A 112,085-nucleotide genomic window follows, 5' to 3' on the forward strand; every position below is an offset into this window, starting at 1 on the left:
AGGGGATCGAGCTTCTTGCGGGCGGGCTCAACCTCGCTCTGATCGGGCTCAGCCTTCGCGACGGTCTTCTCGTTGCGCGCGAACGCCTGCCGCGTCCGGCATGAAATCTGCGCTGCGATCAGAAGCGACCATGAAACGATTCATGCCGGCACGGCTTGTCCCTTCAAATAAGGGAGATTGACATGCTGAACCGCAAGATCCTCATGGCCGGCCTCTTTGTGGCGCCGCTGTTCATAGCCGGTGCCGCTGGCGCGCAGACGAGCGGCAAGATGCCGGCGCCTGAGGATTCCGCCACCGGCAACGCAACACAGAATGCCGCTGCAGGCCTCGACATTTATGTGGAGGTCGATGACGACAACGCCACCGTGCCGCGCCTCAACGTGCGCGTCGGCGAGCTTGAGGACATGAAGATCTATGGGGCCGACGGCAATGTGATCGGCGAGATCGACGATGCGCTCGGCACGCCGGATGGTGCGGTCAAGGCCGTGTCGGTGGAAGTTGGCGGCTTTCTCGGTATCGGCGACAAGGAAGCGATCGTGCCGCTCGACGAGCTTCAGCTCGACGGCCTGCGTCTGACCCTGCCGTTGAGCAAGAACCAGATCGAAGATCTGCCCGAATGGAACGAGGGGTAAGGTCGCGCCTACGGTGAAACGCGAAAGCCGCCTCCTGAAGAGGCGGCTTTTGGTTCTTTATCGGCTTACGGCGGTCAGGCCGCGATCGACTGCGAGACTTCCTTGACCTGGCGCGTGGCCTGATCGATCTGCGCGGCGCTCGATGCGATCTGCGACATGGACTGCGTGATCTCTGAGACGCCCTGAGCCGCGGTGTGCATGTTGGAGGAGATCTCGCGCGTCACGGAGGCCTGCTGTTCGACGGCCGCCGAGATGCCGGACGAGATTTCCTTCACCTGATTGATGATCTGGGAGATCGCTTCGATGGCGCTGACGGCGCTCGAGGTCGATCCCTGCACTTCGCTGATCTGCGTGCTGATCTCGCCCGTCGCCTTGGCGGTCTGGCCGGCGAGATCCTTCACTTCGGCGGCGACAACAGCAAAGCCCTTGCCGGCTTCGCCGGCACGTGCCGCTTCGATCGTGGCGTTGAGGGCGAGAAGGTTTGTCTGGCCAGCAATGTTGTTGATGAGGTCGACGATGTGGTCGATCTTCTGCGCGGAGGTGGCAAGTCCGGACACGATCCGGTTGGTCTCGTCCGCCTGCTTGACCGCTTCGATCGAAATGGCGAGCGCGTCGGTGACACGGCGGCTGATCTCAGCGACAGAGGCGGCCATCTCTTCGGCGCCGGAGGCAACGGCCTGAACGGTCGTCGAGGTTTCTTCCGAGGCGGACGCCGCCGTCGACGCCTGACGATTGGCGTGCTCGACCGCCTTCAGGATTTCACTGAGGTCGACGTCGATGACTTCCTGCGCCTTGGCTCGGCGCATCCGGTCTTTGACCTGCACCGTGCGGTCGGTGGCGAATTTCACCACTTTGATGACGCGGCATTCGCTGTCGAAAATCGGATTGTACGAAGCCTGGATCCAGACTTCCTTGCCGCCCTTGCCGATGCGCTTGAATTCGCCGGCCTGGAACTCGCCGCGGCGCAGCGCTTCCCAGAAGGCCTGGTAGCTCGGAGAGGCGAGCGCGGAGGCCTCCATGAAAATCTTGTGGTGCTTTCCCTCGATCTCCGAGAGCTCGTAGCCGAGAGCTTTGAGAAAATTCTGATTGGCTGTGATGATGGTGCCATCGGTTTCGAACTCGATGACCGCCTGAGCTTTGTGAATGGCGGCGAGCTGGCCTTCGTGGTCGAAGCTCTTGAGCTTCGATTCGGTAATATCGCTCGCAAGCTTCATCACGCGGTAGGGCTTCCCATCGCGTCCCAGGATCGGATTGTAGGAGGCCTGGATCCAAACGTCTTTGCCGCTTTTGGTTATGCGCTTGAACTCAGCGGAGAAGAATTCTCCGCGCCGCAGGCGATCCCAGAATTCCCGATAGGCTTTGCTTTCGCGCTCTTTTTCCTCGACGAAGATCGCGTGCTTGCGGCCCTTAATTTCCTCCAGGGTATAACCCATCGTCTTCAGGAAATTTTCGTTGGCCGTAACGATCGTGCCATCGAGCTCGAACTCGATGATCGCCTGCGAGCGGCTGAGGGCGGCGAACTGGTCGCTCAAAGCGTTCATGTTGCGAAGGAAAGCCATGGGGTGCCAATCGGTTGATCTACCCGTCCCCTTTGCCTGCGAAAGCTGGTGCGGGGCTTGACGCTGCGGCAAGGGTCCGCGGGAATGTCTTGAACGACGCCCGAAGTTCTATTCACCGGCAAGAACCGCAACGGCCATCTTCTTGCCCTCACCATCGGCTGCGATGACCAGTCCAATCCCCGTCAAATCACCATTGAGAAGCATGGCTCGGTAGTCGTCGTTCTTGAGCCATTGCTCGAGGAAGAAGCGGACATCGGCGTCGGTCGCCTCTGTCCCGCACCCGCTGCAGCTCCCGGCCACCACGCGGAAACGCCGAAAGCTCGTCTCTTCCGGCAAGGCGGTCTGGAGGTTGCGAAGATCGTCGAGCGATGCGCCCTTCAGTGTCTCGGGCATCATCTCGGAGGCGGTCGCCACCAGAGATTTGTCGGCGGAGACGCTCTTGCCGCCTGAACGGGCCTCGTTGACGAGCTTCGCGGCCAGCTCCGTTTGAGCCTCTGGCGTGAGCGGCTCGGTTGTTCCTGCGTTAGCATCTGATGCAATCGTCTGCGGTGTGCCGGGACCGGCGAAATCCTGCACCGCGTAGCGGCGGCCATCGGCGTTTTCCGCCAGGCCGAAGCCGTATTCCGTGAGGCCTTTGCGCAGAATGTTGGCCCGGTGTTCGGGGCTTTGCATCCAGCCTTCATGGAGCTTCTCAACCGCGGCCCGGCCAGCAGGAACTGCGCAGCCGCGACAGCGCGCGATGTTTTCGGCAACGAGCCGGCCGGGATTGCCGCCGGCCGCCTGATAGCGATCCATGACGGTGCGCCCCTCGGGTGTGTCGTGGCTGTAGTAATTGCGCTCCAGCATGTCGCGGGCATGCGCCTGTGCCGCCTGGTTCAGCGTCTCGCTCAGCGTGAGCGGAGGAAGCTCGGCCTCGCTGCGGGCCTCGTTCACGAGACGCAGGCTCTCCTGCCGCAGAGCATCCATCTGGTTCGGTCTCGCGGCCGGTGTCCTGACCGCTGTCTGGGCCGCTGTCTGGGCCGGTGTCTGGGCCGCAGCGGTATCGAAGACGCCGGCGAAGGCGAGGAGAAGCGCGAGCGAAACGGCGCGTGCGGTTAAGAGGGCGGAATGAAACATGGGATGCCTTGGACGCAGTGTTGACCCGGGGTCAACACTTCAGATGGCGCCATGCTCCGCGGGGAGGGCGATGAAATGTCCGTCGAGACTTGGATCCTGCCGCGTGGGCGGCAGGATCGGCGTCAGATGGAGCAGTTTCGACGCTCAGAAATTGCGTGATGCCGCAAACTCTGCCGGCGTCACGCGGCCGTCTTTGTTGTAGTCCGCGGCGGCAAAACGGCTATTGCCCGAGGCCATGAACTCGTCCCGCGACAGGCGACCATCCTTGTTGGTGTCGGCCTGGGTGAAGCGCGCTTCCTTGCGCTGCGTCATCTGGGCCGCACGCGGGCCCTGGCCGCCGCCCGGACCGAAGGCGAAGCGGACCGACATGTATTCGTCTTTCGTCAGCTGGCCATCGCCGTTGCTGTCCATCGTATCGAAGACGGACTGGTGCCAGGCGGTCGCTTCGTCCAGCGAAATCACGCCGTCGCCATTGGTATCCATGGCGTCGACGCGGGCGGCCATGCCCTGGCCCATGCCGCGGCCCATACCTTGACCCATACCCTGGCCCATGCCGCGTCCCGTGCCTTGGCCCTGGCCCATACCCTGGCCCATGCCTTGACCCATGCCTGCGCCGGGACCCTGCTGCGCCCATGCGGGCGACAATGCCATTGCAGCAGCCAGCACAGCGGGTGCTGCAATCTGCACAAATGCCCGTCTCGGTGTGGTGCGATCGTTTCTCATTTTCGCTCTCCTTCCGACACGTGCCCCCTTACGCCTACATATACCTTCTGCGTGGCATTGCCTTGACGGAAGGCAAAGCGTTCTGCGTCTTATTCACGCGTTCGAATGGAATAATATCAAAAAAGAAAGCCGGATGACGGTCGGTCATCCGGCTCAAGTTGGTCCAATGAACAGGATATCGGAAAGAGGGGCGCCCTCAGCGGCCGGGCGCCACCATGCGCAAAAGAGATGGGCGCGTGACCCACAGCTTCAGAGCCCCCAGGACATGTACCAGGAAGAGAACGAGGATCACCTTGCTCGTGACGACGTGCACCGTCTCGAACACCTCGTGCAGGGAGTGGTTTTCGGTGAGCGGGCTCGGGATTGCGAACAGGCCGAAGACCGGCAGCGGCCGGCCCGCGGTCCAGATGGTCATCGGGCCGGAGATGATGAGGATGGTCAGGCAGAGGAGAAGGCCGACCTGAACGGCGCGTGAGAAAATGCGCAAGGTGGGCGGTCCGTCCGGACTGTCGGGCAGGGTGCTGAAGAGCCGCCAGAGAACCCGCCCCGCCAGAATGACGAAGAGAACGACGCCGACCGACACGTGCAGATCGAGCGCCGCGGTTCTTTCCGGTCCGCGGGGCAGATCTTCCATCTGATTTCCAAGGAGCCAGAGGGCGATGATGCCCGCGGCTGCAAGCCAATGGATGGCGAGCGAGAGCGCGCCATAACCGCCTCGAGTATCTTCAACCTGCATACGCGTGTTTCCCCTAAGGAATGGCGATGCGGCTGTCATATATCCGAACGCGAATATCAGCCAATGAAGCTTTGGTAAGGAAGAAAGCTGCGGCATAAGCAGCGATCGCGGAACATGCCGCAAATCGGGCCGTTTTTCCTGGGACCCACCGCTTTTTGCGACATCCTGCCCCGGAGAACAGAATGCCCACTCAAGCCGAGCCGCTTTATTCCGCTCATCCCTCGATGTTCAAGTCGAGCCCGCTTCTCTTCATCATCTGCGTCGTCACGATCCCGGTCCTCGTCGGCCTGATCGTGATCATCGGCTGGTACATCAAGACACGGTCGGAGTTGTTCACGATCACCGCCGATGAGGTGCAATACGAGGTCGGACTGTTCTCCAAGCAGATCAAGGAGATGAAGCGCAGCTCCGTGCGCTCGGTGAACGTCGACCAGTCATTCATCGACCGGATCGTCGGCGCCGCCAAGGTGACGATCTATTCCGCCGGCGATGAGCCGGAGATTGTCGTCAGCGGCCTGCCGGAGCCGGCACGTCTGCGCGAGCTTCTCTAGATTAGGATTGCGGCGCGAAACCGCGAGGCCGGCGGCGCGACCCGCGCCTGCTGGCCAAACTCTTCTCGAACGAGGTCGAGAGAGGTTATGGCTGAACCACAAAGCCAGTCATTCGCCCGGCTGATCCGGGCGTCCAGCTTTTACCCTGCTTTGTGCCGCAGTGGCCCAAGGAGCAGGAGCGTTCGGCCGGAAAGGCTCAGAGGCCCGGCTTGCTGCTCGTCAGGCCTTGCGCAGCCTTTGCGGATCCGACCGGGGCCCGACCTTTTGCCCGTGACACGACCGGCGGGATGCTGGCTGCCAGCTGCCGGTCGGCGTTGTTGCCGTCAAAACGGGTGGATCGCTCCGTAAGAAATGTCTGCGTCGTCTTCATGCTGTTCCCTTTCCAACACTGATCGTGAGGCTTCTTGCGAGGAAAATTTTTCCTCGTTTCAGCCTTCTCCTGCCATGCCCGGAAAGAGCGGTTCCTCCTGACCCGTCTGTCCGTTGATCTGGTCGAGCCAGGCGCGGACATGTTCTTGGGTGTAGGCCTCACGGCTGAGCTCGTTCTCGTCGATGCGTTCCGTGATGTCGTCGAAGAGAAGCTCATGCGTCGTGCCGGAAAAGGCCGCCGCATCGACGCCGTCGGTCGTGCCGATCTGATAATTCGGATCGAGCCCGTGTTCGGTCTTCACCAGGCGAAGCTGCAACGTGTCCGTCGCCGCACCGAGCGCCTGAGAGGCGAAGTCGAAATTGCGCAAGATGCCGGTGACGAAGGCTTCCGGGTGGTGCAGACGACCGACTTGCGGAATTTGAAAATCACTCATGATGGTCCTGTGGTTGCAGGGTTTCATGGGCAATGGCGGCGGGCCCGCTCCGGTTCCAGAGGAGACCCGCGCCTCGTCGCAGGTTTTGCGGACTTGGCGCCAAGCCCTGTTCATGCCACAGCGGGCTTGCGCCGAACTGAAGCACGCCGAACTGAAGGACAAAGTCGATGAGCCGCCTGGAAAGCACCATCAACCGCCTGATCGCGCAAAAGGTGCTGCTCGATCATGTCGCCAGGCTGATCGGCGCCCGGGAAGGACCGGTCTTCGAGCTCGGTCTCGGCAATGGCCGCACGTTCGATCATCTGCGCCAGATTTTTCCGCAGCGGGATATTTTTGCCTTCGATCGCGCGATCCGCGCCCATGCGGGCTGCATCCCCGATGCGGAGCATATGGTGGTGGGCGATATGCGCGACACGTTGCGGCTCGTGCATCCGCGCGTGCCGGCCAAGCCCGTGCTCATCCATGCGGATATGGGGGCAGGGGATCCGACGGCCGATCTTGCGACCCGGGAGTGGCTTTCCCCGCTGGTCGCCGCCTGGGCGGCGGATGGCGGCTATGTGTTGAGCGACAGGCCTCTGGAATTGCCAGGCTTCGCCGAACTCGAGCGCCCGGCCGAGGCGCCCGTCTCGCCGCATATTCTTTATCAGAAGGGCGCCTAGGGCTCAGACGGCAGATCCGGAAGGCAGACGCAGAAAGCCCCGGCGGAGCCGGGGCTTTGCAGGGTCCGACAGATGCCGGACGAAGGCTCGGCAGATTACGCCGCCTTCTTGTTGAGTTCGCTCTCGCCAACCTTGCTGAGTTTGGCGTCGGCGCTCTTTTCTTCCGCAAGGGTTTCGCCGAGACGCTTCGCGGCTTCCTTGTGGCCGAGACGATTGGCCCAGGCCTCCAGAGTGCCATAGCGGGCGATCTCGTAATGCTCGACGGCCTGCGCCGCCGCAGCCATCGCCGCGTCACGCGTTTCACCGTCTGAGATCTCGCTCATCAGCTCTTCGGCCTCGGTGATGATGCCCTGGATCGCCTGACATGTCTCGCCTTCCGGCTTGACGCTGACGAGGCCGAAGACAGCCTCGAGGCGATCGACGTGGCCCTTGGTTTCTTCGAGATGCGTCTCGAAGAGATTCTTCAAGTCCTCGTTCGTCGCCTTTTCCGCCATTTTCGGCAGCGCCTCGAGAATTTGCTTCTCGGCGAAATAGATGTCTTTCAGCGTGTGAACGAAGAGTTCTTGCAGATTCTGCATAGCCATTGGTGTCTCCCTGTTTTCGTTTTGGAGAAGTCAACAGGAAAACCTTGTGGCACGGCCGCTCGTTCCGGCCGCAGAGGCGTTTTTCGTTTAGCCGTCGTGAGAGGCCGGAATTCCGCCAGGGAATGTGTCAAATGATTGGCATGGCGGGATTTTTGGGCTCCGCCACGGGCTCGGGAAAGACGATTTCGGGGGCGACAGATGTGGGAACGGAGGCCTCGACGGGGTTCGCTTTCGGCAAGTAGTCTTGGGCCACGCGAGCCTTTTCTCGTGCGCGGGTGGGCGCATGCGTCAGGGAGACACCCCGCCTCATTGTTTGTCGCGGCCAAAGAAGCTAGCCCTTTCTTGAACCGTTCCATGCGGGCCCCCTCTCTGCGCGTCATGCGGGCGGTCCGTTTCCTTGGGCGTTGGGGAGCCTCGTCACATGTTTGTCCTTATCCTGGGCCTCATCCTCTTTCTCGGCGCCCATTCGGTGCGTCTTTGGGGCGAGGATTTTCGTGATCGCTTGATCGCCGAGCGCGGCGAGGGGATGTGGAAGGGCGTCTACTCTCTCGCCTCTATCGTCGGGCTCGTGCTCATCGTCTGGGGATACGGCCTGACGCGTCTCAACCCGATCGATGTCTGGTATCCGCCGATCTGGACGCGGCACCTCGCCATTCTGCTCAACGCGGTCGCCTTTGCCCTGGTGGCGCTCAACGGCTCTAAGGGGCCGATCCGGGCGGCGGTCGGGCATCCAATGGTGGTCGGCGTCAAGGTCTGGGCTTTCGCTCATCTCATCGCCAACGGGCGTCTCGGCGACATCCTTTTGTTCGGCGCCTTCATGGTCTGGGCGATCGTCGATTATGCCGGTTCGCGTCGTCGCGATAAGCGCGAAGGCGTCGTGCGCATGGCTGGTCCGTGGAAGCCGGAGCTCATTCGTATGGCGATCGGGCTTGCGCTTTGGCTTGTGTTCCTGCTCTTCCTGCATCAATGGCTGATCGGCGTCTCTCCGCTCGGATGAGCACGGGCTATGCCGGTGATCCCATAGGGCGCCGGAAGAGACAGTGACGGATTGAGGAGGCAGTTTGTCCACACATACGGTTTCGCGCCGTCTGACGGCGGTCGACATCGCGCGCCGCAAAGGCGGCGAGAAGGTCGTCTCGCTTACGGCCTATCACGCTCATACGGCCGGGATCGTCGATCCTTTGGTCGATTTCATCCTCGTCGGTGATTCGCTCGGCAACGTCATGCACGGGCTGGAGACGACGGTTCCCGTCACTCTCGACATGATGATCTTGCAGGGGCTCGCCGTGATGCGCGGCTCGAAGCGGGCGCTGGTCGTCGTCGACATGCCTTTCGGCTCTTATGAGGAAAGCCCGCAGCAGGCGTTTCACAACGCCGCGCGCATCCTGAAAGAAACCGGCGCCGGGGCCGTGAAGCTCGAAGGCGGTGTCCATATGGCCGAAACGGTCGCCTTCATGACCAAGCGCGGCGTGCCGGTGATGGGCCATGTCGGGCTGACGCCGCAATCGGTCAACACGATGGGTGGCTTCCGCGTGCAGGGGCGTTCCGAAGAGGGCCAGAAGGCGCTCGAGGACGACGCGATGGCGATCTCCGATGCCGGTGCTTTCGCCATCGTCATGGAAGGCATCGTGGAGCCGGTGGCGCGCCGCATCACCGAAAAGGTGCCGGCGGTCACGATCGGCATCGGCGCTTCGCCCGCCTGCGACGGGCAGGTGCTCGTGCTCGAAGACATGCTGGGCCTGAACGAATGGGTGCCGAAATTCGTGCAGAAATTCGGCTCGCTCAGGACGCATATCGAGGAAGCGGTGACGGCCTATGCCGAGGCCGTGCGTGAAGAGCGCTTCCCGGGGCCGGAGCACGTCTACCAAGAGACCAAGAAAGAGGCTTGAGGGCGATCCGGGACGGCCGTTGCGCGGTGTGCGCAAAGTGGCTAGGTTCCGGCGCGCTTCGCAAGGCTCAACGTCAATCCACTGAACAATAATCGGCAGGCCGGGACGATTCCCCGAAGAGGTAGATGACCCACGACGACCGTACATCTGACCACTTCATCCGTGAAGTGGATGAGGAGCTGCGCCGCGAGCAGCTGAAGACGCTTTGGGAGCGTTTTGGCTTCGTCATCATTGGCGTCTGCATTCTGATCGTCGCCATCACCGCGGGGTATCGCGGCTATGTGTGGTGGCAGTCGAAGAAGGCGGCCGAGGAAGGCGACCGGTATCTGACGGCGCTCGAAGCCATCGATGCCGGCAATGAGGCGGAAGGGCGCGAGACGCTTGCGGCCCTGGCCAAGGACGGCGGCGGCTACGGCATGCTCGCCCGTCTGCGCAATGCCGAGATTGTGGCCAAGACCGATGAGACGGCCGCGATCGCAGCCTATGACGAGGTGGCGAACGACGGCGGCGTCGCGCCGGTGATGCGCGATCTGGCGCGGGTGCGGGCCGGGCTCCTCGCCCTCGATGCGGGCGACCTCGACGGCGCGGAAAGCCGCGTCTCGTCTCTCGACGAAGCCGGCAATGCCTGGCGCCACACGGCGCGGGAAATCCTCGGCATGGTCGCCTATCAGCGGGACGCGCTCGAAAAGGCCCGCGATTATTTCGTGGCGATCGACCAGGATGTGCAGGCTCCGCAGGGCGTGCGCAATCGCGCCGGCCTGATGATCAGCGTGATCGACGGGCAGCTTGCGCCTTCTCCTTCGGCGGACGGAGCGTCCGGCGACGACGCGCCCGAGGCGGAGGCTCCTGTCTCCGGGGACGCAACCGGTGAGGCAATGGGTAACGCAAGCGCGCCCGCATCGGCGGAAGAGGGCGCGGAAAATACCGAAAACGGATCTGCCGACGCGAACAGCGGCGCATCCGACACACAATCGACGCAATAGAGCCGTTTTGAGCGAGCGAGAAAGCGGGCGGAAATCATGACCACGCAGACGAAATTCGCGGTCCGACTTGCGGGCATCGCTTTGACGGCGGCTCTGCTTGCAGGCTGCAGCAGCTTCACGAACCCCTTCAGCAGCAAGGAAGAGATTCTGCCGGGCGAACGCCGCGCAATCGCCGGCGTCGACGACGCAGACCGAGCCGCCGGCTCGCCAGCGGTCGGCGGGGCAAGTGCGATGCAGGACTGGACGCAGCCCGGCGGCAACGCCGCCAATGCGCCCGGCAATGTCGCTCTTTCGGGTAACGCCTCACAGACGGTCTTCCGTGCGCGGGTGTTCGGCAGCGGCAAGCGCGCGGCGCGCGCCTCGGCCGCTCCGCTCATCGTCGGGGGAAACATCTACGTCTACGACGCGGCGGGCACCGTGACGGCCCTTTCGACCGGCGGCGGCAAAGCCTGGTCCGTCTCGCTTGCGCCTGAGAAGGAAAAGAGCCGTTCGCCGGGCGGCGGTATCGCCTATTCCAATGGCATGGTGATTGCTGCGACCGGCTATGGCGAAATGGTCGCTCTCGATCCGGCAACCGGCGGGCGCGCCTGGTCTTATGACCTCAAGGCGCCGGCACGCTCGGCCCCGACAGCGGCGGGCGGCAAGGCCTATGTGGTCACCTCCACCAACGTTCTTCACGCCGTCAATCTGGCCGACGGTTCCGAAGCCTGGACCTATCCGGGCATCCCGGAAAACGCCGGTGTGCTTTCGGGCGCGAGCCCGGCCGTGGTCGGCAACACGGTTATCGTGCCTTATTCTTCGGGCGAGGTGATCGCGTTCGATGCCAATAAGGGCGACCTCAAATGGGCCGATGCGGTCATTCGCTCGACGCGCACGCTTGCCGTCTCCGGCCTGACGGATGTCGCCGCGAGCCCTGTCGTTTCCGACGGTGTCGTCTACGCCACCGGCGTGTCCGGGCGGACGATCGCCGTCAAGCTCTCCAACGGCGAACGGCTCTGGGAACAGAATCTCGGCGGCTCGTCGACACCTGTCGTCTCCGGCAACGCGCTCTTCCTGATCGATCTGCAGGATCACATGGTGGCGCTCGACCGGCGCACCGGCAAATTGTTCTGGGAGACCGAGCTGCCGGTGGTGCGCAAGAAGCGCTTCTTCTCCACCTGGGTCGGGCCGATGCTCGCGGGCGGGACGCTGTGGGCGGTTTCAAACGACGAGAAGCTGATCGCGGTCGATCCGGCGAGCGGCAAGATCGTCGGCGAGCGCTCCATCCCGGCAAAGGGCCTTCAGCGCCCGATCGCGGCCGGAGGCAGGCTCTATATCGTGACCAGCGACGGATCCTTGTCCGCGCTGCAATAAGAGAGACGGGGCGGCTTCACGATGTCTTTGACCGTCGCCCTCGTCGGGCGCCCGAACGTCGGCAAATCGACGCTCTTCAACCGCCTCGTCGGGCAGAAGATCGCGCTTGTCGACGATCGGCCCGGCGTCACGCGCGATCGCCGCGAGGCTCCGGCCAAGCTCGGCGATCTCGATTTCATCCTGATCGATACGGCCGGCCTCGAAGACGCCGCCGACGAGACGCTTCAGGGGCGCATGCGTGCGCAAACGGAGCGGGCGATCATCGATGCCGATATCTCCGTTTTCATGGTCGATGCGCGCGTCGGGATCACCCCGGACGACGAGCATTTCGCCCGGCTGATCCGCCAGGGCGGCAAACCCGTCGTCCTCGTCGCCAACAAGGCGGAGGGGCGCGCGGCGGAATCCGGGCTTCTCGAAGCCTATTCGCTCGGCTTCGGCGAGGCTGTCGCGGTCTCTGCTGAGCATGGCGTCGGGCTTCCGGATCTCTACGAGGCGATGGTTGCGACGCTCGGTGAGAAGGCCGCCCTTTATCTTCCCAAGGAAGAGACGGACGAGGATGGTGAGGACGAGGCAGCCGAGGGCGCGGGCGAGGAAACCCGCACGCTCAAACCTATCCGCGTTGCGATCGTCGGACAGCCGAATGCCGGCAAGTCGACCCTGATCAACCGGATGATCGGCGAAGAGAGACTTCTGACCGGACCGGAAGCCGGGATCACGCGCGATTCGATCGCCGTCGACTGGACCTGGCGCGGGCGGCCGTTCCGGCTTATCGATACGGCGGGTATGCGGCGCAAGGCGAAGGTCATCGACAAGCTCGAAAGGCTCTCTGTCGGGGACGCGCTGCGCGCGATCCGTTTTGCCGAGGTCGTCATCATCGTCATCGACGCGACGATGCCGTTCGAAAAGCAGGATCTGCAGATTGCCGATCTCGTGGCGCGTGAGGGGCGGGCCCTGGTTCTCGCGCTCAACAAATGGGACGAGGTGCGCGATCCAGACGGGCTGCGCCGCGAATTGCAGGCCGATCTCGCCGAGACGCTCGTTCAGGTGCGCGGCGTGCCGCTCATCCCGATCTCGGCGCTTACCGGTTCCGGCATCGATCAGCTTCTGGAAGGTGTCAGCCGGATCTACGAGACGTGGAACCGGCGCGTGGCGACGGCCGCGCTTAATCGCTGGCTCGATCATCTGATCGCGCGCCATCCGCCTCCTGCGGTCGCTGGCCGGCGGCTAAAGATCAAATATCTGACGCAGTCGAAGACCCGGCCGCCGACGTTCTTTCTCGCCTGTTCGCGGCCCGAGGCTCTGCCCGAGGCGTATAAGCGCTACGTCGTGAACGGCCTCAGAGAGGATTTCGACCTCAAGGGCGTGCCGATCCGGCTGATGACGCGCGGTGCCAAAAATCCGTATGAGGGAAGGGGCCGGAAAGGCTGAACGCCTCCGGCCTTTATTCAAGCTTCGGTGCCGATCTCAGGCCTGAGGCTCAGGCCGGGGCGTGGAAGTCCTGAAACGCCTTGGAGCGGAAGTCGAAGAGGACATCGGTCCGCTCGAAATCGGGCGCTGCGAGCTTCACGAGATGCGGTGCGATCTCGGAGGGATGCGGCAGCGTCTCGGGATCTTCACCCGGCATCGCCTGTGCCCGCATCGCCGTGCGCATGGCGCCCGGATCGACCATCACCACCTTGATCGGGGAATTCTGCGTCTCGTGCGCATAGGTGCGCGCCAGGGCCTCGAGTGCTGCCTTGGAGACCGCGTAGGGGCCCCAGAACGGCTTCAGGCTGTGGGCGACGCCCGACGAGATGAAGATCGCCCGCCCGGCCTCCGAGCGCTTCAGAAGCGGATCGAGCGAGCGGATGAGGCGCCAATTGGCGGTGACGTTGATCGCCATCACCTTGTCCCAGTCCTTCGCCTGCACGTGACCGAGCGGCGACAGGGTGCCGAGGATGCCGGCATTGGCGAGGAGAATGTCGAGGCGTCCCCAGCGCTCGTTGATGGCGCCGCCGAGACGGTCGATGCCCGGCCCGTCGGTCAGGTCGAGCGGCACGAGCGTGGCAGCGCCGCCGGCGGAGCGAATCTCGTCGTCGAGCTCTTCAAGCGCGCCTTGCGTGCGGGCGACGGCGACGACATGGGCGCCGGCCTCAGCCATGGCTTTGGCGGCGAAATAGCCGATGCCACGCGTCGCGCCGGTGACGACGGCGATGCGGCCGGCGAGCGGTTTTTGGTCAGTCATGATTATCCGGCTTCAGACAACAGGTTGAGCTGGCGGACGGTGCCGACCGATTCGCGGTCGGTGAGGCGCGTCGGATATTCGCCCGTGAAGCAGGCGTCGCAATATTGCGGCTGCGCCGCGTTGCGGGCCTCTTCGCCGACGGCCCGATAAAGCCCGTCGATGGTCAGGAAGGCGAGGCTGTCGACGCGGATGAAATCGGCCATTTCCTCGATCGACATGCGCGAGGCGAGGAGCTTCGCCTTTTCCGGGGTATCGACACCGTAGAAGCAGGGATTGGTCGTGGGCGGGCTCGCGATGCGCATATGCACTTCGGCGGCGCCGGCATCGCGCACCATTTCCACGATCTTGAGAGAGGTCGTGCCGCGGACGATGGAATCGTCGACGAGCACCACGCGCTTGCCCTTGAGGATCGCCGAATTGGCGTTGTGCTTCAGCTTCACGCCCATATGCCGGATCGAATCGGAGGGCTCGATGAAGGTCCGGCCGACGTAATGGTTGCGGATGATGCCGAGCTCGAAGGGGATGCCGCTCTCTTTTGCGAAGCCGATGGCGGCCGGATTGCCGGAATCCGGGACCGGAACGATGAGGTCGGCCTCGGCTGGTGCTTCGCGGGCGAGCTCCATGCCGATCTTCTTGCGCGATTCATAAATCGAGGCGCCAGCGATGACGGAATCGGGCCTGGCGAAATAGACGTGCTCGAAAATGCAGAAGCGCGGGCGCTCCCGCTTAAAGGGCCGCAGCGAATCGATCGAATGGTCGGTGATGACGATCATCTCGCCCGGCTCGATCTCGCGCACGAACCGCGCACCGATGATGTCGAGCGCGCAGGTCTCCGAAGCGAGCACATGAGCGCCGTCGAGATCGCCGAGAACCAGCGGGCGCACGCCGAGTGGATCGCGGCAACCGATCATCTTCTTTTCCGACAGGGCGACCAGCGAATAGGCGCCCTCGATCTGGGTGAGCGCATCGATGAGGCGGTCGATCAGCGGTGCCTTCTGGCTCGTGGCGATCAGGTGGATGATCGTCTCGGTGTCGGAGGTCGATTGGAAAATCGAACCGCGGTTTTGCAGGTCGCGCTGCAAGGTGCGGGCATTGGTGATGTTGCCGTTGTGGGCGACCGCGAAACCGCCGCCGGCGAATTCGGCAAACATCGGCTGGACGTTGCGCAGAACCGGGGCACCGGTCGTGGAATAGCGGTTGTGGCCGATCGCCTTGTCGCCCTGCAGGCGTGCGATCACCTCCGGCGCGGTGAAGTTGTCGCCGACATGGCCGATGTGGCGCTCCACATGGAACTGGCGCCCGTCATAGGAGATGATGCCCGCCGCCTCCTGGCCGCGATGCTGGAGCGCATGCAGGCCGAGCGCCGTCAGCGCTGCAGCCTCGGGATGACCGAAAATGCCGAAGACGCCGCATTCCTCATGGAACTTGTCGTCGCCGGTGCCCTGGAAGGGATGTGCGGGAAGGATCTGCATGGCCTATTGCGAGAGCTGGCGGTTGAGGGCGTTCTGATCGTCGGCATCATAGGAGCCGGCGGAACCGGTGGCGTCGCTGGCGTTGCCTGCGGGCTGCGCACGGCGCTCGGCGTCTTCCTGACGGAAGCGTTCGATGATCTCCGCTTCCGGATCTTCCGGCAGCGCGTTCATCAGATCCTGACCCATGGAATCGAGCCAGGGTTTGGAGCGCGCATCGGCGATCCAGGTCGGCTGATGCTCGGGCGAGATGAAGAAGTTGAGGAAAAGCACCGCGATGACGACCAGAAGGAGGCCGCGCGCCGCTCCGAAAACGAAGCCGAAGGTGCGGTCGAGAGGACCGGCCTTGGAATCGAGAATGAAGTCGGAGATGCGCATCGTCACCAGCGAGACGACGATCAAGGTGATGAAGAAGATGCCGGCCACCGTCAGGCCGAGCGCCACCGTGCGGTCATCCACATATTGCTGGGTGTAGGGCAGGAGATCCTGCCAGAACATATAGGTGACGATCGCTGCCACCACCCAAGAGGCGATGGAGAAGACCTCACGGGTGAAGCCGCGGATCATGGCAAGAACCGCAGAAATGAACATGATCAGCAGGAGAACGCCGTCGAGTAGCGTTATCGGCATTGCAGGTGGTTCCCTCGTCCGCGATAGATGACGGCGCGTCGTGGCATCGCCGAGCTCACTGATGGTTGCGGTCCCGGCCGCTTTGTTCCTGGGCGCGTGCCGCAAAGGCGGCCACCATATCGGCCAAGGTCGCGATCTTGTCCAGAGCCAGCCCGGTCACTGTGTCCTCGCTGCCCGCTTCGGGCAGAAATGCTGTGCGAAAGCCAAGTTTTTCCGCTTCCTTCAGCCGCTGTTGGCTTTGTGCGACGGCACGGATGGTGCCTGAAAGGCTGACCTCGCCGAAATAGATACTGTCGGGCGGCGTCGCAACCCCGGTGCGCGAGGAGATGAGCGCCGCCGCAATCGCCAGATCGGCGGCCGGCTCGGCTATGCGAAGCCCGCCGGCGACGTTGAGATAGACGTCGAACTGGCCGAAACGAAGGCCGCAGCGCGCTTCGAGCACAGCCAGAAGCATGGCGAGGCGATTGGGGTCCCAGCCGACGACGGCGCGCCGCGGCGTGGCGAGGCTCGATTGCGAGACGAGCGCCTGCACCTCGACGAGAAGCGGCCGCGTGCCTTCCATGCCGGCGAAGATCGCCGTGCCCGGGCTTCTCGCATCGCGTTCGCCGATGAAGAGATCGGACGGGTTGGCGACCTCGCGCAAACCGTCGCCGGCCATCTCGAAGACGCCGATTTCCGAGGCCGGGCCGAAGCGATTCTTGACGGCCCGCAAAAGGCGGAAGCGGTGGCCGGCATCGCCTTCGAAATAAAGCACCGCGTCGACCATGTGCTCGACGACGCGCGGTCCCGCGATCTGGCCGTCCTTGGTGACGTGACCGACGAGGATCACGACAGCGCCCGTCGATTTCGCGAGGCGGATGAGATTTTGCGAGGCGAGCCGCACCTGGGTGACCGTGCCGGGCGCGCTTTCGGCGAGATCCGTCCACATCGTCTGGATGGAATCGACGATGACGACATCGACCTTCGGCCCGGTCTTCAGCGTCGCCAGAATGTCCTCGATATGGGTTTCGGCGGCGAGCTGCACGGGCGCATCGACCACGCCGAGACGTTCGGCACGCAGACGCACCTGGTCGATCGCCTCCTCGCCGGAGATATAGACGACATGCCTTCCGTCGCGGGCGAGCGAGGCCGCCGCCTGGAGGAGGAGGGTCGACTTGCCGATGCCCGGATCGCCGCCGACGAGAAGGGCCGAGGCCGGCACGAAGCCGCCGCCGGTGACGCGGTCGAGTTCGGCGATGCCGCTCGTGAGGCGCGGCGGGCTCTCCGTCTTGCCCGAGAGCGGACGCAGCGCGACGACATTGCCGCGCCCTGCGGCCGTCGAGGCGGGGGCGGCCGGGCCTTCCTCCTGCAGCGTGTTCCATTCTCCGCAGGCGTCGCAACGCCCCTGCCAGCGCGGCCAGACGGCCCCGCAATTCACGCAGACATATTGCGTCTTCGGGCGCGCCATCAGGAGGGGCCGCCGCTTTCGACGCCGCCGATGTAGCGGCGATGGGCGCGGCGGGAGAGATTGGTCAAAAGCTCGTAGGAAATCGTGCCGGCATGGCGCGCGACGGCATCGATATCGACGTTCGGGCCAAAAAGCTCGGCCGTCTTGCCGGGAAGCGCGAGGCCTTCCGGAATGTCGGTGACGTCGACCGAAATGAGATCCATGGAGATGCGCCCGAGCAAGGGCGCAAGATGCCCAGCGATGGAAACGAGGGCACCCGACGCCATGTCCGAGGAGCCGGCGGCGCGCAGATAGCCGTCGGCGTAACCGGCGGAGAGGATGGCGATGCGCGTCGTCCGCCGCAGGGTTTCGAGCGCGCCGTAGCCCACCGTCTCGCCGGGATGGCCGGTGCGCACCTGCAGGATGCGCGCTTCTGCCGTGACCACCGGGTCGGAGATCGCCTCCGGATGCGAGGCGCCACCGTAAAGGGCGATGCCCGGCCGGCAGAGCTCGTGATGATAGGCGCGTCCCATATGGATGCCGGCCGAATTGGCGAGCGAGGCGCGCGGCAGCCCGAGCAGCGCCTTGGCATGTGCAAAGCGCTCGCGCTGCCTCTCGTTCAAGGGTTTTTCCGGTTCGTCGGCGCAGGCGAGATGGCTGATCATGAGATCGATGCCGGGTCCCGGGCCGCCGGCCTCGGCAAGCGCTTCGGTGTCGGCAAGCGACAGGCCGAGGCGGTTCATGCCGGTATCGACGTGGAGAGCGGCCTTGTCGCGACCGGGCCATTTGCGCCAGCTCTGAAGCTCGCCGAAATGGCCGAGGACCGGAGAAAGGCGGGCCTCGCGGTAGAGCTCCGCCGCTTCCGCGAAAAAGCCGGCGAGCACATAGATCGCGGCCGTCTCAGAGGGATCGTGGGCTGCCAAAGCGGCACGCAGGGCAGCCCCTTCTTCCGGGACAGCGACGAAAAACGTCCGGCAGCCCGCTGCAAACAGGGCCGGCCCGGTCATCGCGATGCCCGTTCCATAAGCGTCCGCCTTGACGACGCCTGCGCATTCGGCCGGCGCGACGAGGTCTTTCAGCCGGCGCCAATTGCCGACGAGGGCGTTCAAATCAATGGTCAGGCAAAGACCGGCGGCCGCCTCTTGGCTCACGTCTCCAACCTCGCGCACACGGGAATCATCAAGGCTCAATCGTAACGTACCGGAAGGCGCTCTTCGTGGGCCAGGGACGAGAAGCGCGTCACGTCGGCCTCGAAGGCGAGATCGATCGTGCCGGTCGGGCCATGACGCTGCTTGCCGACGATGACTTCGGCGCGGCCGGCGACACCCTCCATCTCGGCCTGCCACTTGAAGAACTCCTCGGTGCCTTCCTTCGGCTTCTTGTTCTTCAGGTAATATTCCTCGCGGAAGACGAAGATGACGACGTCGGCGTCCTGCTCGATCGAACCCGATTCGCGCAGATCCGAGAGCTGCGGGCGCTTGTCGTCGCGCGCCTCGACCTGACGCGAGAGCTGGGAGAGGGCGAGCACCGGAACGTTCAGCTCCTTGGCGAGAGCCTTCAGGTTCGTGGTGATCTCGGTGATTTCCTGCACGCGGCTGTCGGAGGAGCGTTTCGACGAACCCTGGATGAGCTGCAGATAGTCGATGACCAGAAAATCGAGGCCGCGCTGGCGTTTGAGACGCCGCGCGCGGGCCATGAGCTGGCCGATGGAGATGCCGCCGGTCTGGTCGATGTAGAGCGGCATTTTCTGCATTTCCTGCGCCGCGACGACGATCTTGTCGAACTCTTCCTCGTGGATGTCGCCGCGCCTGATCTTCGATGAGGGCACGGCGGCCTGCTCGGCGATGATGCGGGTGGCGAGCTGTTCGGACGACATTTCCAGCGAGAAGAAGCCGACGATGCCGCCATCGATGGTCTTCATCGTGCCGTCGCCCTGCTGCTCGCCGCGCCAGGCGCGCGCAACATTGTAGGCGATGTTGGTGGCGAGCGCCGTCTTGCCCATGCCCGGGCGACCGGCGAGGATGATCAAGTCCGACGATTGCAGACCGCCCATGAGGCGGTCCATGTCGTCGAGGCCTGTTGCGATGCCCGACAGGTGGCCGTTTCGCTCATAGGCGGCGGCCGCCATGTCGATCGCGGTCTTCAGCGCGTCGCCGAAACCCTGAAAGCCAGTCGCGCCGCGGCCCTTCTCGGCCAGTTCGAAGAGCGATCTCTCGGCATCCTCGATCTGGTGGCGAGGCGTCATGTCGACCGGCGCATCATAGGCGACGTTCACCATGTCCTCGCCGATGGTGATGAGCGAGCGGCGCAGCGCCAGATCGTAGATGGTGCGGCCGTAATCCTGAGCGTTGATGATCGTCGCCGCCTCATAGGCGAGGCGGGCGAGATATTCCGCAATGGTGATCTCGCCGACCCGCTGCTCCTCGTTGAGGAAGCTCTTGAGGGTTCGCGGATCCGCGATCTTGCCGACACGGATCAGCTGGCGCGCGACCTCGTAGATCCGCTGGTGCAGGGGGTCGTAGAAATGAACGGGTTCGAGGAAATCGGAGACCCGGTCGAGCGCGTCGTTGTTGATCAGGATGGCGCCGAGAAGCGCCTGCTCGACTTCGATATTATGAGGCACCTGGCGAGGCGAAATGGGCTCGGCTTCGCGTAAACGGGCTGCGGCTGTCATGGGACCGTCGTTGGTTAATCGCCCCTTACTAGCAAGCCTGCCGGGCGTCGGGGCGAGACGGTGCAGGGTATGAGTCTTTTCCTAGTTGTTCCTTGTCAGGAACGACAAAATACCCGTTCGGGCTTGACCGCGATCTCGTTGTCGCAGCGCCGACTCATACCGAACAAAAGAGCAACAAAAAAGGGGCGCCCGCAAGCGCCCCTTTCGATAATCCTCAGGAGAAGGCGATTACTCGCGCTCCTCGTCCTCCGCGTCGACCTCGGTCGGCTCGAGCTGCAGATCCTCGGGATTCTCGAAGACCTCTTCGAGAGCCGCGGCCTCTGCATCATCGGCCTCTTCGTCATCGAAGCGATCGCGGCCGGAGAGGTTCTCGCCACGTTCCTGACGCTCGGCCTCATCGGCGTTGCGCGCGACGTTGAGCGTGATCGGCGCCTCGACCTCAGGATGCAGCGAAATCAGGATCGGATGCAGACCGAGCGTCTTGATCGGACGATCGAGCCAGACCTGGCTGCGTCCGACGGTGAAGCCGTCCTCGCCCAGGATGTCGGCGATGTCGCGCGTCGAGACGGAGCCATAAAGCTGGCCCGTTTCGCCGGCGGAGCGGATCACGCTGAAGGTCTTGCCGGCGAGCTTTTCGGCCACCGCATCGGCTTCCTTCTTGGCTTCCAGGTTGCGCGCTTCGAGCTGCGTCTTCTCACGCTCGAAACGGGCCTTGTTGGCCTCGGTGGCGCGCAGAGCCTTGCCTTTGGGCAGGAGGAAGTTGCGGGCGTAACCGTCGCGCACGCGCACTTCGTCGCCCATCTGGCCGAGCTTGGCTACGCGCTCCAGAAGAATGACTTGCATTTCTATCTCCTTGCTGTCCCGCCTGGCCGTGGCCGGCGGTTAGAGGCGTCAGACAGGCCGACGCCCCAACGGGTTGGATCCTTACTTCAGGACGTAAGGCAGCAGGCCCAGGAAGCGGGCGCGCTTGATGGCCTTGGCGAGCTCGCGCTGCTTCTTGGCGGAAACCGCCGTGATGCGCGAGGGAACGATCTTGCCACGCTCGGAGACATAACGCTCCAGAAGCTTGACGTCCTTGTAGTCGATCCGCGGCGCATCCTCTCCGGAGAACGGGCAGGACTTGCGACGACGGTGAAAGGGCCGACGGGTCGGCAGCTGTGCGATATCGACCATGTGCTTATTCTCCATCCTCGCGGCGGCGTTCGCGTTCGCGACGGCGACGCTCATCGCGCTCACGCTTCTGCATCTGCACGGAGGGCTCTTCCTCGTGCTCGTCGACGCGGATCGTCATGAAGCGGATGATGTCTTCATTGTAGCGCATCTGACGCTCCATCTCCGCCACCACCGGGGAGGGGGCATCGATGTTCATCAGTGCGAAATACGCCTTGCGGTTCTTTTCGATACGGTAGGTGAGGGACTTCATGCCCCAGTTCTCGGTCTTACCGACAGAGCCACCACCCTGCTCGACGACACCCTTATAGTGTTCGACGAGCTCATCGACCCGCTGGCCCGACACATCCTGTCGGACCAGGAATACGTGCTCATAAAGTGACATAACTGGCCTTTCCATTCAGCAACCTGCCTGGCGCGGAGCCTCACCGAAGCCTCAGCCGGATCTTTCGAAAACCGGAGAAAGGCTCAAGAGTGCGTCTTCAGGAGCGGAGACACCGGGAACCGACCGGTCTTGCCGGTCTCGGCCACCTTTTGGGCAGCCGTCCCCATTCAGCCCCCGGCCGAAGCCGGTCGCATCGCTGCGTTATAGGGATTTTTCGTTTCCGTGCAAGCCTGTGGGGACCATGCCCTGACGAATGCCGGAAAAAGCGCACGATCTCTTGCGTTCATGCTCTTGCCCTTGCGTCGGGTTGCCTCATTCTAGTCCCATCCAACGCCCATGAGGCGGCGTTCCGCCACCCGCTGATGCTCTTTCCGACCGGACACCGATGCTTTTGACCGATCTGTTTCCTGCGCGTCTTTTGCGCCTTTCCGCCGTTCTGCTGGTGCTGTTCACACTTGCGGGTCTGGCGCCGAGCGGCGCTGGCGCGCAATCCCTGCCGATGCCGACCGTGCCCGGCACCGCTGACACGTCAGGCTCTTCGGATACGGCGAATGAGGGAGAGGGCGATACGAGCGGTGACAGCGCGCTCCGCGCCAAGTTGCTCGCCGACATCTTGAAGGACGAGAGAGCGCGTCAGGCGCTCATCGACCAGCTCGAACAACTTGCGAATCCGCAGTCGGAGGCGGCGGAGGCCGCGGCGCCGCAGGAAGAGGAAGACCAGTCGCTTGCCCGGCAGCTTGCCGATGCCACCAAGGGCGCGGCCGAGGCAAGCTATGGCGTGGTCGAGCGTCTCTTCCGCGACCTGAAAGGTCTTGGCGCGCTCGCCAAGCAGGCGGGCGATCTCGATTGGGGCGCGTTGCAGGTCGCCATTTTGCGGCTCTTCGGAACGATCGCGGTCACCGGAGTGGGCCTCGTCGTCTTCAGTTACCTTCTACAAAAGCTCACGCATCTCGTGACGCGGCGCATATCGGGGCCGCATGCGGTCGTGAGGAGCATTGCTTTCGTCGTCGAAACGCTCGCCGACATCCTGGCCCTGGCGATCGCCTATGCGGTCGGCAGCGGGCTTGCCGTCGGCGTCTTCGGGGATGGCGGGCAGATGCAGATCGAGCAGTCGCTTTATCTCAACGCCTTCCTCATCGTCGGCGGCGTGCGTGTCTTCCTGCGGGCGATCGTGGCGTCGACGACGGAGACGACCTCTCTCATTCCCTACCGGGAAGGCATCACCGATTATGCCTATACCCGGCTGATGGTCGTGGCGGCGCTCTTGATCACCGGCATCGCCTTCCTGGTGCCCGTCGTCAACACCAGCCTCTCTTTCGTGGCCGGGCGCGGGCTGCGCGTCACCGTCATGCTGGTGGCGGCCTTCGTGGCTCTCACCTCGATGCGGACGCTCGCCGCGCGAATCAAGGAACGGCGTGACCCGGATACGCAGGGCATGGGCGGCCAGGTCGTGACCATGTTCGTGCAGCTCTGGCCCTGGATCGGTACGCTCTACGTGCTCGCCGTCCTCTCCATCGGCATCACCCGGCCTTACCTGCTCGTCTCGTTCGTGGTCGGCGCCTCCGTGCGCACGGCGGTGGCGATCGGGATCGGCGTGGCGCTCGTCGCGCTGGTGAAGCTCGCGCTGCAGCGCGGCGTGCGTCTGCCGCAATGGATGGCGCGCGAAGTGCCGGTTCTGGAACGGCGGATGAACACGCTCATCCCGGCAATTCTGAAGATCGTGCGCACGCTCGTGATCGTTGCCGTGATCCTCGCCATCATCGACGCCTGGCAGGTGCTCGACATTTCCGGGTGGATTTCGACCGAGCGGGGAGCCGATCTCGTCGCGCGGGTCATCAGCGCCCTCATCATCGTCGTCGTCACCTATCTTCTGTGGATCGGCATCTCGTCGTGGATCGAGCACAGGCTCAACTACGGCAAGCAGGGGGCGATGCCGAGCGCGCGTGCGCGCACGATCCTGTCCCTCATGCGCAACGGGCTTTCCATCACGCTCTTCGTGATCGCGGGTATGCTCGCTTTGTCGCAACTGGGTGTGAATATCGGGCCGCTTCTCGCCGGTGCCGGTGTCCTTGGTCTTGCCGTCGGTTTCGGATCCCAGAAGCTCGTCCAGGACGTCATAACAGGCGCCTTCATCCAGTTCGAGAACGCCATCAACGAGGGGGATGTCGTCACGGTCGCCGGCATTTCCGGCGTGGTGGAGAAGCTGACGGTGCGCTCCGTCGGCATTCGCGATCTGGCGGGCGTCTATCACATCGTGCCGTTCTCGTCGGTCGATGCCGTCTCCAACTCGATGCGCAAATTCGCCTATCACCTGGCCGAGGTCGGCGTCGCCTACCGCGAGAATATCCGCGAGGTGAAGGAGGCGATGCGCGAGGCCTTCGACCGTCTCAAGGCGAGCGAATACGGCACCGACATCATCGACGATTTCGAGATGCACGGGGTGACTGCATTGGCCGATTCGGCCGTCATGGTGCGCGGGCGCATCAAGACGCTGCCGGGCAGCCAATGGGCGGTCGGCCGCGCCTATACGGAGATCATGAAAGAGGTCTTCGACGAGCGCGATATCGAGATCCCGTTCCCGCATCGCACGCTCTATCTCGGCGTCCACAAGGATGGGCATATCGACACCTTGCCGATCGCGATCGAAGAGCAGGCCCGTCGCAAAGCGCTGGAAGAGGCGGCCAAACCTCAGATCGAAGAAAAGGTGGTCTCTGCGGGCGGCGAGAAAAAGGACGGCGAGAAGAAGGACGAAAAATCCGAACCGGCTCAAGGCTCGAGCGCTTCGGAGCCCTACACGGCACCGACCCAGGATCTGCCCGCGGAAGAGGGGCAGGCGAAGGCCGCAGCGCTCAAGGCCGCCGCGCTCTCCGGCGGAAAGGTCACGGAAGGTGAGCCGTTTGCGGACCAGTTCACCGAGGATCAGCTGCCCGATACGGAGGATTCGCGCAAAGCCGCCGCTTCCGTCGATCAGCCGGCCGAGGATGAGGCGGCCAAGAACAAGCCGTCTGGGGAAAAACCGGTCGGGGAGGGGCGCGACGCGAAGGCGTCCGACAAGACCCCAGCAAGCCGTCGCACGAGCGGGCAGGGCGCGAAGGGGTCGCGTTCGCAAAATCGCAGCCGCAGACCGCGTCGCCGGCGCAAGGACGAGCCGAAGCTGCCGGAACCGACGCAGGATTCGGACGACGAATAGAGGCGCGCAGGATGTTCTTGTGGGGTGCCGCGACGGGCGTCATGGCGCCTTGACAGTCCACGCGCAGCGTGATCACACCCGCTCAACTGACGTCGCGGCCCTTTCGGCCACAAGAACAAACGCGGCAAGAACAAAAAGGAGAAGCCATGGCCACCGTGTTCGCTTTCCCGGGGCAGGGCAGCCAGGCCGTCGGCATGGGAGCTGCGCTCGCAGACGCTTTTCCGGAAGCGCGCGCGGTTTTTCAGGAAGTGGATGACGCGCTCGGCGAGGCTCTTTCGAAGACGATTTTCGAGGGGCCGGATGATGCGCTCACTTTGACGCGCAACGCGCAGCCGGCGCTGATGGCGGTTTCCATGGCGGCTCTGAAGGCGCTCGAAACGCAGGGGATTTCGGTTTCGGCACATGCCGATTTCGTCGCCGGTCATTCGCTTGGCGAATATTCCGCGCTGGCGGCGGCCGGAAGCCTTTCGATCGCCGATGCGGCGAGGCTCCTGCGCATTCGCGGCGATGCCATGCAGGCGGCGGTGCCGGTCGGCGAGGGCGCCATGGCGGCGATCCTCGGTCTCGATATCGAGGCGGTACGGGAGATCGCCAACGAGGCCGCGCAGGCCGATGTCTGCGAGGCGGCGAACGACAATGCGCCGGGACAGGTGGTCGTCTCCGGAAGCAAGGCGGCCGTCGAACGGGCGGCGGAGATGGCCAAGGCCAAGGGCGCGAAGCGCGCCATGCTTCTGCCGGTGTCCGCACCCTTCCATTGCGCCTTGATGCAGCCGGCGGCCGAACGCATGGCCGATGCGCTCGCGCAGACTGAGATTGCGCCGCCGTCGGTGCCGGTCGTGGCGAATGTCACGGCGCGGCCGTTGACGGAGGTTTCGGAAATTCGTCAACGGCTCGTCGAGCAGGTGACGGGGGCCGTCCGCTGGCGCGAATCAGTCGCCTGGATGGGTGAGAACGGTGTGACGCTCCTGGCCGAGATCGGCGCCGGGCGTGTCCTCTCCGGTCTCGTCCGTCGTATTGCGCCTGGAATGAGCGCACTGACCGTCGGCAAGCCCGAGGAGATCGAGGCTGCCGTGGCGGCGCTGAAAGCGGCGAAAGAATAGTCAGAAAGAAGAGGGGAGAGGGCATGTTCAGCCTTGAGGGAAAACGCGCGCTCGTCACCGGCGCGAGCGGGGGAATCGGCGGTGCGATCGCGCGGGGGCTTCATGCCCAGGGCGCGACGGTTGCGCTGTCGGGCACCCGTGAAGAGCCACTGAACGCGCTTGCCGCCGAACTTGGCGACCGCGCGCATGTGCTTCTTGCCAATCTCTCCGATACGGCGGCCGTCGACGGGCTCATCGGTGAGGCCGAGAAGGCGATGGGCGGGCTCGACATTCTCGTCAACAATGCCGGCCTGACGCGCGACGGCCTCGCCATGCGCATGAAGGACGCCGATTGGGAGATCGTTCTCAAGGTCAATCTGGAGGCGGCCTTCCGCCTGTCGCGTGCCGCGCTCAAAGGCATGATGCGCCAGAGGGCCGGGCGGATCATCAACATCACCTCGGTCGTCGGGGTGACCGGCAATGCCGGTCAGGCGAATTACGCGGCCTCGAAAGCCGGTCTCATCGGCATGTCGAAGGCGCTGGCCCAGGAGGTGGCGAGCCGCGGCATTACCGTGAATTGCATCGCCCCCGGATTCATCTCCAGCGCCATGACCGACCAGCTCAATGAGAAGCAGCGCGAAGGAATCATGTCGAGCATTCCGGCCGGCCGGCTTGGAAGCGGCGAAGACATTGCTGCGGCTGCGGTTTTCCTGGCGAGCCAGGAAGCCGGCTACGTCACGGGGCAGACGCTGCACGTCAATGGCGGCATGGCGATGATCTGACGCCAAAGAACCGCACGACCAGCGTCTTCCGACTGCTGGTCAAGGCCATAGAAACATGATAACGGACCGCGCGACCATCCCCGTTCGACCCCTCGACCGCGCGGCAATCCGGGTTTTTCAGGGGATAAGGACTGTTTTTCACGGTCATACCAGACCAGGCAATCGAGGAAGCTGAGGCTATGAGTGAGAGCAATATCGAGGAGCGCGTCAAAAAGATCGTCGTGGAGCACCTTGGCGTTGAAGAAGAAAAGGTCACCAAGGAAGCCAGCTTCATTGATGACCTCGGCGCCGACAGCCTGGACACGGTCGAGCTTGTGATGGCGTTCGAAGAAGAGTTCGGCGTGGAAATTCCGGACGATGCCGCTGAGACCATCCTGACGGTGGGCGATGCTGTGTCGTTCCTCGAGAAGAACGCCGGCTGACCTTCTCTCGTGATTTGCGGTACAGTGGAATGAGACGCGTCGTCGTCACGGGTCTCGGCATGGTTTCGCCCCTCGGTTGCGGGGTGGAGGAAACCTGGTCGAGACTTCTTGCTGGTGAGAGTGGTGCAGCACGCATCGAGGCCTTCAAGGTCGACGATCTTGCGTGTCAGATCGCTTGCCAGATCCCGCGTGGCGACGGCTCCAACGGCACCTACAATCCGAACGATTGGATGGAGGTGAAGGAGCAGCGCAAGGTCGATGAATTCATCACCTTTTCCATGGCCGCTGCTGCCCAGGCGCTGAAAGATGCCGAGTGGGAGCCCGACGAATACGAAGACCAGATCCGCACGGGCGTGCTGATCGGGTCCGGTATCGGCGGGATCCGCGGCATCGTCGAAGGCGGGCTTTTGTTGGAGGAGAAGGGGCCGCGTCGCGTGTCTCCCTTCTTCATCCCAGGCCGGCTCATCAACCTTGCGGCAGGGTATGTCTCGATCCAGCACAATCTGAAGGGCCCGAATCATGCCGTCGTGACGGCGTGCTCCACGGGCGCTCATGCTATCGGCGACGCGTCGCGCCTCATCGCGCTGGGCGATGCCGAAGTGATGGTGGCGGGCGGTACCGAATCACCCCTCAATCGCGTCTCGGTGGCGGGCTTTGCCGCCTGCCGGGCGCTATCAACAAATTTCAACGATTCTCCGACAAAGGCGTCGAGACCCTATGACCGCGACCGTGACGGCTTCGTCATGGGCGAGGGAGCGGGTGTCGTCGTTCTGGAAGAGCTCGAACACGCCAAGGCGCGTGGCGCGCGCATCTATGGCGAGATCGTCGGTTACGGCATGTCGGGCGACGCCTATCACATTACGGCTCCGGCCGAGGATGGCGATGGCGCCTATCGATGCATGACCGCCGCTTTGAAGCGGGCGGGCGTCAGCCCCGACGAGATCGACTATATCAACGCGCATGGCACCTCGACGCCGCTCGGCGACGAGATCGAGCTGCGCGCCGTGGAACGCCTGACCGGTCAGCATGCCTCCGAGATGACGATGTCGTCGACGAAGTCGGCGGTCGGTCATCTTCTGGGAGCCGCCGGCGCGGTCGAAGCGATCTTCTCGATCCTCGCCATTCGCGACAATGTCGCGCCGCCGACGATCAATCTCGACAATCCGTCGGTCAACACGCCGATCGATCTCGTGCCGCATCAGCCGAAGGAAAAGCCGATCAATGTCGCGCTTTCCAACTCCTTCGGATTCGGCGGTACGAACGCCTCGCTCGTCTTCCGGCGTTTCAATTAGCTGATCGGCCGGCAGCGGCCCTCTTTCGCCATATTCGAGCTTAGTTGTCGGATCGACGGCGACGTGGGAAAAGCGGGCAATGAACGAAAAAGTGCCGAGCGAGCAAACAGGGATTCCTGAGGCTGACGCTGCCAACGGCGAAGCGCGGCCTGCGGAGCACAACGGTGCGCGCTCCGGTCGCCGAATCAATCCGAAGAGCCCGCGCCAGGCGATCCAGCCTGAGCCGGCACCGCCGCCTCCGCCGCGCTCCAAGCAGGCGAAGCACCCGGTCGTGGTGACGCTCAATTTCTTTCTGATGACAGCGGTGCTTGCCGTCCTCTTCGCGGGCGGCGCGCTTTATTTCGGCAAGCAGCGCTTCATCGCGGACGGGCCTCTGGAAGAGCCGCGGACGGTGTTGGTCACCCGCGGCTCGGGCGTCGATGCGATCGCCGCGCAGCTGAAGCGCAACAACGTCATCGACAGCCCGCTCATCTTCAACGTCGGGGTGCGCCTCAACGAGGCTGCGAGCCGCCTGCAATACGGCGAATATCTCTTCCAGCCGCATGTCTCGATGCGGGAGGTGATGGAGATCCTCACCTCGGGCAAATCGATCCTGCATGCCGTGACGATTCCGGAAGGGCTCACCAGCCAGCAGATCGTCGACAAGCTTCGGGCCGACGATGTGCTCGTCGGCGAGATCGAGACGGTGCCGCCCGAGGGTTCGCTGCTGCCGGAAACCTACAAGTTCACGCGCGGGGCGACGCGCCAGCAGATCCTTGAGCAGATGGAGCGGGCGCAGGACCGGCTTCTGGACGAGGTCTGGGGACGCCGCTCGCCGGATCTGCCCATCGAAACGCCGGAAGAGCTCGTGACGCTGGCCTCGATCGTGGAGAAGGAGACCGGCAAGGCCGACGAACGGCCGCGCGTTGCCGCCGTCTTCATCAACCGCCTGAAGCGCGGCATGCGCCTGCAGTCCGACCCGACGATCATCTACGGGCTCTTCGGCGGTGCAGGAAAACCGTCCGACCGGCCGATCCTTGCCTCCGATCTGGAGAAGGAAACCGAGTACAACACCTACCAGATCAGCGGTCTGCCGCCCGGGCCGATCGCCAATCCGGGACGCGCGGCACTCGAAGCCGTCGCCAATCCGTCGCGTACGGACGATCTCTATTTCGTCGCCGACGGAACAGGCGGCCATGTCTTCTCCACGACGCTTGCGGATCATAATCGCAACGTGGCGCGCTGGCGGCGTATCGAGCGCACGCAGCGGGCTGCCGAGGAGGCGGAGGCCGAGGCGGAGGTTCTTCAAGAGGAGCCGATGCCGGGGGCGGAAAACCTCATCCCGCGTCCGCGACCAGAGCCGGAATGAGGGGCAAGGCTTGTCCGGGCGGCGCGCCCGCGCTACGCCCCTTCCACACTTACAGCTGATTACGGCACATGCGCATTCAAAGCATGACGGGCTTTGCCCGTCAGGTCTTCACCGTCGGCTCGTCGAGCTATGTCTGGGAACTGAAGAGCGTCAACGGGCGCGGTCTGGAGCTGCGCTTCCGTCTGCCGCCCGGCTTTGACGGTCTCGAACCGTCCGCGCGCGAAGCCGTGCGCAGCCATCTTTCCCGCGGCTCTTGTTATCTGAATCTGCAGGAAGACGGCGGCGGCGCCGAAGCCGGAGTCACGATCAACGAGGCGGCTTTGCGTCTCGTGCTGGAGCGGGCAAAGCGCCTGGCGGAGGAAGACGAAGTGCAACCGGCGCGCGCTGACGGACTTCTGTCGCTGCGCGGCGTGATCGTCCAGGGCAGCAACAGCGAAGGGGCGGCCGAGGGCCCGGTCGCCGAGGCGGCGGTTGCGGCTTTGCACGAGGCGCTTGACGCGCTTGTGACGACGCGGCTTGAAGAAGGCGAACGACTGCGGGCGCATCTCACGGAGATCATCGACCGCATCGAAGCGCTGGTGGAGGCGGCGGAGGCCCGCCTCGGCGGCATGGTGGAGCGTCTGCGTGCGCGGATTCGCGAGCAGGTGGAGTTCATTTCCTCCGAGACGCAGCTCGACGAAGGGCGTCTCTATCAGGAAGCGCTGATGGTTGCGACGAAAGCCGATATCCGCGAGGAGATCGACCGTCTCAAGGCGCATATCGCGGAGGCGCGCACGCGGCTTTCCGAAGGCGGTGTCATCGGGCGCAGGCTCGATTTCCTGTCGCAGGAGTTCAACCGCGAAGCCAACACGTTGTGCTCCAAATCGAGCGACCACGAAACGACGGCGATCGGCCTCGATCTCAAATCCGCGATCGATCAGTTCCGCGAGCAGGTGCAAAATCTCGAATGACTGCCGACCCGATCAAGCTTGTCCGTCGTGGCCTCATGTTCGTTCTGTCCTCGCCCTCGGGGGCAGGCAAGTCGACACTCGCGCGGCAGCTCCTGGAAGCCGACAGCGGCCTGGAATTGTCGGTTTCGGTGACCACACGCCCCCGCCGGCGAAGCGAGCGCGAAGGCGTCCACTACCATTTCATCGACGACGTGCATTTCAACCGCATGGTGGAGCGCGGCGATCTTCTGGAATGGGCAACGGTCCACGGCAACCATTACGGCACGCCGATCGAGCCCGTCGAGGATGCTTTGTCCGCGGGTCGCGACGTGCTTTTCGACATCGACTGGCAGGGAACCGCACAGATCGCCGAGAAGCTGCCTGACGACCTCGTGCGCGTGTTCGTGCTGCCGCCTTCCATGCGCGAATTGAAGGCGCGCCTGGAGCGGCGAGCCGAGGATTCTCACGAGACGATCGGCCGGCGGCTGGTCGGATCGCTCGAGGAAATCGAGCAGTGGAGCCGCTACGACTACGTCATCGTCAATGACGACCTGCAGCGAGCTTTCGAGGCGGTGAAGGGGATTTTGACAGCCGAAAGGTTGAAGCGGGACCGCGTCCTGGGTCTGCGTTCCTTCGTCAGTCAGCTTCTGTCTGAGGGGCGCGACCTCGTCGATCACCTTCAGGCTCAGGACGAAGAGCGCCCGAGCTCCTCATAAATCCGAGCAAGATCGAGAAAGCCCGCGACCGGGATTTCTTCGGCACGCCGCGTCGGTGCGATGCCGCATGCTTCCAGAACCGCTTCCGGCTGTTGAAAGGCCTGTTTCAGGCTTTGGCGCAGCATCTTGCGTCGCTGGCCGAAGGCCGAGGCGGTGACGGCCTCAACGGCCTTGGGCGCGACGTCGACGGCATCGGGCCGCGGTTCCAGCCGGACGACCGCAGAGGTGACCTTCGGGGGCGGCAGAAAGGCCTGCGGCGGCACTTCGAAGAGAATATGGGCGTGGCAGCGCCACTGGGCGAGCACAGCGAGGCGTCCGTATGCCTTGGAGCCTGGTTCCGCGACGATCCTCTCCGCCACCTCCTTCTGGAACATGAGCGTCAGGCTGCGCCACCAGGCGGGCCAGGTGGGCGGCGTCAGCCAGCCGGTGAGAAGGGGTGTCGCCACATTGTATGGAAGGTTGGCGACGATGCGGCCGCCATCCGGTCCGACGAGGTCCGGATAATCGGTTGCAAGCGCATCGCCCTCGATCACCTCGAGGCGACCCTCCGCAGCGATCGCGATTTCCTCAAGTGCCGGAAGCGCCCTGTGGTCGCGTTCAATGGCGATCACGCGGGTGGCGCCCTCAAGGAACAGGGCTCTCGTCAGGCCGCCGGGTCCCGGGCCGACCTCGACGATCGTCTCGCTCCTGGCGCTGCCTTCGCGGGCGATGCGGCGCGTCAGATTGAGGTCGAGCAGAAAATTCTGGCCGAGAGACTTCTGCGCCCAGAGTTCATGTCTTGCGAGAACGTCGCGCAGCGGCGGCAGGGCCGCCACGCGTTCGATGACGTCGCTCACGCCTGGACGGTGGAACGGCTCATCTCGGCTGCCATATGCAGCGCCGCCATCAGGCTCAAGGGACGCGCACGGCCTGTGCCAGCGATCTCCATCGCCGTGCCGTGATCCGGCGACGTGCGCACGAAAGGCAGACCGAGCGTCACGTTGACCGCATGATCGAAGGCGAGGGCCTTGACCGGGATGAGCGCCTGGTCGTGGTACATGCACAGCGCCAGGTCGTAGCGGCGGCGGGCCGCGGGGTGGAACATGGTGTCGGCGGGCAGCGGCCCCTCCGCCTCGATGCCGGCCTGACAGAGCTGGTCGACGGCAGGACGGATGACCTCGATGTCTTCCTTGCCGATGACGCCCTTCTCACCGGCATGCGGGTTCAGGCCCGACACGGCGATGCGGGGGGAGGGAATGGCAAAGCGGCGCTTCAGCTCTTCCGCGGCGATCTTGCCGGTTTCCACGATGAGTTCGGTCGTGAGAAGACGCGGCACCTCGCAAAGAGGCACGTGAATGGTGACGGGAACGGCGCGGAGATCGGGTCCGGCCAGCATCATGACCGGCCGGCGCTTCTCCCCGAAGAGCTGCTCGCCGAGGTCGGCGAGGTATTCGGTGTGACCCGGATAGGCGAAGCCCGCTTCGTTGAGTGCGTGCTTGGCGATCGGATTGGTCACCATCGAGGTGCAGCGACCGTCGGCCACGAACTCCGCGGCCTGACGGATCGACTGGATCGTCAGCGCGGCGTCTTCGCGCGCGATGAGCCCTGGCTCCGCCTTCGCTTCCGGGAATCCCGGAAGGCATGGCAGAGCCATCGGGAAGACGAGAGCTGCCTCTTCCGGCTCCACTTCGCGCGTCGGGCAGTCGATGCCGAGGAGAATGGCTCGCTCGGCAATGTTCGCGGCTGAGCCGAGGAAAATAAACGGCGGCAGGCGTTCGCGCTCGCGCCGCGCCCAGGCTGCAATGGTGATGTCGAGGGCGACGCCGGCCGCCTCTCCGAGGGTCAGTGCAATTGGAAGCATCGGTTCCTAACGGTACTCGATTATCGCGTCGGATTTCAGATCGCGCAGATAGCGTCGGGCAAGAAGCTGACCCCGTTCATTGGTCAGTTCATCACGGACTTCGTCGGCCGCCTGTGATTTGCCGGCGACAGCCCTCTTGTTGCAGATGCCGAGCACCTGGAACCCCTCATCTACCTGCGTCGGAGGAAGAGCCGTACCAACCCTGGCTTTGCCGAGGCTGTCACGCAGGGAATCGGGAAAATCGCTGCTCTCCCGGCGCACCGTCGGCTTTACGACGACGCCCGACATGCCGCGGGTCTGTTCCAGTGTCGCTTCGCAGTTCCGGAAGCGGCTGCGGAAGGCTTCGGCTTCGCGCTTGCGCTGGCCAGCGATGCCGGCCTTGCCCTTCTTGGGGACGATGAAAAGAACCGGCTGAACGTCGTATTCGGTCACGGTTCCGGACGCTTCGGCGTCGTCATCACGGCCGAGCATGGCCTGGGCGACGTCCGACTCGGTGATGCGCACCGTGGCGCGGAAGCGGGCACGCACCACGTCCCGCCAGGCGAGCTCGGCACGAATGCGGTCCTTGAGGGTGTCGGGATTGACGCCGTTCTGCCGCAACGCCGCTTCGAGCTTCGACGGGGGCAGCTTGGCGCGGCTCGCAATGCTGGCGAAGGCGCGCTCGACTTCGTTTTGCGAAACGCTGACATTGCGGCGCTTGGCTTCCTGCATTTTCAGCGCTTCTTCGATCAACTCGTCCGTTGCCTGTTTCGCACCCGCCTGACCGCGGGAGGTCAGGCGAAGGAATTTGGCGCGGTTGTTGATGTCGTAGGTCGTGATCGGCTGGTCGTTGACCAGGATCTTGATGGAGCTCTGAGCCTGTGCGCTGTCGGCGACGGGCAATGTGGCCATGGCCATCAAGGCGCTTGCCGCAACAAGCCAAGCGGTTTGCGTGAGGGTTTTAAACATCGATGTTCGCATCGTTCCGTTGCAGCTTTTGATGGCGGCTCTTAAGCGCGAATTATGGCGCTAATTTTTAAAAGAGCCCAGAGTAGAGGTCGTCGTCATCGTTGTCGTCGTAATCGTCGCCCGATGCCGCGAAGCTCACCTCGCTGTCGCCCAGGGTGCGCAGATTGAAGCGTACAAACACCTCGCGGCCGGAGACGATGTCCGTGTAGCGGTCGCGTGTCTCGCTGTAGACCACGGATAGATTGAAGCATTCGTCGTCATAGGCAAGGCCCAGGGCGTGCCTGACGCGGCTCATCTGGTCGATGTCGAAGGTGATGCCACCCTTCACCGACCAGAAATCGCTGACGGCGACCTGGCCTGTCGTCGAGATTTCTGATTGTTCGTCGTCGATGCCGAGCTCCGGAACCTCGCGACGATAGAAATAGGTGAGGGCCGCGCTGTTGCGCCGGCCCTTTGAGACGCGCGCCGTCGCTTCTGCGCGGTTGACGTCGAAAGTGTCGTTGTCGAAGCGGCCGCGGGCCGTCAGCGTCAATCCTTCGCCGGAATCCAGGGTGACGCGTCCGACATAGTCGGAATCGTCGGTCGATAGCCCCGAGCCGATGCCCGTGAGGGTGACGTTGCTCTTGGAGAAGGAGTTCGCTCCGGCGAGCTGGAAGGATTGGCCGAAGAGGGCGTCGATGCTCGCCTTGCCCAGCATCGCATGATAGGTGAAGCCCACATTGGCTCTCGTGCCCCCCTCCTGGCGGTCATAGCCGGAGAATTTATCCCATTCGAACAGGTTCGTGTCGTCGAAGACGAGGCTTTGCGCGTCCTCGTTCGGCAGGTCGTTGATGTGCTGTTCGTCGGGACGAACGATGATCTGGGCGACCGGGCTGAACGTCTGTGAGATCGGCCCCATCTGCGCCAGGAACGGATAGCGGTAGTCCAAGCCGACGGCGGGCATGGCGCGCAGATAGGTTTCGTCACCGGCGAGACCCGTCTCGGTGTCGTCGGCCTGGACGTTGTAGACGTCCCCCTTGAGATACGCGAAGGGCGTGAAGACCTGCCCGAGTGGGCCGACGATCCTGCTCTTCCAGGTTACGTCGGTGCTCGCCCGGGTGAAGGTGCCCTCGACGCCGGCGTAATATTCTTTCTGCGTCCGATTGCCCGCCTCGTCATACTGAAAGTAGGCGCGCTCATCCGTGTCGCCGCGGGTGAGGCTCGTCAGATTCGAGGTCAGGCTGAGTTCGCCGCCCAATATCGGCTGGTCGAAGATGTAATTGTGGTCGAGCACGGGGTGCACGACAGCCTGCTCGTCCTGATAATTGCGGGTGGAATTCACCGGGTCGTTCCGCTGGATGCGGAAGGCATAGCCGCGCAGGTCGAAGAAGTTGCGATCGCTGAGGCCGGTCAGGAAGATGGTGTTGACCACTTCCGTGTCGGTCAGGCCGCGGATGTCGTAATCGCGCCCGAAGGTGCGATCCGTGGTGGTGGCGAGATCCCAGCCCCAGTTCCAGCGCGAATTGATATTGAAGCGTCCCTTCGTGGCGACGCTGCCGCGGAAGTCCCTGACGCCCGAGGAGACGAAATTGCCGAGCTCGAACTCGTCCTTGTTCTGCTGCAAAATCCCGGCGAGGCGGATGCTGTAGGAGCCGTTCATCAGCCGGTGGCGCCATTCCGTCTCCGCAAGCACACCCTGCTTGGAATAGACGGTCGGGGCGAAGGTGATGTCGTAGTTGGGAGCAAGGTTCCAGAAATATGGCGTCCCAACGCCATAGCCGAGGGCCGAGCTTTGATGGAAGTGCGGCGGCAGAAAGCCGCTCTTGCGCTTCACCGTCGGGTCCGGATGGTAGAAATAGGGAATGTAGACCATCGGAATGCCAAAGAATTCCAGGCGGGCATTGCGATAGTAGACGGTCTTTTCTTCCTTGTTGTGAACAATGCGCGAGGCTTTGATCTGCCACAGCGGCGGCCGGTCCGGATTTTCTCGGCACTGCTCGCAGGCGGTGTAGACGCCCTGGCGGAAAATCAACAGGTTGTTGCCCCGCCGCTCGGCGCTGTTGGCGGCGAAACGCGCGCGGTCCACCGTGAGGACGTTCAGGCTCTCGATGAAGCCGTCGCTGAACGTGTCGGTGATGTCCATTTCGCGGGCGGTGATGATATTGCCGCCCGGCTCCGTCATGCTGACGCCGCCTGAGGCGATGAGCCGGCTGTCGCTTTCACGATAGGTCACCTGCGGCGCACGCAGCGTATAGCCTTCGTAATAGATCTCGACGCCGCCGCGGGCGGTCACGATGTGCCGGTCGAAATCGTAGACGAGCTCGTCCGCCTCCAAGAGCATCTTGGCGTTCGGATTTTGCGTCACCTGCTCTTCGAAATTCAAATCCTGAGCAAGGGCGGCGGGTGTCCACGGATCTGCCGCAAACGCGACCAAAGCCAAAGCGGAGACGGCCGCCAGCCGCCGCGCAAGCCCCCAGCCTGCGCGCCCGCGCGTCACTCTTTCTCGTGTGTGGACGGGAATCATCCGTCCTCCTGATAAAGCAGCGCCGTGGCTCCGAACAACATGGCGAGAACCGCAGGACTCCAGGCCGCGAGGACGGGATCCAGGATCCCGTTGCTGCCCATATCGCTGACGATCTCGGTCGCGACATAAAGCAGAAAGCCGATGATGATGCCAGTCAGGGCGAGCTTTCCTGCGCCACCGTAGCGCGAAAGCCTCAGGCTGACGGTGGCGGCGACGGTGACCATGGCCATCAGGAAGAGAGGCCGGGCGAGAAGGCTATGGAATGCCAGGGTGAAGCGTGCGGTGTTCAATCCGGTCTGTGCGGCCGTGTCGATGAAGCGGCGCAAAGTCCAAACGGAGAGCCGGTCGGGTCGCAGAAGCGTCAAATTGACCTGATCGGGCGTCAGCGAGGTCGGCAGGATGTAGCGGTCGAATCGATCCGAGGCGCCTTCGCCGGAAATGTAGCGGGTCTTGGCAAAGATCCAGCGGCCTGGCCGATAGCTGGCGGAGAGGCTGACGAGCTTCGCCTGGAAGCTGCCGTCGGGATTGAACAGGAAGGCGGTAACGCCACGCAATTCCTTTGCGGAGCTGTCGTAGTTCGCCGCACGGATGATCGACGGCCCGTCCAGACCCTCCTGGCGAAACCAGATGGCGTCGGCGGAACTCGCCGCCATGCCGTCGGAGAGCGAGGCCTCGATTCGGTCCGAGCGCTCCTTGAGCTCCGTGGCGAGCGGGTTGAAGAGAAATGTCGATGCCAGACCGGTCACCAGAGCAAGAAAGAACGGCGCACGCAGGAAGCCCCAGACGGAGACCCCGGCGCCGCGCGCCACCACGAGCTCCAGCTTTCTAGACAAATTGAGGAAACAGATCGTTGCCGAAAAAAGGAAAAGAAAAGGCAGGATATCTTCCAGCAAGGCCGGCGCACGCATCAGGGCGAGCTTGAGCCCGAGCAGGGAGGTGAAGGCCTCCGCATCGGAGAAACGGCGCAAGAGCTCGACGTAGTCGACCAGAAAGACGAGGGTGAGAAGCGCGATCAGGATCGTGGCCAGTGAGACGAGGAAACGGCGGCCGATATAGGTTGCAAGGATCATGCGTGGCCGGTGCTCTTGCGTTGAAACAAGGCAAGGGGGGAAAGCTTCATGAGCTTGTGGCCCAGCCGGGCGAGAGTGTCGAGAAAGCGCGCGATGAAGACCGGGGTGCGCCAGCGATAGCCGCGCTTGAGCGCGAGTGCCGACACGACGATACCGGCGATGGGCACCGCGTAGAGAAGCGGAATGAGGGCCGCATCGTTGGTTGCTGCGGCGAGGACCCCAAAGCCGAGGCCGCGAAGCGTGAAGCCCGAAACCACCGCAAGCGCCGTCGCATAGCCGCGATCCTGTCTGTTGGTACGCGCGCGCCCGCAAAACAGAAGCGCGATGAACGCAAAGGCGATGGTGTAGAGCGGCGCGGTGATGCGGTCATGCAGCTCCGCCTTCCATCGCGCCGGAAACTCTTCCCGATAGGGATTGTCCGGCGCCGGGTTGAGGAGTTCCCGTGTCGTCAGTTCGCGCGGCTTGCGCGCGGCGTTGACCTCGCCCGCCTTGAACTGGCTGAGGTCGAAACCGTAGGTGTCGAACTCGACGACGCTCGTCTCACCCTTCATGCGGTTGTCGCGGACGAGTTCGCCATCCTTCATGATGAGATAGGCGTTGCCGCCGCTTTCCACGAGCACGCCGGTTTTGGCGATGTACTGGGTGGAATCGCTCGGGATACGATCGTCGCTGACGAAGATGTTCTTGAAGCTGCCGTCCGGCGCCTTGGCGCGGATGTGGAGCGTAAGGCCGTTGTCGACCGTGCGGAAGCCGCCGTCCTTGACCAGAGTGGCGAGAAGATCGGCGCGCACATGCGCCACGATTTCGCGCAAGGCGCCGAGACTTGCCGGCGCGACGACGTGATAGAGAAGGGTGACGGCGACGAAAATGACGGCGCCCAAAGCGATGATCGGCCGGGCGACGACCCGGCTCGATGCGCCCGCCGCCGCCATCACCGGCAATTCGCTGTCGGCATTGAGATTGTTTAAGGTGACGGTCGCTGAGATGAGGTAGGCGATCGGGGCGATCACCTGAATGAGGGCGGGCAAAGCCAGGAGCGTCATGAAGACGAACATCCAGATCGCCTGGCCTTTGGCCGTCACCACGTCGAGCTCGCGCAGCACCTGGGTCATCCACATGGTGGCGACCAGCGCCCCCAGAACGAGCAGGAGCAGCATCAATGCGCGACGAAAAACGTAGCGTTCCAGAAGGGGCAGCCTGAAGATTTGCATCCGGTCCTTGTTCGGCAAGATCGGGCTTGCGAGCTCAAGCCTTACGCAGGCATGGATAAAATTCACCCAACAAGCATGGTTAACGGCAATTGGCCTTGACGGCCAAGCTCTCACGGCTAATCCAGTCGCACCCCTACTTTCCATGACAAAAGCCGAGGATCGAGGCAACAGCATGGTCGCCAACACCACCATCACTTTTGAGAAACCCGCCGTTCCCAAAAAGGGAACCGCCGTCCTTTTGACCGGCAAAGAGCTCGCTCTGGGGCCGATCGCGACCTCGCTCGACGAGGCCGCCGGCTCGCGATTCGCGGTGGCGGCGAAAATCAAAGGCTACAAAGGCGCTCTGCGCAAAACGCTCGAACTCGTCGCGCCGTCCGGCGTCGATGTGGAGCGAATCATTTTTGTGGGACTTGGGGACGTCGATCCCGATATCGACTGGCTGCGCCTTGGCGGCGCGACCGCGAAGGCGCTGCCGGATGAGGGCGAGGTGACCGTCGTTCTGCAGGATCCCGAAGGCCGCGGCCCGACCAGCGAAGACGCGGCCGCCTTTGCTCTCGGCCTCGTCATGCGCCGCTATCGCTTCGATCGCTACAAGAGCCGGAAGAGCGATGAAGATGCGCCGCGCGGGCCGATGACCGTCACGATCGGCGTCGACAATCCGGAGGCTGCCGAGGTCGCCTGGAAAGAGGCTGCTGCCGTCGCCGAGGGCGTCGAACTTGCGCGCAATCTCGTCAATGAACCGGCCAACATTCTGGGCCCGGTCGAATTCGCCGAGCGGCTCGGCGAGCTCAAGGCGAAGGGGCTCGACGTCGACGTGCTCGACGAGAAGACGCTGACGGATTTGAAGCTCAACGCGCTGTTGGGGGTGGCGCAGGGCTCGGTGCGTCCGCCGCGGGTCGTCATCATGCGCTGGAACGGGGCCGGCGACGAGGCACCGATCGCTTTCGTCGGCAAGGGCGTCGTCTTCGATACGGGCGGTATCTCCATCAAGCCGGCAGCCGGCATGGAGGACATGAAGGGCGATATGGGCGGCGCGGCCGCCGTTTCCGGCGTCATGCTGGCGCTCGCCGGCCGCAAGGCCAAGGTGAATGCCGTCGGCATCGTCGGCATCGTGGAGAACATGCCCGACGGGAACGCGCAGCGGCCGGGCGATATCGTGACGTCGCTCTCCGGCCAGACGATTGAGGTGATCAACACCGACGCCGAAGGCCGGCTGGTGCTCGCCGATATCCTGACGCATGTGCAGAATGTCGCCAAGCCGAAGGCGATGATCGATCTGGCGACCTTGACTGGCGCCATCATCGTGGCGCTCGGCCACCATTATGCCGGGCTCTTCTCCAACGACGATAAGCTCGCGTCGGCTCTTCTCGATGCCGGGAAGACGACCGGCGAAAAGGTCTGGCGCATGCCGCTCGGCGAGGAATACGACAAGCTCATCGATTCCAAGAACGCCGATATGAAGAATGTCGGCGGACGCTGGGGCGGTTCGATCACGGCCGCGCAATTCCTCAAGCGCTTCGTGGAGAACGACACGCCCTGGGCGCATCTCGATGTCGCCGGAACGGCGATGGGATCGCCTTCGAGCGACACGAATGATTCTTGGAGTTCGGGCTTCGGCGTCCGGCTTCTCGATCAGCTGGTGAAGTCGAGCTACGAAAAGGCCTGAGGCCCTGGGTGATGATGTGAGGGAGCGCCTTGCCTGAGATCCTCTTCTACCATCTGGAGACGAGGCCGCTCGACAAGGCGCTTCCGGATCTTTTGCAGCGCTCGCTCGATCGCGGCTGGCGAGCGGTCGTGCAGGCCGGGAGCGAGGAGCGGCTGGCTTCGCTCGATACCGCGCTCTGGACCTTCGACGACGCGTCGTTTCTGCCTCACGGAATGGCCGAAGACGGGCGCCCGGAAGATCAGCCGGTGTTTCTCACTACGAAGCTCGAAAACCCGAACGGGGCTGCGATCCGCTTTCTCCTCGATTGTGCGGAGGAGGGTGATTTTTCGGCCTATCAGCGCGTCGTCTATCTTTTCGAGGCGGCGAACGAAGCGACCATGCAATGGGCGCGGCAGGCCTGGAAACGCCTGAAGGCCGAAGGCGCCGAGATGACCTACTGGAAACAGGATTCCGACGGCCGCTGGAAAAAACAGGGCTGATCTGAGAAGTGGCCGGCGGTTTCGTCCGTCAGCTGCTCTCGGCGCGTTCATCCTGGGCGGCCGATGTCGCCAGATGTTCGCGCGGCTTCTGCGCTTCCTCTTCTGCCGCCTCCCAGTAGGAGGTCATGCGTGCCGAAAGAGCGTCGGGGGATTCCGCACAGAGCTTTGCCCCGATGTCGAGTGCGGCGGACCGCAGCTCGCTTTGCCGGCGGTCGAGGAGTGCAAGCAGAAGCTCCTGAACCTTCTTTTTCCCGAAGAGTTTCGGCTCTTCGATGAGCGTGCCCCGATAGACGGCGAGATCGTGCTCGTCTCCAAGAATATCGGCGAGCGCCTTGGCTTCGGCGCGGCGCGCCTTCATCGGCTCCGGCCAGATTTTGCGCAGGAGTTTGAGATGTACCCAGTGATATTTGGCGCGCTTGCGCCAATCGTGGAACACCGCTGAATCTTCTGCGGTCTTGGCCTTGTGGTAGCCTTTGTCGAGACGCTTGTAGGTCTTGGCGAACCCCTCTGCGACCGTCTCGAAATCATCGGGGAAGGAAAGTTCGTCGAGCCGCTTCTCACCGGTATCGAGCGCCTTCATCGTGGCGTCTATGCGCTCGTCGAGGTCGGTGACCTTGTCCGTCATCTCCGCCCGGCGCTCGTCGAGCCGCTGGCGGGTGCTGTAGAGAATGCCGTCCTCGATGCGATCCCCGAAATGGCTGGTGAGGGCGTCATGCGTCTCAAGGAGCGCCGTCGCGTCGCGGATGACGGAGAGCTCGCGTGCGATATCGCGCCAGCGGGCGTTTTCGATCGCGTAATCCTCGCCGAGGCCGGGCCGGGCGAGGCGCAAGAGGCCACGGATCTTTTTGAAGCGTTTGCGCGCCAGATGCACTGCTTCGTGGCGATCCTCGGCCTCGTCGGAAAGTTCGGCACGCGCCCGCTCGATCTGTTCGGCGGCGGTCCGCTTCAGTTCTTCGGCAATGGACGCGGACGGGTCGAGAGAAAAGCTCATGACATCCATATGGGTGCGCACCCAGTGCGCCTCAAGTTAAGTCCAGTCGTGGTAGGGGTGCTGCGACAGAGAGGCATTGGTGTAGCGGCCGTCGCCAGAGACCTCTTCGCCCAGCCATTCCGGATGCTCGAATTCCTGATCAGGATGGTCGAGCTCGATTTCGGCGACGACGAGGCCGGCATTGCGATCCTCGAATACGTCGATTTCCCAGGCGAGATGGCCGTGGCGGATGATGTGGCGGGTCTTTTCGATCAGGCGGCCGGCGCATTTGGCGATCAGTTCTTCGCCGTCTTCGAGAGGGATCGCGTATTCGTATTCGTCGCGGCTGATCGCCGCCTTGCCGCTCTTGATGGTGAGATACGCCTTTTCGTCGTCGACGATGCGCACGCGCAGGCTCGCCCGCTCGTCGTTGCACAGATAACCCTGCCGGATATGCCGGGTTTCGTTGACGGACTTCCGCCAGTCATCGCTGGCCAGAAGGAATTTGCGTTCGATTTCGAGTGCCATGATGCGGAAAGTAGCGAAGGCGTGCGAAGTTCCCGCGACATCGTCGTCGCAGGGACGAACGGTCAAAACTGCGGACCGCGAGGGTTGGGTCTTCCCGGCTGAACGAGATGCCGGCCCGCGGCCGAGCGAACTGCTGCACTCACGTCTTCGATCGCCGTTTCCAGGGCGCGCGTCGTCTGCCAGTAAAGCGGGATATCGAGAGCAGTCTTCGGGACGAGTTCAACGAGGGCACCTGAGCGCAGATGTGTTGCCACCAGTGAAAGCGGGTTGAGCCCCCAGCCGAGGCCTGCCAGGGCCGCCTCGATGAAGGCATGGGTCGCGGGCAGCCAGTGACAGGGCATGTCGAGGGAGTGGCCGAGGAGGCGGGTGACCCACTGTCGCTGCAGGGCGTCTTTGGTGTTGAACTGCAGGCACGGCGCCTTTGCAAGCGCTGCCTCGTCGACGCCTTTGGAAAACCAGCGTGCGGCGAAGGAGGGGGAAGCGGTGGCGACATAGCGCAGCGCGCCGAGCGGACGGCTGCTGCAGCCCTGAATCGCGCCGCCTTGCGCGGATACCGCCGCGCTCACCTCGCCCCGGCGCAGCCAGTCGGCGCTGTGATCCTGATCGTCGAGGACGAGGTCGAAGAGGAGATCTTCCACCTGCGCCATCGCGTCGACGAACCAGGTCGCGAGGCTGTCGGCGTTGACGGCAATACGCAACGTCGCACTGTGCTGGCCCGCCAGTGCGGCGCCCAGCTCGGCTTCGAGCGTCCGTTCCAACAGCGCGACTTCTTCGGCGTGGCGGCAAAGACGGGCACCTGCGGCGGTTGCGGTGCAGGGCTGACCTCGGATGACGAGGACCGCGCCGAGCCTCTCCTCAAGCAATTTGAGGCGCTGAGAGACCGCGGAGGGGGTGACGTGCAGCCGTTCCGCAGCACGCTCGAAACTGCCGGTGCGCACCACCGAAGCGAGCGCGGCCAACTGGTCATAAGGAAGCACGGATTAGTATTCCTAATTCTCATTTAGAAAATTGAGCTTCGCTAATTTCCGTCGACCGCCTAGTCAATGCCGCGGAACGAGACCGGGGTTTGTGGCATGTCACCTTTTGAGAGCGCTGTTGCCGGCTTCTCGCTGGGGCTCGGTCTCATCGTGGCGATCGGTGCGCAAAATGCCTTTGTCTTGCGGCAGGGGCTGGTCGCCCGCCACGTCTTCGCCGTCTGCCTCGTCTGCGCGCTCTCCGATGCGGTTCTGATCTCGGCTGGGGTTGGCGGTGCATCAGGTCTCATGAAGGCGTTGCCGTGGATCGAGACGGTGATGCGCTACGGCGGCGCGTTGTTTCTCATTGTCTATGCGCTGAAGAGTTTTCACGCTGCGCTCAAGCCGGGGCCCGGCTTGCAGCCGCTCGATGCCGACGGAGGGAGCCTCGGCGCGGCGATCGCCACCTGTCTCGCCTTCACCTGGCTCAATCCGCATGTCTATCTCGATACGCTGGTGCTCCTCGGCTCGGTGTCCTCGCAATATGAAGGGGAGAGACCGGCCTTCGCTTTGGGCGCAGTGACGGCGTCGTTCTCGTTCTTCTTTGCGCTCGGCTATGGGGCGCGGCTCCTGCGGCCGGTCTTTGCCGATCCGCGCGCCTGGCGGGTGCTCGATCTGGTGATCGGCATCATCATGGGCGTGATCGCGGCGAGCCTCCTGCGGGGATGAGCGGCGAGGGGGCGGACGGCGAAACGCGGACGGCGGACATGAAAATGCGGGACGTAAAGTCCCGCATGGATTGAATGGTGAGGCGGGAACCCCTGAAGAGGTTTTCTCGCCTGTTCCGGGTTCGGCCCGCGCTACTTCTTGGCGTAGAGGCGGCACCAGCCCTTCGGTGAGATCGGCCCCTGCACGACCTGACAGGCGTCCGGCGCCTGGAAGTGTCGGCAATTGTCGCACTCCTGCCGCCCCTTCGGCGTCGTCTGGTAGCCGGCGATGCTCTGCTTGGCCTTGTTGGCGATTTGCGCATTCGCCGACCCCGTCCCGACCAGAGCCAAAGAGCCGGCTGCGATCGCACAGGCCCCGAGAAGCTCACGCCGGGACATGCCAGTGTTCGATGTCTTCGAGTTGTCGCTCATTTTGGGTTCCCTCCTTGGTTTTTCTTTGAATGTGCCCCGGATGCGTCGCGTCGACGGCACAGGGGTCTTTCCTCACCAGCGGTAGACCAGCGAGGCCATGACAGCGTGGACGTTGTAGTTGGTGTCCCAGAAGCCCATGGCGTAGCTCGTGGTGACGCCGTCCTCGATCAAATGCTGATAGGGCGTGTCGAGCTCGTCCTGCCAGTTGTCGACGAAATTGCGTTCCCAGGAATATTTGAGGGTCAAAGTCAAATCGCCGTCGAGACCAAGAATACCGCTCGCTTCCGGGTGGTAGTTCAGGGCTGCGTCGAAGCGATTGTAATTGGTCACCATGTCCGGGAAGGGCAGGCAGTTGGTGTCTCCCGGGCAAAGAGGCGTGGCGATCGGCGTGCGCGAGCTTGCGGTCGCGGTCCATTTGGAGACGCCGCGGGCGAAGCTGTCATAGAATTCGAGATCGAGAACGCCCGGGATGATCTCGATGTTGGCGCCGGCGACAAGCGTGTGCACCTGTTCGGTCATCTTGCTGTCCCAGCCGCCGGTGACGACGTCCGTGCCGCCGCCGGTGATGCTCGCGGCGACCATGTCACGGTCGAAGTCTTCGTAGACATAGGCGGCCATCAGGCTGATGCCGGGGGCGGGCGAGAATGCCACTTCGAGGCCGCCGTCCCAGCTGTTGTCCTTCAAGAGCCCGTATTCCGGGATGGCGGGATCGGTTAGGTAATCGTCGAAGCGCAGGCCGAAGGACGGCGTGATGACGAGATTTTCAAGCGCTTCGTATTCCAGCGAGACCTTCGCCTTGTGACGGTCCCGATCGGCCATGTCGTATTTGCGCACGCCAGGATCGACATTGGTGCCGAGCGGGTCGCTCACCATGGCATCGAGCACCGGCCCGAGATCGTAGCTGTCGTAGCGGCGTTGCGAATACTGGTAGCTGGAGCGCAGCTGCGCGCGATCGGTGATGCGGGCGTCGAGCGTGATCTTGCCCAGATATTCGTCCGTCACGTTGACGGAGCGCCTGTCGCGGTCCCACCGTTCCCAGCCGACCTCGCTGCCGAGCGTGATGCGGCTGGTCGCGAGCCAGCTCACTTCGGCTGAGGCGTTTTGCTTGGTGTATTGATAGGCGAGGGCTCTCAGGCCGCCGGTGGCCGGCGTGGCCGTCGTCGAATCGCCCATGATGTACTGGTCGATCAGCCATTCGGGCGTGCGATTGTCGAGGTCGTAATAGCGGTAGCGCAGCGTCGTGGAGACATCCTCGGCGATCTGCGTGCTGATCTTGTTGTTGATGAGGAGCGTGTTGATCTTCGCCCTGGCATCCGTGGTCGGCAGCGACAGCGCCGGGGCGTTCGGATTGATCGTATACGGGATGAGCGTGTCGCTCTGCTCCATCGTCGTATAGGAGACCGTGCCCATGTAGCGGCTCTTCCAGGGCAGATCGACGCCGGTCGTGACGCCGAGCGAATAGGCCTCGTTGTCCGGCGCAAGGCTGACACGGCCGAATTGCGGGAAGGTGGTGCCGGGCACCTGATAGTACGGATTCCGGAATGTGTAGGAATCGTACTTGTTCTCGTAAGTCGAAGCGTGACCCGTCACAGAGACGTTGAAGCGGCCCCAAGGTGTCTTGGAAAAATACTCGCCGCTTGCCTTGAGGTTTTGCGTCACGTCGTCGACCGGACGGGGAACGTCGACGCGGTGCACTTCGCCGGCGCCAAAGCCGTTCATGAGGATGCCGGCGGGCTGCGTTCCTTCGCGGTGGTCGTTGAGGTAGCTCGCCTCGAACTCCCAGCTCGGGCTCGGCGTGTAGGTCTGGTCGTACTGGATGCGACGGCGGTCGATGCCGATGTCGATCGGATGCACGGCGCCTGAGATCGCCGCATCATATTCTGCGGGACTTGGCGGGCTTTCCGGAAACGACACGTCGGTCGACAGGAAGTCGGTGCCGACGCCCTGCCAGATGCTCTGCGCGGTCGTCGAGTAGAGATGCGGGATCTCGTCCCACATGAAGGTGCCGTCGAGGAGCCCGGTCCGCGACCAGTCGAAGATGTAGCGGCCGTTGTTCTGGCCGATGTTCTCGGCGCGAACCTCGCCGGAATAGAGGCCGTCACCCGATTGCCAGCCGAACATCAGTTTTTCGAGAAGCAGGCCCGCAGGCACATCGCCATATTCCTCGAACTTGGCGGAGCTGTATTTCTGTGGTGCCAGGATGCTCGGCGTGTCCCAGACGGAAGCGTGATCGGGCGGCTCGTCGATGAAGACGCGGGCGCCCACTTCGATCTCGCCCCAGGTGACCGCCTCGGTGTCTTTCTCGTCCTGTGCCTTGGCTGCCTGCGGCAGCGCCGAGCCACCGGCGAGGAGCGCCATCGTGGCCAGCGTCAATCGGCGTTGAACCTTCATCGTTTCCTCCCCCCAGAGAAATGTCTTCAGGCCTTGGCGTGTGAGCGAAGCTCCTTGCGTGTCGTTGCTTTTTGGGTGGCTGCGGGGCGGTGCTTGCGAAACCTGCACGCGCCCCGCGCCTCCCCCCCCCTGTGGCTAGCGGTGCCAGCGCCTCCCTGACGGGCTGTTCGAGCCGTGGATGTTCGTGTGGCAGTTCTGGCAGGCGCTGTTGACCATGTAGCGGTTGGAGCTGATGCCGAGCGCAGGGTTGCCGAGATGGCGACCGGGCGTATGGCAGCGCTGGCACAGCCGCGGCCGCATCACCGTCAGAAGGTTGCGGTTCATGGAGCCGTGCGGTTCGTGGCAGTTGAGGCAGTTCTCGCGCACCGGCGGATGCTCGAAGAGGAACGGCCCGCGCTTGTCGGCATGGCAGGTGTAGCAGACGTCGTTGACGGTCGCTTCTTTCAGCATCTTGTCGTGCGGGCCGCCGTGCGGGTTGTGGCAGCTGCCGCAATCCATCTTGCCTTCGCGCATCGGCATATGGGCGGTGCGCACCGAGTGGGCGCGGCGGTCCTTGTGACACTGGAAACAGGTGTCCATTACGTTGCCCTTGGCCATCTGCATGCGGGGCGAGGTCCGGCGCATCACCGTGTGGCAGCTGGTGCAGGCGACGCCGCGGATTTGATGGACGGAGCCGCGCCAGTAGGTCCGGTCGCCCTTTTCGTGGCAGGTCAGGCAGATGCCGTTGATGTCGGCCGCCGAGGAACGCGGGTCGTTCGCACGAAAGGAACGAATGACACCGGTGCCGATGTCGTTGCGACCGCCGCCGGCGTTGACGTGCGAGGAGCCGGGTCCGTGGCAGCTCTCGCATTCCATCTTGCCGCCAACGGTGTGATGCCCTGTCTCCAGGAGACGGCCCATCACCGTCAGCTTGAACTCGTCGAAGGAGCCCGCATGACACACGCGGCATGGCTCTGAGCCGACGTAATGGGCGCCGACCGCGGCCCCGCTCGCCGTGACCTGCAGCACGTCCTGGCGCGGCAGATCCTTCAGCGTATCTTCCCGCGACAGAAGATCCATGGCCATCTGGGCGGTGTCTGCCGTCTGCGTCTTGGCAGAATCGGGGACGAAGACCGTGGCAGCCAGCAAGACGATCGGAATCAGGAAAATAGCAATCGTCGGTCGCCGACCTGCCGATAAGGCAATAGAGATCGCGCGGCCTACACCGCTGGCTAGTATCATCGATTTCCCCCCTCATCTAGCGCTTGAGCGCTAGGGCAATTCTGTCCAGATTTATTCGATCCGCGGAAAACTATGCGAAAAGCACAGTCCGTCCGCGACCATTACCGGATACGATTGCCGTTTCATTGCAGGTTAAGGGGCGAAATTTGGAAGTGTCAATTATTAAATTAGAGAATTTTGTATTTTCGCAAGTGCAAAATGAAGTTTTACATGAGGCTCGCTAGTATATTAGAATTATTACAAGAATTATATATGGAAGATTTTGTTGTATTTTATGCAGAGGCATGATGTGTTGATTTTGCAAGGGCTTGGCGGTTCGTGCGTGCGTGCGAGTTCATGTGGCGAAGCATCTATTGCGAGCTCCGTCGTTCCGGGGGAGGCCGGGATTATGATGCTTCGAGCCGCGAAACGGTGCAGGCCGGCTGCCGCGCACGGGATGAAAAAACACATTCGTTTTGCAGCGCGGAATCGGGCTGAACTCGCCCGACTTCAACGTCTTCTTCTCTCGCGGCTGCAACTGCTTTCCTTGCCCAAGCGCGCGGAGGTCTTCGTCAACATATGCAGATGCTTTCGCGTCTTTCGCGGGTGCTTCAGCCCGCGCGACGCCAGGGAGCCTTGCCGCAATCGAAAGCGCTGCGACGGAGATCTGGATGCGGCGTGGGAACGGGCCGCTCAGGCCGCGTCAGGTTCGCGGCCGAGTTCCTCCAGCATGGCCCCAAGCTCGATCCAGCGCTCTTCCAGCCGTTCCAGCATGGCCGCTTTCTCGCCGCGCTTCTTGGCAAGTGCAGCGGCCTTTTCGGGCATGGCGCGATGCAGAGCGGGTGACGCGAGTTCCTCGTCCAGGGCTTCGATCTCACTGGTGAAGACGTCGATCAGCCGTTCGCATTCCTTGAGCTTCTGGCGCAGGGGGGCCGAGGCACGGCGTTTGTCTGCCTGCTTCTGGCGGCCGGCTGCCGGCGCTGCGGGGGCCTTCTCCGCTGCCGGCTTTTTCGCCGGGCCTTCGAGCACTTCGCGGCGATAGTCTTCGATGTCGCCGTCATAGGGGGCGACGGTGCCTTTCGAGGTCAGCCAGAGCCTGTCGACGGAAGCTTCGATCAGATGGCGGTCATGGCTGATCAGGATGACGGCGCCGGAATAATCGTTGAGGGCGTGGATGAGCGCCTCGCGGCTGTCGACGTCGAGATGGTTGGTCGGCTCGTCGAGGATGAGGAGATGCGGCTTGCCCAGAGTGGCGAGGCCCATCAACAGGCGCGCCTTTTCACCGCCGGAGAGATCCTTCGCCTTGGTGTCCATCTTCTGCGTGGCGAGCCCCATCTGCGCGACGCGAGCGCGGAGCTGCGGCTCCGAAAGATCGGGGAGGCGCGCGCGGATGTGCTCCACAGCCGACTGGCCCGGAATGAGCTCGTCGAGCTGGTGCTGCGCGAAAAAGCCGATCTTGAGCTTGTTGGAGCGCTTGAAGGTTCCGGTCTCGGCCTCGAGCTGGCCGGAAATCAACTTGGCAAAGGTCGATTTGCCGTTGCCGTTGGCACCGAGGAGCGCGATGCGGTCATCGTCGTCGATCCTGAGATTGAGGTCCGTCAGGATCGGATGGCCGGGCTCGTAGCCGACCGAAACGCCTTCGAGCTGCAGGATCGGCGGGGCGGCGCGCTTCTCCGGATCCGGGAAGCGGAAGGGCAGGACCGTCTCGTCGGCGATGGTGGAGACCGGCTGCAGCTTGGCGAGCGCCTTCAATCGCGACTGGGCCTGCCGCGCTTTCGACGCCTTGGCGCGGAAGCGGTCGACGAAGGCCTCCATGTGCTTGCGCTGCGCTTCCTGCTTGTCCTTGAGCTTGGCCTGCAGGGCCTGGCGCTCGGCGCGCTGGCGCTCAAAACTGTCGTAGCCGCCGGAATAGGTCGTGAGCTTGTGCTCCGACAGATGCACGATCGTGCGCACGGCGTTGTTCAAGAGATCGCGGTCGTGCGAAATCAGGATCGCCGAATGCCGGTAGCGGGCGATGTAGCGCTCCAGCCACAACGAACCTTCGAGATCGAGATAGTTCGTCGGCTCGTCGAGAAGGAGAAGGTCGGGCTCGGTGAAGAGAACCGCGGCGAGGGCGACGCGCATGCGCCAGCCGCCGGAGAATTCCGAGCAGGGACGGTTCTGCGCCTCTTCGTCGAAGCCGAGGCCTTTCAGAATGCGGGCGGCACGCGCTTCCGCTTCATGGGCGCCGATTTCGGCAAGGCGGGTGTGGATCTCGCCGATGCGGGCGCCTTCCTTGGCCGTCTCCGTCTCGGCCAGAAGCCGGCTGCGCTCTTCGTCGGCAGCGAGCACGGTTTCGATCAGCGTCTCCGGACCACCTGGGGCTTCCTGCAGCACGCGGCCGATGCGGGCGCGCTTGGGCAGGATGATCTCGCCCTCATCGGGCGCGATGTCGCCCGCGATGGCGCGAAACAGCGTGGTCTTGCCGGCGCCGTTCTTGCCGACGAAGCCCACCTTCGAGCCCGAGGGAAGGTTGAGGCTCGCCTTGTCGATGAGGGTGCGCCCGGCGATGCGGAGCGTGATGTTTGAAAGCTGCAGCATGGCGAGGGCATAGAGGCTCCGCCGGGCGAAAGGCAAGCGGTTCGCGTCACGCGCGCTCTTGGCGCTTGCAATGCGCATGAGGCGCGGCTACCGCCGTTGCATGTCACACGATCCTTTCCCTGCTTACCGTTTCTCTCGCGCGCTTCTGCGCGAGCCGGCGGCAAGCGTCGTTTGCGGTCTGCGTGCGGTCGACCGCGGCGATCCGAGCCTTGAACTTTTCCATCTCGAGCATGCCGCCTATCGGGCCATCCTCGAGAATGCGGGACTTGAGACGCATCTCCTGCCGGCGCTTTCCGACTGGCCGGATTCCGTCTTCGTCGAGGATCCCGCGATGGTGCTGCCGGAAGGCGCCATTCTCTTCCGGATGGCGGCGCCGAGCCGTGCCGGCGAGCCGGACACGGTGCGCGAGGCGCTTCAGAAGTTCGTGCCGGTGACGCTGCTTGAAAACGGGCATGTGGACGGCGGCGACATCCTCGTCACGGGCCCCAAGATTTTTGCGGGCCTGTCCAAGCGCACGGACAAGGACGGGCTCGATGCGATGGGGGCGATTGTGGCCGGCTGGGGCTATGAGCTCGTCGGCGTCGACATGCCGGAGGGGCTCTTGCACCTGAAGACCGGTTGCGCGCTTCTCGACGAAGAGACAATCCTGGCGGTCGAGCCGCTCAAGGAGACGTTTTCAGATTTTCGTGTTCTGACGCTTCCGGAAGGCGAGGAGGCGGCGGCCAACGCCGTCCGCGTCAACGACATCGTGCTTCTCGCTGCCGGTTATCCGCGTACCGAGGAGCTGCTCGACCGCGGGGGCTACAATGTGCGCACCACGAAGGTGAGCCAGGCGCAGCTTCTCGATGGCGGGCTGTCCTGTCTGTCGATCAGGTTCTGAGGTTCCGGGCGCTCAGCGCCCGGCACGCTTCAATGCCAGCAAGCCGAGATAATGCTGGGCCACCGTGGAGGCGGCGATCGCCGTGATGTCGGCGTGGTCGTAGGGGGGGGAGACCTCTACGACGTCGCCACCGACGAAATTCACGGTTTTGAGGCCGGCAAGCGTCATCAGGGCCTGGGCGGAGCTCGGTCCGCCGGAGACCGGGGTGCCGGTGCCGGGCGCAAAGGCCGGGTCGAGGCAGTCGATGTCGAAGGTGAGATAGGCCGGCTGGTCGCCGACACGTTCGGCGATGCGATCCGCCGTCTCGTCGGCATGCATGCGCTGCCAGTCATAGGCGGAAATGATCTCGATGCCGCAGGTCTCCGGCGCGTGCGTGCGGATGCCGATCTGGATCGATCGTTCGGGGTCGATGATGCCTTCGCGCACGGCGCGCAGCACGAACGAGCCATGCGAGAGCTTCGAGCCGTCGTCGTCCCAGGTGTCCTGGTGGGCGTCGAACTGGATGAGGGCGAGCGGTCCGTGGCGTTTGGCATGCGCCTTCAGGAGCGGCCAGGTGGAATAATGGTCGCCGCCGAGGGTGAAGAGATGTGCGCCGGCGGAGAGAATCGTCTCGATCTCCGCTTCGATTGCGGCCGTCAGCTTCTCCGGATGATGCAGCGGCAGGTCGACATCGCCGTAATCGACGACGGCGAGATTTTCGAAAATATCGATGCCCCACGGATATTGCGGATCGCCATCGAAGATCGCCGAAGCGCGGCGGATCGCCTGCGGGCCGAAACGGGCGCCCGGGCGGTTCGTCACCGTGATGTCGAGCGGAATGCCGAGGATGGCGACATCGACGTTGGTGAGGTCGCGCGAATACTTCCGTCGCATGAAGGAGAGCGCGCCGGCATAGGTCGGATCGGCAGCGCCGCCTTTGAGCTCTTTGGCGCGGAAGGCGTGGTCGATTGCAGGCTTTTCAGACATGGCTCGCCTCTAGCAGGTGTGGGCGCCGGAAACCAGCGGCGGCGCCGCCAAGAGAGAGGAAACCGGAAACGGAAGCTTTGTTTCGGTCCAACGCGGGATGTCCGTCCGACTATTCGGCGGGACCGTGGCGATGGCGCAGCTCTGCCTCGCGCCGGTCGAGCCGGCGGCCCCAGACCCAGAAAACGAACAGGCCAACAAACCCAAAAACGACGGCCGCAATCGGCGGCCAGAGCGGGAGATCAGACACTTCCTTCCTCCGCACGCATCAGCCGGATCACGCTCTGCGCGACCATGTGTAATGTAATGCTTAGGGCGATCCAGGACCAGCGAATGGTAGGACTTGGGTCGTGCGCTATTAAAGGCTGGATCAGCCCGCCGCCGAAGATGACGAGACCGATTGCGTTCACCGTCGACGAGAACAGTTTTACATGTTCGTTGAAGCGCTTCGCCTGAAGCTTCATCTGGGTTTCTGCGCTCACCGGTTCGCCCCCTGAACCTGCTCCATCGGTGAATAACAGGCAAGGGGAAGTCTTCACAACAAAAAGGGCGGGTCCGAAGACCCGCCCTTTGAGAACCCAAAAGAGAAACGCCGATTAGCGCTTGGAGAACTGGAACGAACGACGCGCCTTGGCGCGGCCGTACTTCTTGCGCTCGACCACGCGGGAATCGCGGGTGAGGAAGCCGACCTTCTTCAGGATGGCGCGCAGCTCCGGCTCATAATGCGTGAGCGCCTTGGAGATGCCGTGACGCAGCGCGCCCGCCTGGCCCGACAGGCCGCCGCCGGAGACGGTCGCCATGATGTCGTACTGGCCGTTGCGGTCGGCGACGAGGATCGGCTGCTCGATGATCATCTGCAGCACCGGACGACCGAAGTAATCCGTGTAGTCCTTGTCGTTGACGGTGATGCGGCCGGAACCCGGCTTCACCCAGACGCGAGCGACTGCGTCCTTGCGCTTGCCCGTGGCATAGGCGCGACCGTACTCGTCCAGCTTCTGGACATGGACGGGAGCCTCCGGCTGGGCCGCAGCCTCGGTGCCGCTGAGCTCCGAGAGGTCTTGAAGCGTTTCAGCCATTTAGAAAACCCTCACATTCTTCTTGGAGAGGGCGGCGACGTCGAGCGTCTCCGGCTGCTGGGCGGCATGGGGATGCTCCGACCCTGCATAGACCCTCAGATTCTTCAGCTGCTGGCGCCCGAGCGGGCCGCTCGGAAGCATGCGCTCCACGGCCTTCTCCACGACGCGCTCCGGGAAACGGCCTTCGATCAGCTTGCGCGCGGTGCGCTCCTTGATGCCGCCCGGATAACCCGTGTGCCAATAATACTTCTTCTGGTCGAGCTTCTTGCCGGTGAAGACGACCTTGTCGGCGTTGATCACCACGACATTGTCGCCGTCGTCCATATGCGGCGTGTAGCTCGGCTTGTGCTTGCCGCGGAGATGCATCGCGACGATGGTCGCCAGACGACCGACGACCAGGCCGTCGCCGTCAATGACGATCCACTTCTTCTCGATGTCCGCCGCTTTTGCGGAATAGGTTTTCATCTTCGTCCTCTTTCGGGGAACCTCAGCAATGAGGTAAGGGCGACCTCAGCCGGCCGATGAGCCGATGGCTGGCGCCCGATCGCGCGGCAGATAGGCGGAGAGGCCTGTCATTGTCAAGCGCTGCTGGAGAAAAAGCCCAAAAATCAGAAGCTTGCGGAGGTGGTATTATTATACCTCAAGCGCGGTCGGGAGGAATCGAATAGGTGGCGGTGGCGTGTGCGACAAGAGCCTCGTCATCGGGTGGGGCGATGGCGATCTCGGTCACGGCAAGTCGTTTGCCGAGCTTCAGAATCCGGCAAGTGCCAAGGAGCGCGCCGGGCGTTGGCATGCGCAGGAAATTGATCGAGAGGTTGGTGGTGACGGCAAGCGCGACCGGGCCGATATGGGCGAGAATTGCGGCATAGGCGGCGAGATCTGCGAGCGAAAAAAGTGTCGGACCGGACACTGTGCCGCCCGGTCGGAGGTGAGCTTCGGATGCATCGAGGCGCATCACCGCTTCGCCCGGCGCGACTTTGACCACCGTGAAGGCGCGCCCATGCAGGTGGATCTGCGGGAATTCCTTTTCCAGGAAGGCTTCCACCTCCGCTTCATTCATCACCGGCGCAAAATTCATTCTTCCTCCCCTTCGGCTTTTTCTATGCGGACACAGAGTAGGTCAGGACAGCGGGGAGGCGCCAGCGTGTCGGCGATCCTGGCGGAAGGCGCGATCGAATCGCGACACGGCACGCCATATCCCACAGGCAAAGTCACATTGGGGGCGAGGTCGGGCTTGCCGTGGCGTCCGGACGGAACAGATGAAGGCGCATGAGCCAGCTTTCCTATTCCGACGATTTCATCCGCTCCATCCTCACGGACACGAAGACGATCGCCGTCGTCGGCGCTTCGCCGAAGGCGGTGCGGCCGAGTTACGGCGTCAGTCAATTCCTGATCCGTCAGGGCTATGAGGTCTATCCGATCAATCCCGGCGAGCCGGACGAGACGATCGAAGGGCGGGCGTTTCTGCCCTCGCTCGCCGATGTGCCGGTCGCGATCGACATGGTCGATGTCTTCCGCCGCTCGGAGGCCGTTGGTGGTGTCGTCGACGAGATCCTGAAACTCCAGCCGCTACCGAAGGTGATCTGGATGCAGCTCGGGGTGCGCGACGACGAGGCGGCCGCGCGCGCGGAGGCTGCCGGCATCAAGGTCGTGATGGATCGGTGCCCGAAGATCGAATGGCCGCGCCTTCTCGGCTGAGCGCCTCCTCGGCTGAGCACCATCTCTATGAAGCGTGATCAGCCGCGGTCTTCGGCAAGGTCGAGAAGGGCTGCACCTTCCGAGCGATAATAGACCTTCGCGATCGGCGTCAGGCCGACGCGTGCATAGAAGCGTTGTGCCGCCTCGTTCTCACCCGCTGTCGTGAGGTCGAGTCGGGCCCCGCCTTCCGCCAGAGCGACGCGGGCGGCTTCTCGCAGCAAAGCCTCGCCGATGCGCCGTCCGCGCGCTGACGCCGCGACGTAGAGTTCCTTCAACAGCCAGGCCGGGTGCATGTCCGGGCCGGGAAAGAGCTCGTAGAGGCAGGCAAGGCCGAGCGCCTCGTCTTCGAAGGCGCCGAGAATGGCACGGCCGGGCAGGGGCTTCAGCGCGGCACGAAGGCGTGGCCGTGCCGTTTCGGCGTCGATGGCGGCTGCCCCTTCGTAATGGTGCTGCATTTCGATGAAGAGCGGGAGAAGCGTCTCGGTGTCGGTTTCCTCGGCACGGCGGATCGTGACGGTCATCTTTTGCTCCCAAGCCCCCAATTTCGGCAGACTTAGCAACATTTCCTCTTCGCGGCAGCCTCTCACAGAAAATCCGTCCTTTGCTCCGCGCCGCGCTTGCCGCTAAATCGGCCGACCGCAATCAACGAGAACGAAACGGGGAAGATCATGTCCGAAGACCGCACGCCCGGCTTTCACACACTCTCCATTCACGCCGGAGCGCAGCCGGATCCCACCACGCATGCGCGTACGACGCCGATCTACCAGACGACCTCCTATGTCTTCGATGACGCCGAGGAGGCCGCCAACCTCTTCGGGTTGAAGGCTTTCGGTAACATCTACACCCGCATCACGAATCCGACGACGGCGGTGCTGGAGGAGCGCGTCGCCGCGCTCGAGGGCGGCACGGCCGCGCTTGCCGTCGCCTCCGGCCATGCCGCGCAGATGCTCGTCATGCACACGCTGATGCAGCCGGGCGACGAGATCGTCGCGGCCAAGAAGCTCTATGGCGGCTCCATCAACCAGTTCGGATTCTCCTTCCAGAATTTCGGCTGGAAGGTGAAATGGGCCGACACCGACAATCTGCAGAGTTTTGAAGAGGCGATCACGCCGCGCACGAAGGCGATCTTTATCGAATCGATCGCCAATCCGGGCGGCGTCGTCACCGACATCGCGGCGATCTCGGCGATCGCCAAGCGGGCCGGCGTGCCGCTCGTCGTCGATAACACGCTGGCGAGCCCGTATCTCTGCCGGCCGATCGAGCATGGCGCCGACATCGTCGTGCATTCGCTGACGAAGTTCATGGGCGGCCACGGCAATTCCATGGGCGGCGTGATCGTCGATGCCGGCTCCTTCAACTGGTCGCGCGAAGGCCGCTATCCGATGCTGTCGGAACCGCGGCCGGAATATCATGGCCTCGTGCTGCACGAGACGTTCGGCAATTTCGCCTTCGCCATCGCCTGCCGCGTGCTCGGGCTTCGCGATCTCGGACCGGCGCTGTCGCCGTTCAACGCTTTCATGATTTTGACCGGCATCGAGACGCTGCCGCTCAGGATGCAGCGCCATTGCGACAACGCGCTCAAGGTGGCGGAATGGCTTTCGGGTCGGCCGGAGGTGTCCTGGGTCTCCTATGCCGGCCTGCCGGGCGACCGCTATCACAATCTGCAGAAGACATACGCGCCGAAAGGGGCGGGCGCCGTCCTCACCTTCGGGCTCGAAGGTGGCTACGATGCAGGCGTGAAGCTCGTCGAAAGCGTAAAGCTCTTCTCGCATCTCGCCAATATCGGCGATACGCGCTCGCTCATTATCCATCCGGCCTCGACCACGCACAGCCAGCTCACCGAAGAGCAGCTTCGCGCGGCGGGCGCCGGCTCCGATACGGTGCGCCTGTCGATCGGGCTCGAGGATGTCGAAGACATCATCGCCGACCTCGAGCAGGGGTTGAAGTAGAGCCTCCAAGCTCTTCTTACTGGAATCAAAAAGGGCGAGGCCGCGGCCTCGCCCTTTGCATTTATTGAGAGGCGTGCGGCGTTAGCCGACGATCTCGTTGCCGGCGAAGAACTGGGCGATCTCGACGGCGGCCGTCTCCGGCGCGTCGGAGCCGTGCACCGAATTCTCACCGACGGATTTCGCATGCGCCTTGCGGATGGTGCCTTCGGCGGCGTTCTCCGGATTGGTGGCGCCCATGACTTCGCGATATTTGGCGATCGCGCCTTCGCCTTCCAGAACCTGGACGACGACCGGGCCGGAGATCATGAAGTCGACGAGCTCGCCGAAGAACGGGCGTTCCTTGTGCACGGCGTAGAAGGTCTCGGCCTGCTCGCGGGTCATCTTCACGCGCTTCTGCGCGACGATCCTGAGGCCGGCGGCCTCGATCATGGCGTTGATCGCGCCGGTCAGATTGCGGGCGGTGGCATCGGGTTTGATGATCGAAAAGGTGCGTTCTAGCGCCATCGGTGCATGTCCTTGCGGGTTCGAAAAAGGAGAAAGGAAGCGGCTCTATAGCCTTGCCGCGCGTTCCGCTCAACCGGTGGCCGAAACGAGGCTTTCACTCAAGCCGGCATGCCATCCGGCGATCTGTGCCGCAAGCTCGCGAAACTGTGCCGCGCCCGGATGGCTCGCCCGCCAAGCCAATCCGATCTGGCGCTTCGGTGCCGGCTCGGCGAAGGGAAGCAGGCGAACGCGGCGGCTTTCGAGCCCGTTCGACGAGGTGAAGAGGGCGGGCAACAGCGACACGCCGCCGCCCGTTTCGACGAGCTCGATGATGGTCGCGAGATTGGTGACGCTTAGCTGCTCCGTGTCCGGCGGAATGCGGCAGAAGGAGAGGATCTGATCGCGCAGACAATGCCCTTCCTCGAGCAGGATCATCTCTACATCTTCGAGCGCGGCCATATCGGCGGCCTGCTTTTTCCCGAGAGGGCTGTCGGCGGCGACGGCGAGATAGAAGGGATCGTCGAAGAGGGGCGCTGCTTCGAGCCGCGGCTCGCCGGTCGGAAGGCTGATGATGATGCAGTCGAGCCGGTCGTCGAGAAGCTCGCGCATCAAGGTTTCGGTGATCGTCTCGCGCAGGCGGAGTTTCAGCTCCGGCAGGTTCTTTTTCATGAAGGGGAGAAGGCGCGGCAGAAGATACGGACCGACCGAAGGGATAATGCCGAGGCGCATCTCGCCAGAGAGAGGACCGCGATAGCGCTCAGACAGGCTCTCGATGGCGCGCACCTCTGCGAGGACCGAAGCGGCACGTTCCACCACTTCCTTCCCAAAGCCCGTCAGACGCGCGCCGGAGGACAATCGTTCGACGAGGTCGAGGCCGAGCTGTTCTTCGAGCTCGCGGATCTGCGCCGACAGCGCGGGCTGCGTGACGCCGACGCGTCCGGCGGCCCGGCCGAAGTGCTCCGTCTCCGAAAGTGCTTGCAGATAGCGCAGTTGGCGAAGGGTGATCATCGATAGGGAAATCTAATCGGCGTTATTTGGATTAAGCATTGGACATTATGACGATCTTCGTTCATAAGAACAGTTAAAATCTGCAAGCTCCAGGAAGGCGAGCCAGGCTAAGACCCGAATGCCTGATCGATCGATGGAGCAGGCCTAAAATTTCAGCCCAATAAGGCTCTTCACGCCCCCCGAAGAGCCCTTGGCCGCGGAGAGCAATCTCCGCGGCCTTCCTTTTTTAGGCTGCCGGCGGTGCCGTCTTTCCCCTTTTGTCGATACGCTCGGCGATCAGCCGCGCCAGACTCGGACCGACCAGCAGAACGGCAATGAAGCGGGCGATCTGCATGGCCATGACGAAGGGCATGTCGACGTCGGTCGAGGCGGCGATGATGGCAACGGAATCGGCGCCCCCGGGGCTGGTGGCGAGATAGGCCGTCAGGGGATCGATGCCGGTTGCCAAGGACAGCACAAGAGCGAAGAGCCCGCACAGCGTGATGAGTGCCACGATGGCCGCGATCAGCCAGGGAAGGGCGCGCAGCGCATAGAGCAGGAGAGGCCGCGTAAAGCGCAGGCCGATCCCCCAGCCGACGAGAAAATAGCTGAGGGCAAGAAGCCAGGGCGGCAGCTCGATCCGGAGAAGGCCGAAATCCTGCAGGAGGACGCCGAAGAGCATCGACAGGATGAGGCCTCCCGCCGGAATGTTGAAGGCGAGCGCGAGGCCCGCGCTGACGACAGCCAGGGCGAGGGTTTCGCCAAAAGCCAGCCAGTGGATTGCCGGGAACCAGACTTTTCCCGCAAGCGCAGCTTCAGCCGCCTGCGGCACCCAAATTTCCGCCACCAGAGACGCCACGACCACGACGCAGACGACCCGCAGATATTGCATGAAGGCGACGAGGCGGGAATCGGCGCCATAGGCATCGGCCATCAGCACCATGGCCGTCGCGGCTCCTGGAAACGCGCCCCAGATCGCCGTGGTGCCGGGCAGGATCCTGAACCATGTCAGCGCCGCCCCGAGCGCGACGCTCGCACCAACGACCGCCATGAGCGTGAGGAGAAAGACCGGCCAGTTGTAGAGCATCTCGCGCAGAAGTGGGGGCGTGATGCTGGTGGCGATCAGGCATCCGATGGCGCCTTGCGCAAGGTAGAAGGCCGTGCGCGGCACGGCGAGATCGGCCCCGGCGGCGGCGAGGAGAATGGCGCCGGCCATCGCCCCCATCAAAACGCCGGCGGCAAGATCAAGGCTCTCCAGGCCGGCCGCAAGGAGAAGAGAGATGGCGAGGAGCGTCAGCCATTGCGCCGAGGGCGGCCACCCCGCCAGGCGGGGAAATCGGAACGGGCGGGGGCGCTGCGGCATGACGGGTCCGGCCTTGGCCGCGCCTTGAAGAGAGGGCGCGAAAGGGAATCGGCGGGGCGATAAGTCTTCGAGTAGAGTGGGGCATTGCGGGCTATTTCAAGACCCGCGGGTATCCGTGAGGCGGATCACGTCCGCGAGGACCCTTGCTGGCTCAGGCGCTCAGTCGTTCAGGCCGCGGATGAGGTCGGCCATCAAGTCGGAGACCGGGAGCGCCCGGGCAAGCGGTGCGCCCTGGCCGGCCCAATGTGCGCCGAAGCCCGTCTCTCCGGCTTTCTTGGCGGCGGCATTGAGCGCCTTTCCGGCGTCGTAGGCGATCGGATAATCGGGGATCTCGCCGGGCGCGACGCTCTCGGCAAGCGTCGTGAAGCCGTTCGCCATGGAGCGCGCGGGGCGGCCCGAAATGGCGCGTGTCATGACAGTGCGATGGGCCTTTTCGCTCAGAAGCGTCGCCCGATAGGCGGCGTCGGCGGATGATTCCGGGCAGGCAATGAAGGCGGTGCCGAGCTGAGCCGCCGCGGCGCCCAGCTCCAGGACCGCGCGGATGCCCGCCCCGTCCATGATGCCGCCCGCCGCCACGATGGGCACATCGAGCGTGTCGGCAAGGAGGCGGGTGAGGACGGAGGTTGGCAGGCATTCGTCTGCGCCGTCCGCATCGAAGATGCCGCGATGGCCGCCCGCTTCGTAGCCCTGGGCGACGATCACGTCGATACCGGCCGCTACCGCGGATTGCGCCTCCGACAGAGAGGTGGCGGAGGCAAAGAGCACGATGCCGGCGTCTTTCAACGCGGCGATAAATTCCGCCGGGGGCAGGCCGAAATGAAAACTGACGACCGCGGGGCGCTCCTCCACAAGCATGGCGAGAAGGTCGGGATTTGCGGCAAAGCTCCGATAGACTTCGCGCAGCGCCTGCGGCGGTTCGGCGCCGAAGCGGCTGAATTCCGGTCTCAGACGGTCGAGCCAGGCGCTTTCGCGCACCGGATCGGCTCGTGCAGGCCGGTGGCAGAAGACATTGACGTTGAAGGGCGCGCGGGTGGCGGAGCGGGTTTCGGCGATCATCTTCCGTGCCGTATCCGTATCGGTCGCGCCGATGCCGAGCGAGCCGAGGCCTCCAGCATTCGAGACGGCGGCTGCCATCGCGGGCGTGGAGACGCCGGCCATCGGTGCCTGAATGATCGGCCATTTGAGACCGAGGCGATCTCTCAGGCGATGGTCGGTGACATGCATGGAGGCGGGTTCGCTTATCTTTTCGAGGCGCCTGGGGGCTCAGGCCTCGATCAGTTCCTCGTCGATCGCGATCTCGCGCATGATGGAAAAGAGTCGCTCGCCCTGCATACGCGCTTCCTCAAACCCGGTCTTGTCCCCGAGATGTGCAAAGAGGTTCTGACCTCTGCGAGACCGGCCGATAAAAGCCATCGACCAGTTCGGAAAAGCGCGTTCCGGCACGGGAAAGAAGAAGAGCACGTGCACGTCGCTGTGGCGAGGATCGCGCTGGATGCGTTCGAACCCCTGTTCGAGCACATCTCTTCGTCCTTCCAACACCTGCGCAAAGATTCCTGAGTTGAAGATCAGGGCTCCAGTGATCTCGGCGGCGGCGTTGTTGAGTTGCGAGATTTCCAGAATCGCCGCGATTTCTCGGCTGACGACAGCGTCGGAGCCTTCAATGCGATTGCGGCTGTAATAGACGAGACGATAAAGGTCTCGATTGTCTGGGAATATTCGCATTCAGCTCAACCGGCGTTTCCTTCAGGTCGATCGGCCTGCATGTTGAAGTTTCGCTTGGCTTCCTCCGCCAGGAAATCTCCGATGCTCTCGGGAGGCAGCGGATAGCTGACGAGAAAACCCTGCGCCGCCGTGCAACCGGAGGCCATGATCCGCCGCCATTGTTCCTGCGATTCCACACCTTCTGCAAGAGTCATCATGCCGAGGCTTCGCCCGAGCGCTGCAATTGCGCTGACGATTGCGGTGCAGTTCGAGTCCTGCGGGTCGGCGCGGACGAAAGACTGGTCGATCTTGATCTTGTCGAAGGGAAAACTGCGCAGATAGGACAGTGACGAATAACCCGTGCCGAAATCATCCATGGAAACGCGCACGCCCATCTCGCGGGCGAGATGCAGCGTTTCCAGAGCCGCCGGATGGTCGGCGATGAGGGCGCTTTCGGTGATTTCCAGCTCCAGTCGGTTGGCGGGAAGCCCTGAGGAATGAATGGCTTGTTTGAGGGTCTCGGCAAAATTGGGCATGCCGATCTGGATCGCTGAGACATTGACGGCGACGATGAGCGGCTCCTGCCAGCGGGCGGCCTCGTTGCAGGCCGTGCGCAGAACCCATTCCCCGATCGGGACGATCAGCCGCAATTCTTCGGCAATCGGGATGAACTCCGCCGGTGAGACCGAGCCACGCGTCGGGTGGTTCCAGCGCAGGAGAGCTTCGAAACCGCTGGTGCGGCCTGAGGCGAGATCGCGCTGCGGCTGATAGACCAGCGAGAACTGGCGCAGGCCGAGTGCCCGGCGCAGATCGGTCTCCAGCTCGCGGCGGGCCTGCATCTGCCGATCCATCTCCGGTTCGAAGAAGCAATAGCTCCGGCTTCCCATGCTGCGGCTGCGGCGCAGGGCAAGGTGTGCGTTCTTCAGAACGTCGTTGGCGGAGCTTCCGTCGGTCGGCAGAAGCGCGATGCCGATGCTGACGTCGATGTCGATCAGATGTCCGTTGATGAGATAGGAGCGGCCGAGGAGATCGACGAGACGCTTGGCCAGTCGGTGGGCCGACGCCGGTTGCGCCACCTTTCGCTGCAGCACCACGAACTCGTCGCCTCCGAGACGGGTGGCAAGGTCATCCTCGCCGAGGGCCGAGCGAAGGCGCTCCGCCAGCAGGCTGAGAAGTGCATCACCGAATGAATGGCCCAGGGATTCGTTGACCGCCTTGAAGCGCTCCAGGTCGATGGCGATGACGGCTGCCGTATCCGAAGCCTGCTCGCCCGAGGCAGGCGTGCTCGATGAAAGTTCGGCTGTCAGAGCCTCGCGCATGGCGAGGCGGTTTCCGAGGCCTGTGATCGGGTCGGTCCGCGCGACTTTGGCCGCCCTGGCGATCTCCGCCATGCGCTCCGACGTGTCCTGGGCGACGACGAGCCAGCCATCGGGGAGCGGCTTACGTTCCAAGACGTAGGTGCGGCCATCCTCGGCTTCGAATGAGCGGCTTTCGCCCGAGGCCAGGAGTGCAGCGGCTTCGAGGCGGATCCTTTCACAATTGTGCGGAAAGCTTCTGTCGAAGGCGTGGTTGGTCATCATCAGTCGGCTGCCACGGTCGAAGACCGCGAGCGCGCAGGGAATGTTGTCGAGGACGCTCATAGCCAGTTCGGCGTCGTCGCGGTCGCTGCGCTCGGCATAATCGTCTGATCGTGAAAGGGCGGGCATGAAGGGCACGATCCGGAAGGATGGAGTTTTGCAGGCAACGTGTTCTTGCGGGAACGTTGCCTGAAGCTGGAGTGATCAAAACTCGTGCGCTTCACGGTAAACGAAGTCTGAAGACCCGCCCGCCGCTCTATGACCGGAGATCGCTCTCCCTCGTCTCGCCGGCATCTTTGGTGCTGTCGGCGCTTCGTGCTTGCAGGTGGCGAACGGCGCTTTCCGGTGTGCGACCGAAGCGTGTCTGCGGCGGTCGAACGCCGTGGGTGAAAAGTGTGCGCCGGATTGCCGGGGAGGTGCCCGTGATGAAGAGTTCGACGCCTGCCTGGTGAGCCTTGCGCGCTGCGCCGGCAATGGTGTTGGCGGCCGTCGAATCGAGAACCGGCACGGCCGAAAAATCGAGGATGAGCGCTTTTCGCTGATCGGCGATGCGGTCGAGGACGGCGCCGACGGTCGATGCCGCGCCGAAGAAGAAGGCGCCCGAGATACGGTAGACGACGATGTCGGGATCGGTGACGAGGCTCGGATCGTAGGGAACGCGTTCGCGAGAGCTGTCTGCCACATCCGGATCGATAAGCGGCGTCTGGTATTCCACCGTGATCGTCTTGGCCATGCGGTTGATGAACAGCATGGCGCCGAGTGCGAAGCCGACCACGATGCCTTCGGTGAGATCGCGGAAGACGGTGAGAAGAAACGTCGCCAGGAGAACAAGGGCGTCGCCGCGGGAGGATCTGATCAAGGCCGCGAAAGCGTGCTTCTCGATCATGTTCCAAGCGACGACGACGAGCACACCGGCAAGGGCCGGCAGCGGAATATAGGCCGCAAGCGGGGCGGCCAGCAGCATGAAGAGAAGCAAAAAGACCGAATGCGCCATGCCGGCGATCGGACCGCGCGCGCCGGCGCGGACATTGGTGGCCGTGCGGGCGATTGTGCCGGTTGCCGGCACGCCGCCGAAAAGGGAAGCGAAGATATTGGCCGTGCCCTGGGCGGCCAGTTCGCAATTGGAGCGGTGGCGGCGCCCGGTCATGCCGTCGGCGACGACCGCAGAAAGAAGGGATTCGATCGCTCCGAGAAGCGCGAAGGCAAGCGCACTCGGCAGCACGTCCTGGATTTTCTCAAGCGACAGAGACGGCAGGGACGGCATCGGAAGCGTGCGCGGAATGCCGCCGAAGCGGCTGCCGATCGTCTCGACGGGAAGGCCGATGGCGAGCGCCAGAAGCGATGCGATGACCACCGCCATGAGCATTCCGGGCCAGCCGGGCCGCCAGCGCTTCGCCAGAACGATGATGGCCACCGTTACAACCGCGAGAAGGAGGGCTGCGGGGCTTGCCGTCGGCACCGCGGCGGCGAGCACTTCGAGCTTGTCGAGGATCGGCCCGGGCTCCGGACCGGAGAGGGTGAGGCCGAGAAAATCCTTCAGCTGGCTCGTGAAGATGATGATGCCGATGCCGGCCGTGAACCCGACCGTGACCGGGTAGGGAATGAATTTGATGTAGGTGCCAAGGCGCAGAAAACCGGCGATGACGAGAAAGATGCCGGAAATGAGCGTGGCGAGGAGGAGCCCGTCGATGCCGTGCTGCTGCACGGTCGTCGCGACGAGAACGATGAAGGCTCCGGCCGGGCCGCCGATCTGAAAGCGGCTGCCGCCGAGCATCGAAATGAGGAAGCCGCCGACGATCGCCGTATAGAGCCCGCGGTCGGGGGTGACGCCGCAGGCGATCGCAATCGCCATCGAGAGCGGCAGGGCGACGATCGCAACCGTGAGGCCGGCGACGAGGTCGCTCTTCAATGCCGTCAGCCCGTAACCTTCACGCAGAACGGTGATGAGCTTCGGCGTGAACAATTCGGCGAAACTCGGCTCGGCGAAATCGACGGGAATGCGCTTGTCGGCGGGAGTGGTCATGGAACGCGGCTGGTGAAAGGGACCTGCATACGCCCTTGGGCGGCCTCCGCAATCCAATTTTCGTCGGAGGCGGGTCTTCGTACTGGCTGATGTCGCAAGCGGTGTGGGACGTTGCGGCGGGAACGAAAGGGATGACCCGCAACAGGGTGGATCACGCGAAACCTCTCAATCGGGATGCTTATCCCACGGCAGTTGAGGTAGCCTCGATGTGCGGCGGTTGCCGCGGTCTGCAGGGCCGCTCTGCACACCCTTGCCATTGACCCGCTCAATGCCGCGCAATAGAGCGACGAAAAGGATCGGCGGAGTACCTATGTTGAAGCTCGCAGCCACCTCCCACGACGCGCTCGATGCCTCGATCAAGAAGACGATCGAGATCGCTGCCGCAGGTCTTGGCGAGGTGCAGAACCAGATTTCCGAGGGGCCGCTCGGCGACCAGATCGAAAGCGCCGTGCGTTTGATCTTGTCTCTCAAAGGCCGTGTCATGGTAGCCGGCATCGGCAAGAGCGGCCATATCGGTCGCAAGATCGCGGCGACGCTCGCCTCGACCGGAACGCCGGCCTATTTCGTGCATCCGACCGAAGCAAGCCACGGCGATCTCGGCATGATCACGCGCGAAGACGCGATCCTGGGCCTCTCCTGGTCGGGAGAGACCACGGAATTCGCAAGCCTTCTCGCCTATTCCGAACGCTTCTCCGTTCCTTTGATCGCGCTCACCTCGGGCGGACATTCGACGCTTGCGAAGGCGGCCTCGATCCCGATCATCCTGCCGAAGGTGACGGAGGCTTGTCCGCATGGGCTCGCGCCGACGACGTCGACGCTCATTCAGCTTGCCGTGGGCGATGCGATCGCCATGGCGCTCCTGGAGGCGCGCTCTTTCGGAGCGCAGGACTTCAAGGTCTTTCATCCGGGCGGGCAGATCGGGGCGCAATTGCGCCAGGTGGCCGAGATCATGCACGGCGAGGCGAGCCTGCCCTTGTGCCGCCTCGGCTCCGGCATGGGCGATGCGATCCTGACCATCACCGAAAAGGGGTTCGGCACGGTCGGTGTCGTCGATGAGGCAGGCAAGCTCGTCGGTATCATCACCGACGGTGATATCCGCCGCCACATGGCCGACCGTCTCATAGACAAGAAGGTCGAGGACGTGATGACGCGCACGCCGAAGACGGTTGCGGCGGGTGCGCTTCTCGCCGCCGCCATGCGCGAGATGGAAGGCAAGAAGATCAACGTGCTCTTCGTCGTCGAGGAGGGTCGCCCGATCGGCATCGTGCATTTGCTCGATCTTCTAAGGGCGGGGGTCGCCTGAGGCCCCTCCCGAGCTGTCACGTGCTTTCAGGCCCGCTGGTCAGCCTTGGAGAGGCCAGATCAGCGGAATGGTGAAGATGCTCGCCAAGCCGACGATGATGTTCATCGGCAGGCCGATCTTGACGAAATCCGTGAAGCGATAGCCGCCGGCGACATAGACGAGCGTGTTGGTCTGGTAGCCGATCGGCGTGGCGAAACTCGCGCTCGCGCCGAACATGACGGCCACTGCGAACGGGCGAGGATCGAGCCCGAGCTGCGCCGCGAGCCCGATGGCAATGGGCGTGATGACAACCGCCACGGCGTTGTTCGTCACCATTTCGGTCAGGACCGAGGTCAGCGCATAGACCGCAGCCAGCAGGACGATCGGCGGCAGCACCTGAAGATAGGGCAGGGCTGTGTCGATGATCAGTTTGATGGCGCCCGATCTGTCGATGCCTTCGCCGACCGCGAGCATGCCGAAGATGAGGATGAGGATGCGCCCGTCGATGGCGCCGAACGCCTCGTCGGGATCGATGCAGCGGCTGAGGAGGACTGCCGCGACGCCGAGGATGGCGAGGCCGGCGATCGGCATCAGATTGAAGGCTGCAGCCGCGACCACGGCGGCAAGGACGAGCCCGGCCACCGGCGCCTTGGTGCGCCGATAGGGACGAGCCTCCGGCTGATCGATATTGAAGATCCCACCCTCTCTGACGAGTTCCGCAAGACCCTTCGTATTGCCTTCAAGAAGCAGCGCATCGCCCGGCTGGAGTGCGACCGCATTGAGGTTGTGGCCGAGCCAGCGGCGGTGTCGACTGACGGCGAGAGCCGACACACCATAGCGGCTGCGCAAGGCGAGATCGGGAATACGCAGGCCGGCATATTGGGAATCCGGCGAAATCAGCGCTTCGACGAGTTCCGGCGGCTTGCCTTCTTCGTCCGGCTTGGGCGGTTCGCTCGTTCCCATGCGAATGCCTGAGGTCTGGCGAATGCCGAGGAGTTCGCTGAGAGAGGCGCTGACAGCGACGCGGTCTCCCTCCTGCAGCGGCTCTTTCTGCAGATTGCGACGAAGGACCCGGCCGCCGCGCCGGATCGCGAGGAGCGATACGCCGGGCTCGTTGAGGCTCGTGATTTCTCCGAGCGTCCGACCGATCAGGGGCGAGCCTTCCGGAACGCGGAAGTCGCTGATGAAGGCGGCACCCTCCTGCGCGCCCATCACGTCGCCGAAGGTCGGACGTTCCGGCAGAAACCGTTGCGTTACGAAGAGATAGAAGCTGCCGACGGCGGCGACGACGAGCCCGACCGGAGCAAGCGAAAAGATGGTGAAGGGTTCAAGCCCCAGATCGCGCGCGACACCGTCGACCAGAATGTTGGTGGAGGTGCCGATGAGCGTGCAGGTGCCGCCGAGAATGGCGGCATAGGAGAGGGGGATGAGAAGCTTGGAGGGAACCGAACCGACCGAGCGGGCGAGCCCCATCACGACCGGGATGAGCACCATCACCACCGGCGTGTTGTTCAAAAACGCGGAGGCGGCGACCGTCGCGCCCAGAACGCCGACGATCGCGTAAACGGGTCGCCGCGTCGCCCGGCTCAGAATGAAGCGGGACATGGCGTCGAGCGCGCCGGTGCGAACGAGCGCACCGGACAGGACGAACATCGCGCCGATGGTGATCGGAGCCGGATTGGCGAAAACGCTCAACACCGTGTTCGTGTCGAGGATGCCGAGCGCGAGAAACGCAGCGGCACCGAGCGTGGCGACGACTTCCGGCGAGAAACGCTCCCACATGAAGAAGACGAACATCAGCGCCAGGATCGCCAGAGCGACGACGGCCTGATTGGCGTGCACAAACTCCATCACGATCGCGCGTGTGATCTGCAATCGCGGAGATCGGCAGGGCCGGTGTGGCCCGGCACGGAAGGCGCCTTCATGGCATAGTCCGGTATGAGGATGGGGTCAGGCTGCCGCTTCTTCGCGGGAGCGGCTTGCCGCTGCGAGCTTTGCCAGCCGCTCCATCTCTGACGGATGGGCGGCGACGGCGAGGCGTTCTTGCGGGTCGAGCCAGGCAAGCGCTTCGGACAGATTTGTGGCATCCGAGATCTTCTTGGCAGCGCTCAGGAGGAAGCGGTCGACCTGACCGCGGTCCTTGGGGGCCGGGGGCGTCAGCCATGCGAAATAGGCCTGACGCAGATCGGACGATTGCGCGACCGCCGCCAGGGGATCGTCGCCAAGCTCGGGCCGTTCGGCGAGAATTTCGTCGCGCGCGCACGCTATCGCGGGCCGCTCGACCTCTTCCGGAATGAGCAGAAGCTTCATGCCGCGCAGGGTGTTGCCGATCTCCTCGCTGGCGCTCCAGCGCGACAGAAGCGGCGAGAAGACGAGACCGATAACGATCGGCGACAGCCAGGCAAGGATGGCGGGCGAGACGAAGATGGCGACGGCGGTGAGGAAAATGCCGAAGAGGACATGGGTACGGTGTGTCCCCCAGAGCGCCGACCAGGCCTCGGCGCTGCCGCCTTTTCGGCTTTGCGGTGCCCAGCCGGAATCCTTGCGCCGCAAGATGTCCCAGACATGCCTGCTCTGCAGCAGCATCATGATCGGGGCGTAAAGGGTGGAGGCGACGATTTCGAGGAGCATGCTCAGCGTGACGGCCGCCGCGCCGCCATGGGCGCGCCGCAGGCGCCTGGAGAAAATCACGCGCAGCGTGCCGAAGATCTTCGGAATGAACAAAATCACGAGTGTGAAGACGAAGAGCGTCAACATGCGCTCTGAATCGAAGACGGGCCAGTTCGGGAAGAGCTGATGATCGTCGCCGAAATAGACCGGCGTGACGAGCTTCGCCTGCACGGCGAGAACCAGACCGACAAGGATCAGGAGCAGCCACAAGGGCGAGGAGAGGTAGCTCATGATGCCGATGAAGAAGTGCAGACGCGAGGGACCGGCAAGGCCCTTGGCGCCGATCACCTTGGAGTGCTGCAGATTGCCCTGCGCCCAGCGCCGGTCGCGCACGGCCGTCGCCAACAGAGACGGCGGGCTTTCCTCCCACGAATCCACGAGGTCGGTGGCCATCTCCACCTTGTAGCCGGCACGGCGCAAAAGCGCCGCCTCGACGAAATCGTGGCTCAGGATATGGCCGCCGAAGGGCGGGGCGCCCGGCAGCGGCGGGAGGCCGCAAGCCTTGGCGAAAGCGCGCGTGCGGATGATCGCATTGTGGCCCCAGTAATTGCCGTCGGAGCCCTGCCAGGCTGCCATGCCGCCGGCGACGACCGGCCCATAGACGGCACCGGCAAACTGCTGCATCCGTGCGAAGAACGAGTTTCCGTCGAAAAGCCGCGGCACGCTCTGGAAGAGGGCGAGATTGGGATCCTCCTCCATGCGCGCCACCATGCGCAGCACAGTGTCCGCCCGCATCAGGCTGTCGGCATCGAGGACGAGCATGAAGTCGTAACGTCCACCCCAATTGGCGACGAACTGCTCGATGTTGCCGGCCTTCTTGGCCGAATTGATCGCCCGTCTGCGGTACCAGACCGGCAGGGTGCCGGCGAGCGCATCGGTGAGGCGATGCATTGCCAGCGTTTCACGAACCAGGGATTCGGCGCGATTGGAATCCGACAAGACGACGATCTCGAAGGCGTGCGCCTGACCGGCGCGTGCGATGTCTTCCGCCATCGCCTGAAGGCTGGCGGCGACCATGTCGGCATCTTCGTTATAGACCGGCATGACGATCGCAGTGCGGCTCTTCAGCGGGTGCTTTGGAACCGGCGGCGTCGGCAGAGGGCGGGGGGCGAGAAGGCCCGCAACGGCAAAGCTCGTCGACATCGCGATCCAGGAATAGGTGATCGCGAAGAGGATCGTCATGATCCCTTCGAGAATCGTGATGCCGCCCGCCGAGACGACGGCGATCATCTCGTGCACGCCGTAATAGATGAGGCCGCCCGCCGTCAGGATCGCGATCAGCCGCGCATAACGCGCCGCGGCCGGGTTGCTGCGCGGCAGAGCATCGACCGGCTCCTTCGAAAAGTCTTGATGGGGCATCGCCAGCGGATGCTGCGGCGGCATCGGCCCGAAGGGCCTCAAGACACGTTCGTCAGGATGGTCGTGCTTCTGCTCGCTCATTCGGGAACCCAACGGTAGAGCCAGGTTTCGCTGGCGGGCTCGCCATCAGCGACGAGACGCACGCGAAACTCCGTCAACTGATCCTCCGGCTCAAAGAGGAACGTCGCTCTGACACCGCCAACAAGCGGGTTCGGCTGCAAGACCTGCCCTTTGATGGCGCCGTGATTGGCGGAGACCTCCAACGACAGGCCGTCAAAGGCCGGAAGAGTGCCTTCTTCGGGAATGAAATCGATGACGTAAAGGTTGCTCGTGTCGTGAAAGTTCCGCCCGGCGCGGCTGTCGGCGGCGTAAAGCGAACCGGCAGGGGCTTTCGGCCGGTCGGTCCAGCGCATGCGGTAGGCGAAGGAATAGGGCGCGCCGGGGGTCACATCGTAGGATGGTCGCCAGAAGGTGACGATGTTGTCGTGGATTTCCTTGTCGGTCGGGATTTCCAGAAGCTCCACCTGGCCGTTGGCCCAGGTCCCGATCGGTTCGATCCAGACGCTCGGGCGGCGCTCGTAGCGGGCTTCCAGATCCTGAAAATCCTGAAAATCGCGGGCGCGCTGAACGAGACCGAAGCCGCGCGGGGCGGGATCCATGAAGGACGAGGATTGCAGCGTCGGATAGTTCGCGAGCGGCCGCCAGATCCACTCATTGTTGCCGGTCAGCATCTGCAGGCCGTCGCTGTCGTGGACCTGCGGGCGGTAATCGTTGAAGCCCGTGCGGTTGAGCGGACCGAAGAGGAACATCGAGGTGAGCGGCGCAAGGCCGATATGGTGCAGAGGCTGGCGCGGAAAGAGCTCGCCCGTGACCTCGATCACCGTGTCGCGGCCCGGACGCACGACAAAGCGATAGGCCCCCGTCGTCGACACGCTGTCGAGGAGGGCATAGATGTTCAAAACCTCTTCGCCAGGTTCCGGCTTCTCGATCCAGAAGGTGGTGAAACGGGGAAATTCCTCGCCGTCCGGATCGCCGGTCTTGAGCGCGAGGCCGCGTGCGGACAGCCCGTAATACTGGCCCTGGCCGACGGCGCGGAAGTAGGTCGCGCCCTGAAAGACGAGGAATTCGTCCCACACATTCGGGCTGTTGATCGGGTTGTGGACGCGAAAGCCGGAGAAGCCGATATCGATACCTTCGGGCGGCTGCGGTGCCTGGCGGAAGTTGTACATCGCCGGGTTGTAGGCCACCTGATGGGCCTCGCCGTTCTCGACGATGAAGATGTTGACCCGCTCTTTGAACAGCGCGCCGCGATGGAGAAAGTCCAACTGGAAGGCGAGGCCTTCGTCGCGCCAAAGACGGGCTTCGCGCCGGTATTCGATCTCGCGGAACTGCGCATAATTGAGATCGGCGAATTGGGCCGGCAGATCGTCGTCAGCCTCTTTGAACGGGCGCTCGGCAAGCGCGCGCGCCTGAGATTTCAGGCTGTCCCACGTAAACGCGTTGTTGCTTGGGGGAGGCGCGGCAATGTCGGGTGCCGGATTTTCAGGTGTGTCTGGGGAAGCGCCTCTCTGGGCGAATGCGTTGCCGCTTGCGCTTGATGCCGCGGCTGCCAGAGAAGCAACGAGGAAGGCCCGCCTGTCCATACTCAACTCATGTTGTCGGAGAAGACGCGGGCCGAGCGCCCGCGTTCCTAACGCGCCTCATAGCACTCGGTTGCCACGGAAACATGCTTTTTTTGGCGTTGCAGCATGGTTATGCGCGCGGTGAAAGGCTTCGAAGCAAGGTCTGTGGCGGGTCGATAGGAAGAAGATGTGGCAGAGATGGGGCGCAGGCGCTGACCGCGACGCCATTGCTCCCGGCGGCCGCCTCGCTTATGTGGGCTGAAATTCCCTCGCATCCCGAAGACAACGGAGATCGGCGACCATGGCGCGCCAGTTCATTTATCATATGTCCGGCCTGTCCAAGGCCTATTCCGGCGGCAAGAAGGTTTTGGACAATATCCATCTGTCCTTCTACCCGGATGCCAAGATCGGTGTCCTCGGCCCGAACGGCTCCGGTAAATCGAGCCTTCTGCGCATCATGGCCGGGCTCGACAAAGAATTTACCGGCGAGGCCTGGGCGGCCGATGGCGCACGCGTCGGCTACCTGCCGCAGGAGCCGCAGCTCAACCCGGCCAAAGACGTCAAGGGCAACGTGATGGAAGGGGTCGCCGCCAAGCAGGCGATTCTCGACCGCTACAACGAGCTCATGATGAACTATTCCGACGAGACGGCGGAAGAGGCGGCAAAGCTTCAGGATCAGATCGATAGCGCCAATCTCTGGGATCTCGATTCAAAGGTCGACATGGCTATGGAGGCGCTGCGCTGCCCGCCGGGCGACGCGGACGTCAACGTCCTGTCCGGTGGTGAACGCCGCCGCGTGGCGCTGTGCAAGCTGCTCCTGGAAGAGCCCGATCTTCTCCTCCTCGACGAGCCGACGAACCATCTCGATGCGGAGACCGTGGCGTGGCTCGAAAAGCATCTGGAGCAGTATCCGGGCGCCGTCCTGATCGTCACCCACGACCGCTACTTCCTCGACAATGTCACTGGCTGGATTCTCGAGCTCGATCGCGGCCGCGGCATCCCCTACGAGGGCAATTACACGGCCTATCTCGATTCCAAGTCGAAGCGCATGCAGCAGGAATCGCGCGAGGACGAGGCACGCCAGAAGGTGATCGCCCGCGAGCGCGAATGGATGGGCCGCTCGCCGCAGGCGCGGCAGGCGAAGTCCAAGGCCCGCATCAAGGCCTATGACGAGCTTCTGAAAGCGAATCAGGAACGCATGGCAAGCCGCGATGCGCAGATCGTTATTCCGCCGGGCCCGCGGCTTGGCGACGTGGCCATCGAGGCGGAGGGGCTGACGAAGGGCTTCGGCGATCAGCTTTTGATGGAAGACCTCTCCTTCAAGCTGCCGCCGGGTGGCATCGTCGGCGTTATCGGCCCGAACGGCGCCGGTAAGACGACGCTTTTCCGCATGCTGACGGGGCAGGAGACGCCGGATGCGGGCGAGATCCGTCTCGGCGATACGGCCATCCTCGGCTATGTCGATCAGAGCCGCGACGACATGGATCCGAACGCGAGCGTCTGGCAGGAGATTTCCGGCGGGGCGGAGGTGATCCAGCTCGGCAAGCGCGAGATGAATTCGCGCGCCTATGTCGGCGCCTTCAACTTCAAGGGCGGCGACCAGCAGAAGCCGGTCGGCAAGCTCTCCGGCGGTGAGCGCAACCGTGTGCATCTCGCGAAGATGCTGAAATCGGGCGCCAACATTCTGCTGCTCGACGAACCGACCAACGATCTCGATACGGAGACGCTGGCGGCGCTTGAAGAGGCGCTCGAAGATTTCGCCGGCTGTGCCGTCGTCATCAGCCACGATCGCATGTTCCTCGACCGGCTCGCGACGCACATCCTCTCCTTCGAAGGCGACAGCCATGTCGAATGGTTCGAAGGCAACTTCGAGGCTTACGAAGAGGACAAGAAGAGGCGCCTCGGCACCGACGCCGTCGAAAACCCGCGGCGGATCAAATACAAGCCGCTGACGCGGTGAGGTTCAGATACGGTCTTGGTTTGGGGCGCTTCGGCGCCCCTTGCTTTTTGAGGCTTTCGGTCAGGCTTTTGTCTCGCCCGGCGAGTTCGTGTGTCGGCGTGGGCCGCGGCGCCAGATGAGGGCCGCTTCCACGAGGATCGCGGTCCCGTAAGCCGCGGCAAGCCAGGCGAGGCTCACCTTGTCCTCCTGCCAGGTGTGCCACATCAGGACGGCGAAGCTCGCCGCGGCGAGCACGCTGCCTGTGAGCGGCAGGAGCGGGGACATCTTGATCCGCCGTGCGAGCCGGAAGGCGGCGAGGTTCACCGCCGTGAAGATCACCAGGAAGGTGGCACTCGCAAAGGTGGAGATGACCTGCAGCGGTGCGGCGAGCGTGAAGGCGATCGCAAGTACCGTCAGGACGATCAGGGAAACGAAGGGCACCGGGCGGGTGCGCTCGCGCATGGAGAAGATTTTCGGCAGGGCATGTTCGCGTGCCATCACCATGGCGAGGCGCGCCGCACCGAAGAGCGTGGCGTTGATGGCCGAGGCGGTGGAGAGGAGGGCGGCGATGCCGATCAGCGTGAAGCCCGCCGCACCGAGTGTCGGGCGAGCGGCGACGGCGAGCACGTATTCCTGATCCTTCTGGATCTCCTGGGGCGTCAGATTGCCGAGAGCCGCGATCGCGACGACGACATAGATCGCGGTGGTGACGAGGATCGCGATGACGATCGCCCGCGGCAGGTTTCGCTCCGGGTTCGCCATTTCATCGACGGCGTTCGGAATGAGTTCGAAGCCTTCATAGGCGACGAAAATGAGCGCGATCGCGGCGATCGGCGCGGCGATGCCGAGATTGAAGACCGGCACGAAATGGTCGGCCTTGATGCCGCCCATGGCGACGGCTGCAAACAGCGCAAGAATGGCGAGCTTGATCGCGACGACGCCGAGCTCGACGCCGCCGGAGATTTTCGCGCCGACGAGATTGATGGCGAGGAAGAGCCCGAGGACGAAGGCGCCCAAGGCACCCGGCGCCCAGGCCGGATCGATGGTCTTGGGCAGAAGGCTTGCGCCATATTCGCCGAAGGCGCTCGCATAAAGGGCGAGCGTGCCGACATAGCCAGCCACCAGCAGCCAGCCCGCGACGCCGGCGATCGCAGGCGCCGCGAACGCCTTCTCGATATAGGTGAAGCTGCCGCCATCATCGCGAAAGGTGAGGCCGAGACGGGCGTAGGAGAGGCCCGTCAGAAGTGCGATCGCGCCGCCACCTGCGAGGGTTAGCGCAACCGCGTGGCCGGCCGTCGCCATCGCCAGGCCGAGAACGGCGAAGATGCCGCCACCGATCATGCCGCCGATGCCGAGAGCGGTCACCTCGACGAGACTGAGTTTTTCCGATTTTTGCGCCATCTTGTCCGTTTGCCAGCAATTGCAGCTGTTGCGCCCCTCGGCAAGTGGTCGCGCCGGAGGAGGGGAGAGGCAAGGGCCGAGACGGTTTTGACGGCTGCGGTCTCAGTGTCCGGGCAGAACCAGAACTTTCGGGTCGAGCGGCAGGGTGGCGACCGAGACCGTGGTTTCCGCGCTTGGGTTGATCTCGACGGCAAAATCCTCGCCGAGGCGGGAGAGGAAGCGCTGCAGCGTGCCCATGCCGAAATAATGCATGGGCAGGACGAGGCGAGACTTCAGAACTTTCAGCGTTTCCACGACCGCGTCCTGGCTCATCGTGTAGGAGCCGTCGACTGCCACCATGACGACGTCGAGCTGGCCGATGATACCGAGATCTTCGGGCGCCAGCACGTGGTGGAGGTGGCCGAGATGGCCGATGCAAAGGCCCGCCGTCTCGAAGATGAAGATCGAATTGGCCGCCGTCTCGCGCCCGCCGAAGCTGCGAATGTCGGTCGGCACGTTGCGGATGAGGACATCGCCGACGGTGAGGTTGTGGTGGGCTTCGCCGCCTTGTGGGTTCCAGCCGCGCAGGACATGGGCGATCGCCGGATCGGGCTGGTCGGTGTAATGCGAGGAATGGGCGTGGTTCATCGTGACGACGTCCGGCGTCACGCCGCCGGCCCAGCCGTCGTAATCGGTGGCGATCGTCACGCCCTCTGGGCTTTCGATGAGAAAGGTGGCGTGACCGACGAAGCGGATCGTCACCTCGCCCTGCTCGGGCGGTCTTAAGGCGAAGGGCTTCCCCTGGACGAGGTGCCGTGCGGGCGCGTCGAGGCGGCGATAGCTCGCATAGAGCGTGGGTGGGGCGGCTTCTGCGATCGCGAGGCAGCGGCTCGGTGTCTGACGTTCCGTCCGCTCCTGAACGGGCAAGGGCGCGGCGTTTGCCGCTGTGCCAAAGGGGCCGATCGAAGCTGCAAGGGCAATGATGGCGGCACCGATTGTGTGGGCAATCGAGCGGGCGACTGGGCGGCTGATGGCAGGGGAGGCGCGTCCCCTCATCCGCAGCCGGCGGAGTGGCGAAGGCGGCGGCATGGCCCTCTCTCCCATCAAGCCTTCATCTGAATGAGTTTAGCGGGAGTTGCATGTGCTGCAACGCCGGCTGCGCCACTACACGGCAACTTGACCGAACCGAAACCTTGCGGCCTTTGTTGATGCCGGCCTGGCGAGTAGGCGATTTTGCGCGGCCGTCATGACTGGCGAGATTTTGCACCGCACCTAGTTAGATGCGCAACGACACTCGCCCGCCGCTTTGAGAAGGGAAGTTTATGTCTGAGACATTGTCGAAGCTCTTTCAGCCGATTGATCTCGGCCCCGTACCGCTTGCCAATCGCATCGTCATGGCGCCGTTGACGCGCAGCCGCGCCGACGAGAACGACGCCCCGCGGGACTGGCATGTGGAATATTACCGCCAGCGCGCCTCGGCCGGCCTGATCATCGCGGAAGCGACGCAGATCACGCAGCAGGGCAAAGGTTATGCCTGGACACCCGGCATCCATTCCGACCTGCAGGTGGAGCGCTGGCGTGCGGTCACCGACGCCGTGCACGAAGCCGGCGGCAAGATCGTCCTGCAATTGTGGCATGTCGGGCGCATCTCGCATCCCGATCTGCAGCCGAACGGTCAGTTGCCCGTCGCACCGTCGCCCGTGAAGCCTGACGTCAAGGCCTTCACCGAGGAGGGGTTCAAGGACGCCGTGGAGCCGCGGGCGCTCAGCGCCGACGAGCTGCCGGGCATCGTCGAGGATTACCGCAAGGCGGCCGCGAACGCTCAGCGTGCCGGTTTCGACGGCGTCGAGATCCATTCCGCCAACGGCTATCTGCTCGACCAGTTTTTGCGCGACAAGACCAATAAGCGCCATGACACCTATGGCGGTTCACTCGACAACCGCATGCGTTTTCCGCTGCAGGTGGTCGATGCCGTCGTCGATGTGTGGGGGCCGGAGCGGGTCGGCATCCGGATTTCGCCGGTCAGTCCCGCGAACGACATCGCCGATTCCGATCCGGAGATGCTCTTCCGCGCCTACGTGCGTGAACTCTCCGAAAGGCGGCTCGTCTATCTGCACGTCATCGAAGGCGAGACGCGCGGTGCCCGCCAGCCGGACGGACAGTTCGACGTCACCACGTTGAAGCGGGATTTTGCCGGCCTCTATATCGGCAACAACGGCTATACGCGCGAACTCGCGATCTCAGCCGTCGAAGAGGAGAAGGCCGATCTCGTGGCCTTCGGCCGGCCGTTCATCTCCAATCCCGACCTCGTGGAGCGGCTCAAGCGGAATGCCCCGCTCGCGGAGCCGGACCAGGCGACGTTCTATGGCGGAGACGAGCACGGATATACGGACTATCCGACCCTCTCCGCCGAGACGGAATCGGCCTGAGCGAAAGTTTTGACCGATCCGCGCTCCGCTTCTTGAAAAGGCCCACTTCTTGAATCGTTTGGGGGCCGCGCCAGAATGCGGGGCGCGGGAATCACTAGGAGATCTCATGCGCGCGAAATGTGTATGGACGGCGGCCGTTTTCGGTCTCGTCCTTGCGACGCCGGCTGCCGCTCAGCAATGCGGCGGCGATTTTTCGACCTGGCTCAACGGAGTGAAGCAGGAGGCGGCCGCAGCCGGCGTCTCCGATCGCGGCCTTTCCGCCCTTTCCGGTGTGCAATTCGATCGGCGGGTCATTTCGCGCGATCGCGCGCAGGGCGTGTTCACTCAGACGTTTGCCGAGTTCGCGGGCCGTATGGTCAACGATTACCGGCTGAAGAACGGCCGCTCGCTTCTCAACAAATATGCCTCGACCTTCTCGCGCATCGAGCAGAAATATGGCGTTCCGGGGCCGGTGATCTCGGCGTTCTGGGCACTGGAGACGGATTTCGGCGCCAATCAGGGCGATTTCGATACGCTCAACGCGCTTGCGACCCTTGCGCATGATTGCCGGCGGCCGGAGCTTTTCAGGCCGCAGCTCATCGCCGCCTTGAAGCTCCTCGATCGCGGCGATCTCGCACGCTCGGAAATGAAGGGTGCCTGGGCGGGCGAGCTCGGCCAGACACAGATCCTTCCTTCCGATTATCTCGCTTCCGGCGTCGACTTCGACGGCGACGGGCATGTGAACCTGAAGAAGAGCGTCCCCGACGTTCTCGCGACCGCGGGCAATTTCCTGAACCGCCTCGGCTGGCGTGCGAACGAGCCGTGGCTGCAGGAGGTCGTGATTCCGGCCGATCTGCCCTGGGCGGAGGCCGGGCTTTACAACAAAATCCCGGTGAGCAAGTGGGAATCCTGGGGCGTGAAGGCGCGTTCGGGCAATCTTCCGGGCGGTTCTTTGCCCGCCTCTCTGGTCCTGCCGATGGGACGCAACGGACCGGCCTTCCTCGCCTATCCGAATTTCCATGTCTTCCTGGAATGGAACCAGTCGCTCGTCTACGCCACGACGGCCGCCTATCTCGCCACGCGCCTGGATGGAGCTCCGCGTGCCGATATGGGCAATGCGTCCAGTGGTTTGTCCGGTGCGCAAATGAAGCAGTTGCAGCAGGCACTTCTCGACAAGGGTTATAAGGTCGGCAAGGTCGACGGCATTCTGGGCGCGATGACGCGTGACGCCGTGCGCGCCGAACAGCTGCGTCTCGGCCTGCCGGCCGACGCCTGGCCGACGGAAGAGCTGCTCGCCAAGATTCGCTAGGCTCCTGACAAATGAAATGTGAGGGCTCGAACACCAGCTTCGAGCCCCACCGGGCTTAGTGCCGACAGCGTCAAGCAGTGTTCGAGGACCTACGAGGTGCAAGCGCCTTTGCCACCTCGTCCGCCAGATCCTCGCTCGGACGCTCGCCAGTGAGACGGAGAACGGGGGCGGACTGGGTGCTCAACCAGCGCTCGTGCTGCGCGATGTTGCGCCCCGTGAAGGTGGGGTCGTCATAGCGTGAAGCCCAATCTCTGAATGCCAGATGCGCTTCGTGCATATCTCCGCCCGGCAGAATGCGCGCGCCATGCCGCTCCGCTTCGCGCCGATCGAGACGTTGAAGCCGAACGCTGGTGGGCGTCTTCAGAAACACGATGAGATCGACTTTGTGGATCAGGGCGTCGCCCCATCCAATGAAAGACCCGGTCAAGATCCACCCCCGAGACGCGGCCTGTCTCTCCTGGATCAGACGGACGCGGTCTTCGGCCGGGCGTTTCGTGCTGAAGGGAGGATCGGTCGGCATCCAGTAGAAGTCGTCGACATCAAGATGCGGAACCCCGAACCGCTCGGCCAGGAGAGTACCAAGCGTTGAAACGCCAGAGCATGATGCCCCGGTCACATACACCCGCGGTCGATCCATGTGACTGTCGTCCTGAACGAATGGGCGGCTTCTATCGTGGCGGGCGTCTGCGCTCAATGATCGGCGGGTCCGCACAATTCACGGTCGGACGAACAACCGCAGGCTTTGGTCTCGGAAGGCGTTGATCGCAGCTTCTGCCGTGCTATTGCGTAAAATCTTGAAAATCGAACTCTTTGGCAGGACGTTCGATGTGCCCGCCTTGGGGGGCGGCGGCTTATCTGCCGGCATCGGATCTGCCACGGGGCCATGAGGCAGATTTCCGTTCTCTCAATCTCGAAAGGCGTACATATGCAGACCCTCAAAGCTTTTGCTTTGGCCGCGCTCGCACTCGGCATTGCCAGCGCCGCGACCTTCGAGGAATCCAAGGCGCAGGACACGAAGACCGTTGCCATCACCTATATCGTCGAGCATCCGGCGCTCGACGCCGTCCGCAATGGGATGATCGAAGGTCTCGCGGAACGCGGCTACAAGGAAGGTGAAAACCTCAAAATCGTTTCGCGCTCGGCTCAGGGCAATATGGCGACGCAGGCCCAGATCGCCTCCGAATTCGCCGGGCTTGAACCCGATCTCGCCGTCGGCATTTCCACGCCTTCCGCACAGGCCGTCAAGCACGCGCTCAAGAACACGCCGGTGATCTTCGCCGCCGTCACCGATCCGGTCGGAGCTGGCCTTGTGGAAAGCCGCGAGAAGCCGGGCGGTCTCGTCACCGGCACGAGCGACCAGCAGCCCTACGAGCCGATGCTCGAGCTCATCAAAGAGCTGATGCCCGACGCCACGAAGCTCGGTGTCATCTACAATCCCGGCGAGGCCAATGCGGCCAAGCAGGTGGAAGATCTGAAGACCGCGGTGGAGCCTTTCGGCATGACGCTGGTCGAGGCGCCTGCCGCGCAGTCGACGCTCGTCGCCGATGCGGCGCGCAGCCTCGTCGGACGGGCGGACGCCGTGCTTCTTCCGGTCGACAACACCGTCGTCTCGGTGCTCGAAGGTGTCGTGACGGTCGGCGAGCGCGCCGGTCTGCCGGTGTTTGCCTCCGACGTCGATTCCGTCAATCGCGGCGCCATCGCGGCTATCGGCTTCGACTATTACAAGATGGGCGTCCTGTCCGGCGACATGGCGGCCGATATCCTCGACGGCAAATCGCCGGCCGATATTCCGGTTGCCGTTTCCGACAGCCAGGATCTTTATCTCAACGCCACCGCGGCCGAGAAAATGGGCGTCACCATTCCGGACGACGTTTTGGCCAAGGCGAAGAAGGTCGTTCGCTAATTATGAGCCTTTTCGCCTTTGCTGGCGCCCTTGAATCGGGACTTCTGTTTTCGCTCGTCGCGCTCGGGGTGTTTCTCTCCTTCCGCGTGCTCGACTTTCCCGATTTGACGGTCGACGGCAGTTTTCCGCTCGGAGCGGCGGTTGCGGCCGCCGCTCTCGCCTCCGGTGTCGATCCGTTTCTTGCAACCGGGTTTGCGATCGTCGCAGGCTGGGGGGCAGGGCTCGTCACAGCGCTTCTCAACGTGCGCTTCGGCATCATGAACCTTCTGTCCGGCATTCTGACGATGGTGGCGCTTTTCTCCATCAATCTCAGGATTATGGGCGGGCCGAACGTGCCCCTCTACAACGTCGATACGGTGTTCGACGTGGCGCAATCCTGGTTCGATTTCGGGCTTTGGACGAACACGGTCCTGATTGCGATCGTGGCCTTTGCGGCGAAGTTCCTCGTCGACTGGTTCTTGAAGACCGAGCTGGGGCTTGCCCTGCGCGCGTCCGGTGAGAATCCGGCCATGGCGGAGGCGCAGGGCATTGCGGTCGGGCGCATGGCGCTCGTCGGCATGGCGATCAGCAACGGTCTTGTCGCGCTCGCCGGCGCCTTGTTCGCGCAGCTTCAGGGCGTGGCGGATGTCTCAATGGGTATCGGCACGATCGTGACGGGCCTTGCCGCCCTCATCATCGGCGAAGCGATCCTCGGCCGGCGCATGGTCTTCGTCGCCACGCTCGGCTGCATCGTCGGCGCACTCGTCTATCGTCTCTTCATCGCCCTGTCGCTCAGTGCCGGCTTCATCGGCATTCAGCCGCAGGACCTCAATCTCGTGACGGCGATCGTCGTTGCGATCGCGGTCGTCCTGTCCAAGGGGCGTGCGCAAAGAAACCGTCGCAGGGCCGGCATGGCGCCGCGCCGTGCGCCCGCCGCCAAGAGGGCCGGCTGATGCTGTCGTTGAATAACATCCACGTCACCTTCAACGCCGGCACGCCGACCGAGGTGAGGGCGCTCAGCGACATCAACCTCAAGATCGCGGATGGCGAGTTCGTCACCGTCATCGGCTCGAACGGCGCAGGGAAATCGACGCTTCTGTCGGTCGTCGTCGGCACGGTGAAGCCCGAACGCGGCAGCGTGCATCTCGATGGCGAGGACGTAACGGCCTGGTCTCCGCACCGGCGGGCGATGCATGTGGGGCGCGTTTTTCAGGAGCCGCGGCTCGGCACCTGCTCGTCTTTGTCGATCGAAGAAAACCTCGCTCTTGCGGCGGCTCGCGGCAAAAGCCGGGGCCTCAAGGGTGCGCTCGGCACGCGGCAGAACCGCAAATGGCTCGCCGACCAGGTGGCGAAGCTCGAGATCGGGCTGGAAGACCGCATGACGCAGCCGGTCGGCACGTTGTCGGGCGGGCAGCGCCAGGCGATCAGCCTGTTGATGGCGACGCTTCTGCCGATGAAGATCCTCGTTCTCGACGAGCATACGGCCGCGCTCGATCCGGGTGCTGCCGCGAAAGTCCTGGCGCTTTCCACAGAGATCGCCGAGACGCGCAAGCTCACGACGTTGATGGTGACGCATTCGATGCGCGACGCGCTGGCCGTCGGCCACCGCACCATCATGATGGATTCCGGCCGCATCGTCCTCGACTTCACCGAAGAGGAGCGGGCGAAACTCACCGTCCAGGATCTCTCGAGCCTGTTCGGACGTGCGATCGGCAAACAGCTCGACGACGATAAGATGATGCTGGCTTAAGAGCTTGTATGCGGGTTGTGGGCAGATTGTATAAGAGCTGTGGATCGGTTGTGGCTTTCCTGTTGAAAGAGAGCAGACGTCAGGCGCGGAAGGTGGAGAAAAAAAGTGGCAGGATGGCGCAAATCACTCTGTCCGCTTCGCCGCTTTATCGGACTCTTTCTTGTCGCCTTGGCGTTTGCCTTGGTGGGAGCTTCTTCCGGCGCTGCTCGGGAAAAGCCGAGCTTTTCTTTGCTTGAACGCCCAGTGGACGAGCTCACCTTCGAGCCAGAAGGCTTTCCCGCGCTTACTTTCCGATCGGCATCTCCCGAGGGCTTCGAATGGGAGCGTCTCAATGTGGGACGAGACGACTTCAAGGCCGCAGAAATCTTCCCCGTCTTCCGCGAGGTGCTGACTGGCCGGCATTCTGATGAGAGGCGGGCTGAGATCCACGTCTATGCGGCAGAGATTGACCTGAAAAGGGTTGGGCTTGGTATCGATTACGCCCGGTTGCTTGCCGCGGTCTGGGCTCCTTCCAACGGTGATGCGGTTTCGCATAGCGCTGTCTTCGGCGAGGCGCTCGGAACGAGCGAAGCGACAGAACCGGGCTTAAGAATGCGCATCTCCGTCTTTCGGCGAGGAAAGGCGCTTCTGATTGTTCGCGCAGAGGCGGAGGAAGACGACTGGTCGGGTTTTGAGACGGAGATCGCCACCTTTGTCGGCTCTATTTCATTTGTGGAGCCGGCGGCTGAAGATCCCGCCCTTCAAGGTGCCAAGACGGTGCGCCTCGATGCCCCCGCAGAGGGTGGTGAGATCGATACGCTGGAGATCGTTTTTCCGGCTCATTGGCGCGACCTCAATCTCTCCGCGCCCGCCCTGGACGGTAAAGGCGATATCCGTTTCCTCGTCGATGATGCCGATCCGCTGGAAAATACCGGGGTCATGCCATTTTCGTTTCGTCTTGCTGAGGGGAGGGTGCCGCACGGGGTCGAAGACGGAGGACGGCTCGCATCGGTTCTCGTGGAGGTCCTGCTTACCAATATGCTGCCCGGACGCGAGCCCGGCCTGAAGCCTCTTGCGGGCGGCCGCTACGCCGATTTAGGTGATCTCACCGATTTCACCGGCTATTACACGTTTAAGGTGACGATCAAGGATTTCCCACGCGCAAGCGCGGCGAGCGCACTCGTGACCGTGAACAAGGATCGCATCGTCGGCTTTGCCAGCATTTCAGCCTATCCAGAGGATCTCAGCCTATGGGGCGCACGCCTTCACGTGAATTACGTGAAGCATCAATTGGAAAAGGCGATCCGGGATTATTGGGAGCGCTCGGCGCAGTCGACGTCACGCTAATAGGTTCACCAGCAAGGATGGGTGGGCAAGTCAAAACCAGGCGCTCACCCCGGGGTATATCGGAAGCTGTCGCCCATGACCGAATCGTCGTTGCTCGCCGCTCATGTCCCGCTCGAAAAGGATGCTTTCGACCGCTTCCTGAAAACCATAGCCCCAGTCTTTGCCGAGCCTGCAGCCAGCATCATCGTCGATCGGAGCGAAGACTGGCTCATCCTGCGCTATCTGAAGAGTGAGGCGGCGGCTTTCCTCGCCTTCATCTACAATTGGGGCGACACGGGCGAAGAGATCATGGCACGGCCTTACTTCGACGCCTTCCTGAAGATCGCGGACTTCATGCCAGAAGGCGCAAGCGGCCGGCTACTAATCTCGGCAGGAGCGATGAAATTCCTGACGGATCCGATCGATGCGGCCTTCACGCTCACAAAGAAGGGCGGTGCGCGTCGGGATGACGACGGGCTCGACGAGGATGAGAAAAAGCGCTTCGACGCCCTGCTTAACAAATACATGTTCGGCTCCAGGCCCTACGAGCAGCCCTATCAAGAGGCGATTGGGCGAAGTACCGTTCTCGACGCGCGCATTCGCAGGAGAGTTCGCACGCTGATCGAGACGCGGCGTCGTGAGATCGCCAAGGAGCGCTTGCCTCGGGCGACGCTTTTGAGACCGGTGCGCCTGTTTGAAGGTTTCCATTACAACGGACACTTCACGACGCATTACGACACCGGCAGGCTATGGCCGTTGCCGGGGTTCGATGCCTTTACGGCCGAACAGACGTCGTGGGGTGCCAAGGATGCGCGCCATGCGGTGGTCGGCCGTCGCCTGATCGAGACCGATCCCGCTTCGTTTCGGGCCATCCCGACCGCGCCCGAAATGGAGCGATGCCTCTATCGCGATGATCGACAGATCTACACGCCCACGGGCGAGGTGATTTCGGGCGCGGATCCTGAAAGCTTCGAATATGTCGGTGGCGGCTACGCGCGCGACAAGCGCCGCTGGTACACGATCGAGGGAACCGTGCTGGACGATGTCGGCAATGAAGGGCATGTCGACACCCGGCTCTACTATACGCGCGACGCTTTGCTGATCGGCGAACGGGCGGTCTATCTCGGCGGGAAGCCCTTACCCGTCGATCCAGGCAGCGTCGAGGTGGTCCGGCTCGAACGCGTCCGGCAAAGAGGGATGCGCGAGCATAGCCTTGGATGGCTTGTCGACCGGGATGGCGCCCTCATCATTCATGACGTGATAAGCGCGTTCGAGGGACCGGAGTGGCAGCGGACGGATGACCCGGAAGCGCTGTGGGATGCGTTGAAGGAGGCTGATGAAAAGACGCTCCTGCCGCCTCTTCCAAGAGAGCTGTACGAATTCGAGGCGATCTGTCCCAAGGACGATCCCGATCCGGCTCAACTTCAATTGATCGCCGAGTTCGGGGCAGGCTGGTTTGCCAGAAACACGGAAGCGTTTCTCGCCGAACGGCCTTTTGACGATCGCTTCTGGTGGCTGATGGTGAAGTATTTCTACGCTTGCTGGACCCTCGGCCGCGGCGACGACATCTTGGAGCTTTATGAGCGTGTCGCGGCAGATGCCTGGTGGAACCCCTATGTCTTCCATCATGCTGCGTGCGCCTATGTCGCTGCGGGCGACCTTCAGTCGGCATTGAAGGCCGTCTATCTGGCCCTGGCCTGCGGTTATGACCGGATCGACGAGATGCTGGTTGATCAGGATCTTTCAGCGCTCTTTTCGATGGACGAGTTCCAGCGCCTCAAAGCATTTCGCGACGCCAACAAACAGGTGCGGTGCCCCTTCCTGCCACTCGTCGCATTGCAGTCGTTGGCCAACCGAGCCTTCGATGATGGGGCTATGAGCTTGGCCTGGTCGTTGACCAATCGTTTTTTCATTCCCGACAGGGCGGCGCTGGAGAACTGCTTTCCGGACCAAGAAATAAGGAACCTCTATCGTCAATCGTTGCTTCAGGTCGCCGATGACCTTGTCCGCGCTCAGTGGGATGGAACTGATGAGACACGTCTGGATAAGCGCTTCTACCGTCGGATCCGCGATATCGAAGGTCTTTCGCCGGCCGTCCACCTCGCCGGTGCTCTTTCCTTGTTCTCAGAAGGTTTCTTCTGGGTCGACATGAAGAGCGACGATAACGAGGAGCGCGGGGAATTCGTCGAGGCGGTGGAAGCGCTCGGGCGCATGCGCCAGGCGCTGGCCGAAAACCCGGCAGCGGCCGAGGATACTCTCTGGATGGACCTGTCCACCCATGCCTCTGTCGCACCTTTCGTTGCGCTCGCTGACGCTGGAGGTCATCGAGGTGCTCATCGCGATCGCCCGGACTGCGGACAATGAAGATATCCGTCCCAAAGCTGAAATCGGTCTGAAAGGCCGGAGGAGCTCAGTCGGCCATGGTCTCGATCGCGGCAAAGCCTTCCGGCTTGTCGCCTTCGTCGAAGGGGGTTTCCACCTCGACGACCGTGTCGGGATAAAAGCCGTTGAAGCGGCTTCGAAGCGACAGGGAATAGGCACCGATATGGCCGATTTCGATCCAGTCGCCGGTATCGACCGTCTCCGGCAGCCAGAACGGGCGCGAGAGAATGTCGACGCTGTCGCAAGTGGCGCCGCACACCTTGAACGGCACGATCTCGTGCGGATTGCCGGAGCGGCGCTTGCGGGCCGGATCGGGAATGAAGCGGGCGGGAAGGGTGATCTTGCCCGTCCAGGAATCTGAGAGCGACGCCCAGATGCCATCGTTGATGTAGATGCGTTTGCCCTTTTTCAGGAGCACGCGGACGATCAGCGAAATGGAGCGGGCGACGATGACGCGACCCGGCTCGGCAATGAGCGGCAGGTCGGCAAAACCCCATTCCGTCAGATCTTTTCGAAGCCGCGCCATGATCTCGTCGCGGTCCGGCATGATGCGCTTCTTGCGGCGCGGATCGTAGCCGTAGGGCGCCGGAAATCCGCCGCCGACATCGAGCGCCGTCAGCTCGACACCGGAGCGGGCGCGCACCCAATCGGCGGAGCCGAGGGCGCGCTCGTAGATTTCCGGGTCTTCGATCTGGCTGCCGACATGGAAGCAAAGGGCCGGCTTGAAGCCGATGCCGGCGATGCGTTGCAAAAGCTCCACCGCATGGGCGGGGGTGGCGCCGAACTTTTTCGACAATTCGTAGGTGGCCGAACCCTTGGTCTGCAGGCGCACGAACAAGGTCAGATCTGCCGGATCGAAATCGAGCGCCCGCACGATCCGCAGGATTTTCGCCACCTCGTCCTCGTGGTCGAGGGAGAGGGTGCGGATGCCGTAGCTTTCGAGCGCCAGGCGGATATCCGACTGCGCCTTCACCGGGTGCATGTAGAGGAGTTCGGCGTTCGGCGAGGCTTCGCGCGCAGCCGCAAATTCGGCCGGGCTGGCGACGTCGAAGGTTTTCACGCCGGCATCGGCGATCGCCTTCAGAACGAAGGGCTCGCCATTGGTTTTGACGGCATAGGCCGTCTTGCCAGGGAACGCCTGCGCAAAATGCGCAACGTCCTCGGCGAGGACCTGTGGATGGAAACAATAGACCGGAACATCCGGCCGCATCTCCAGCGCAGCCTCGCGTGCGTCGGTGAAGGTTTTGATCGTTTTGGCCCCGTCGTCTTCAGGAATCGCCGTTGGCGGTGTTTAGCAGGACAGGGCGGCCGGGCGAAGACCCGGCGGCATATTATCCGCTTTGTGTTTCCCGTATCGGCGCAGGTCTTTCGATCAGCCCCGGTGCAGCTCGTCCATATCGTGGATGCGGGGTCTGCGCCGTGCGCCCGCGACGGCCACCGCTGGACGCGGGGCCGGGCGCGGAGACAGAGACGGGAGCGCCACCAGGCGCAGCCGCCGGCGCCGTTTCGGGCCGATGGGCGGCTCGTCGCCTTCCTCGGCCGACAGAAGGACGCCGCTTGCGGTCACCGCGCCGCCGAAGGTCAGGGCAAAGAAAGCCGCCAGAAGGGCGAGCGGCAGAAGGGGCGTGGATGAGTGAGAGATCAGCGTCCACAAACCGCCGGTGTCGAAGCCGAGCAGAATCGCCAGGAACAACCAGCCGACGAGAGCGCCAAGCGCGACGTGCACGAACAGGAAGCGAAACAGATGGGGCAAGGTCGCGTCCTCCGCAAAAACGGTATTCTATAATACTTCTAAGTTCATATCCAGATGCGAAAACAGTGTCGGAAAGCGTCTGTTTAGGCCCTCGGAGGAGCGCGGAAACAAAAAAATCTATGCCGGCTTAGCGGGAATGTCGCGCCGCAGCATGCCTAAACCGCTGGTATTTCGGAGAGAATCTGACTGCGGCGACCTGCCGCATGAAGAGAACAATGCGTCGCAATGACGAAAAACATTCCTGTCAGCAATGTTTGGGGTTAGACTTTAGACGTAAAAGATGCGGGAGGATGCCATGAACCTGGCGAAATCAATCAACATGATCGCCTTGATATCTGCCTTTGTCTTTATCTGCGCGATCGTGCTGGGCGCGGTGTGATATCGGCGACGTTCAACTCTTCTTCGGCTGCGCGGCGCGCTCATGCCGCGCAGCATGTCCTTTCCCCTTCGAAAATTCTTGCCGCTTTCAAGACCGCCGAGACGAGGCGGTGCTGGTTCATCGTGTAGATATGAAAGCCGGAGACGCCGCGTTGCGCGAGGTCGTCGATCTGGCGCGCGGCGAGGTCGACCGCGGCTTCGAAATGCGCCTCGCCTGAAAGCTCCGATAGCGGCAGAAGATGCGGCGGGATGCGCGCGCCGCAGCGGCCGGCAAAGGAATGCACGGCGGCGAAGCGGTGCACAGGCAGGATGCCCGGCACGATCGGAATCGTGATGCCGGCGGCCGCAACCTTCTCCACATACCGTTCAAAATCGTCATTGTCGTAGAAGAACTGCGTCAGGGCACGGGTCGCGCCGGCCTCTACCTTGCGCTTCAGGATGTCGATCTCGGTGTCCCAGTCGGGACTCTCCGGATGGCGCTCCGGATAGGCGCTGACGGAGATCTCGAAATCGTCGATGCGGCGAAGGCCGCGGATCAAGTCGGCCGTATCGGTGTAGCCCTCAGGATGCGGTGCATAGGGCGTGCCGGGCCCCTCCGGCGGGTCGCCGCGCAACGCCACGAAATGCCTGACGCCGAAGGTCTGAAAGGTTGCGATCGCATCGTTCGTGGCGGAGCAGGCGGCGGAGACGCAGGTGAGATGCGCGGCCGTCGGCAGGCCGACCTCCTGCGTCAGTATCTCCACCGCCGCGAAAGAGCGGTCCTTCGACGTGCCGCCGGCGCCATAGGTGACGGAGACGAAATCCGGCGCAAAGGCTTTGAGCCGTTCTGCCGTGTCTTTGAAGGCGACGAATTGCTCGGGCTTCTTGGGCGGAAAGAACTCGAATGAGAGCTCGAGCCTCTTCGGTCCGGCGGCGTGGTGGGCTGCAGGCGTCATGCGAGCGCTCCTTCCTGGAGGGGTTCCGCGTCTTCGTCGGCTTCGGCCTTGAAGGCTGTCGCGATGGTGACCGTCAAATGCTCGTCTTCCCTGGGCGGAGACTTGGGGGCGAGATGCTGGATGGAGAATTGCTCGAGGGCTGTGGCCGACAGCCATTGCGTGAGCTGCTCGTCGGAGAAGCCGAGCCTCAGATGCGCGTGATTCTGGCGCAGGAACTCCAGATGATGGGGCGCGAAGTCGACGACGAGCAGCATCCCGCCCGGAGCCAGAACCCGAGCCGCCTCCGAAAGTGCCGCCCGCGGATCTTCCAGAAAATGCAGAACCTGATGGATGACGACGACGTCAAAGGACGCGCGCGGCAAGGGAAGGTTGAGCGCATCGCCGCTGCGCAGCCGCACATGCGAGAGGCCCGCGCGTTCCAGGCTCGTCCGTGCGAGCGCCAGCATCTGCGGCGAGCGATCGATGCCCGTCAGCCGCTCGGCGCAATCGGCAAGGAGTTCGAGCATGCGGCCAGTGCCGGTGCCGATGTCGAGGAGAGAGCGGGGATGGTGGCCGCTCAGCGCGGCGCGGATTGCTGCCTCGACCTCCTTTTCAGGCACGTGCAGGGAACGCAGCCGGTCCCATTCCTCGGCATGGCGCGCAAAATAGAGTTCTGCCGTTTCCTGGTTGCGGCGGCGGATGAGCTCCAGCCTGTCGCGATCGCGGCGCAAATCCGTCTCGTTGCGCAAGGGATCCGTCTGCATGGCGGCAAGAGCTGCCCGCGCCAACGCCGCCGCTTCGCCGTCGGAGGCCAGCCGGTAATAGACATGCGCGCCTTCCGGCAGCCGGCGAATGATGTCGGCTTCCGTCAAAATCTTCAGATGCCGGGAGATGCGCGGCTGCGACTGGCCGAGGATTTCCACGAGCTCCTTGACGGGGCGCTCGCCCTCGGCAAGCAGCGCCACAAGGCGGAGCCGGGTTTCATCGGCAAGCGCCTGGGCGGCGCGCGCAAGTTTCGTCAGGCCCATCGAGACCTCTTTCAAAAAGATATAAAGATAGCATTATATCTTTTTGGGGCGTGGTGCAACGGTCGGCGTTCGCCTGCCTGCCGGGGCCGATCGTCCTGCAGCCGCCGTCTCGCAGCCTCGTGCTTGCGACGCTCTCACGCTTGAACCGCGTCGCGACCTTTGCCTAACTCCTTCGAAAGGAGAGGCGCATGGCGGACGACAGGAACGATCCCGGAACGGCGGGCTCCGGCTCGCAACAGGAAAAATCGCATGCCAGGGCCCGTTCGTGGGAAAACCCGACGCGGGAGGGTGAGATCGCACTCGACTTCGATCCGGGCGAACGAACGCCTGACGCGGGTCTCGTCTATATCGGTCATGCCAAGACGCCGTGGGTTGGACCCGGCGAATGCCCGCGCAACATCCGTCAGGCGCGCGAGCGAGCAGCGGCCGAAGCGGGTCTCGGCTTTTCGCTGCAGATCGACGAGCCCTACCGACCAGGCCTTGCCGATTATCGGCCGGGCCAGGCGGTTTTCGTGCTCATGTGGATGGACGGGGCACGACGCGATCTCATCGTTCAGGCACCGAAGCACCGCGAGCATCCGGCCGGCGTCTTCTCATTGCGCTCTCCCGTGAGGCCCAATCCGATCGGGTTGTCGCTCGTCTCCATCCTGGAGGTGGAGCAGGAGAGGGGGATCATCGTCGTCGATGCCCTCGATTGTCTCGATGGTACGCCGATCATCGATTTGAAGCCGTGGGCCCAGACGGCCGATATTCCGGCCGCGCGCTGAGACTGGTTGAAAAGCGGATTTCAATGCCGGCGACCGCGGAAGCCGATTTCGGCCTTCTGACACGGCCTTGAAACGGCCCTCTTCGGCCTCCATATTCTCATCATCCAGGGCGACTTCATGGTTGCCCGCGCCACAAGCCCCGCGAAAGCCGGGCGGCGCATATTCCCAATCAATCCATCACATCGCTGAACGCAGCCGCGGAGCGCGGCGCGAAAGTGAGTCAAAGGACACCCGAATTATGCACACAGGCAACGTTGTCTGGTTCGACACCCGCCGAGGCTTCGGCTTTATCCGCCCCGATGAGGGCGCCGACATTTTCGTTCACCGCACCGCGCTTGAGCGCGCCGGGCTGGCGACGCTTCAGCCCGACCAGATCGTCTTCTTCGACGTCGAGATGCGCGATGGCGCGCCGACGGCGACGGATCTGACCGCCCTCAATTGAGGCGGAGCCCCGGTTTCGGGGATCGAAGACTTTTCCATGGACGGGCCGCCGCGTGCGGCCCGTTTCGATTCCGACTGCCGCGTTCGGCCAGGCCTCAGCCGCGAAGCGCGTCGATATAGGCGGTGAGGTCGCGGATCTCCTGTCGCGTCAGGCTCATATCCGGCATCACCGGATGCGGGTCGGCGAGGAAGGCGGCAAGCGCCGCGAGGCCCTTGCCGCGGTATTTCTCTCCGATTGCGGCGAAGCTCGGTGCGGCGGGCGTGGCGCTCGTCTGCGTCTCCATGACGACGTGGCAGGCGGCACACCATTTCTGGGCGATCGCCTGTCCCTCCTGCGCATCTCCCGCCGCCAAGGCCGGTGGGGCAAGAGACAAAAGCATCGCGAGAGCGCAGGCCGAGTGATGCAGGGATGAGGACATGAGGGCCTCCGAAGAGTTTCTTGGCACCTTGCGCATGTTAAGCCGCAGATCGGCATTCTTCAGCGGACGCTTCGCCGCTTCCCCCGTCTCGCCGGCCACGGGGCCAAGCCTAGATACGTGCTCGCATGGATGTTCTGGAGCATGTCTTTCAATCGGAGGCCTTGAAGCAGGCGCTCTACGTGCCGGCGGAGAAAGCGCTTTTCATCGCTTTCCAGACGGGCCGCATTTACCGCTACGACCATGTCCCGGAAGCCGTCTTCACCGGGCTCACGGAGGCGCAGTCGGCGGGCGCCTATTTCAATGCTGTCGTTCGTCATTATCCGTATCGGGAGGTGGAGACGACGTCTCTGCAGCGCTAGAGGGCCGCCGCGGCCGCGGCTTCAAGGTGAGCGAGCCGGTATATTCGAGCGCCGTCCGATCCTTCATGTTGAGAATGACACGGATGGTGCCGCCGCCGCTCAGGCCTCGATATTTGCCGGTGCCGTCGATGGCGACCCATTCGCCGCCGCGTTCTCCGTCCGAGGTCCAGGAGAGCCACCAGAGATCGCGGTCATGGTCGATGGTCGTGCAGATCCCGGCGCCAAACGGCGTCTCGCCTTCGGCCGTAAAGAGCGTTCCCACACAATCCTGCGCGCTCAGATGCAGCGGGCTCGCCTCTCTCTTGTCCTTGATGATGCCCTTCTGGACGAGGGCGGTGAGACGGCGTCCCTCGCCGAGCCGCGTCTGTCGGTTGGTGGTGGTGTAGACGACGGTGCCTTCTGTCTCCAAGGCGGGGACTTGCGCTTCGGCTGCTGCGGGCGCGATAACGGCCAACATCAGCCCTAGAATGGCGGTTCGCATGAGATCTGCCTCCCCCCGGCACAGCCTCGACCGAAGCGCAGGATGAGGCAGCTTGTGGTTGAGTGCAAGGCAGGTTTTCGGCCGCGTTGGTCGCGGCCTTTTCCGCTCTTTGCCGGCCTACCTGTCGAAGAACCACAGGATGAGCGAGAGGACGAGGCTCACGATCACCATTGTGGTGATCGGAAAATAAAACGAGACGTTCTCCCGCTCCACCGCGATGTCGCCGGGCAGGCGGAAGAGGCCGAACCTCGAAAGGAGCGGCCAGAGGAGGCCCGCCGCCACGAGGGCGAGCCCGATGAGGATCAGCGTCTTCGACATCGTGCCGTGTCAGCTCGCAGGCGCGCCGGTCATTCCGTCTCGAATTCGAGCGCGGCCGAATTCATGCAATAGCGCAGACCCGTCGGGCGCGGGCCGTCGGGGAAGACGTGTCCGAGATGGCTGTCGCAGCGGGCGCAGCGCGTCTCGATGCGGCGCATGCCGTGGGAATTGTCCTCGATCTCGCGCACATGTTCCGGATCGAAGGGCTCGTAGAAGCTCGGCCAGCCGGTGCCGGATTCGAATTTCGTCACGGAGCGGAAGAGCGGCAGGCTGCAGAGCTTGCAGGTGTAGACGCCATCTTCCTTGTTGGTGAGAAGACCGCCGCAGAAGGGCGTCTCCGTGCCGTGGTCGAGCATGATGTGGCGCTCTTCCGGCGTCAGCTTTTCGGCGAGCCTGTCGCGTTCGGGGCCGCGGATCGGCGTCAGATCATAGCCGGATTGCGAAACATGCTGGCCATCGGTCCTGGCGGCGGTGTCGGTCATGAGAGATCTCCCTGTTTGAAGAGGGATATAGGGAGCGATTGCCGGCTGCGAAGACGGTACCCGGCGATCGGCTGCATCTTCTGGTCATGAGGATGGTCGATGTGCGTGTCGATCAGCGCCGGTCCTGCGGGGGGAGGAGAGGCGCCTGGCGGCGGGAACGAACCCTGTGCGCCCTGCATTGTGGCACGGAACATAAGACGGAGAACGAAATGGCTGAAAGCTCGGGCGGCAACACCTTCCTCGCCTTCATCGTCGGGGCGCTTCTCGTCCTCGTCGTCATCCTCTTCCTGGCACTCGGCGGCGTGAACCTCTTCACCGGTGGTGGCGGCGGTGGGCCAGACGTGAACGTCGACATCCAGGCGCCTGCGCCGGGTGGTGGCGATGGCGGTGGCAACTGAGCAGGTCGCAAGGTTTTCTCTCAAGACGGCGCGGAGGATTTCCGCGCCGTCCGTGTATGAGCGTCAGGCTGCCCCAAATCCCCCGCCGGTCGGGGTGGTGACGATCACCGCTTCGCCGGCCTTCAGAAGGGTCTGATCGGCGCCTTCGAGTTCTTCGAGGCTTCCGTCGAGGCGGCGGATTCCGGTTTTGCCGACATGTCCGGCCTCGCCACCCTTGAGCCCGTGCGGGGCGATCTTGCGGTGGGAGGAAAGGATGGCGCAGTCCATTTCTTCCAGGAAGCGGATGGTGCGGCGCGTGCCTGATCCGGCCGAAAATGCGCCGCGTCCGCCCGAGCCGTGGCGGATATGAAAATCCTCAAGCAGCACCGGATAACGCATCTCCAGAACTTCCGGATCGGTGAGGCGCGAATTGGTCATGTGGACGTGGACGCCATCCGTGCCGTCGAAGCCGGTGCCGTCGTTCATCGTGCCGGCCGGTGAGCCCGAACAGATCGTCTCGTAATACTGGTAGGTGGCGTTGCCGAAGGTGAGGTTGTTCATGGTCCCTTCGGAGGCGGCCATGGCGCCGAGCGCGCCGAAGAGGGCGTTCGTCACCTGCTGGCTCGTCTCGACATTGCCGGCGACGACGGCGCGCGGATATTCCGGCGACAGCATCGAACCTTTCGGGAGAACGATTTCGATCGGCTCCAGGCAGCCGGCATTCATCGGGATGTCGGCCTCCACCATGACGCGGAAGGCGTAAAGCACGGCCGCGCGCGTCACCGGGGCAGGGGCGTTGAAGTTGTTCTCCTTCGCCGCCGACGTGCCGGTGAAATCGACTTTGGCGGAACGGTTCTCCTTGTCGACCGTGATCGCGACCTTGATCACGGCGCCCTGGTCGGTTTCGACAGAAAATTCCGAATCCTTGAGGCTCTCGATGACGCGGCGGACGCTTTCGGCCGCATTGTCGCGGACATGGCGCATATAGGCCTGCACGACGTCGAGCCCGAACTCCGCCACCATCTTGCGCATCTCCGCGACGCCTTTTTCATTGGCAGCGATCTGCGCCTTCAGATCGGCGACGTTCTGGTCCGGGTTGCGGCACGGATAAGCATGGTCGGTCAGAAGCTCGCGGAGCGCGTCCTCGCGGAAACGGCCCCGATCGACGAGTTTGAAATTGTCGATCAGAACGCCTTCCTCGTCGACGTTGGTCGCCCGCGGCGTCATCGAGCCGGGTGCCACGCCGCCGACATCGGCATGGTGACCGCGCGAGGCGACCCAGAAGAGGATCTCGTTGCCCGCCTCTTTCCCAGTTTCGGCGAAAACCGGTGTAACGACGGTGATGTCGGGCAGATGCGTGCCGCCATTGTAGGGGGCGTTGAGGGCGTAGACGTCGCCGGGGCGAATGTCTGGGTTCTTCTCGCGCACCGTCTCCACCGAGCGGTCCATGGAGCCCAAATGCACCGGCATGTGCGGGGCGTTGGCGACGAGGGTGCCGTTCGGCCCGAAGACGGCGCAGGAGAAATCGAGCCGTTCCTTGATGTTCACGGAATAGGCGGTGTTCTGCAGCGTCACGCCCATCTGCTCGGCAATCGACATGAAGAGGTTGTTGAAGATCTCCAAGAGCACCGGATCGGCCTTGGTGCCGATCGCATGGTCGCGCGCCATCGCCTCCGTGCGCGTCAGGATGACGTGGTTCTTCGCCGTGATCTCCGCCGACCAGCCGGGCTCGATGACGATCGTCTGATGGTCCTCGATGATGAGCGCCGGGCCCTTGAGGCGGGCGCCCGGGGAGAGCTCGGCGCGCTGCGCGATCGCAGCTTCGTGCCAGGCGCCAGCCGAAAAGAAGCGGGTCGTCGCTTCCGGCCGCACGTCCTCAGAGATCGTGTCCGTTTCCGGCTCGTCGATGTCGGCGCCGCCGCCGACGGCCTCCACCTCGACCTGTTCGGCGATCAAGGGCTTGTCGTCGTAGATGAAGCCGAACTGAGCGCGGTGGGCATCTTCGAAGGCGGATCGCATCTCCGCCGCCTTGCCGAAAGGCACCGGGATCGGCGTATCGGTGCCCTCGTAGCGCAGATGCGCTTTGGCGATAATCGTGATCTCTGAATCGCTTATCGCCTGGTCTTGAAGCTCTTTGCGGGCCTCTTCCTCAAGTTCTGATTCAACGCTTTGAAGTTCTGATTCAGAATCCGCTGCGAGCGGCAGGACGGTGGCGCGGCTCTTGTTGGCGCGCACATCGGCGAGCCCCATGCCGTAGGCGGAGAGGACGCCCGAAAGCGGGTGGATATGCACCTTCTGCATGCCGAGCCGGTCGGCGATCTGGCAGGCGTGCTGGCCACCGGCCCCACCGAAGCAGGAGAGCGCGTAATGGGTGACGTCGTGGCCGCGCTCGACGGAGATTTTTTTGATGGCGTTCGCCATGTTTTCGACGGCGATTTTCAAAAAGCCGTCGGCAATCTCCTCAGGTGTGCGGTGCCTGCCGTTCTCGTCCGGTCCGATCAAACCCGCAAGCGCTTCGAAGCCCTTTTCGACCGCCTCAATGTCGAGCGGCTCGTCCTGGTTCGGGCCAAAAATCGCCGGGAAATTCTCCGCCCGGATCTTTCCGGCCATGATGTTGGCGTCGGTGACGGTGAGGGGACCGCCGCGGCGGTAGGCGGCCGGTCCGGGATCGGCGCCGGCCGAGGCAGGCCCGACCTGAAAGCGGCCCGAGGCGTAAGAGAGGATCGAGCCGCCGCCAGCGGCCACCGTGTGGATGCGCATCATCGGGGCGCGCATTCTGACCCCCGCCACTTCCGTCTCGAAGGCGCGTTCGAGGTCGCCCGCATAATGCGAAACGTCCGTGGACGTGCCGCCCATGTCGAAGCCTATGATCTTGTCGAGCCCGGCCATCTTCGCGGTCTCGGTGGCGCCGACGACGCCGGCGGCGGGGCCTGACAGGATCGCGTCCTTGCCGGCGAAAAGTTCGGCCGCCGTCAGGCCTCCCGAAGACATCATGAACATGAGACGGGGCGCATCGGGGTCGTGCGGCTCGGCCGGGTCCGCCGTCTCCTTGATGCCGAGATCGCGGGCGACGCGGGCAATGTAGCGAGCGAGGATCGGCGAGAGATAGGCGTCGACCACCGTCGTATCGCCACGGCCGACGAGTTTGACGAGCGGTGAGGTTTCGTGACTGACCGAGACCTGGGTGAAGCCCATGTCGCGGGCGATCTCCGCCACGGCGGCCTCGTGCTCGGGGTATTTCCAGGCATGCATGAAGACGATCGCGAGCGCGTCGAAGCCGTCCTCCTTCAAGGCCTGAAGCGTCTTGCGGATCGCGGCTTCATCGGGCGCCGCCTCGACCGTGCCGTCGGCGCGCACGCGCTCGTCGATTTCTTCGACGCGATCATAGAGGAGGTCCGGCAGGACGATCTTCTTCGCAAAGATATCGGGGCGCGCCTGGTAGCCGATGCGAAGCGCGTCGCGGAAACCTCTGGTGATCAAAAGGGCCGTGCGCTCGCCCTTGCGCTCCAGGAGCGCGTTGGTGGCGACCGTCGTGCCCATCTTGACCGCGCCGATCTTCTCCGACGGCATTTTCTCGCCAGCCGGAACCTCGAGAAAGCGGCGGATCGCCTCGATCGCCGCGTCGTCATAGGCGCCGGGATTTTCCGACAGGAGCTTCATCGCAGAGAGTGCGCCCGCGGGATTGCGGGCCACGACATCCGTGAAGGTGCCGCCCCGATCGATCCAGAAGTCCCATTTCCCGCCGGCTTCCGATTGTGCCACGATCGTCTCTCCCGTCGCTCGATTGGCTATCGGAAGCATGTCGGGAAGAAAACGTCAACACAACGTTGACAAATCGTCGGGGTGCGAACAGTCTCGGCACAGCTGCGGGACGCCGGCTCGGGCTCTCGCGAAAAACCAAGAGGGAGAGCATCGATGTACAAGACATTTCTGGGGGCGCTCGCGCTCGCCGGCTTCGTCGCCAATGGCTTCGTCGCCACGGGTGCCCAGGCGCAGACCGCCTGGGACATGCCGACGCCTTATGGCGACAGCAATTTCCACACGCAGAACATCGCCAAGTTCGCCGAGGACGTGAAAGAGGCGACGGGTGGCGATCTCACCATCACCGTCCATTCGGCCGGATCGCTGTTCAAGCATCCGGAGATCAAGGACGCGGTGCGCAAGGGGCTTGTGCCGATCGGTGAGGTGCTCGTCTCGCGCCTGTCCAACGAAGATCCGATCTTCGGGCTCGATTCCGTGCCCTTTGTGGCGACGAGCTATGACGACGCCAAGAAGCTCTACGACGCGCAGAAGCCGGAGCTCGAAAAGGTGCTCGACCAGCAGGGTCTGACGCTTCTCTATTCCGTGCCGTGGCCGCCGCAGGGGCTTTACACCACCAAGGAAGTGTCGAAGGTCGAAGATCTCGCCGGCCTGAAGATGCGTGCCTACAATGCCGCAACAGAGCGGCTCGCCCAGCTTGCAGGCGCAGTGCCGACGCAGGTCGAAGTGCCGGATCTGCCGACCGCCTTCTCCACCGGGCGCGTGGAGGCGATGGTGACCTCGCCCTCGACGGGCGCCAATTCCAAGGCCTGGGACTACGTCAAAATCTATACGAACACGCAGGCCTGGCTGCCGAAGAACATGGTCTTCGTGAACAAGCGGGCTTTCCAGAGTCTCTCAGAGGAAGATCAGAAGGCGGTGATGGAAGCCGCTGCCGCCGCGGAGACGCGCGGCTGGGAAGCCTCCAAGACGGAGACCGAGGAGAAGACCCAAGAGCTCAAGGACAATGGCATGACGGTCGCCGAGCCGACCGACGAGCTGATGAGTGGCCTGAAGAAGATCGGCGAGACGATGGCCTCGGAATGGAGCGAGGAAGCTGGCGATCCCGGCAAGGCCGTTCTGGAAAACTACAAGAGCATGTGAGGCAACACGGCCGGCCCAAATCTGAGCCGGCCGTTTTCATTCGAGCGGAGGACAACGATGCGCAAGGCGCTCGACATGCTCTATGCCGCCTCCGGGGTTGCCGCGGCTGCCGCGATCGTCGCCATTGCGGTTCTTGTTTCCGTGCAGGTGCTCGGGCGCGTCGCCGACAAGGCGCTGCAGCTTTTTGGCTATCCCGTCTATGGCTTTCTCATCCCGTCGCTGGCGGAAATCTGCGGCTTCCTGTTGGTGGCGGCATCCTTTCTGGCGCTCGCTTCGACGCTTCGCCACGGCGTGCATATCCGCGTCAATCTTCTCCTGCAGTCGGTGCCGGAGGCAGCGCAGCGTCCGCTCAATGCTCTCGTCCTCATGGCGGGCACGGCGCTCTCCGGCTTCCTCGCCTTTCAGGGGGGGAACCTCGTGCTTGAATCCTATCGGTTCGGGGAGGTGTCTTTCGGCATCATTCCGATCCCGCTGTGGATCCCGCAGACCACGATGGCGGCCGGCCTCGTCATCCTGACGATTGCGCTCCTCGACGATCTCCTTGTCCTGCTTCGCGGACAGGTTCCGGTCTTCGCCCAGCATGAGGGCGAGGATCTGGTGGAAGGACGAGAGTGATGGGGCTCGGCACAATCTCCGCGCTTCTTGCCTTCGGGCTTTTGGGTGCGCTCGCTCTCGGCCTCTGGGTGGCGCTGTCGCTTCTCGGCGTGGCGCTCATCGCCATTCTTCTGATGACCAACGTGCCGGCCGGCGCCGTGACGGCGACGGCGGCCTGGGGTGCGTCGAATTCCTGGGATCTGACGGCGCTGCCGATGTTCATCTGGATGGGCGAGATTCTCTTCCGCACGCGCCTGTCTGAGGACATGTTCGCTGGCATTTCGCCCTTCATGCGGCGCATTCCGGGGCGGCTTCTGCACGTCAATATCGTCGGCTGCGCCATCTTTGCCGCCGTCTCGGGCTCCTCGGCCGCCACCACGGCCATGATCGGGCGCATGTCGCTGCCGGAGCTGCGGGGTCGCGGCTACGACGAGAAGATGGCGATCGGGACGCTCGCCGGGTCCGGCACGCTCGGGCTTTTGATTCCGCCCTCGATCATCCTCATCGTCTATGGCGCGGCGACGGAGCAATCGATCGCGCGCCTCTTCATCGCCGGCATCCTGCCTGGCGCGATGCTCGCCTGTCTCTTCATGGGCTATGTCGTCGTCTGGTCGCTCGTGCGCCGGTCCGGCATGCCGGAGGCCGATCCCTCGACGACCTTGCGGCAGAAGTTTTCGGCTGCGCGCCGGCTTCTGCCCGTCGTTCTCCTCATCGTCGGCGTCATCGGTTCGATCTATGCGGGGCTTGCCGCACCGACGGAGGCGGCGGCGATCGGCGTCATGCTGGCGCTTCTGCTCTCCTGGGTGACGGGCACATTGACGAAGGCAAGTTTTGCCGAAGCGCTGATGAGCGCCACGCGCACCTCCTGCATGATTGCCTTCATTCTCGTGGGAGCGGCGGTTCTGACGGTCGCTATGGGATTTACGGGCATCCCGCGGGAGCTCGCCTCGGCGATCGGCGCGATGGATTTGTCGCCCGCGGCACTTCTGGCGGCGCTCACGCTCCTCTTTATCATGCTCGGCTGTTTTCTCGACGGCATTTCGGTGGTGGTGCTGACGACCTCCGTGATCCTGCCGATCGTGGAGGCGGCGGGCTTCGACCTCATCTGGTTCGGCATCTATCTCGTTCTTGTCGTGGAAATGAGCCAGATCACGCCGCCGGTCGGCTTCAATCTCTTCGTTCTGCAGGGCATTACGGGGCACAACATCTTCAAGGTGGCGGTGATGGCGCTGCCGTTCTTTCTCATCATGGTGGTGGCGGTGGCGCTGATCGCAGCGTTCCCAGAGATCGCGCTCTTCCTGCCGCGCACCATGCTCGCAAGGTGATCCATGGCGGCGACCCCTAAACGAAACACGGAGATCGGTCCGATCGTGTCGGCCGCGCATCTCGCGGAAGGGGGGATGCCCGCGCTGTCGGAAGTCGAGTTTGCGCTGGAGATGGCGAACAACGCCTTCTCTCGCTGGATGGTGCGCGGCATGGCCGCCGCCGGTGTGGACGGATTGTCGGCGCTCGACGTTCTCGTTCTTCACACGGTCGCGCATCGCGCACGGATGAAGACGGTCGCCGACATCTGTCTCGTTCTCAACATCGAGGACACGCACACCGTCACCTACACGCTGAAGAAGCTCGAGCGGCTCGGTCTCGTCTCCTCCAGCCGGCGCGGCAAGGAGAAGGCGGTCGCCGTCACGCGCGAAGGCGAGGCGGCGTGCCTGCGCTACCGCGAAATCCGTGAGACGCTGCTCGTGGAGGCGGTGAAATCGCTCGGCCTCGACGAAGCGGAGATGAGCCGGCTCGCCGCGCTGCTCAGGGCGCTCTCCGGCCATTACGATCAGGCGGCGCGGTCAGCCGTGTCATTGTAGTCACACCGGCGGCATTGACGCCGCCTTCCGCCAATGCCACCTGTCGCGCGCCAGCCGGCCGGACGGCCGCTTCGCCAAGTCTCGAAAGGGCGGCGGAGAGGAAAGTCCGGGCTCCATGGAAACACGACGCCGGGTAACGCCCGGCGAGGGAAGCTGCGCTGCCAAGCGCAGACGAACCTCAGGGAAAGCGCCACAGAGAGCAGTCTGCCTCTCCGCTTCGGCCGAGAGGTGAGGGTGAAAGGGTGGGGTAAGAGCCCACCGCGGACGCAGCGATGCGGACGGCACGGCAAGCCCCGTCGGGAGCAAGACCGAGAAGGGGCGGCAGGGACGAACGTCTTCGGGCGCTTGCGTCCAGGCCGGTTTTCAGGCCAGCCGCTCGGGTAGGTCGCGAGAAGCGCCGGGTAACCGGCGCTCCAGATGAATGGTCGTCACGTCGCGGGCAACCGCGGCCGTACAGAACCCGGCTTACAGGCCGGCTGGCATATTTCCCGCTAAGGATCAGACGGTCGACCCGGCGGAGGCCAGGGCCGTCTTCACGCGACCGCAATAGGCCGCGGCGCCGGAGGTCATGCGTGTTGCGTAATGGCCGGCGTTGTAGCGCAGAAGCGTGCCGCAGGTCGTGCCGCCGCCGAGCTCATAGGCGCGGGCGAGATAGCGCATGCCCCATTCGAGGTTCGTTTCCGGATCGTAGAGCGCCTGGATCGAACCGGTATAGCCGAGGCCGCGGGCCGTCGCCGGCTTGATCTGCATGAGGCCGATCTCGCCGGCGCTGCCGGTGGCGCGCGGATTGAAGCGGCTTTCCACCATCACCACGGCGCTTGCGAGTTCCACCGGCACGCCATGCTTTGCGGCCGCCTTGGCGACGAGCGCATGCAGATCGCTGGCCGGCTTTGCGGTCTTGCCGGCCGTGTCCTTCTTCGCTTCGGTCGTTTTCTCGGTGCGCGCGACGGCGTCCGTGCTGCCGGTGCTTTTCGGCGCTGCGTCGTGCGCCCGGGCGATGATGAAGGCTTTCGAGCTGTCACCTGAGCTCGCCCGGGGCGTATGCACGGTCTTCTGCGTGGCGGTGTCGCTCTTTTCGGTTGTGGTTTCGGATGCGGCCTGCCGCTGTGCGCCGATGATCAGATCTTTGGAGGCATCATCTGCGAAAGCAGGCTGGATGAAAGCGGCGCCTAGCAGGACCGCTGCAATCGTTCTCTTCAACTTTGACCCCTTTACCGGTCTCTTCCGGGCGGGGCGGGTAAAAAGCCCAGATGGCCACAATGTGCGGGTTCCAAGGTCATTTGATGGAACGCGGCATGTGACGCAGCGGCGGGCAAGTCTCTGAACCGACTAAGTTTCGTCGATCGTGGCGAGGAGCTTGCGCAGTGTCTGGAGCGTCGAACGGTCGACGATGCCGTCGATGCGCTCGGGGCGGAAGTGCCTCTGGAAGGCGGCCACGATCGTCCGGGTGCGCTCGTCATAAATGCCGCTGACGGAAACCCCGTAGCCATAGAGGGCGAGGAGGCTCTGGAGGTCGGCGACGTGCTCGCCTTCAGCGCCGAGAGCGAAGAGCGCTTCGGAGGAGGCGGGCACCGGCGACACGAAATGGCCGATCCCCGCCTTCGCAAGCTGGTGCCAGGGAAAGAGCTCGCCCGGATCGAGCTTGCGCTCGGGTGCGACGTCGGAATGGCCCAGAACACGTCGGGCCGGGATTTCGTGGCGTTTCAGGATATCCCGGGACAGGGCGATGACGCTGTCAATCTGTCGAGCGCTGAACGGCGGCAATGGCTTGCCTTCTTCGAGTGCCGCATGGCCCCAATTGGCGATTTCGATGCCGATCGAGCGGGCATTGATATCGCACGTGCCGTTCCATGAGGCGCGGCCGGCGTGCCAGGCGCGATCTTTCTCGTCGACGAGCTGGAGACGCGTGCCGTCCGTGCGAACGAGATAGTGGCAGGAGACTTGCGCGGCCGGGTCGCACAGCCGAGCGAAGGCCGCGTCCTCATTCTCCATGCCTGTGTAATGCAGGAGAAGGAGATCGATCGGCTCGCCGTTCCGAGAGTTGAAATTGGGCGACGGCTGCCACTCGGCGATGGGAGTGTTGCTCATTGATCGGCGGCCGAGCCTCGCGAGGCGAAGGAGCGTCCGCGGCAGATTTCCTCCCAGGCCGCGTTGATCGCGGCAAGCCTGTCATTGGCGATGGCGATGAATTCCTCGGGCACGTTGCGTGCGATCAAGCGATCGGGATGGTTCTCGCGGACGAGCTGGCGGTAGTGATCTCGCAACTGTTTTTCGTCCCATGAGGGATCGGCGCCGAGAACCAGCCATGGATCGGCCTCGCCCATATGCACATGGCGGGCCCGGATGCGTTCGAAATCACGACCTTCGAAGCCGAAGATGGCTGCGACCCGCTCCAGATAAGAGAGCTCGCGCTGATGCACGGCGCCGTCCGCCTTGGCGATGGCGAAGAGGGCATCGAGAATGTCTTCCAGCATCGCCGGATCATCCTGCAGGAGACGGGCGGCGTCCTGCGCGTAGGCCTCGAAACCTGCAATGTCGGCGCTTGCCAGACGATAGATGCGGGCGACGTTCTTCTCGTCCGCGGGCGGGACGGTGAAGAGCCTTTCAAAGGTCTCGATCTCTTCGAAGGAGACGATGCCGTCAGCCTTCGCCATTTTTGCAGACAAGGCGATCATCGCGATCGTGAAGGCGATCTCCTTGCGCCTTTCGCTTCCCGAGAGCTGCAGGAGCACGTCGCGCAAGCCGGCGATCGCCGCCCCCGTGCGGTCGAGGAAGTCGGACAGACGCGACCAGATGCTCATGGATGTCCTGCTGAGGTGGTGAAGCGAACTGTCGGCGGCGTCGGAACCGCTTTTGTGTCCCTAGCGGCGCGAAAATGTCCAGGCAAGAATAAGCGAATTCCTCAGCGCTCCTCCAGGCCCGGCGTGGTGCCTTGAGCCTCGATCGCCCGCCGCGAGCCTGAGCGCCCGATAGTGAGCGGGCAAGGCAGCGCGACGCGAACGTCGCGCTGCCTCGGGCCGCCAGGCCGGCACCCGATCGGCCGGCGGCCGATCCCTTGCCCACTCGTCCTGTAACGGTCGCAGGGAGCTTTGCGTTCCGGCCTCGACGTCTCTCTGTGCGTCTCTTTCATGCTGGCGGAAATCCTTGCCGGCAAAGGGTTTAGGCAATGAAGGAAGGGTCCGCTTACCGCCTGTTTACCTTGTGAGTGCATCTCTTTCAGACCATCAGAACGGTGCTCCGGCCCGCCAGATTCCATTGCAAACCATGGTATCCCATGCTATCCCATGGATACCCGGAATGGATCGGTAATGATGATGTGCGTGGGGTTCTCGGCGCGCTTCGTCTTTCGTGTTTGCGGAATGCCGTGACCTTGCCGGGGAGGGCGGCTCGATGACCGCTATGGGGTGTGCAGGCGTATGGACGGGTTCGTGGCAACCTTCACCAACCGGCTCGATGCGAAGGGCCGGGTGTCGGTGCCTGCCCAGTTCCGTGCGGTGCTTGCGCGGGAAGGGACGGAAGGGCTGTTTTGTTATCCCTCACTCGACCAGGACGCGATCGATTGCGGCGGCGCTCGTCTTCAGGACGAGATCAGCAAGCGCCTGCAAGCCTTCGAGACGTTCTCGGAGGATTACGAGACCCTTTCCACGGCCTTCTATGCCGACAGCCGTCTCCTGAAGATCGATCAGGACGGTCGCATCATGCTTCCCGAGGAATTCATCGAATTCGCCGGCATCAAGGATGCGGCGGTGTTTGCCGGTCTCGGCCTCAAATTTCAGATCTGGGAGCAGGAGAAGTTCCAGGCGCGCCGTCAGGTCGCCCGCTCCAGACTGCGCAGCATCATCCGTTCGCTCGACGGCAAGCGGCCGTCCGAGGACGACGCGTGATGGGCGGGTCGGAAAGCCTGCCGAACAATTCCCCGCATGTCCCGGTGATGCTCGAGCCGGTCATGGAGGCTCTCAATGTGCGCGCCGAGGGGCGCTACATCGACGGAACATTCGGGGCCGGCGGCTACAGCCGCGCCATCCTCGAGGCGGGCGGCGCGGTTCTGGCGATCGATCGCGATCCGAGTGCGATCGCCGGCGGTGCGGCTCTTCTCGACGAATACGGGGCGCGCCTGCGTCTCGTCGAAGGCCGTTTCTCCGAGCTCGAGGCGATCGCCAAAGACAACGATTTCACGCCAGCCGATGGCGTCGTTCTCGATATTGGCGTGTCCTCCATGCAGCTCGATCAGGCCGAGCGCGGCTTCTCATTTCGTTTCGACGGCCCGCTCGACATGCGCATGGGCGCGGACGGTGCGTCTGCCGCCGACGTCGTCAATCGTGCCTCGATCGGCGATCTTCAGCGCATCATCGGCCATCTCGGTGAGGAGCGCCGCGCCGGGCGCATTGCCCGCGCAATCGCCGCGGCCCGCGAGGACGAGCCGATTACGCGCACCGCGACGCTCGCTTCAATCGTCGAGAAGGCGGCCGGCGGCCGGGCTCCCGGCTCCCATATCCATCCTGCGACGCGCACCTTTCAGGCGCTGCGCATCTTCGTCAACCGCGAGCTCGACGAGCTCGTCGAGGCGCTTTCTGCGGCCGAGCAGGTTCTGGGCGAGGGCGGCAGGCTGGTCGTCGTCGCCTTCCATTCGCTCGAGGATCGTATCGTCAAGCGCTTCCTGCGTCTGCGCAGCGAGGAGCTGCGCGGTTCGCGCCATCAGCCGTTGAATGTCGGTCCGGCGCCGAGCTTCAAGGCGCTCAATCGCGGCCTCAAGGCCGATGATGCGGAAACTGCGCGCAATCCGCGGTCTCGCTCAGCGGTTCTGCGTGCGGCCGAACGCACCGCGGCTGCCGCTCATCCCCTCGATAACACGCGCCTCGGTGTTCCCCGCCTTGTCGGTGTCTCCGGGCCGGAGGCCTTCGCATGATGCGTGTTCTCAACATCGTCGCCATCGCCGCGGCCCTCATCGCGGCCTTCTCCGTGTTCAATCTGAAGTACCAGGCTGAAGGCGTCGCCAAAGAGGTCGCTGAGCTGCAGCGGAAGGTCGATCAGGAAAAAGAAAGCCTGTCGCTCCTGCGCGCCGAATGGAGCGTTCTCAACCAGCCGGAACGTGTCGAGGAACTCGTCACGCGGCATGCCGAAGCTCTCGACCTCGCACCCGTCGAGCCGGCGCAACTTGCTGATCCAAGGCAGATACCCATGCGAAGCATCGCTCCGAGCGAGCAGGACCGTGATCTCCTGACCGGCCTCGCCGGCGATCTGGTGGAGAAACTCCAGTGAGCGTCACGACCGAAGCCTTCAAGCCGGACAATTCATGGCGGGAGAGCAGCTGGAGGCATCTTGCTTCCCGCCCGCGTCAGCCGTCGATCACCCGAGCTGGCGACAACGAACGTCTGCGTTGGCGTGTCGTCTTCGCGATGGCCGCGTTCGGCGTGCTCTACGCGGTGCTCGCCGGACGGCTCGTGCATCTGGGTCTCGCCGCCAATGGCGATGATATGCGCACGGCCGGTGCCGCAAGCGCGGTTGCTGCCGCGCGGCCCGATATCGTCGACGAGAACGGCGAGATTCTCGCCACCGACATCAAGACGGCGTCGCTTTACGCAGAGCCGCGCCGCATCGTCGATGCCGACGAGGCCGCCGAGCAATTGTCGCTGGTTTTCCCGGATTTCGATCGTGAGCGGCTGCGGCGCGATCTTGCCACCAATGCGGGCTTTCTTTGGCTGAAGCGCGAGATCACGCCGGATCAGCGCCGGCGTGTGCACGAGCTCGGCCTGCCGGGCATCGGCTTCGTCTCTGAAAATCGCCGTTTCTATCCTGGCGGCCCAACCGTTTCCCACATTCTGGGTGCGGTCAACGTCGACAATCAGGGCATCGCTGGCATCGAAAAGTATATCGACGACAGCGGTCTTGCCGATCTGCATCAGGCGGGCTTTGCGACCGAACACGGTCTCGAACCGGTCAAGCTCTCCATCGATCTGCGTGTGCAGCATGCTGTCCGCAGCGAGCTCGAGACCGCGATGGGCAAGTACACCGCCAAAGCCGCCATCGGCATCGTGCTCGACGTGAAGACCGGCGAAGTCGTCGGCATGAGCTCGCTGCCCGACTTCGATCCGAATATCCCTGCCCAGGCTCTCGACAAGGACCGGCTCAACCGCGCCACCGTCGGCGTCTACGAGATGGGCTCGACCTTCAAGACGTTTACGACGGCCATGGCCCTCGATTCAGGGCTGGTGCACCTGAACGACACGTTCGACGCGAGCAAGCCGCTGCGCATCTCGGGCTTCACCATTCACGATTTCCACGGCAAGCACCGGGCTTTGAGCGTGCCGGAGATCTTCATCTATTCGTCGAACATCGGCACGGCGAAGATGGCGCTCGAATGCGGCATCCCCATGCAGCAGGAATTTTTGGGCAAGCTCGGGCTTCTCGACGAGTTGCGGACCGAATTGCCGGAAGCCGGCGCACCGCTGAAGCCGCGGGAGTGGACCAAGCTCTCTTCGGTCACGATTTCCTTCGGCCACGGCATTTCCGTGTCTCCGCTGCAGACGGCTGCGGCCGGTGCGGCGCTGATGAACGGCGGCTATTATATTCCTCCGACGTTCCTGCCGCGCGACGAGCGGACTGCGGCCGAGCTTTCGCGCCGGGTGGTCAAGCCTGAGACGAGCGCCGATATGCGCAAGCTGATGCGGCTCAACGTCCTCAAGGGGTCCGGCCGCCGCGCCGCCGTTCCGGGCTACCGCGTCGGCGGCAAGACGGGGACCGCCGAAAAGGTGGTGAACGGCAAATACGCGCACGACAAGCGCCGCAATGCCTTCCTGTCGGCTTTCCCGATCGACGATCCCCGCTATCTCGTGCTGGTGGTCATCGACGAACCGAACCCGGAGAAGCCTGGATTGCCCGCCACGGCCGGCATGAATGCCGCCCCCACGACCGCCGCCATCATCCGCCGGATCGCCCCGATGCTCGGCATCAAACCGCTCCTCACCGATCCTGAAGAGGATCTGGCGACGACGATCGCAGCCATCGAGTAGGTGACAGGTCGATGGCTTCCGACAAGGCCTACCCACCGCGCCGGCTCGGCAAGCTCTTCGGCGACGAAGCTTCCGTTGCCGACGATGCCGCCGAGGTTTGGATCTCCGGACTGACCGCGGACAGCCGCGAGGTGGTCCGGGGAACGCTCTTCGCTGCGCTGCCCGGCACAAAATCCGATGGCGCTTCCTTCATCCCGGATGCGATGAAGAAGGGTGCCGCCGCGATCCTGACGGGCACGAAGCCGCTTCCTGAAGATCCTGGCGTGCCGGTCATCCGTGCCGCCGATCCGCGCCGCGCGCTCGCCGTTGCGGCCGCCAATTTCTTCGGACGGCAGCCGGAGCGTGTGGTCGCCATCACCGGGACGAGCGGCAAGACTTCGGTCGCCGTCTTCACACGGCAGATTTTTGCCCATGCGGGGCTGAAGGCGGCGAGCCTCGGGACGATCGGGCTCGTGACGTCGGACGGCCAGACGAAGCCCGGCCTGACGACGCCGGATCCGGTTTATCTGCATCGTACGCTTGCCGATCTCGCCAAGTCGGGCGTCACGCATCTGGCGCTTGAAGCCTCCAGCCATGGCCTCGACCAGCGGCGGCTCGACGGCGTCAAGCTCGCGGCGGGCGGCTTCACCAATCTGTCGCGCGATCATCTCGATTATCACAAGACGCTCGAAGAGTACCTTCTCGCCAAGCTCAGGCTCTTCGAGGTGCTTCTGCCGGAAGGTGCGGCCGCCGTGGCCGATGCCGATCAGAAGGAAGCGATGCGGGTGAGGGCGATCGCCAGGCGTCGCAATCTCTCCTATCTGTCGATCGGCAAAGCGGGCGAGACGCTTCGGCTCCTTTCGGTCACGCGCATGCCGGACGGAGCTCGTCTGCTCCTCGAAGTGAACGGCGAGAAACGTTACGTGCCGCTGCCGCTCATCGGGGAGTTTCAGGTCTCCAACGCCTTGATGGCCGCATGCCTCGCCGTGGGCGCAGGGCTTTCGGTCGATCAAGCACTTGCGGCGCTGCCGGAGCTTCAAGGCGCGCCGGGGCGGCTGGAGCTCGTCGGGAGCCATCCGAACGGGGCGCAGGTTTTTGTCGATTACGCGCACAAGCCGGGCGCGATCACGGCAGCGCTTCAGGCGCTGCGTCCGCATACGCAGAACCGTCTCGTCATCATCTTCGGGGCGGGCGGTGATCGCGATCCCGGCAAGCGCGAGCTGATGGGCGAGGCCGCGCGCGAGGCCGCCGACCGGGTCATCGTCACCGACGACAATCCGCGCAGTGAAGATCCGGCGTCAATCCGCCGGGCCATCATGGCCGCGGTGCCGAAGGCCCGGGAAATCGGCGACCGGCGCGAGGCCATTCGGCAGGGCATTGCCGGTCTCGAAGCCGGCGACATCCTGCTCGTGGCCGGCAAGGGACACGAGACCGGCCAGACGGTCGGCGATCAGGTTCTGCCCTTTTCCGATCAGGAAGAGGTGCGCAAGGCGCTGGCGGAAACCGGCAGCGAAGCTCCGCAAGAGGCGAAGGAACAGCCCCAATGAACCCTTTGTGGCGGATAGCCGAGTTCCTGGCCGCCACAGAAGGGCGGCTGGAAGGTGGGGCGCCTCAACCGGCTTTGGCCGGAGACGAGGATGCTGGCGCGATCTCGCCGATGGCCATCACCGGCATCTCCATCGACAGCCGCTCGGTCGGTCCCGGTGAGGCCTTCTTTGCTATCAAAGGCGATCGTTTCGACGGCCACGATTTTGCCGAGGCCGCGCTGAAACAAGGTGCCGCGCTCGCGGTCGTCTCCGAAGATCGTCTTGCGGAACTCTCCGGCGGACCCTTCGCGGTCGTGCCCGACGATCCCTTGAAGGCGCTCGAACGCCTCGGCATCGCCGCACGCGAGCGCTCGCATGCCAAGATCGTCGCGGTGACGGGCTCTGTCGGAAAGACCGGCACGAAGGAAATGCTGCGGCTCGCCTTCTCCCTTCTCGGCGAGACGCATGCGCCGGTCGGATCCTTCAACAATCATTGGGGCGTGCCCCTGACGCTCGCGCGCCTGCCGGAAAAGGCAGCTTTCGGGATTTTCGAGATCGGCATGAACCATGCCGGCGAGATCCGGCCGCTGACGCGGATGGTGCGACCGGACGTTGCGATCGTCACGACCGTCGAACCCGTGCACATCGAGTTCTTCGGGACTGTCGAAGCGATCGCCGATGCCAAGGCGGAAATTTTCGAGGGGTTCGAAGAGGGCGGAACGGCGATCCTCAATCGCGACAACGGCCAGTTCGATCGTCTTGTCGGCGCGGCCCGGGCGCGGGGCGCGCGGATCGTCAGTTTCGGAGGCCATCCCGATTGTGACGTCAGTCTTGTCGGTCTTATCGAAGAGGCCACGGGGAGCCGGGTGACGGCCGATGTCCTCGGGGAGAGCGTGCAGTATCGGCTGGGCGCGCCCGGTCGCCATCTGGCAACCAATTCCTTGTCCGTTCTTGCAACGGCTGCGGTTCTCGGAGAGAGCCCGTCGGCTGCCGGCGAAGCGCTGTCGCAGTTTTCAGCTCCCGTCGGACGCGGGGCACGCACGCAGCTTCGTGTCGGCGAGGGAAGCTTCACCCTCATCGATGAAAGCTACAACGCCAATCCGGCGTCGATGCGCGCGGCGATCGCGCTCCTGGGTGCGGCCGAGCCAGGTCCGAACGGTCGGCGGATCGCCGTTCTCGGCGATATGGGAGAGCTTGGCGAGCATGGGCCGGCTTTTCATGCCGAGCTTGTTGATAATCTTGCAACAGCCCGCGCCGATCAAATCTTTCTGGTCGGGCCGCTCATGCATCATCTTTGGAATCACTTGCCGGAACGGGTGCAGGGAGCCTATGCCGAAGCGGCGGGCGAAATTGAGCCGATTCTTCTCGATGCGATCCGGCCGGGCGACGTGGTGATGGTGAAAGCCTCCCTGCTCACCGGTCTCGGCAGAGTGGTTGCGGCAATGAAAGAGCGGTTTCCCGCAAGAGATCCAAGCGAAAAAGAAGAGAGCTGAGACGGATGCTGGCCTATCTGCAGAACTTCGCGGATGACTTCTCCGTCTTCAACATCTTCCGTTACATAACCTTCCGAACAGGGGCGGCGACGATGACGGCGCTGCTCTTCGTTTTTCTGTTCGGTCCGATGATGATCGAGGTGCTGCGCTTTCGGCAGGGCAAAGGTCAGCCGATTCGAGCCGACGGGCCGCAAACGCATTTCAAGAAGGCCGGA

General features: G+C 63.6%; 108 protein-coding genes and 1 other RNA gene (2 of these 109 only partly in view). 48 read left to right on the forward strand and 61 right to left on the reverse strand.

The window, feature by feature from the left end:
* Together EO094_RS06595 and EO094_RS06600 are read left to right on the forward strand one after the other, a co-directional pair.
* Positions 1-104: the 3' portion of a hypothetical protein gene (locus EO094_RS06595; protein WP_128291437.1), read on the forward strand. It extends 343 nt beyond the left edge of the window; only the last 104 of its 447 coding nucleotides appear in the window; its start codon lies beyond the left edge, outside the window; the stop codon is at positions 102-104.
* A gap of 78 nt (positions 105-182) precedes the next feature.
* Entirely contained in the window at positions 183-632 is a 450-nt protein-coding gene (locus EO094_RS06600) for a PRC-barrel domain-containing protein (protein ID WP_128291438.1), read from the forward strand.
* 74 nt (positions 633-706) lie between these two features.
* On the opposite strand, the gene EO094_RS06605 is transcribed toward EO094_RS06600, so the two are convergent.
* From EO094_RS06605 to EO094_RS06620, 4 genes are all read right to left on the reverse strand, one after another.
* Positions 707-2,191: a PAS domain-containing methyl-accepting chemotaxis protein gene (locus EO094_RS06605; RefSeq protein ID WP_128291439.1), complete on the reverse strand. Its 1,485-nt coding sequence runs from the start codon at positions 2,189-2,191 to the stop codon at positions 707-709.
* Positions 2,192-2,299: 108 nt separating this feature from the next.
* The gene (locus EO094_RS06610; RefSeq protein WP_128291440.1) at positions 2,300-3,307 is read right to left on the reverse strand and encodes a CAP domain-containing protein; all 1,008 of its coding nucleotides are present in this window, start codon (positions 3,305-3,307) and stop codon (positions 2,300-2,302) included.
* A gap of 144 nt (positions 3,308-3,451) precedes the next feature.
* A complete protein-coding gene (locus EO094_RS06615) occupies positions 3,452-4,030 on the reverse strand; it encodes an EF-hand domain-containing protein (RefSeq protein ID WP_128291855.1) in 579 nt (192 codons plus the stop codon).
* A 196-nt stretch (positions 4,031-4,226) separates the two neighbouring features.
* The gene (locus EO094_RS06620; RefSeq protein WP_164879570.1) at positions 4,227-4,766 is read right to left on the reverse strand and encodes a cytochrome b; all 540 of its coding nucleotides are present in this window, start codon (positions 4,764-4,766) and stop codon (positions 4,227-4,229) included.
* Positions 4,767-4,948: 182 nt separating this feature from the next.
* Here EO094_RS06620 and EO094_RS06625 point away from each other — a divergent pair, with 182 nt between their 5' ends.
* A complete protein-coding gene (locus EO094_RS06625) occupies positions 4,949-5,317 on the forward strand; it encodes a PH domain-containing protein (protein ID WP_128291442.1) in 369 nt (122 codons plus the stop codon).
* Between the two features lie 428 nt (positions 5,318-5,745).
* Here the strand turns inward: EO094_RS06625 and EO094_RS06630 are convergent, their stop codons facing one another.
* Entirely contained in the window at positions 5,746-6,120 is a 375-nt protein-coding gene (locus EO094_RS06630; protein WP_128291443.1) for a hypothetical protein, read from the reverse strand.
* A 167-nt stretch (positions 6,121-6,287) separates the two neighbouring features.
* Here EO094_RS06630 and EO094_RS06635 point away from each other — a divergent pair, with 167 nt between their 5' ends.
* The gene (locus EO094_RS06635; protein WP_128291444.1) at positions 6,288-6,779 is read left to right on the forward strand and encodes a class I SAM-dependent methyltransferase; all 492 of its coding nucleotides are present in this window, start codon (positions 6,288-6,290) and stop codon (positions 6,777-6,779) included.
* 95 nt (positions 6,780-6,874) lie between these two features.
* On the opposite strand, the gene EO094_RS06640 is transcribed toward EO094_RS06635, so the two are convergent.
* The gene (locus EO094_RS06640; RefSeq protein ID WP_128291445.1) at positions 6,875-7,363 is read right to left on the reverse strand and encodes a YciE/YciF ferroxidase family protein; all 489 of its coding nucleotides are present in this window, start codon (positions 7,361-7,363) and stop codon (positions 6,875-6,877) included.
* A gap of 421 nt (positions 7,364-7,784) precedes the next feature.
* Here EO094_RS06640 and EO094_RS06645 point away from each other — a divergent pair, with 421 nt between their 5' ends.
* The 5 genes from EO094_RS06645 (at position 7,785) to der (ending at position 13,016) form a co-directional block, all read left to right on the forward strand.
* Positions 7,785-8,360 carry an NnrU family protein gene (locus EO094_RS06645; protein WP_128291446.1) on the forward strand — a complete coding sequence of 192 codons (576 nt, stop codon included), beginning with the start codon at positions 7,785-7,787 and terminating at the stop codon, positions 8,358-8,360.
* Between the two features lie 64 nt (positions 8,361-8,424).
* Positions 8,425-9,252, forward strand: a complete 828-nt coding sequence (panB, locus tag EO094_RS06650; RefSeq protein WP_128291447.1) for a 3-methyl-2-oxobutanoate hydroxymethyltransferase — start codon at positions 8,425-8,427, stop codon at positions 9,250-9,252.
* A 125-nt stretch (positions 9,253-9,377) separates the two neighbouring features.
* Complete coding sequence (locus tag EO094_RS06655) at positions 9,378-10,235, forward strand: tetratricopeptide repeat protein (protein ID WP_128291448.1); 858 nt, start codon at positions 9,378-9,380, stop codon at positions 10,233-10,235.
* A gap of 36 nt (positions 10,236-10,271) precedes the next feature.
* Entirely contained in the window at positions 10,272-11,588 is a 1,317-nt protein-coding gene (locus tag EO094_RS06660) for an outer membrane protein assembly factor BamB family protein (protein WP_128291449.1), read from the forward strand.
* A gap of 21 nt (positions 11,589-11,609) precedes the next feature.
* On the forward strand, positions 11,610-13,016 hold the full coding sequence (gene der / locus EO094_RS06665; protein WP_128291450.1) for a ribosome biogenesis GTPase Der: 1,407 nt from the start codon (positions 11,610-11,612) through the stop codon (positions 13,014-13,016).
* 49 nt (positions 13,017-13,065) lie between these two features.
* Here der and EO094_RS06670 read toward each other — a convergent pair whose 3' ends face one another.
* The 9 genes from EO094_RS06670 to rpsF form a co-directional block, all read right to left on the reverse strand.
* Positions 13,066-13,812, reverse strand: a complete 747-nt coding sequence (locus tag EO094_RS06670; protein ID WP_128291451.1) for an SDR family NAD(P)-dependent oxidoreductase — start codon at positions 13,810-13,812, stop codon at positions 13,066-13,068.
* Between the two features lie 2 nt (positions 13,813-13,814).
* Entirely contained in the window at positions 13,815-15,284 is a 1,470-nt protein-coding gene (gene purF, locus EO094_RS06675) for an amidophosphoribosyltransferase (RefSeq protein WP_128291452.1), read from the reverse strand.
* Positions 15,285-15,287: 3 nt separating this feature from the next.
* Complete coding sequence (locus EO094_RS06680; protein ID WP_128291453.1) at positions 15,288-15,911, reverse strand: CvpA family protein; 624 nt, start codon at positions 15,909-15,911, stop codon at positions 15,288-15,290.
* A 55-nt stretch (positions 15,912-15,966) separates the two neighbouring features.
* Positions 15,967-17,358 (reverse strand): DNA repair protein RadA, encoded by a 1,392-nt coding sequence (gene radA / locus EO094_RS06685; RefSeq protein ID WP_128291454.1) that lies wholly within the window; start codon positions 17,356-17,358, stop codon positions 15,967-15,969.
* Complete coding sequence (alr, locus tag EO094_RS06690; protein ID WP_128291455.1) at positions 17,358-18,488, reverse strand: alanine racemase; 1,131 nt, start codon at positions 18,486-18,488, stop codon at positions 17,358-17,360. Before alr ends, radA begins: the two co-directional genes overlap by 1 nt.
* Positions 18,489-18,523: 35 nt before the next feature.
* On the reverse strand, positions 18,524-20,011 hold the full coding sequence (locus EO094_RS06695) for a replicative DNA helicase (RefSeq protein ID WP_128291456.1): 1,488 nt from the start codon (positions 20,009-20,011) through the stop codon (positions 18,524-18,526).
* Positions 20,012-20,239: 228 nt separating this feature from the next.
* The gene (gene rplI / locus EO094_RS06700) at positions 20,240-20,854 is read right to left on the reverse strand and encodes a 50S ribosomal protein L9 (protein ID WP_128291457.1); all 615 of its coding nucleotides are present in this window, start codon (positions 20,852-20,854) and stop codon (positions 20,240-20,242) included.
* Positions 20,855-20,935: 81 nt separating this feature from the next.
* Positions 20,936-21,184, reverse strand: a complete 249-nt coding sequence (gene rpsR / locus EO094_RS06705; protein ID WP_026379016.1) for a 30S ribosomal protein S18 — start codon at positions 21,182-21,184, stop codon at positions 20,936-20,938.
* A 4-nt stretch (positions 21,185-21,188) separates the two neighbouring features.
* Positions 21,189-21,566 (reverse strand): 30S ribosomal protein S6, encoded by a 378-nt coding sequence (rpsF, locus tag EO094_RS06710; RefSeq protein ID WP_092810875.1) that lies wholly within the window; start codon positions 21,564-21,566, stop codon positions 21,189-21,191.
* A 385-nt stretch (positions 21,567-21,951) separates the two neighbouring features.
* On the opposite strand from rpsF, the gene EO094_RS06715 reads away from it, so the two are divergent.
* The 8 genes from EO094_RS06715 to gmk all read left to right on the forward strand — a co-directional run bounded on the left by EO094_RS06715 (position 21,952) and on the right by gmk (position 31,324).
* The gene (locus EO094_RS06715) at positions 21,952-24,756 is read left to right on the forward strand and encodes a mechanosensitive ion channel domain-containing protein (RefSeq protein WP_128291458.1); all 2,805 of its coding nucleotides are present in this window, start codon (positions 21,952-21,954) and stop codon (positions 24,754-24,756) included.
* Between the two features lie 146 nt (positions 24,757-24,902).
* On the forward strand, positions 24,903-25,856 hold the full coding sequence (gene fabD / locus EO094_RS06720) for an ACP S-malonyltransferase (protein ID WP_128291459.1): 954 nt from the start codon (positions 24,903-24,905) through the stop codon (positions 25,854-25,856).
* Between the two features lie 23 nt (positions 25,857-25,879).
* Entirely contained in the window at positions 25,880-26,617 is a 738-nt protein-coding gene (gene fabG / locus EO094_RS06725) for a 3-oxoacyl-[acyl-carrier-protein] reductase (protein ID WP_128291460.1), read from the forward strand.
* 179 nt (positions 26,618-26,796) lie between these two features.
* Positions 26,797-27,039: an acyl carrier protein gene (locus EO094_RS06730; RefSeq protein ID WP_092810884.1), complete on the forward strand. Its 243-nt coding sequence runs from the start codon at positions 26,797-26,799 to the stop codon at positions 27,037-27,039.
* Positions 27,040-27,068: 29 nt separating this feature from the next.
* Complete coding sequence (gene fabF, locus EO094_RS06735) at positions 27,069-28,331, forward strand: beta-ketoacyl-ACP synthase II (protein ID WP_128291461.1); 1,263 nt, start codon at positions 27,069-27,071, stop codon at positions 28,329-28,331.
* 79 nt (positions 28,332-28,410) lie between these two features.
* Positions 28,411-29,679: an endolytic transglycosylase MltG gene (gene mltG, locus EO094_RS06740; RefSeq protein WP_128291462.1), complete on the forward strand. Its 1,269-nt coding sequence runs from the start codon at positions 28,411-28,413 to the stop codon at positions 29,677-29,679.
* A gap of 68 nt (positions 29,680-29,747) precedes the next feature.
* Positions 29,748-30,629 (forward strand): YicC/YloC family endoribonuclease, encoded by an 882-nt coding sequence (locus EO094_RS06745; RefSeq protein ID WP_128291463.1) that lies wholly within the window; start codon positions 29,748-29,750, stop codon positions 30,627-30,629.
* A complete protein-coding gene (gene gmk, locus EO094_RS06750; protein ID WP_128291464.1) occupies positions 30,626-31,324 on the forward strand; it encodes a guanylate kinase in 699 nt (232 codons plus the stop codon). Before EO094_RS06745 ends, gmk begins: the two co-directional genes overlap by 4 nt.
* Here gmk and rsmA read toward each other — a convergent pair.
* The 6 genes from rsmA to lptF form a co-directional block, all read right to left on the reverse strand.
* Positions 31,294-32,148, reverse strand: coding sequence for a 16S rRNA (adenine(1518)-N(6)/adenine(1519)-N(6))-dimethyltransferase RsmA (rsmA, locus tag EO094_RS06755; RefSeq protein ID WP_128291856.1), 855 nt, complete (start codon positions 32,146-32,148; stop codon positions 31,294-31,296). The genes gmk and rsmA overlap by 31 nt on opposite strands.
* 8 nt (positions 32,149-32,156) lie before the next feature.
* A complete protein-coding gene (gene pdxA, locus EO094_RS06760) occupies positions 32,157-33,164 on the reverse strand; it encodes a 4-hydroxythreonine-4-phosphate dehydrogenase PdxA (RefSeq protein WP_128291465.1) in 1,008 nt (335 codons plus the stop codon).
* Positions 33,165-33,170: 6 nt separating this feature from the next.
* Positions 33,171-34,061: a SurA N-terminal domain-containing protein gene (locus EO094_RS06765; protein ID WP_164879571.1), complete on the reverse strand. Its 891-nt coding sequence runs from the start codon at positions 34,059-34,061 to the stop codon at positions 33,171-33,173.
* Positions 34,062-34,179: 118 nt separating this feature from the next.
* The gene (locus EO094_RS06770) at positions 34,180-36,588 is read right to left on the reverse strand and encodes an LPS-assembly protein LptD (protein ID WP_164879572.1); all 2,409 of its coding nucleotides are present in this window, start codon (positions 36,586-36,588) and stop codon (positions 34,180-34,182) included.
* Between the two features lie 23 nt (positions 36,589-36,611).
* Positions 36,612-37,685, reverse strand: a complete 1,074-nt coding sequence (lptG, locus tag EO094_RS06775; RefSeq protein ID WP_128291468.1) for an LPS export ABC transporter permease LptG — start codon at positions 37,683-37,685, stop codon at positions 36,612-36,614.
* The gene (gene lptF, locus EO094_RS06780; protein WP_164879573.1) at positions 37,682-38,896 is read right to left on the reverse strand and encodes an LPS export ABC transporter permease LptF; all 1,215 of its coding nucleotides are present in this window, start codon (positions 38,894-38,896) and stop codon (positions 37,682-37,684) included. Before lptF ends, lptG begins: the two co-directional genes overlap by 4 nt.
* A 172-nt stretch (positions 38,897-39,068) precedes the next feature.
* On the opposite strand from lptF, the gene EO094_RS06785 reads away from it, so the two are divergent.
* Together EO094_RS06785 and EO094_RS06790 are read left to right on the forward strand one after the other, a co-directional pair.
* Positions 39,069-40,562, forward strand: coding sequence for a leucyl aminopeptidase (locus EO094_RS06785; protein ID WP_205649836.1), 1,494 nt, complete (start codon positions 39,069-39,071; stop codon positions 40,560-40,562).
* A gap of 29 nt (positions 40,563-40,591) precedes the next feature.
* A complete protein-coding gene (locus EO094_RS06790) occupies positions 40,592-41,041 on the forward strand; it encodes a DNA polymerase III subunit chi (RefSeq protein ID WP_128291471.1) in 450 nt (149 codons plus the stop codon).
* Between the two features lie 28 nt (positions 41,042-41,069).
* On the opposite strand, the gene EO094_RS06795 is transcribed toward EO094_RS06790, so the two are convergent.
* From EO094_RS06795 to EO094_RS06805, 3 genes are all read right to left on the reverse strand, one after another.
* Positions 41,070-42,032, reverse strand: coding sequence for a CHAD domain-containing protein (locus tag EO094_RS06795; RefSeq protein ID WP_164879574.1), 963 nt, complete (start codon positions 42,030-42,032; stop codon positions 41,070-41,072).
* 36 nt (positions 42,033-42,068) lie between these two features.
* The gene (locus EO094_RS06800; protein WP_128291473.1) at positions 42,069-42,539 is read right to left on the reverse strand and encodes a CYTH domain-containing protein; all 471 of its coding nucleotides are present in this window, start codon (positions 42,537-42,539) and stop codon (positions 42,069-42,071) included.
* 62 nt (positions 42,540-42,601) lie between these two features.
* Positions 42,602-43,516, reverse strand: a complete 915-nt coding sequence (locus EO094_RS06805; protein WP_128291474.1) for a LysR family transcriptional regulator ArgP — start codon at positions 43,514-43,516, stop codon at positions 42,602-42,604.
* Positions 43,517-43,612: 96 nt separating this feature from the next.
* Here EO094_RS06805 and EO094_RS06810 point away from each other — a divergent pair, with 96 nt between their 5' ends.
* A complete protein-coding gene (locus tag EO094_RS06810; RefSeq protein WP_128291475.1) occupies positions 43,613-44,221 on the forward strand; it encodes a LysE/ArgO family amino acid transporter in 609 nt (202 codons plus the stop codon).
* A gap of 131 nt (positions 44,222-44,352) precedes the next feature.
* Here EO094_RS06810 and EO094_RS06815 read toward each other — a convergent pair whose 3' ends face one another.
* From EO094_RS06815 to EO094_RS06830, 4 genes are all read right to left on the reverse strand, one after another.
* Complete coding sequence (locus EO094_RS06815) at positions 44,353-44,631, reverse strand: twin-arginine translocation signal domain-containing protein (protein WP_205649837.1); 279 nt, start codon at positions 44,629-44,631, stop codon at positions 44,353-44,355.
* A 72-nt stretch (positions 44,632-44,703) separates the two neighbouring features.
* The gene (locus EO094_RS06820; protein ID WP_128291476.1) at positions 44,704-47,022 is read right to left on the reverse strand and encodes an MtrB/PioB family decaheme-associated outer membrane protein; all 2,319 of its coding nucleotides are present in this window, start codon (positions 47,020-47,022) and stop codon (positions 44,704-44,706) included.
* A 135-nt stretch (positions 47,023-47,157) separates the two neighbouring features.
* On the reverse strand, positions 47,158-48,243 hold the full coding sequence (locus tag EO094_RS06825) for a DmsE family decaheme c-type cytochrome (RefSeq protein ID WP_128291477.1): 1,086 nt from the start codon (positions 48,241-48,243) through the stop codon (positions 47,158-47,160).
* 672 nt (positions 48,244-48,915) lie between these two features.
* Positions 48,916-50,802 (reverse strand): ABC-F family ATP-binding cassette domain-containing protein, encoded by a 1,887-nt coding sequence (locus EO094_RS06830; protein WP_128291858.1) that lies wholly within the window; start codon positions 50,800-50,802, stop codon positions 48,916-48,918.
* Positions 50,803-50,902: 100 nt separating this feature from the next.
* Between EO094_RS06830 and EO094_RS06835 the strand changes: the two genes are divergently transcribed.
* Positions 50,903-51,682: a dimethylarginine dimethylaminohydrolase family protein gene (locus EO094_RS06835; RefSeq protein WP_128291478.1), complete on the forward strand. Its 780-nt coding sequence runs from the start codon at positions 50,903-50,905 to the stop codon at positions 51,680-51,682.
* A gap of 12 nt (positions 51,683-51,694) precedes the next feature.
* Here EO094_RS06835 and speB read toward each other — a convergent pair whose 3' ends face one another.
* The 6 genes from speB to EO094_RS06860 form a co-directional block, all read right to left on the reverse strand.
* Positions 51,695-52,648 (reverse strand): agmatinase, encoded by a 954-nt coding sequence (gene speB, locus EO094_RS06840; protein ID WP_128291479.1) that lies wholly within the window; start codon positions 52,646-52,648, stop codon positions 51,695-51,697.
* Positions 52,649-52,757: 109 nt separating this feature from the next.
* Positions 52,758-52,895 (reverse strand): hypothetical protein, encoded by a 138-nt coding sequence (locus EO094_RS18400; RefSeq protein WP_164879575.1) that lies wholly within the window; start codon positions 52,893-52,895, stop codon positions 52,758-52,760.
* Positions 52,888-53,127 (reverse strand): hypothetical protein, encoded by a 240-nt coding sequence (locus tag EO094_RS06845; RefSeq protein WP_128291480.1) that lies wholly within the window; start codon positions 53,125-53,127, stop codon positions 52,888-52,890. The genes EO094_RS18400 and EO094_RS06845 overlap by 8 nt, the downstream gene beginning before the upstream one ends.
* A 114-nt stretch (positions 53,128-53,241) precedes the next feature.
* Positions 53,242-53,721, reverse strand: a complete 480-nt coding sequence (rpsI, locus tag EO094_RS06850) for a 30S ribosomal protein S9 (RefSeq protein ID WP_128291481.1) — start codon at positions 53,719-53,721, stop codon at positions 53,242-53,244.
* Positions 53,722-54,186: a 50S ribosomal protein L13 gene (rplM, locus tag EO094_RS06855; RefSeq protein ID WP_128291482.1), complete on the reverse strand. Its 465-nt coding sequence runs from the start codon at positions 54,184-54,186 to the stop codon at positions 53,722-53,724.
* A 175-nt stretch (positions 54,187-54,361) separates the two neighbouring features.
* On the reverse strand, positions 54,362-54,799 hold the full coding sequence (locus EO094_RS06860) for a PaaI family thioesterase (protein WP_128291483.1): 438 nt from the start codon (positions 54,797-54,799) through the stop codon (positions 54,362-54,364).
* A gap of 191 nt (positions 54,800-54,990) precedes the next feature.
* On the opposite strand from EO094_RS06860, the gene EO094_RS06865 reads away from it, so the two are divergent.
* The gene (locus EO094_RS06865) at positions 54,991-55,419 is read left to right on the forward strand and encodes a CoA-binding protein (RefSeq protein WP_128291484.1); all 429 of its coding nucleotides are present in this window, start codon (positions 54,991-54,993) and stop codon (positions 55,417-55,419) included.
* 38 nt (positions 55,420-55,457) lie between these two features.
* Here the strand turns inward: EO094_RS06865 and EO094_RS06870 are convergent, their stop codons facing one another.
* Positions 55,458-55,940 carry a GNAT family N-acetyltransferase gene (locus EO094_RS06870; RefSeq protein ID WP_164879576.1) on the reverse strand — a complete coding sequence of 161 codons (483 nt, stop codon included), beginning with the start codon at positions 55,938-55,940 and terminating at the stop codon, positions 55,458-55,460.
* Between the two features lie 147 nt (positions 55,941-56,087).
* On the opposite strand from EO094_RS06870, the gene EO094_RS06875 reads away from it, so the two are divergent.
* On the forward strand, positions 56,088-57,368 hold the full coding sequence (locus EO094_RS06875; RefSeq protein ID WP_128291486.1) for an O-acetylhomoserine aminocarboxypropyltransferase: 1,281 nt from the start codon (positions 56,088-56,090) through the stop codon (positions 57,366-57,368).
* 81 nt (positions 57,369-57,449) lie between these two features.
* Here EO094_RS06875 and ndk read toward each other — a convergent pair whose 3' ends face one another.
* The 7 genes from ndk to EO094_RS06910 all read right to left on the reverse strand — a co-directional run bounded on the left by ndk (position 57,450) and on the right by EO094_RS06910 (position 65,502).
* Positions 57,450-57,872 (reverse strand): nucleoside-diphosphate kinase, encoded by a 423-nt coding sequence (gene ndk, locus EO094_RS06880; RefSeq protein WP_128291487.1) that lies wholly within the window; start codon positions 57,870-57,872, stop codon positions 57,450-57,452.
* A 69-nt stretch (positions 57,873-57,941) separates the two neighbouring features.
* Positions 57,942-58,859, reverse strand: a complete 918-nt coding sequence (locus EO094_RS06885) for a hydrogen peroxide-inducible genes activator (RefSeq protein WP_128291488.1) — start codon at positions 58,857-58,859, stop codon at positions 57,942-57,944.
* Between the two features lie 226 nt (positions 58,860-59,085).
* Positions 59,086-60,201 (reverse strand): AbrB family transcriptional regulator, encoded by a 1,116-nt coding sequence (locus EO094_RS06890; RefSeq protein ID WP_128291489.1) that lies wholly within the window; start codon positions 60,199-60,201, stop codon positions 59,086-59,088.
* A gap of 159 nt (positions 60,202-60,360) precedes the next feature.
* The gene (locus EO094_RS06895; RefSeq protein ID WP_128291490.1) at positions 60,361-61,425 is read right to left on the reverse strand and encodes an NAD(P)H-dependent flavin oxidoreductase; all 1,065 of its coding nucleotides are present in this window, start codon (positions 61,423-61,425) and stop codon (positions 60,361-60,363) included.
* A 39-nt stretch (positions 61,426-61,464) separates the two neighbouring features.
* Entirely contained in the window at positions 61,465-61,923 is a 459-nt protein-coding gene (locus tag EO094_RS06900) for a BLUF domain-containing protein (RefSeq protein WP_128291491.1), read from the reverse strand.
* 5 nt (positions 61,924-61,928) lie between these two features.
* Positions 61,929-63,608 carry a putative bifunctional diguanylate cyclase/phosphodiesterase gene (locus EO094_RS06905; protein ID WP_128291492.1) on the reverse strand — a complete coding sequence of 560 codons (1,680 nt, stop codon included), beginning with the start codon at positions 63,606-63,608 and terminating at the stop codon, positions 61,929-61,931.
* Between the two features lie 127 nt (positions 63,609-63,735).
* Entirely contained in the window at positions 63,736-65,502 is a 1,767-nt protein-coding gene (locus tag EO094_RS06910) for a SulP family inorganic anion transporter (protein WP_128291493.1), read from the reverse strand.
* A 310-nt stretch (positions 65,503-65,812) separates the two neighbouring features.
* Between EO094_RS06910 and EO094_RS06915 the strand changes: the two genes are divergently transcribed.
* Positions 65,813-66,805 (forward strand): KpsF/GutQ family sugar-phosphate isomerase, encoded by a 993-nt coding sequence (locus tag EO094_RS06915; protein WP_128291494.1) that lies wholly within the window; start codon positions 65,813-65,815, stop codon positions 66,803-66,805.
* Between the two features lie 39 nt (positions 66,806-66,844).
* Here EO094_RS06915 and EO094_RS06920 read toward each other — a convergent pair whose 3' ends face one another.
* The 3 genes from EO094_RS06920 to EO094_RS06930 all read right to left on the reverse strand — a co-directional run bounded on the left by EO094_RS06920 (position 66,845) and on the right by EO094_RS06930 (position 72,456).
* Positions 66,845-68,635: an SLC13 family permease gene (locus EO094_RS06920; RefSeq protein ID WP_128291495.1), complete on the reverse strand. Its 1,791-nt coding sequence runs from the start codon at positions 68,633-68,635 to the stop codon at positions 66,845-66,847.
* Positions 68,636-68,734: 99 nt separating this feature from the next.
* The gene (gene mdoH, locus EO094_RS06925) at positions 68,735-70,894 is read right to left on the reverse strand and encodes a glucans biosynthesis glucosyltransferase MdoH (protein WP_128291496.1); all 2,160 of its coding nucleotides are present in this window, start codon (positions 70,892-70,894) and stop codon (positions 68,735-68,737) included.
* Positions 70,891-72,456 (reverse strand): OpgD/OpgG family glucan biosynthesis protein, encoded by a 1,566-nt coding sequence (locus EO094_RS06930; RefSeq protein WP_128291497.1) that lies wholly within the window; start codon positions 72,454-72,456, stop codon positions 70,891-70,893. The genes mdoH and EO094_RS06930 overlap by 4 nt, the downstream gene beginning before the upstream one ends.
* A gap of 280 nt (positions 72,457-72,736) precedes the next feature.
* On the opposite strand from EO094_RS06930, the gene ettA reads away from it, so the two are divergent.
* Positions 72,737-74,395, forward strand: a complete 1,659-nt coding sequence (ettA, locus tag EO094_RS06935) for an energy-dependent translational throttle protein EttA (protein ID WP_128291498.1) — start codon at positions 72,737-72,739, stop codon at positions 74,393-74,395.
* A 60-nt stretch (positions 74,396-74,455) separates the two neighbouring features.
* On the opposite strand, the gene EO094_RS06940 is transcribed toward ettA, so the two are convergent.
* Both EO094_RS06940 and EO094_RS06945 read right to left on the reverse strand, forming a co-directional pair.
* Positions 74,456-75,775, reverse strand: coding sequence for an APC family permease (locus tag EO094_RS06940; protein ID WP_128291499.1), 1,320 nt, complete (start codon positions 75,773-75,775; stop codon positions 74,456-74,458).
* A gap of 102 nt (positions 75,776-75,877) precedes the next feature.
* Positions 75,878-76,843 carry an MBL fold metallo-hydrolase gene (locus EO094_RS06945; protein WP_246008378.1) on the reverse strand — a complete coding sequence of 322 codons (966 nt, stop codon included), beginning with the start codon at positions 76,841-76,843 and terminating at the stop codon, positions 75,878-75,880.
* A gap of 233 nt (positions 76,844-77,076) precedes the next feature.
* Between EO094_RS06945 and EO094_RS06950 the strand changes: the two genes are divergently transcribed.
* Together EO094_RS06950 and EO094_RS06955 are read left to right on the forward strand one after the other, a co-directional pair.
* Positions 77,077-78,183 carry an alkene reductase gene (locus EO094_RS06950; RefSeq protein WP_128291500.1) on the forward strand — a complete coding sequence of 369 codons (1,107 nt, stop codon included), beginning with the start codon at positions 77,077-77,079 and terminating at the stop codon, positions 78,181-78,183.
* Between the two features lie 106 nt (positions 78,184-78,289).
* Positions 78,290-79,471, forward strand: coding sequence for a lytic murein transglycosylase (locus tag EO094_RS06955; protein ID WP_128291501.1), 1,182 nt, complete (start codon positions 78,290-78,292; stop codon positions 79,469-79,471).
* 70 nt (positions 79,472-79,541) lie between these two features.
* Here EO094_RS06955 and EO094_RS06960 read toward each other — a convergent pair whose 3' ends face one another.
* Positions 79,542-80,108, reverse strand: coding sequence for an ATP-binding protein (locus EO094_RS06960; RefSeq protein WP_128291502.1), 567 nt, complete (start codon positions 80,106-80,108; stop codon positions 79,542-79,544).
* A gap of 312 nt (positions 80,109-80,420) precedes the next feature.
* On the opposite strand from EO094_RS06960, the gene EO094_RS06965 reads away from it, so the two are divergent.
* The 5 genes from EO094_RS06965 (at position 80,421) to EO094_RS06985 (ending at position 86,772) form a co-directional block, all read left to right on the forward strand.
* Positions 80,421-81,374, forward strand: a complete 954-nt coding sequence (locus EO094_RS06965) for an ABC transporter substrate-binding protein (RefSeq protein WP_425455860.1) — start codon at positions 80,421-80,423, stop codon at positions 81,372-81,374.
* Positions 81,375-81,376: 2 nt separating this feature from the next.
* Positions 81,377-82,306, forward strand: a complete 930-nt coding sequence (locus EO094_RS06970) for an ABC transporter permease (RefSeq protein WP_128291504.1) — start codon at positions 81,377-81,379, stop codon at positions 82,304-82,306.
* Complete coding sequence (locus EO094_RS06975) at positions 82,306-83,103, forward strand: ABC transporter ATP-binding protein (RefSeq protein WP_092810968.1); 798 nt, start codon at positions 82,306-82,308, stop codon at positions 83,101-83,103. Before EO094_RS06970 ends, EO094_RS06975 begins: the two co-directional genes overlap by 1 nt.
* A gap of 243 nt (positions 83,104-83,346) precedes the next feature.
* Positions 83,347-84,429, forward strand: a complete 1,083-nt coding sequence (locus EO094_RS06980; protein WP_128291505.1) for a hypothetical protein — start codon at positions 83,347-83,349, stop codon at positions 84,427-84,429.
* A 75-nt stretch (positions 84,430-84,504) separates the two neighbouring features.
* Positions 84,505-86,772 (forward strand): DKNYY domain-containing protein, encoded by a 2,268-nt coding sequence (locus EO094_RS06985; RefSeq protein ID WP_128291506.1) that lies wholly within the window; start codon positions 84,505-84,507, stop codon positions 86,770-86,772.
* Positions 86,773-86,818: 46 nt separating this feature from the next.
* On the opposite strand, the gene EO094_RS06990 is transcribed toward EO094_RS06985, so the two are convergent.
* From EO094_RS06990 to EO094_RS07005, 5 genes are all read right to left on the reverse strand, one after another.
* Complete coding sequence (locus EO094_RS06990; protein WP_207145344.1) at positions 86,819-88,000, reverse strand: alanine racemase; 1,182 nt, start codon at positions 87,998-88,000, stop codon at positions 86,819-86,821.
* Between the two features lie 162 nt (positions 88,001-88,162).
* Complete coding sequence (locus EO094_RS06995; protein ID WP_128291507.1) at positions 88,163-88,543, reverse strand: hypothetical protein; 381 nt, start codon at positions 88,541-88,543, stop codon at positions 88,163-88,165.
* A gap of 267 nt (positions 88,544-88,810) precedes the next feature.
* Positions 88,811-88,978, reverse strand: a complete 168-nt coding sequence (locus EO094_RS18405; RefSeq protein WP_164879577.1) for a hypothetical protein — start codon at positions 88,976-88,978, stop codon at positions 88,811-88,813.
* Positions 88,963-89,856, reverse strand: a complete 894-nt coding sequence (locus EO094_RS07000; protein ID WP_128291508.1) for a methylenetetrahydrofolate reductase — start codon at positions 89,854-89,856, stop codon at positions 88,963-88,965. Before EO094_RS07000 ends, EO094_RS18405 begins: the two co-directional genes overlap by 16 nt.
* A complete protein-coding gene (locus EO094_RS07005) occupies positions 89,853-90,863 on the reverse strand; it encodes an ArsR/SmtB family transcription factor (protein WP_128291509.1) in 1,011 nt (336 codons plus the stop codon). Before EO094_RS07005 ends, EO094_RS07000 begins: the two co-directional genes overlap by 4 nt.
* Before the next feature lie 188 nt (positions 90,864-91,051).
* Between EO094_RS07005 and EO094_RS07010 the strand changes: the two genes are divergently transcribed.
* Positions 91,052-91,630, forward strand: a complete 579-nt coding sequence (locus EO094_RS07010) for a TrmO family methyltransferase domain-containing protein (RefSeq protein WP_128291510.1) — start codon at positions 91,052-91,054, stop codon at positions 91,628-91,630.
* Between the two features lie 238 nt (positions 91,631-91,868).
* The gene (locus EO094_RS07015; protein WP_092810980.1) at positions 91,869-92,072 is read left to right on the forward strand and encodes a cold-shock protein; all 204 of its coding nucleotides are present in this window, start codon (positions 91,869-91,871) and stop codon (positions 92,070-92,072) included.
* A gap of 94 nt (positions 92,073-92,166) precedes the next feature.
* Here the strand turns inward: EO094_RS07015 and EO094_RS07020 are convergent, their stop codons facing one another.
* Positions 92,167-92,490 (reverse strand): c-type cytochrome, encoded by a 324-nt coding sequence (locus tag EO094_RS07020; RefSeq protein ID WP_128291511.1) that lies wholly within the window; start codon positions 92,488-92,490, stop codon positions 92,167-92,169.
* 125 nt (positions 92,491-92,615) lie between these two features.
* Between EO094_RS07020 and EO094_RS07025 the strand changes: the two genes are divergently transcribed.
* A complete protein-coding gene (locus tag EO094_RS07025) occupies positions 92,616-92,849 on the forward strand; it encodes a KTSC domain-containing protein (RefSeq protein ID WP_128291512.1) in 234 nt (77 codons plus the stop codon).
* On the opposite strand, the gene EO094_RS07030 is transcribed toward EO094_RS07025, so the two are convergent.
* The 3 genes from EO094_RS07030 to msrB all read right to left on the reverse strand — a co-directional run bounded on the left by EO094_RS07030 (position 92,788) and on the right by msrB (position 94,130).
* The gene (locus EO094_RS07030; RefSeq protein WP_128291513.1) at positions 92,788-93,330 is read right to left on the reverse strand and encodes a hypothetical protein; all 543 of its coding nucleotides are present in this window, start codon (positions 93,328-93,330) and stop codon (positions 92,788-92,790) included. The genes EO094_RS07025 and EO094_RS07030 overlap by 62 nt on opposite strands.
* A gap of 117 nt (positions 93,331-93,447) precedes the next feature.
* Entirely contained in the window at positions 93,448-93,648 is a 201-nt protein-coding gene (locus EO094_RS07035; RefSeq protein ID WP_128291514.1) for a DUF2905 domain-containing protein, read from the reverse strand.
* A 29-nt stretch (positions 93,649-93,677) separates the two neighbouring features.
* Positions 93,678-94,130, reverse strand: coding sequence for a peptide-methionine (R)-S-oxide reductase MsrB (gene msrB, locus EO094_RS07040; protein WP_128291515.1), 453 nt, complete (start codon positions 94,128-94,130; stop codon positions 93,678-93,680).
* A 209-nt stretch (positions 94,131-94,339) separates the two neighbouring features.
* Between msrB and EO094_RS07045 the strand changes: the two genes are divergently transcribed.
* The gene (locus tag EO094_RS07045) at positions 94,340-94,528 is read left to right on the forward strand and encodes a hypothetical protein (RefSeq protein WP_128291516.1); all 189 of its coding nucleotides are present in this window, start codon (positions 94,340-94,342) and stop codon (positions 94,526-94,528) included.
* Between the two features lie 63 nt (positions 94,529-94,591).
* Here EO094_RS07045 and EO094_RS07050 read toward each other — a convergent pair whose 3' ends face one another.
* The gene (locus EO094_RS07050) at positions 94,592-98,308 is read right to left on the reverse strand and encodes a hydantoinase B/oxoprolinase family protein (protein ID WP_128291517.1); all 3,717 of its coding nucleotides are present in this window, start codon (positions 98,306-98,308) and stop codon (positions 94,592-94,594) included.
* Positions 98,309-98,422: 114 nt separating this feature from the next.
* Here EO094_RS07050 and EO094_RS07055 point away from each other — a divergent pair, with 114 nt between their 5' ends.
* The 5 genes from EO094_RS07055 to rnpB all read left to right on the forward strand — a co-directional run bounded on the left by EO094_RS07055 (position 98,423) and on the right by rnpB (position 102,346).
* Positions 98,423-99,409 (forward strand): TRAP transporter substrate-binding protein, encoded by a 987-nt coding sequence (locus EO094_RS07055; protein WP_128291518.1) that lies wholly within the window; start codon positions 98,423-98,425, stop codon positions 99,407-99,409.
* Positions 99,410-99,466: 57 nt separating this feature from the next.
* Complete coding sequence (locus EO094_RS07060; protein ID WP_128291519.1) at positions 99,467-100,024, forward strand: TRAP transporter small permease; 558 nt, start codon at positions 99,467-99,469, stop codon at positions 100,022-100,024.
* A complete protein-coding gene (locus EO094_RS07065; RefSeq protein WP_128291520.1) occupies positions 100,024-101,328 on the forward strand; it encodes a TRAP transporter large permease in 1,305 nt (434 codons plus the stop codon). The genes EO094_RS07060 and EO094_RS07065 overlap by 1 nt, the downstream gene beginning before the upstream one ends.
* A gap of 3 nt (positions 101,329-101,331) precedes the next feature.
* Positions 101,332-101,862: a winged helix DNA-binding protein gene (locus tag EO094_RS07070; RefSeq protein WP_128291521.1), complete on the forward strand. Its 531-nt coding sequence runs from the start codon at positions 101,332-101,334 to the stop codon at positions 101,860-101,862.
* A gap of 50 nt (positions 101,863-101,912) precedes the next feature.
* An RNA gene (gene rnpB / locus EO094_RS07075) (RNase P RNA component class A) lies at positions 101,913-102,346 on the forward strand.
* A gap of 14 nt (positions 102,347-102,360) precedes the next feature.
* Here the strand turns inward: rnpB and EO094_RS07080 are convergent.
* The 3 genes from EO094_RS07080 to EO094_RS07090 form a co-directional block, all read right to left on the reverse strand.
* Positions 102,361-103,062, reverse strand: a complete 702-nt coding sequence (locus tag EO094_RS07080; protein ID WP_246008380.1) for a lytic transglycosylase domain-containing protein — start codon at positions 103,060-103,062, stop codon at positions 102,361-102,363.
* A gap of 129 nt (positions 103,063-103,191) precedes the next feature.
* Complete coding sequence (locus tag EO094_RS07085) at positions 103,192-103,950, reverse strand: peptidoglycan recognition protein family protein (protein ID WP_128291522.1); 759 nt, start codon at positions 103,948-103,950, stop codon at positions 103,192-103,194.
* A complete protein-coding gene (locus EO094_RS07090; protein WP_128291523.1) occupies positions 103,947-104,663 on the reverse strand; it encodes a TerB family tellurite resistance protein in 717 nt (238 codons plus the stop codon). The genes EO094_RS07085 and EO094_RS07090 overlap by 4 nt, the downstream gene beginning before the upstream one ends.
* A 627-nt stretch (positions 104,664-105,290) precedes the next feature.
* On the opposite strand from EO094_RS07090, the gene EO094_RS07095 reads away from it, so the two are divergent.
* The 7 genes from EO094_RS07095 to mraY form a co-directional block, all read left to right on the forward strand.
* Complete coding sequence (locus EO094_RS07095; protein ID WP_246008381.1) at positions 105,291-105,746, forward strand: division/cell wall cluster transcriptional repressor MraZ; 456 nt, start codon at positions 105,291-105,293, stop codon at positions 105,744-105,746.
* A complete protein-coding gene (gene rsmH / locus EO094_RS07100; RefSeq protein WP_128291525.1) occupies positions 105,746-106,768 on the forward strand; it encodes a 16S rRNA (cytosine(1402)-N(4))-methyltransferase RsmH in 1,023 nt (340 codons plus the stop codon). Before EO094_RS07095 ends, rsmH begins: the two co-directional genes overlap by 1 nt.
* Positions 106,765-107,121, forward strand: coding sequence for a cell division protein FtsL (gene ftsL / locus EO094_RS07105; protein WP_128291526.1), 357 nt, complete (start codon positions 106,765-106,767; stop codon positions 107,119-107,121). Before rsmH ends, ftsL begins: the two co-directional genes overlap by 4 nt.
* 137 nt (positions 107,122-107,258) lie before the next feature.
* Positions 107,259-108,872: a peptidoglycan D,D-transpeptidase FtsI family protein gene (locus tag EO094_RS07110; protein WP_128291861.1), complete on the forward strand. Its 1,614-nt coding sequence runs from the start codon at positions 107,259-107,261 to the stop codon at positions 108,870-108,872.
* 11 nt (positions 108,873-108,883) lie between these two features.
* Complete coding sequence (locus EO094_RS07115) at positions 108,884-110,398, forward strand: UDP-N-acetylmuramoyl-L-alanyl-D-glutamate--2,6-diaminopimelate ligase (RefSeq protein ID WP_128291527.1); 1,515 nt, start codon at positions 108,884-108,886, stop codon at positions 110,396-110,398.
* Positions 110,395-111,870 (forward strand): UDP-N-acetylmuramoylalanyl-D-glutamyl-2,6-diaminopimelate--D-alanyl-D-alanine ligase, encoded by a 1,476-nt coding sequence (locus EO094_RS07120; RefSeq protein WP_128291528.1) that lies wholly within the window; start codon positions 110,395-110,397, stop codon positions 111,868-111,870. Before EO094_RS07115 ends, EO094_RS07120 begins: the two co-directional genes overlap by 4 nt.
* A gap of 5 nt (positions 111,871-111,875) precedes the next feature.
* Positions 111,876-112,085: the 5' end (the start) of a phospho-N-acetylmuramoyl-pentapeptide-transferase gene (gene mraY / locus EO094_RS07125; RefSeq protein ID WP_128291529.1), read on the forward strand. The gene runs 873 nt beyond the window's last position; the window shows 210 of its 1,083 coding nt (coding positions 1-210); it begins with the start codon at positions 111,876-111,878; its stop codon lies beyond the right edge, outside the window.

Origin of the sequence: Afifella aestuarii, assembly GCF_004023665.1 — a bacterium.
GTDB lineage: Bacteria > Pseudomonadota > Alphaproteobacteria > Rhizobiales > Afifellaceae > Afifella > Afifella aestuarii.

Coding starts and splice junctions, on each gene's coding strand:
- EO094_RS06930 (WP_128291497.1), bottom strand. CDS start 72,456: ATGGACAGGCGGGCCTTCCTCGTTGCTTCTCTGGCAGCCGCGGCATCA.
- EO094_RS06715 (WP_128291458.1), top strand. CDS start 21,952: ATGCTTTTGACCGATCTGTTTCCTGCGCGTCTTTTGCGCCTTTCCGCC.
- EO094_RS06885 (WP_128291488.1), bottom strand. CDS start 58,859: ATGATCACCCTTCGCCAACTGCGCTATCTGCAAGCACTTTCGGAGACG.
- mltG (WP_128291462.1), top strand. CDS start 28,411: ATGAACGAAAAAGTGCCGAGCGAGCAAACAGGGATTCCTGAGGCTGAC.
- EO094_RS06870 (WP_164879576.1), bottom strand. CDS start 55,940: ATGACCGTCACGATCCGCCGTGCCGAGGAAACCGACACCGAGACGCTT.
- EO094_RS07035 (WP_128291514.1), bottom strand. CDS start 93,648: ATGTCGAAGACGCTGATCCTCATCGGGCTCGCCCTCGTGGCGGCGGGC.
- rpsR (WP_026379016.1), bottom strand. CDS start 21,184: ATGGTCGATATCGCACAGCTGCCGACCCGTCGGCCCTTTCACCGTCGT.
- fabF (WP_128291461.1), top strand. CDS start 27,069: ATGAGACGCGTCGTCGTCACGGGTCTCGGCATGGTTTCGCCCCTCGGT.
- EO094_RS06865 (WP_128291484.1), top strand. CDS start 54,991: ATGAGCCAGCTTTCCTATTCCGACGATTTCATCCGCTCCATCCTCACG.
- EO094_RS06905 (WP_128291492.1), bottom strand. CDS start 63,608: ATGCCCGCCCTTTCACGATCAGACGATTATGCCGAGCGCAGCGACCGC.
- lptF (WP_164879573.1), bottom strand. CDS start 38,896: ATGCAAATCTTCAGGCTGCCCCTTCTGGAACGCTACGTTTTTCGTCGC.
- EO094_RS06900 (WP_128291491.1), bottom strand. CDS start 61,923: ATGCGAATATTCCCAGACAATCGAGACCTTTATCGTCTCGTCTATTAC.
- mdoH (WP_128291496.1), bottom strand. CDS start 70,894: ATGAGCGAGCAGAAGCACGACCATCCTGACGAACGTGTCTTGAGGCCC.
- EO094_RS07110 (WP_128291861.1), top strand. CDS start 107,259: ATGGCCGCGTTCGGCGTGCTCTACGCGGTGCTCGCCGGACGGCTCGTG.
- EO094_RS06695 (WP_128291456.1), bottom strand. CDS start 20,011: ATGACAGCCGCAGCCCGTTTACGCGAAGCCGAGCCCATTTCGCCTCGC.
- EO094_RS06950 (WP_128291500.1), top strand. CDS start 77,077: ATGTCTGAGACATTGTCGAAGCTCTTTCAGCCGATTGATCTCGGCCCC.
- EO094_RS06630 (WP_128291443.1), bottom strand. CDS start 6,120: ATGAGTGATTTTCAAATTCCGCAAGTCGGTCGTCTGCACCACCCGGAA.
- rsmH (WP_128291525.1), top strand. CDS start 105,746: ATGGGCGGGTCGGAAAGCCTGCCGAACAATTCCCCGCATGTCCCGGTG.
- EO094_RS06945 (WP_246008378.1), bottom strand. CDS start 76,843: ATGCCGCCGCCTTCGCCACTCCGCCGGCTGCGGATGAGGGGACGCGCC.
- fabG (WP_128291460.1), top strand. CDS start 25,880: ATGTTCAGCCTTGAGGGAAAACGCGCGCTCGTCACCGGCGCGAGCGGG.
- rpsF (WP_092810875.1), bottom strand. CDS start 21,566: ATGTCACTTTATGAGCACGTATTCCTGGTCCGACAGGATGTGTCGGGC.
- EO094_RS06615 (WP_128291855.1), bottom strand. CDS start 4,030: ATGAGAAACGATCGCACCACACCGAGACGGGCATTTGTGCAGATTGCA.
- EO094_RS06680 (WP_128291453.1), bottom strand. CDS start 15,911: ATGCCGATAACGCTACTCGACGGCGTTCTCCTGCTGATCATGTTCATT.
- EO094_RS06765 (WP_164879571.1), bottom strand. CDS start 34,061: ATGGCCATGGCCACATTGCCCGTCGCCGACAGCGCACAGGCTCAGAGC.
- EO094_RS06975 (WP_092810968.1), top strand. CDS start 82,306: ATGCTGTCGTTGAATAACATCCACGTCACCTTCAACGCCGGCACGCCG.
- EO094_RS06670 (WP_128291451.1), bottom strand. CDS start 13,812: ATGACTGACCAAAAACCGCTCGCCGGCCGCATCGCCGTCGTCACCGGC.
- EO094_RS06605 (WP_128291439.1), bottom strand. CDS start 2,191: ATGGCTTTCCTTCGCAACATGAACGCTTTGAGCGACCAGTTCGCCGCC.
- EO094_RS06635 (WP_128291444.1), top strand. CDS start 6,288: ATGAGCCGCCTGGAAAGCACCATCAACCGCCTGATCGCGCAAAAGGTG.
- rplI (WP_128291457.1), bottom strand. CDS start 20,854: ATGCAAGTCATTCTTCTGGAGCGCGTAGCCAAGCTCGGCCAGATGGGC.
- EO094_RS06820 (WP_128291476.1), bottom strand. CDS start 47,022: ATGAAGGTTCAACGCCGATTGACGCTGGCCACGATGGCGCTCCTCGCC.
- EO094_RS06910 (WP_128291493.1), bottom strand. CDS start 65,502: ATGACCACTCCCGCCGACAAGCGCATTCCCGTCGATTTCGCCGAGCCG.
- EO094_RS07085 (WP_128291522.1), bottom strand. CDS start 103,950: ATGAGCAACACTCCCATCGCCGAGTGGCAGCCGTCGCCCAATTTCAAC.
- lptG (WP_128291468.1), bottom strand. CDS start 37,685: ATGATCCTTGCAACCTATATCGGCCGCCGTTTCCTCGTCTCACTGGCC.
- EO094_RS06645 (WP_128291446.1), top strand. CDS start 7,785: ATGTTTGTCCTTATCCTGGGCCTCATCCTCTTTCTCGGCGCCCATTCG.
- EO094_RS06970 (WP_128291504.1), top strand. CDS start 81,377: ATGAGCCTTTTCGCCTTTGCTGGCGCCCTTGAATCGGGACTTCTGTTT.
- EO094_RS07000 (WP_128291508.1), bottom strand. CDS start 89,856: ATGACGCCTGCAGCCCACCACGCCGCCGGACCGAAGAGGCTCGAGCTC.
- EO094_RS06640 (WP_128291445.1), bottom strand. CDS start 7,363: ATGGCTATGCAGAATCTGCAAGAACTCTTCGTTCACACGCTGAAAGAC.
- EO094_RS06990 (WP_207145344.1), bottom strand. CDS start 88,000: ATGCGGCCGGATGTTCCGGTCTATTGTTTCCATCCACAGGTCCTCGCC.
- EO094_RS06800 (WP_128291473.1), bottom strand. CDS start 42,539: ATGGCACTCGAAATCGAACGCAAATTCCTTCTGGCCAGCGATGACTGG.
- EO094_RS06875 (WP_128291486.1), top strand. CDS start 56,088: ATGTCCGAAGACCGCACGCCCGGCTTTCACACACTCTCCATTCACGCC.
- ettA (WP_128291498.1), top strand. CDS start 72,737: ATGGCGCGCCAGTTCATTTATCATATGTCCGGCCTGTCCAAGGCCTAT.
- msrB (WP_128291515.1), bottom strand. CDS start 94,130: ATGACCGACACCGCCGCCAGGACCGATGGCCAGCATGTTTCGCAATCC.
- EO094_RS18405 (WP_164879577.1), bottom strand. CDS start 88,978: ATGCTGCGCGGCATGAGCGCGCCGCGCAGCCGAAGAAGAGTTGAACGT.
- gmk (WP_128291464.1), top strand. CDS start 30,626: ATGACTGCCGACCCGATCAAGCTTGTCCGTCGTGGCCTCATGTTCGTT.
- EO094_RS07115 (WP_128291527.1), top strand. CDS start 108,884: ATGGCTTCCGACAAGGCCTACCCACCGCGCCGGCTCGGCAAGCTCTTC.
- EO094_RS06730 (WP_092810884.1), top strand. CDS start 26,797: ATGAGTGAGAGCAATATCGAGGAGCGCGTCAAAAAGATCGTCGTGGAG.
- EO094_RS06940 (WP_128291499.1), bottom strand. CDS start 75,775: ATGGCGCAAAAATCGGAAAAACTCAGTCTCGTCGAGGTGACCGCTCTC.
- EO094_RS07070 (WP_128291521.1), top strand. CDS start 101,332: ATGGCGGCGACCCCTAAACGAAACACGGAGATCGGTCCGATCGTGTCG.
- EO094_RS06795 (WP_164879574.1), bottom strand. CDS start 42,032: ATGAGCTTTTCTCTCGACCCGTCCGCGTCCATTGCCGAAGAACTGAAG.
- EO094_RS07120 (WP_128291528.1), top strand. CDS start 110,395: ATGAACCCTTTGTGGCGGATAGCCGAGTTCCTGGCCGCCACAGAAGGG.
- EO094_RS07030 (WP_128291513.1), bottom strand. CDS start 93,330: ATGCGAACCGCCATTCTAGGGCTGATGTTGGCCGTTATCGCGCCCGCA.
- ftsL (WP_128291526.1), top strand. CDS start 106,765: ATGATGCGTGTTCTCAACATCGTCGCCATCGCCGCGGCCCTCATCGCG.
- radA (WP_128291454.1), bottom strand. CDS start 17,358: ATGGCGCGCCCGAAGACGCAATATGTCTGCGTGAATTGCGGGGCCGTC.
- EO094_RS06785 (WP_205649836.1), top strand. CDS start 39,069: ATGGTCGCCAACACCACCATCACTTTTGAGAAACCCGCCGTTCCCAAA.
- EO094_RS06915 (WP_128291494.1), top strand. CDS start 65,813: ATGTTGAAGCTCGCAGCCACCTCCCACGACGCGCTCGATGCCTCGATC.
- EO094_RS06655 (WP_128291448.1), top strand. CDS start 9,378: ATGACCCACGACGACCGTACATCTGACCACTTCATCCGTGAAGTGGAT.
- EO094_RS06620 (WP_164879570.1), bottom strand. CDS start 4,766: ATGCAGGTTGAAGATACTCGAGGCGGTTATGGCGCGCTCTCGCTCGCC.
- EO094_RS06960 (WP_128291502.1), bottom strand. CDS start 80,108: ATGGATCGACCGCGGGTGTATGTGACCGGGGCATCATGCTCTGGCGTT.
- EO094_RS07020 (WP_128291511.1), bottom strand. CDS start 92,490: ATGTCCTCATCCCTGCATCACTCGGCCTGCGCTCTCGCGATGCTTTTG.
- EO094_RS06825 (WP_128291477.1), bottom strand. CDS start 48,243: ATGATACTAGCCAGCGGTGTAGGCCGCGCGATCTCTATTGCCTTATCG.
- EO094_RS06810 (WP_128291475.1), top strand. CDS start 43,613: ATGTCACCTTTTGAGAGCGCTGTTGCCGGCTTCTCGCTGGGGCTCGGT.
- EO094_RS06860 (WP_128291483.1), bottom strand. CDS start 54,799: ATGAATTTTGCGCCGGTGATGAATGAAGCGGAGGTGGAAGCCTTCCTG.
- EO094_RS07025 (WP_128291512.1), top strand. CDS start 92,616: ATGGATGTTCTGGAGCATGTCTTTCAATCGGAGGCCTTGAAGCAGGCG.
- EO094_RS06895 (WP_128291490.1), bottom strand. CDS start 61,425: ATGCATGTCACCGACCATCGCCTGAGAGATCGCCTCGGTCTCAAATGG.
- EO094_RS06610 (WP_128291440.1), bottom strand. CDS start 3,307: ATGTTTCATTCCGCCCTCTTAACCGCACGCGCCGTTTCGCTCGCGCTT.
- EO094_RS06955 (WP_128291501.1), top strand. CDS start 78,290: ATGCGCGCGAAATGTGTATGGACGGCGGCCGTTTTCGGTCTCGTCCTT.
- EO094_RS06815 (WP_205649837.1), bottom strand. CDS start 44,631: ATGAGCGACAACTCGAAGACATCGAACACTGGCATGTCCCGGCGTGAG.
- EO094_RS06660 (WP_128291449.1), top strand. CDS start 10,272: ATGACCACGCAGACGAAATTCGCGGTCCGACTTGCGGGCATCGCTTTG.
- EO094_RS06920 (WP_128291495.1), bottom strand. CDS start 68,635: ATGGAGTTTGTGCACGCCAATCAGGCCGTCGTCGCTCTGGCGATCCTG.
- der (WP_128291450.1), top strand. CDS start 11,610: ATGTCTTTGACCGTCGCCCTCGTCGGGCGCCCGAACGTCGGCAAATCG.
- EO094_RS06890 (WP_128291489.1), bottom strand. CDS start 60,201: ATGCCGCAGCGCCCCCGCCCGTTCCGATTTCCCCGCCTGGCGGGGTGG.
- EO094_RS07060 (WP_128291519.1), top strand. CDS start 99,467: ATGCGCAAGGCGCTCGACATGCTCTATGCCGCCTCCGGGGTTGCCGCG.
- EO094_RS06985 (WP_128291506.1), top strand. CDS start 84,505: ATGACCGAATCGTCGTTGCTCGCCGCTCATGTCCCGCTCGAAAAGGAT.
- EO094_RS07015 (WP_092810980.1), top strand. CDS start 91,869: ATGCACACAGGCAACGTTGTCTGGTTCGACACCCGCCGAGGCTTCGGC.
- EO094_RS07065 (WP_128291520.1), top strand. CDS start 100,024: ATGGGGCTCGGCACAATCTCCGCGCTTCTTGCCTTCGGGCTTTTGGGT.
- purF (WP_128291452.1), bottom strand. CDS start 15,284: ATGCAGATCCTTCCCGCACATCCCTTCCAGGGCACCGGCGACGACAAG.
- EO094_RS06625 (WP_128291442.1), top strand. CDS start 4,949: ATGCCCACTCAAGCCGAGCCGCTTTATTCCGCTCATCCCTCGATGTTC.
- EO094_RS07010 (WP_128291510.1), top strand. CDS start 91,052: ATGGCGGACGACAGGAACGATCCCGGAACGGCGGGCTCCGGCTCGCAA.
- EO094_RS06745 (WP_128291463.1), top strand. CDS start 29,748: ATGCGCATTCAAAGCATGACGGGCTTTGCCCGTCAGGTCTTCACCGTC.
- rplM (WP_128291482.1), bottom strand. CDS start 54,186: ATGAAAACCTATTCCGCAAAAGCGGCGGACATCGAGAAGAAGTGGATC.
- EO094_RS07005 (WP_128291509.1), bottom strand. CDS start 90,863: ATGGGCCTGACGAAACTTGCGCGCGCCGCCCAGGCGCTTGCCGATGAA.
- EO094_RS07090 (WP_128291523.1), bottom strand. CDS start 104,663: ATGAGCATCTGGTCGCGTCTGTCCGACTTCCTCGACCGCACGGGGGCG.
- EO094_RS06830 (WP_128291858.1), bottom strand. CDS start 50,802: ATGCTGCAGCTTTCAAACATCACGCTCCGCATCGCCGGGCGCACCCTC.
- EO094_RS07050 (WP_128291517.1), bottom strand. CDS start 98,308: ATGCTTCCGATAGCCAATCGAGCGACGGGAGAGACGATCGTGGCACAA.
- ndk (WP_128291487.1), bottom strand. CDS start 57,872: ATGGCGCTAGAACGCACCTTTTCGATCATCAAACCCGATGCCACCGCC.
- EO094_RS07045 (WP_128291516.1), top strand. CDS start 94,340: ATGGCTGAAAGCTCGGGCGGCAACACCTTCCTCGCCTTCATCGTCGGG.
- rpsI (WP_128291481.1), bottom strand. CDS start 53,721: ATGGCTGAAACGCTTCAAGACCTCTCGGAGCTCAGCGGCACCGAGGCT.
- pdxA (WP_128291465.1), bottom strand. CDS start 33,164: ATGCTTCCAATTGCACTGACCCTCGGAGAGGCGGCCGGCGTCGCCCTC.
- fabD (WP_128291459.1), top strand. CDS start 24,903: ATGGCCACCGTGTTCGCTTTCCCGGGGCAGGGCAGCCAGGCCGTCGGC.
- speB (WP_128291479.1), bottom strand. CDS start 52,648: ATGTCTGAAAAGCCTGCAATCGACCACGCCTTCCGCGCCAAAGAGCTC.
- EO094_RS06600 (WP_128291438.1), top strand. CDS start 183: ATGCTGAACCGCAAGATCCTCATGGCCGGCCTCTTTGTGGCGCCGCTG.
- EO094_RS06835 (WP_128291478.1), top strand. CDS start 50,903: ATGTCACACGATCCTTTCCCTGCTTACCGTTTCTCTCGCGCGCTTCTG.
- EO094_RS07055 (WP_128291518.1), top strand. CDS start 98,423: ATGTACAAGACATTTCTGGGGGCGCTCGCGCTCGCCGGCTTCGTCGCC.